Annotated in this window: 101 protein-coding genes and 1 tRNA gene (1 of these 102 running past the window's edge); 59 read left to right on the top strand and 43 right to left on the bottom strand. The window is 65.2% G+C overall.

The window, feature by feature from the left end:
* The 4 genes from ACIA8C_RS10195 to ACIA8C_RS10180 all read left to right on the top strand — a co-directional run.
* Positions 1–169 carry the 3' portion of a hypothetical protein gene (locus ACIA8C_RS10195; RefSeq protein WP_397133022.1) on the top strand. 623 nt of this gene lie to the left of the window's left edge, so the window shows 169 of its 792 coding nt (coding positions 624–792); the start codon falls outside the window, past its left edge; the stop codon is at positions 167–169.
* Positions 170–321: 152 nt separating this feature from the next.
* Positions 322–1308, top strand: a complete 987-nt coding sequence (gene trxB, locus ACIA8C_RS10190; protein WP_397133020.1) for a thioredoxin-disulfide reductase — start codon at positions 322–324, stop codon at positions 1306–1308.
* A gap of 86 nt (positions 1309–1394) precedes the next feature.
* Positions 1395–1733 (top strand): thioredoxin, encoded by a 339-nt coding sequence (trxA, locus tag ACIA8C_RS10185; RefSeq protein ID WP_397133018.1) that lies wholly within the window; start codon positions 1395–1397, stop codon positions 1731–1733.
* A 189-nt stretch (positions 1734–1922) separates the two neighbouring features.
* On the top strand, positions 1923–3116 hold the full coding sequence (locus ACIA8C_RS10180) for an N-acetylmuramoyl-L-alanine amidase (protein ID WP_397133016.1): 1194 nt from the start codon (positions 1923–1925) through the stop codon (positions 3114–3116).
* 65 nt (positions 3117–3181) lie between these two features.
* Here ACIA8C_RS10180 and ACIA8C_RS10175 read toward each other — a convergent pair whose 3' ends face one another.
* The 9 genes from ACIA8C_RS10175 to rpmH form a co-directional block, all read right to left on the bottom strand.
* Positions 3182–3916 carry a GNAT family N-acetyltransferase gene (locus tag ACIA8C_RS10175; RefSeq protein ID WP_397133792.1) on the bottom strand — a complete coding sequence of 245 codons (735 nt, stop codon included), beginning with the start codon at positions 3914–3916 and terminating at the stop codon, positions 3182–3184.
* A 322-nt stretch (positions 3917–4238) separates the two neighbouring features.
* Complete coding sequence (locus tag ACIA8C_RS10170) at positions 4239–5258, bottom strand: ParB/RepB/Spo0J family partition protein (RefSeq protein ID WP_397133014.1); 1020 nt, start codon at positions 5256–5258, stop codon at positions 4239–4241.
* 70 nt (positions 5259–5328) lie between these two features.
* Positions 5329–6285: a ParA family protein gene (locus ACIA8C_RS10165; RefSeq protein ID WP_397133790.1), complete on the bottom strand. Its 957-nt coding sequence runs from the start codon at positions 6283–6285 to the stop codon at positions 5329–5331.
* A 3968-nt stretch (positions 6286–10253) separates the two neighbouring features.
* Positions 10254–11042, bottom strand: a complete 789-nt coding sequence (gene rsmG / locus ACIA8C_RS10160) for a 16S rRNA (guanine(527)-N(7))-methyltransferase RsmG (protein WP_397133012.1) — start codon at positions 11040–11042, stop codon at positions 10254–10256.
* A 156-nt stretch (positions 11043–11198) separates the two neighbouring features.
* Positions 11199–11750: a protein jag gene (locus tag ACIA8C_RS10155; RefSeq protein WP_379283167.1), complete on the bottom strand. Its 552-nt coding sequence runs from the start codon at positions 11748–11750 to the stop codon at positions 11199–11201.
* Positions 11751–11854: 104 nt separating this feature from the next.
* The gene (gene yidC, locus ACIA8C_RS10150) at positions 11855–12958 is read right to left on the bottom strand and encodes a membrane protein insertase YidC (RefSeq protein ID WP_396994912.1); all 1104 of its coding nucleotides are present in this window, start codon (positions 12956–12958) and stop codon (positions 11855–11857) included.
* Positions 12959–12962: 4 nt separating this feature from the next.
* Positions 12963–13361, bottom strand: coding sequence for a membrane protein insertion efficiency factor YidD (gene yidD, locus ACIA8C_RS10145; RefSeq protein ID WP_397133010.1), 399 nt, complete (start codon positions 13359–13361; stop codon positions 12963–12965).
* Positions 13358–13774, bottom strand: coding sequence for a ribonuclease P protein component (gene rnpA / locus ACIA8C_RS10140; protein WP_397133008.1), 417 nt, complete (start codon positions 13772–13774; stop codon positions 13358–13360). The genes yidD and rnpA overlap by 4 nt, the downstream gene beginning before the upstream one ends.
* A gap of 18 nt (positions 13775–13792) precedes the next feature.
* Complete coding sequence (gene rpmH / locus ACIA8C_RS10135; RefSeq protein WP_005516618.1) at positions 13793–13936, bottom strand: 50S ribosomal protein L34; 144 nt, start codon at positions 13934–13936, stop codon at positions 13793–13795.
* Positions 13937–14601: 665 nt separating this feature from the next.
* Between rpmH and dnaA the strand changes: the two genes are divergently transcribed.
* The 11 genes from dnaA to ACIA8C_RS10080 all read left to right on the top strand — a co-directional run bounded on the left by dnaA (position 14602) and on the right by ACIA8C_RS10080 (position 31249).
* Complete coding sequence (gene dnaA, locus ACIA8C_RS10130; protein WP_397133006.1) at positions 14602–16674, top strand: chromosomal replication initiator protein DnaA; 2073 nt, start codon at positions 14602–14604, stop codon at positions 16672–16674.
* Positions 16675–17651: 977 nt separating this feature from the next.
* The gene (gene dnaN, locus ACIA8C_RS10125; protein WP_397133004.1) at positions 17652–18827 is read left to right on the top strand and encodes a DNA polymerase III subunit beta; all 1176 of its coding nucleotides are present in this window, start codon (positions 17652–17654) and stop codon (positions 18825–18827) included.
* Positions 18828–19049: 222 nt separating this feature from the next.
* Positions 19050–20231 carry a DNA replication/repair protein RecF gene (gene recF / locus ACIA8C_RS10120; RefSeq protein WP_397133002.1) on the top strand — a complete coding sequence of 394 codons (1182 nt, stop codon included), beginning with the start codon at positions 19050–19052 and terminating at the stop codon, positions 20229–20231.
* A gap of 154 nt (positions 20232–20385) precedes the next feature.
* Entirely contained in the window at positions 20386–20946 is a 561-nt protein-coding gene (locus ACIA8C_RS10115; RefSeq protein WP_397133788.1) for a DUF721 family protein, read from the top strand.
* 589 nt (positions 20947–21535) lie between these two features.
* Positions 21536–23590 (top strand): DNA topoisomerase (ATP-hydrolyzing) subunit B, encoded by a 2055-nt coding sequence (gene gyrB / locus ACIA8C_RS10110; protein ID WP_397133000.1) that lies wholly within the window; start codon positions 21536–21538, stop codon positions 23588–23590.
* A gap of 55 nt (positions 23591–23645) precedes the next feature.
* Positions 23646–26168 carry a DNA gyrase subunit A gene (gene gyrA, locus ACIA8C_RS10105; RefSeq protein WP_397132998.1) on the top strand — a complete coding sequence of 841 codons (2523 nt, stop codon included), beginning with the start codon at positions 23646–23648 and terminating at the stop codon, positions 26166–26168.
* Between the two features lie 42 nt (positions 26169–26210).
* Complete coding sequence (locus ACIA8C_RS10100) at positions 26211–27374, top strand: DUF3566 domain-containing protein (protein WP_397132996.1); 1164 nt, start codon at positions 26211–26213, stop codon at positions 27372–27374.
* A gap of 213 nt (positions 27375–27587) precedes the next feature.
* Positions 27588–27661 (top strand) — tRNA-Ile (locus ACIA8C_RS10095).
* A gap of 125 nt (positions 27662–27786) precedes the next feature.
* Entirely contained in the window at positions 27787–29088 is a 1302-nt protein-coding gene (xerC, locus tag ACIA8C_RS10090; RefSeq protein ID WP_397132994.1) for a tyrosine recombinase XerC, read from the top strand.
* 95 nt (positions 29089–29183) lie between these two features.
* The gene (locus ACIA8C_RS10085) at positions 29184–30134 is read left to right on the top strand and encodes a hypothetical protein (RefSeq protein ID WP_397132992.1); all 951 of its coding nucleotides are present in this window, start codon (positions 29184–29186) and stop codon (positions 30132–30134) included.
* Between the two features lie 221 nt (positions 30135–30355).
* Positions 30356–31249 carry a class I SAM-dependent methyltransferase gene (locus ACIA8C_RS10080; protein WP_397132990.1) on the top strand — a complete coding sequence of 298 codons (894 nt, stop codon included), beginning with the start codon at positions 30356–30358 and terminating at the stop codon, positions 31247–31249.
* Positions 31250–31510: 261 nt separating this feature from the next.
* Here the strand turns inward: ACIA8C_RS10080 and ACIA8C_RS10075 are convergent, their stop codons facing one another.
* The gene (locus tag ACIA8C_RS10075) at positions 31511–32356 is read right to left on the bottom strand and encodes an SAM-dependent methyltransferase (protein ID WP_397133786.1); all 846 of its coding nucleotides are present in this window, start codon (positions 32354–32356) and stop codon (positions 31511–31513) included.
* 595 nt (positions 32357–32951) lie between these two features.
* On the opposite strand from ACIA8C_RS10075, the gene ACIA8C_RS10070 reads away from it, so the two are divergent.
* Together ACIA8C_RS10070 and ACIA8C_RS10065 are read left to right on the top strand one after the other, a co-directional pair.
* Positions 32952–34358 (top strand): cytochrome P450, encoded by a 1407-nt coding sequence (locus ACIA8C_RS10070; RefSeq protein ID WP_397132988.1) that lies wholly within the window; start codon positions 32952–32954, stop codon positions 34356–34358.
* Positions 34359–34858: 500 nt separating this feature from the next.
* A complete protein-coding gene (locus ACIA8C_RS10065; protein WP_397132986.1) occupies positions 34859–35683 on the top strand; it encodes a hypothetical protein in 825 nt (274 codons plus the stop codon).
* A gap of 612 nt (positions 35684–36295) precedes the next feature.
* On the opposite strand, the gene ACIA8C_RS10060 is transcribed toward ACIA8C_RS10065, so the two are convergent.
* A complete protein-coding gene (locus ACIA8C_RS10060) occupies positions 36296–37090 on the bottom strand; it encodes a helix-turn-helix domain-containing protein (protein WP_397132984.1) in 795 nt (264 codons plus the stop codon).
* Positions 37091–38221: 1131 nt separating this feature from the next.
* On the opposite strand from ACIA8C_RS10060, the gene ACIA8C_RS10055 reads away from it, so the two are divergent.
* From ACIA8C_RS10055 to ACIA8C_RS09890, 34 genes are all read left to right on the top strand, one after another.
* Positions 38222–38626, top strand: coding sequence for a hypothetical protein (locus ACIA8C_RS10055; protein ID WP_397132982.1), 405 nt, complete (start codon positions 38222–38224; stop codon positions 38624–38626).
* Between the two features lie 74 nt (positions 38627–38700).
* On the top strand, positions 38701–39864 hold the full coding sequence (locus ACIA8C_RS10050) for a cutinase family protein (protein WP_397132981.1): 1164 nt from the start codon (positions 38701–38703) through the stop codon (positions 39862–39864).
* A complete protein-coding gene (locus ACIA8C_RS10045; protein ID WP_397132979.1) occupies positions 39864–40991 on the top strand; it encodes a lipase family protein in 1128 nt (375 codons plus the stop codon). Before ACIA8C_RS10050 ends, ACIA8C_RS10045 begins: the two co-directional genes overlap by 1 nt.
* A gap of 209 nt (positions 40992–41200) precedes the next feature.
* Positions 41201–42547 (top strand): cutinase family protein, encoded by a 1347-nt coding sequence (locus tag ACIA8C_RS10040; RefSeq protein WP_397132977.1) that lies wholly within the window; start codon positions 41201–41203, stop codon positions 42545–42547.
* Between the two features lie 137 nt (positions 42548–42684).
* Positions 42685–43398, top strand: a complete 714-nt coding sequence (locus ACIA8C_RS10035; protein ID WP_397132975.1) for a hypothetical protein — start codon at positions 42685–42687, stop codon at positions 43396–43398.
* Between the two features lie 88 nt (positions 43399–43486).
* The gene (locus ACIA8C_RS10030) at positions 43487–44053 is read left to right on the top strand and encodes a hypothetical protein (protein WP_397132973.1); all 567 of its coding nucleotides are present in this window, start codon (positions 43487–43489) and stop codon (positions 44051–44053) included.
* On the top strand, positions 44050–44343 hold the full coding sequence (locus tag ACIA8C_RS10025) for a hypothetical protein (protein ID WP_397132971.1): 294 nt from the start codon (positions 44050–44052) through the stop codon (positions 44341–44343). Before ACIA8C_RS10030 ends, ACIA8C_RS10025 begins: the two co-directional genes overlap by 4 nt.
* Positions 44344–44457: 114 nt before the next feature.
* Entirely contained in the window at positions 44458–45354 is an 897-nt protein-coding gene (locus ACIA8C_RS10020; protein ID WP_397132969.1) for an alpha/beta fold hydrolase, read from the top strand.
* Positions 45351–45581 carry a hypothetical protein gene (locus tag ACIA8C_RS10015; protein ID WP_397132967.1) on the top strand — a complete coding sequence of 77 codons (231 nt, stop codon included), beginning with the start codon at positions 45351–45353 and terminating at the stop codon, positions 45579–45581. The genes ACIA8C_RS10020 and ACIA8C_RS10015 overlap by 4 nt, the downstream gene beginning before the upstream one ends.
* 22 nt (positions 45582–45603) lie before the next feature.
* A complete protein-coding gene (locus ACIA8C_RS10010; RefSeq protein ID WP_397132965.1) occupies positions 45604–46239 on the top strand; it encodes a hypothetical protein in 636 nt (211 codons plus the stop codon).
* 13 nt (positions 46240–46252) lie between these two features.
* Positions 46253–47062: a hypothetical protein gene (locus ACIA8C_RS10005; protein ID WP_397132963.1), complete on the top strand. Its 810-nt coding sequence runs from the start codon at positions 46253–46255 to the stop codon at positions 47060–47062.
* Positions 47044–48483, top strand: a complete 1440-nt coding sequence (locus tag ACIA8C_RS10000) for a hypothetical protein (protein ID WP_397132961.1) — start codon at positions 47044–47046, stop codon at positions 48481–48483. The genes ACIA8C_RS10005 and ACIA8C_RS10000 overlap by 19 nt, the downstream gene beginning before the upstream one ends.
* Positions 48480–49952 (top strand): SCO6880 family protein, encoded by a 1473-nt coding sequence (locus ACIA8C_RS09995; RefSeq protein WP_397132959.1) that lies wholly within the window; start codon positions 48480–48482, stop codon positions 49950–49952. The genes ACIA8C_RS10000 and ACIA8C_RS09995 overlap by 4 nt, the downstream gene beginning before the upstream one ends.
* Entirely contained in the window at positions 49949–51694 is a 1746-nt protein-coding gene (locus ACIA8C_RS09990) for a hypothetical protein (protein ID WP_397132957.1), read from the top strand. The genes ACIA8C_RS09995 and ACIA8C_RS09990 overlap by 4 nt, the downstream gene beginning before the upstream one ends.
* Positions 51695–51820: 126 nt before the next feature.
* Positions 51821–52318, top strand: a complete 498-nt coding sequence (locus tag ACIA8C_RS09985) for a hypothetical protein (RefSeq protein ID WP_397132955.1) — start codon at positions 51821–51823, stop codon at positions 52316–52318.
* Positions 52315–52455 (top strand): hypothetical protein, encoded by a 141-nt coding sequence (locus ACIA8C_RS09980; protein ID WP_397132953.1) that lies wholly within the window; start codon positions 52315–52317, stop codon positions 52453–52455. Before ACIA8C_RS09985 ends, ACIA8C_RS09980 begins: the two co-directional genes overlap by 4 nt.
* Before the next feature lie 31 nt (positions 52456–52486).
* Positions 52487–53440, top strand: coding sequence for a hypothetical protein (locus ACIA8C_RS09975; RefSeq protein ID WP_397132951.1), 954 nt, complete (start codon positions 52487–52489; stop codon positions 53438–53440).
* Between the two features lie 154 nt (positions 53441–53594).
* A complete protein-coding gene (locus ACIA8C_RS09970) occupies positions 53595–54710 on the top strand; it encodes a C40 family peptidase (protein WP_397132949.1) in 1116 nt (371 codons plus the stop codon).
* Positions 54711–54864: 154 nt separating this feature from the next.
* Complete coding sequence (locus ACIA8C_RS09965) at positions 54865–56694, top strand: acyl-CoA dehydrogenase family protein (RefSeq protein WP_397132947.1); 1830 nt, start codon at positions 54865–54867, stop codon at positions 56692–56694.
* A gap of 191 nt (positions 56695–56885) precedes the next feature.
* Complete coding sequence (locus ACIA8C_RS09960) at positions 56886–57734, top strand: hypothetical protein (protein ID WP_397132945.1); 849 nt, start codon at positions 56886–56888, stop codon at positions 57732–57734.
* Positions 57735–57841: 107 nt separating this feature from the next.
* Positions 57842–58510 (top strand): hypothetical protein, encoded by a 669-nt coding sequence (locus ACIA8C_RS09955; RefSeq protein ID WP_397132943.1) that lies wholly within the window; start codon positions 57842–57844, stop codon positions 58508–58510.
* The gene (locus ACIA8C_RS09950) at positions 58507–59046 is read left to right on the top strand and encodes a hypothetical protein (RefSeq protein WP_397132941.1); all 540 of its coding nucleotides are present in this window, start codon (positions 58507–58509) and stop codon (positions 59044–59046) included. Before ACIA8C_RS09955 ends, ACIA8C_RS09950 begins: the two co-directional genes overlap by 4 nt.
* Positions 59043–60017, top strand: a complete 975-nt coding sequence (locus ACIA8C_RS09945) for a hypothetical protein (RefSeq protein ID WP_397132939.1) — start codon at positions 59043–59045, stop codon at positions 60015–60017. The genes ACIA8C_RS09950 and ACIA8C_RS09945 overlap by 4 nt, the downstream gene beginning before the upstream one ends.
* A 48-nt stretch (positions 60018–60065) precedes the next feature.
* Positions 60066–60953, top strand: coding sequence for a hypothetical protein (locus ACIA8C_RS09940; RefSeq protein WP_397132937.1), 888 nt, complete (start codon positions 60066–60068; stop codon positions 60951–60953).
* A gap of 234 nt (positions 60954–61187) precedes the next feature.
* Positions 61188–61610, top strand: coding sequence for a hypothetical protein (locus tag ACIA8C_RS09935; RefSeq protein WP_397132935.1), 423 nt, complete (start codon positions 61188–61190; stop codon positions 61608–61610).
* Positions 61611–61622: 12 nt separating this feature from the next.
* Complete coding sequence (locus ACIA8C_RS09930) at positions 61623–62576, top strand: hypothetical protein (RefSeq protein ID WP_397132933.1); 954 nt, start codon at positions 61623–61625, stop codon at positions 62574–62576.
* Between the two features lie 280 nt (positions 62577–62856).
* A complete protein-coding gene (locus ACIA8C_RS09925; RefSeq protein WP_397132931.1) occupies positions 62857–64068 on the top strand; it encodes a hypothetical protein in 1212 nt (403 codons plus the stop codon).
* A 41-nt stretch (positions 64069–64109) separates the two neighbouring features.
* Entirely contained in the window at positions 64110–65990 is a 1881-nt protein-coding gene (locus tag ACIA8C_RS09920; protein ID WP_397132929.1) for a type IV secretory system conjugative DNA transfer family protein, read from the top strand.
* Entirely contained in the window at positions 65987–66844 is an 858-nt protein-coding gene (locus ACIA8C_RS09915; protein WP_397132927.1) for a DUF4913 domain-containing protein, read from the top strand. Before ACIA8C_RS09920 ends, ACIA8C_RS09915 begins: the two co-directional genes overlap by 4 nt.
* Positions 66841–67779, top strand: a complete 939-nt coding sequence (locus tag ACIA8C_RS09910; protein WP_397132925.1) for a hypothetical protein — start codon at positions 66841–66843, stop codon at positions 67777–67779. The genes ACIA8C_RS09915 and ACIA8C_RS09910 overlap by 4 nt, the downstream gene beginning before the upstream one ends.
* Positions 67776–68738: a hypothetical protein gene (locus tag ACIA8C_RS09905; protein ID WP_397132923.1), complete on the top strand. Its 963-nt coding sequence runs from the start codon at positions 67776–67778 to the stop codon at positions 68736–68738. Before ACIA8C_RS09910 ends, ACIA8C_RS09905 begins: the two co-directional genes overlap by 4 nt.
* Positions 68739–68819: 81 nt before the next feature.
* On the top strand, positions 68820–69986 hold the full coding sequence (locus ACIA8C_RS09900; protein ID WP_397132921.1) for a hypothetical protein: 1167 nt from the start codon (positions 68820–68822) through the stop codon (positions 69984–69986).
* Positions 69987–70212: 226 nt separating this feature from the next.
* Complete coding sequence (locus tag ACIA8C_RS09895; protein ID WP_397132919.1) at positions 70213–71082, top strand: MBL fold metallo-hydrolase; 870 nt, start codon at positions 70213–70215, stop codon at positions 71080–71082.
* A 406-nt stretch (positions 71083–71488) separates the two neighbouring features.
* Complete coding sequence (locus ACIA8C_RS09890) at positions 71489–72484, top strand: alpha/beta hydrolase (protein ID WP_397132917.1); 996 nt, start codon at positions 71489–71491, stop codon at positions 72482–72484.
* 76 nt (positions 72485–72560) lie between these two features.
* Here the strand turns inward: ACIA8C_RS09890 and ACIA8C_RS09885 are convergent, their stop codons facing one another.
* The 5 genes from ACIA8C_RS09885 to ACIA8C_RS09865 form a co-directional block, all read right to left on the bottom strand.
* Positions 72561–72875: a WhiB family transcriptional regulator gene (locus tag ACIA8C_RS09885; protein WP_397132915.1), complete on the bottom strand. Its 315-nt coding sequence runs from the start codon at positions 72873–72875 to the stop codon at positions 72561–72563.
* Between the two features lie 108 nt (positions 72876–72983).
* A complete protein-coding gene (locus ACIA8C_RS09880; protein WP_397132913.1) occupies positions 72984–73901 on the bottom strand; it encodes a nucleoside hydrolase in 918 nt (305 codons plus the stop codon).
* A gap of 439 nt (positions 73902–74340) precedes the next feature.
* Positions 74341–75132, bottom strand: a complete 792-nt coding sequence (locus ACIA8C_RS09875) for an SAM-dependent methyltransferase (RefSeq protein WP_397132911.1) — start codon at positions 75130–75132, stop codon at positions 74341–74343.
* Between the two features lie 1045 nt (positions 75133–76177).
* The gene (locus ACIA8C_RS09870) at positions 76178–76489 is read right to left on the bottom strand and encodes a hypothetical protein (RefSeq protein ID WP_397132909.1); all 312 of its coding nucleotides are present in this window, start codon (positions 76487–76489) and stop codon (positions 76178–76180) included.
* Between the two features lie 215 nt (positions 76490–76704).
* Positions 76705–77262: a hypothetical protein gene (locus ACIA8C_RS09865; RefSeq protein ID WP_397132907.1), complete on the bottom strand. Its 558-nt coding sequence runs from the start codon at positions 77260–77262 to the stop codon at positions 76705–76707.
* A 585-nt stretch (positions 77263–77847) separates the two neighbouring features.
* Here ACIA8C_RS09865 and ACIA8C_RS09860 point away from each other — a divergent pair.
* On the top strand, positions 77848–78978 hold the full coding sequence (locus tag ACIA8C_RS09860; protein ID WP_397132905.1) for a M20/M25/M40 family metallo-hydrolase: 1131 nt from the start codon (positions 77848–77850) through the stop codon (positions 78976–78978).
* Between the two features lie 12 nt (positions 78979–78990).
* Positions 78991–80037 (top strand): NAD-dependent epimerase/dehydratase family protein, encoded by a 1047-nt coding sequence (locus ACIA8C_RS09855; RefSeq protein ID WP_397132903.1) that lies wholly within the window; start codon positions 78991–78993, stop codon positions 80035–80037.
* Between the two features lie 5 nt (positions 80038–80042).
* On the opposite strand, the gene ACIA8C_RS09850 is transcribed toward ACIA8C_RS09855, so the two are convergent.
* Positions 80043–81329, bottom strand: coding sequence for a hypothetical protein (locus ACIA8C_RS09850; RefSeq protein ID WP_397132901.1), 1287 nt, complete (start codon positions 81327–81329; stop codon positions 80043–80045).
* A 269-nt stretch (positions 81330–81598) separates the two neighbouring features.
* Here ACIA8C_RS09850 and ACIA8C_RS09845 point away from each other — a divergent pair, with 269 nt between their 5' ends.
* The 4 genes from ACIA8C_RS09845 (at position 81599) to galE (ending at position 85156) form a co-directional block, all read left to right on the top strand.
* The gene (locus tag ACIA8C_RS09845; RefSeq protein ID WP_397132899.1) at positions 81599–81721 is read left to right on the top strand and encodes a hypothetical protein; all 123 of its coding nucleotides are present in this window, start codon (positions 81599–81601) and stop codon (positions 81719–81721) included.
* Between the two features lie 115 nt (positions 81722–81836).
* Positions 81837–83153: a phosphomethylpyrimidine synthase ThiC gene (locus ACIA8C_RS09840; RefSeq protein ID WP_397132897.1), complete on the top strand. Its 1317-nt coding sequence runs from the start codon at positions 81837–81839 to the stop codon at positions 83151–83153.
* Positions 83150–84184 (top strand): hypothetical protein, encoded by a 1035-nt coding sequence (locus ACIA8C_RS09835; RefSeq protein ID WP_397132895.1) that lies wholly within the window; start codon positions 83150–83152, stop codon positions 84182–84184. Before ACIA8C_RS09840 ends, ACIA8C_RS09835 begins: the two co-directional genes overlap by 4 nt.
* Positions 84185–85156: a UDP-glucose 4-epimerase GalE gene (galE, locus tag ACIA8C_RS09830; protein WP_397132893.1), complete on the top strand. Its 972-nt coding sequence runs from the start codon at positions 84185–84187 to the stop codon at positions 85154–85156.
* A gap of 279 nt (positions 85157–85435) precedes the next feature.
* Here the strand turns inward: galE and mobF are convergent, their stop codons facing one another.
* The 25 genes from mobF to ACIA8C_RS09705 all read right to left on the bottom strand — a co-directional run bounded on the left by mobF (position 85436) and on the right by ACIA8C_RS09705 (position 111705).
* The gene (mobF, locus tag ACIA8C_RS09825) at positions 85436–91405 is read right to left on the bottom strand and encodes a MobF family relaxase (RefSeq protein WP_397132891.1); all 5970 of its coding nucleotides are present in this window, start codon (positions 91403–91405) and stop codon (positions 85436–85438) included.
* A gap of 315 nt (positions 91406–91720) precedes the next feature.
* Positions 91721–92098, bottom strand: a complete 378-nt coding sequence (locus ACIA8C_RS09820; protein ID WP_397132889.1) for a hypothetical protein — start codon at positions 92096–92098, stop codon at positions 91721–91723.
* A gap of 408 nt (positions 92099–92506) precedes the next feature.
* Positions 92507–94057 carry a hypothetical protein gene (locus ACIA8C_RS09815; protein ID WP_397132887.1) on the bottom strand — a complete coding sequence of 517 codons (1551 nt, stop codon included), beginning with the start codon at positions 94055–94057 and terminating at the stop codon, positions 92507–92509.
* 285 nt (positions 94058–94342) lie between these two features.
* A complete protein-coding gene (locus tag ACIA8C_RS09810; RefSeq protein ID WP_397132885.1) occupies positions 94343–94921 on the bottom strand; it encodes a single-stranded DNA-binding protein in 579 nt (192 codons plus the stop codon).
* Positions 94922–95228: 307 nt separating this feature from the next.
* The gene (locus tag ACIA8C_RS09805; RefSeq protein ID WP_397132883.1) at positions 95229–96911 is read right to left on the bottom strand and encodes a hypothetical protein; all 1683 of its coding nucleotides are present in this window, start codon (positions 96909–96911) and stop codon (positions 95229–95231) included.
* A gap of 111 nt (positions 96912–97022) precedes the next feature.
* Complete coding sequence (locus ACIA8C_RS09800; RefSeq protein ID WP_397132881.1) at positions 97023–97259, bottom strand: hypothetical protein; 237 nt, start codon at positions 97257–97259, stop codon at positions 97023–97025.
* On the bottom strand, positions 97252–97794 hold the full coding sequence (locus ACIA8C_RS09795) for a hypothetical protein (protein ID WP_397132879.1): 543 nt from the start codon (positions 97792–97794) through the stop codon (positions 97252–97254). Before ACIA8C_RS09795 ends, ACIA8C_RS09800 begins: the two co-directional genes overlap by 8 nt.
* 115 nt (positions 97795–97909) lie before the next feature.
* Positions 97910–98818 carry a DNA-processing protein DprA gene (gene dprA / locus ACIA8C_RS09790; RefSeq protein WP_397132877.1) on the bottom strand — a complete coding sequence of 303 codons (909 nt, stop codon included), beginning with the start codon at positions 98816–98818 and terminating at the stop codon, positions 97910–97912.
* A gap of 152 nt (positions 98819–98970) precedes the next feature.
* Entirely contained in the window at positions 98971–100035 is a 1065-nt protein-coding gene (locus tag ACIA8C_RS09785) for a DUF4192 domain-containing protein (RefSeq protein WP_397132875.1), read from the bottom strand.
* 145 nt (positions 100036–100180) lie between these two features.
* Complete coding sequence (locus ACIA8C_RS09780; RefSeq protein WP_397132873.1) at positions 100181–100507, bottom strand: hypothetical protein; 327 nt, start codon at positions 100505–100507, stop codon at positions 100181–100183.
* Positions 100508–100629: 122 nt separating this feature from the next.
* Positions 100630–101085 carry an XF1762 family protein gene (locus tag ACIA8C_RS09775; protein WP_397132871.1) on the bottom strand — a complete coding sequence of 152 codons (456 nt, stop codon included), beginning with the start codon at positions 101083–101085 and terminating at the stop codon, positions 100630–100632.
* A gap of 58 nt (positions 101086–101143) precedes the next feature.
* On the bottom strand, positions 101144–101851 hold the full coding sequence (locus ACIA8C_RS09770) for a hypothetical protein (protein ID WP_397132869.1): 708 nt from the start codon (positions 101849–101851) through the stop codon (positions 101144–101146).
* 57 nt (positions 101852–101908) lie between these two features.
* Positions 101909–103009, bottom strand: a complete 1101-nt coding sequence (locus ACIA8C_RS09765) for a DUF4192 domain-containing protein (protein WP_397132867.1) — start codon at positions 103007–103009, stop codon at positions 101909–101911.
* 161 nt (positions 103010–103170) lie between these two features.
* The gene (locus tag ACIA8C_RS09760) at positions 103171–104043 is read right to left on the bottom strand and encodes a bifunctional DNA primase/polymerase (RefSeq protein WP_397132865.1); all 873 of its coding nucleotides are present in this window, start codon (positions 104041–104043) and stop codon (positions 103171–103173) included.
* Positions 104040–104168: a hypothetical protein gene (locus ACIA8C_RS09755; RefSeq protein ID WP_397132863.1), complete on the bottom strand. Its 129-nt coding sequence runs from the start codon at positions 104166–104168 to the stop codon at positions 104040–104042. The genes ACIA8C_RS09760 and ACIA8C_RS09755 overlap by 4 nt, the downstream gene beginning before the upstream one ends.
* 32 nt (positions 104169–104200) lie before the next feature.
* The gene (locus ACIA8C_RS09750; protein WP_397132861.1) at positions 104201–104710 is read right to left on the bottom strand and encodes a TIGR04338 family metallohydrolase; all 510 of its coding nucleotides are present in this window, start codon (positions 104708–104710) and stop codon (positions 104201–104203) included.
* Between the two features lie 34 nt (positions 104711–104744).
* Entirely contained in the window at positions 104745–105422 is a 678-nt protein-coding gene (locus ACIA8C_RS09745; RefSeq protein WP_397132859.1) for a hypothetical protein, read from the bottom strand.
* Between the two features lie 255 nt (positions 105423–105677).
* Positions 105678–106247: a hypothetical protein gene (locus ACIA8C_RS09740; RefSeq protein WP_397132857.1), complete on the bottom strand. Its 570-nt coding sequence runs from the start codon at positions 106245–106247 to the stop codon at positions 105678–105680.
* Positions 106244–106660, bottom strand: a complete 417-nt coding sequence (locus ACIA8C_RS09735; protein WP_397132855.1) for a hypothetical protein — start codon at positions 106658–106660, stop codon at positions 106244–106246. Before ACIA8C_RS09735 ends, ACIA8C_RS09740 begins: the two co-directional genes overlap by 4 nt.
* A gap of 11 nt (positions 106661–106671) precedes the next feature.
* Positions 106672–106929, bottom strand: coding sequence for a hypothetical protein (locus tag ACIA8C_RS09730; RefSeq protein ID WP_397132853.1), 258 nt, complete (start codon positions 106927–106929; stop codon positions 106672–106674).
* A 75-nt stretch (positions 106930–107004) separates the two neighbouring features.
* On the bottom strand, positions 107005–107757 hold the full coding sequence (locus ACIA8C_RS09725; protein ID WP_397132852.1) for a hypothetical protein: 753 nt from the start codon (positions 107755–107757) through the stop codon (positions 107005–107007).
* Positions 107745–108965 (bottom strand): hypothetical protein, encoded by a 1221-nt coding sequence (locus ACIA8C_RS09720; protein WP_397132850.1) that lies wholly within the window; start codon positions 108963–108965, stop codon positions 107745–107747. The genes ACIA8C_RS09725 and ACIA8C_RS09720 overlap by 13 nt, the downstream gene beginning before the upstream one ends.
* Before the next feature lie 92 nt (positions 108966–109057).
* Positions 109058–109876, bottom strand: coding sequence for a class II glutamine amidotransferase (locus ACIA8C_RS09715; RefSeq protein ID WP_397132848.1), 819 nt, complete (start codon positions 109874–109876; stop codon positions 109058–109060).
* Positions 109864–110700, bottom strand: coding sequence for a hypothetical protein (locus ACIA8C_RS09710; RefSeq protein WP_397132846.1), 837 nt, complete (start codon positions 110698–110700; stop codon positions 109864–109866). Before ACIA8C_RS09710 ends, ACIA8C_RS09715 begins: the two co-directional genes overlap by 13 nt.
* A 642-nt stretch (positions 110701–111342) precedes the next feature.
* Positions 111343–111705: a hypothetical protein gene (locus ACIA8C_RS09705; protein ID WP_397132845.1), complete on the bottom strand. Its 363-nt coding sequence runs from the start codon at positions 111703–111705 to the stop codon at positions 111343–111345.
* A 624-nt stretch (positions 111706–112329) separates the two neighbouring features.
* Between ACIA8C_RS09705 and ACIA8C_RS09700 the strand changes: the two genes are divergently transcribed.
* Entirely contained in the window at positions 112330–113310 is a 981-nt protein-coding gene (locus ACIA8C_RS09700) for an alpha/beta hydrolase (protein WP_397132843.1), read from the top strand.
* 180 nt (positions 113311–113490) lie between these two features.
* Complete coding sequence (locus ACIA8C_RS09695) at positions 113491–113958, top strand: hypothetical protein (RefSeq protein ID WP_397132841.1); 468 nt, start codon at positions 113491–113493, stop codon at positions 113956–113958.
* A gap of 61 nt (positions 113959–114019) precedes the next feature.
* Here ACIA8C_RS09695 and ACIA8C_RS09690 read toward each other — a convergent pair whose 3' ends face one another.
* The gene (locus tag ACIA8C_RS09690) at positions 114020–114625 is read right to left on the bottom strand and encodes a hypothetical protein (RefSeq protein WP_397132839.1); all 606 of its coding nucleotides are present in this window, start codon (positions 114623–114625) and stop codon (positions 114020–114022) included.
* Between the last annotated feature and the right edge of the window lie 718 nt (positions 114626–115343).

Raw genomic sequence — 115343 nt, 5'->3', positions numbered from 1 at the left:
CGGACTCGACCGCACCATCCTCGGCTCGAACAACTTCCGCTATCAGAACCAGGACGCGGTGCTCATCCTGCTCACCGGCCCGCGCACGCCGAAGATCACCGCGCTCGTCGTCGGAACCGGTTGCACCACAGACGATCCCCAACGCCTCACCGTGCAAGACATCGGTTGAGTGACCCACGCGACACCGGGCTCGCGGGCGCCTGAGCGTTCCGGTCACGGCACTGAGCCGAACCTCACGTGGGACCGGGTCGGCGCAGGAACAATAGCCATTACCCTGTTGTTGACCGAGACGTCCATTGATTTCTCCCCCGGAAGGGCCTCATGAGTGCGCCAGTTCGCGACCTGATCATCGTCGGCTCCGGACCTGCCGGCTACACGGCCGCCGTGTACGCGGCCAGGGCCGAGCTCCAGCCGCTGGTGTTCGAAGGCACCCAGTTCGGCGGCGCCCTGATGACCACCACGGAGGTGGAGAACTTCCCCGGCTTCCGCGCGGGCATCATGGGCCCGGACCTGATGGAAGAGATGCGCGAGCAAGCCAAGCGCTTCGGTGCCGACATCCGCACCGAGGACGTGGACGCCCTCGACCTCAGCGGGCCGATCAAGACGGTCACCGTCGGCGACGAGACCTACCAGGCGTACGCCGTGATCCTCGCCATGGGCTCGGCGGCCCGCTACCTCAACGTGCCCGGTGAGCAGGAACTGCTCGGCCGCGGCGTGAGCGCCTGTGCCACCTGCGACGGCTTCTTCTTCAAGAACCAGGACATCGTCGTGGTCGGCGGCGGCGACTCCGCGATGGAGGAGGCCACCTTCCTCACCAAGTTCGCCTCGAGCGTCACCATCGTGCACCGGCGCGAGGAGTTCCGTGCCTCGCGCATCATGCTCGAACGCGCCAAGGCCAACGAGAAGATCAAGTTCCGGCTCAACGCCGAGGTCGCCGAGGTCAAGGGCGACGGCAGCGTGTCGAGCCTGGTGCTGCGCGACACCCGCACAGGTGAGACCTCCGAGCTGGCCGCGACCGGCCTATTCGTCGCGATCGGCCACGACCCGCGCAGCGAGCTGGTTCGTGATCAGGTCGAACTGGACGACGAGGGCTACGTGCAGGTGGTGCATCCTTCTACCGCGACCAAGGTGTCCGGCGTGTTCGCCGCGGGCGACCTGGTCGACCACACCTACCGTCAGGCGATCACCGCGGCAGGCACCGGCTGCCGCGCGGCCATCGACGCCGAGCGCTGGCTCGCCGAACAGGGCGACATCAGCTCGAACACCCTTGACCACGCGGGCCACACGGTCGCCGTGCCCGCCAACTGACGTCGCTCGTCCCCGTCGCCCGCATTGCGGGCGACGGGTCCTGGGCCCGCTTACCCGTGCGCCCTGAAATTCAGCAAGGAGAAGCAATGTCCGACAGCACCACCAAGAACACGATCAACGTCACCGACGCGACCTTCGCCGACGCCGTACTGCTCAGCGAGAAGCCCGTCCTCGTCGATTTCTGGGCCACCTGGTGCGGCCCGTGCAAGATGGTCGCCCCGGTGCTGGAGGAGATCGCGGGCACCCACGCGGACAAGCTGACCGTCGCGAAGGTGGACGTCGACGCCAATCCCGGCACCGCCCGCGATTACAAGATCCTCTCGCTGCCCACTATGATGCTGTTCCGCGGCGGTAAGCCGGTGAAGCAGATCGTCGGCGCGAAGGGCAAAGCCGCCCTTTTGCGCGAACTCGACGGCGAGATCTGACACCTGTCGCGCAAATGCCATAGGCGCCAAAGGCCGTCGAGAACGATCGACGCGCCGTAGGATGCCTGGACCCGGGAATGCCGAATTCCCGTCCGGGTCTGAGACAATCGACCGACGCCGGTCGTGCGCAGGGTGTATCCCATCGCATGAGTGGGTACCCGGATTGACGGAAGGAAAGGGCTCTCACGCATGCACCGACTTCGTCACGGCGATAGCGGTCCAGCCGTAGCAGAGGTTCGGAGCACCCTGGCAAGTCTCGGGTTCTTACACGCACACGTCGATACCGATCACGCCGACGCACGCGAGTACTGGAAAGACACCGAGGCCGCCTTCGACCACCGTCTCGACTCGGCGGTCCGCGCGTTCCAGCAACATCGCGGGCTGCTCGTCGACGGCGTGGTCGGCCCGGCCACCTATCGAGCGCTGAAAGAGGCGTCCTACCGGCTCGGCGCGCGCACGCTGATCTATCAGCTCTCCGCACCGCTGTATGGCGACGACGTCGCGACGCTGCAGCGCAAGCTGCAAGACCTCGGCTTCTATGTGCACCGGGTCGACGGCTACTTCGGCCCGCACACGCACGAGGGTCTCTCTTCCTTCCAGCGTGAGATCGGGCTGGCCGCCGACGGTATCTGCGGACCGGACACGCTCCGATCGCTCGACCTGCTCGGCGCCCGCGTCACCGGCGGCAATCCGCATCGGATCGCCGAGGAAGAAGTGGTGCACCGGGCCGGACCGCAGCTCACCGGCAAGCGCATCGTGATCGACCCAGGTCTGGGCGGACCAGACAAGGGACATCCGGTGCCGACCGAATTCGGCGAGGTGTACGAGTCGGAAATCCTGTGGGACTTGGCAAGTCGGCTCGAGGGCCGGATGGCCGCCACCGGCATGGAGACCTTCCTGTCCCGGCCGTGGGGCGCCAATCCGACCGACGCGGACCGCGCCGATACCTCGAATGCCTTCGACGCCGATCTGATGATCTCGCTGCGCTGCGCGACCAACCCGAGCCCGCTCGCCAACGGCGTGGCAGGGTTCTACTTCGGCAATTCGCACGGCTCCGCGTCCATGATCGGTCAGGTACTTGCCGGCTTCATCCAGCGTGAGGTCGTCGCGCGCACCTCGCTGCAGGACTGCCGCACGCACGCTAGGACCTGGGATCTGTTGCGGCTCACCAAGATGCCGACCGTGCAGATCGATATCGGTTATCTGACAAACGATTACGACGCCACCGTGCTCACCAATCCGCGGATGCGCGACGTGATCGCCGAGGCGATTTTGATCTCGGTCAAGCGCCTGTACCTGCTGGGGCAGGACGATCAGCCAACGGGCACATACACTTTCGCGGAACTGTTGGCGGAGGAACTCGCCGCCGCCGACCGCGGCTAGCTAACGCTGAACAAAGAGCCCCTTACCGATCGGGATCGGTAAGGGGCTCTTCTTCGGCAAGATTCTCAGCGAACTCCTACGCGCGCCGGGGGAGTCATCGCCGCAGCCGCGAGCAGCTGGTCCAGTGCGCGTTCCACGTCTTCCTTCCACCCGTGATCCGAGTCGAGCTCCAGGCGCAGCCGCGGGAACCGGTGATGCGGCGCGATCACCTTGAAACCGACCTCCTCCAGGAAGTCGGCCTCGATCATGCAGGTCTCCGGCGAGCACTCGGTCATCGAACCCGGTGCGTTCGCCCCGGAACCCTTGATCGGCGAGATGATCCGCTCCATCAGCGTCATCGAGCCGAACCGCTCCGACAGGGCCTGTGAAGGTGGATCGGACCGGATGCCGAACGACTCGAGCGCGCGCACGCCGCGACGCACCAGATCGGCCACCACGGCCTGCATCAGCTGGTGGGCAACCTCGTTGTCCTGGTACGGGAATTCGGCCTGCAGCGTGGTCAGCAGGACCGCGTCCGGGCTCACCGGCGAGGTGGGGAAGAGGGTGGCGCGCGGCACGGCGCTCGGTGGCGAATACAGCGCACACCCCGCGACATTGCCGTCGACGTTCGCCACCTGCCCGCAGGAACCCCACTCCAGCAGCACAGTGGAGAGCCAGGCCTCCTTTTCGAAGACCGGGTCGCTGAAGCCGCGGGAGTCCTCGGCGACAGCCGGATCCATCTCCCAGAACACGCAGCGCCGGGAGTGCGCGGGGAGCTTGTCGAGCCCGCCGAGGGTAAGTGCTGTGACGCTGGTCGACACTGCTCTGCTCAGCCTCCAGCTGTCCGATTCGTCCACACTCATGTCTGTGCCTCGCTCGCGCTCGGCTCGAGCATGCGCGCGGCGTCCTGACGCACGGTTCGCGTTTTACTCACACCGCATCACTATGTTCTTGCCAGCAAGAATAAGCGATCAACAGAACCCGCCTCATTCCACGTCGCTGTGCTGTTGGTTAAGAACTTGTGCTGGTCCGTCCGGGAAGTCATGCGCTCCGCTAACTTACGGAAATCGCGCGCCGTCACAGTGACGTTTCGGCTCCGAGGGCGTACCTGTCGCATTCACAAGTCTGTTTTTGTCTCTTCTGTCACAAATCGCGCTTACTCTGTTCCATCAGACTGACGATCCGCTCGAGATCATCGACCGAGCCGAACTCGACGACGATCCGGCCTTTTCGCTTACCCATGGACACGATGACCCGAGTGTCGAACGAACCGGACAACCGGTCGGCCACGTCTTGCAAACCCGGCATGTGAATCGGCTTGCGCTGCGGGGTAGGGGGCGCCTCCGGATCCAGAACCGGTGCCGTCTCCTGGTTCGCCAGGATCACCGCTTCTTCGGTGCTGCGCACCGATAGTCCCTCGGCGACAACACGCTTGGCTAGTTCCTCCTGCGCGTCCGCTCTCGCGGTCAGCCCGAGCAGTGCGCGCGCATGTCCGGCCGACAGCACGCCCGCCGCCACGCGCCGCTGCACCGAGATGGGCAGCTTCAGCAAACGGATCATGTTGGTCACGGCGGAGCGCGAACGACCGATGCGATCGGCGAGCACCTCATGGGTGACGCCGAACTCCTCCAGCAACTGCTGATAGGCCGCTGCCTCTTCCAACGGATTCAACTGCACCCGGTGGATGTTCTCCAGCAGAGCGTCGCGCAGCATCGACTCGTCGGCGGTCTCCCGGACGATGGCGGGGATCGCGGCCAGACCAGCGACCTGCGAAGCGCGCCACCGGCGTTCGCCCATCACCAGCTGATACTTGTCGACACCCGGCTCGACCCGACGCACCACGATCGGCTGCATCAGACCGAATTCCTTGATCGAGTGCACCAGCTCGTCCAGCGCCTCGGCCTCGAACACCTGCCGCGGCTGCTTCGGGTTCGGCTCGATCTGCTCCGGCGGGATCTCGCGGTAGACCGCGCCGCCGGCGGAGAGGTCGTCGTCGGTCGGGTCGGGGACCCGATGCAGATAGGCCGACGCGGGCTGCGGCCCGATCGGATCCAGACCGATGACGCTGGCCGCCTGACTGCTGAGCCCCGGCGTAGCCGCCGGTCCCGTCGGGATCAGCGCGGCAAGACCGCGCCCTAGCCCACCCTTCTTCGCCTGACTCATCGGTCTACAGACCCCTTCCTCGTTCCGCCACCAGACCGGGTCTCATCGACCCGGCTCTCATCCAGCCAGATCACTCCGCGGCTTCGGCGGCGGCATGCGCCAACGCCGTCGCCCTGGCCGCCATTTCGCGCCCGGCATCGAGGTAGCTCATCGCGCCTCGGGAGCCTGGATCATAATCGAGCACCGTCATTCCGTAGCCCGGCGCCTCGGACACCTTCACACTGCGCGGGATCACCGACCGCAGCACCACGTCACCGAAGTGCCCGCGGACCTCCTCGGCCACCTGGTCGGCCAGCTTGGTCCGGCCGTCGTACATGGTGAGGATCACCGTCGACACATGCAGGTCCGGATTCAGATGCGCCTGCACCAGACCGATATTGCGGAGCAACTGCCCGACACCCTCCAGCGCGTAGTACTCACACTGGATCGGGATCAGCACCTCCTTGGCCGCGACCATCGCGTTGACGGTCAGCAGGCCGAGCGACGGCGGGCAGTCGATCATCACGTAGTCGATGTCGTAACCGGCGATGTTGGCCTCCTGGATGGCGGCCTTGAGCCGCCCCTCCCTGGCCACCATCGACACCAGTTCGATCTCCGCGCCCGCCAGATCGATCGTCGCCGGGATGCACAGCAGCCGCTCGTTGTGCGGACTCTGCTGGATCGCGTCCCGGACCGAGACCTCACCGATGAGCAGTTCGTAGCTCGACGGAACACCCGAGTGGTGCTCGATACCGAGGGCGGTGCTGGCATTGCCCTGCGGGTCCAGGTCGATCACGAGGACCGTCATCCCCTGATGCGCCAGAGCGGCCGCGAGATTAACCGCGGTGGTCGTCTTCCCGACGCCGCCCTTCTGATTGGCGATGGTGATGATGCGTTGCTCGTGCGGTTTCTGCACTGTCACCTTTCCTGGATGGAGAATCTGGCTGGCGCGTTGTGCTTCGGCCGCGATCGGGGTCTCGCTGGGGGAGATGTTCCCGAACGGTGTGCTTCCGAATGTCTCCGTGTCGAAATTGCTGGAGTCCAGCATTCCCGGCACGCGCGACGTAGTTTCCCGTGAAACATTCGCCGGACCGCTCGACATAGACAGCTCCTAACCCGAGAACTTCAGATCACGTGCTTCCGACGAGCGTCGGCGCCGTGTCATCAAACAGCTGGTGTCGGTACGAACATGATGCTCAACCGGGTTCGCGGCGCCCGATCGACCGAGCGGAGCTCTCGTCGCGACACCAATTCCTCCGTGGCACCTACGCTCACGCCCGACGCCCACTAGCTTGCCAGCACCGAGCGCGATAAGAAAGCTGAATCGCGGCAATGCACACACGACACGCGAATCTGTCCCCATTCCGCCACCGATCCCCGATGTTTCACATGAAACATCGCCCCGCCAACGAGGTTACGGGGGTTCACGTCCCCGACACCAAGCTACTCATCACGGAACCAACGCGCCCACTTCGTCATTCGCAGACATTGCGCCCGGCGACCCGGCACCGACTCGACCCATCGCGGCCCCTGCAGTAACAGGCGCTGGTCCGGACTCGTTGCTGACTTACACCTCACGAGCCGCGGTCGTACTTCGGCGACCTGCGACGAGTGAACCCGTAAGTCAACGAGACCGAGACTCGCGACACATCCGTCCCGACCCCGGTGCCGCACGACTCGCCACGTCGCCATCTTGGCGCCAAGATATCTCGACTTATCGGCGACTGGCATCGCGGAGTCCTGGCATCCGCGCTTCGCGGTAACCAACTACGCCCTACGCCCAGCGACCCCGCGACCCGGCATCCCGGCGACGCGGCAACCCCGGCCCGTTCCGTCACTCCTGTTATCCCGACACCCCCGGCGACCGACACCCCAGCGACCCGGGCACCCGGCGACCGACACCCCAGCGACCCGGCGACCCGGCAACTCGGCAACTCGGCAACCCCGGCCCGTTCCGTCACTCCTGTTACCCCGACACCCCAGCGACCCGGGCACTCGGCGACCCGGCACCCGGCACCCGGCACCCGGCACCCGGCACCCAGCGACCAGCGACCAGCGACCAGCGACCGGCGACCGGCGACCGGCGACCGAAGCTAGCGGACGTCCGCGTTTCTGGCGAACCGGTTCGCAATCCCTCTGTTCTCTGGGACGGACCCCCGGATTACTCATATCGAGCCGATCCACATAGCCGCCGTTGGTGGGCAACTCATCCGGCGCGCAGCTGCTCAACCTCAGAAGTCGCACCTCACCAACACGATGCGTCACGTGACTCTTGAACCAGAGGGATGCCGGTCGCTCCACAGACGGTCGCAGAGGGTCGATGTTTCATGTGAAACTACCCCCGACTACTTGATCCGCGAACGCCAACTTCGGTCACCCGCTGCGCTCGGCTTTGCGAAGGCTCAGGCTTTCTGCCGCGTTGTCACACCGGTGAGGAGGGACTACTGCGTCTGTTTACCGACCGGGGGAGGAGCCACTGATCCGCACCGCTTGATTCCCACATTTGGATACGCACCGCCGATGCGTCCCCCGGCACACCGGGCGGCTCGCGACACTGTCCCATCGTTTGCCCATGCCCAGGTTCCGCCAGTCAGCTCATCCTCGGCAGTCCAAGAAAGACCCATCAGCGTGGGAGCCCGTTCCAGCCGCGTGGGTCGGATGGTGGGGTCCACGAGGAGCCCGGATGTTTCATGTGAAACCGAAGTATCGGCCAATCGGTTCTCCGCTGAAGCTCGAGTCGCCGTGCGCCTACTCACCCCTCACTCGGCACTACACGCGACGGCCGCCCCAGCTTTCGAGCGAAGCCTGAAACCCTAGCAAGGCGATTTCCCGGGCGGTGATCTCACGCCGCCGCAGCCGCTGTCTCGCGACCCATGCTCACGCTCATGCCATGCACTCACAGGCTGCAGCAAACTGAAGCCAAGAGGCAGAGTGGCGCAACCAAACCCCTACGCGCGGGAAATGAATCTTCTGCCGCTCTCCCATCGCGCGCCCTCGGTCTTGCGGACAGGTTTCACATGAAACATCGAGAGCTCCAGCACCCCGATTTTTGCCCAGCGCGATCCACACCGAACCATCCGGAACAAAATTGCGGCAAGGCACGAAAGGTGCCACACGCTAGCCGGCCCGCCGGTAGCTCCGCGGCTCGCCAATCCACGACCGGCACTCGCCAACCTGCCACCGGGCTTGCCGCGTGGCCGCAACGGTCCGGTGACCAAGCGATCCGTCACCCGGGCTTCGGAGGGCCTCGTCGCCTCACGATCCGACGACCCAACCACCCACCACCCACTCGCGACCGCCGACCTCCGAAACTCCGCGACCACCGACCGTCGACTGGGCGATACACACCCCAGCGACCGAGCCACCTGTTGCCTGGCGGCCTCACGATCGCCTACGACCCCGCAAACCCGTGACTGGTGATCCCGCGGCCCCCAACTTGGCCGCTCGATTACCGGGCGACTCCGCGTTCGAGCGATCCGGTCATCACCCGACCGCCCGTGACTGGTGATCCCGCGCCCCCTCGAACCTGCCAGCCGCTGGGGTCGGCCGCCGGCGACAGATGGACGTGCGATTGGCGGCTTGCGGGTCACGGCGTTTCCGCGCGTGCAACTGATCGTGAGAGCGTCTGATTTCGGCGCGGCAAGTACTTGAGCAAATCGCTCGCGCTGAACCTGAGAGACGGGTTTGCGTTCTATTGGGATTCCAGAAGCAGGCCGAATGTTTCCCGTGAAACGTGCCACCAGCTCGATCCAGTCCGAGGGTTAATCGAGCGTCGAACACGCGCTTCCCAGAAGGTGTGACCGGTCGCCGGAAGCTTTATCGGGGCACCTCCGAGGGGCCTGTTGCAGCGCGTCCGCCGAGCCGGTTCCCTACCGCTCCAGACCCAATATCTGTTCCTCGGCGACCCACAGCCACAGCTTGCGGCCCACACCAGCGTGGCGACAACCACATTGAACCCGAACGTATCCGTGATGACCTGTCGACCGAGTCGCTTGCGTCAACGTCGCCAGCCAACCCTCCACATCTGCAGTTCGGCACTCCGTAGCCACAAGCCCGCGAACCGTGGTCACGCCGTGATGTCCCGACTGACAGCCTGCGATGCGCATAGGGCGTTCCGGCATCGGACCGCCGCAATCAGAACCAGGGGATGGGAGGACAGGGGGACTGGGGGACACATAACCGGGGGCCGGGCGACCCGCGCTCACCTTTGGCTCAGTGCTGCGCGCTCCACATCCCAACGCTTCCGCGACGTAGATCCGGGATCTCCGGGAGCTGGTGAGAACTCGTCTCTTCGTCTACTTTCCGGCGTACTCGCTATCTCGCCCCTGCGGCATCCGCGATCCAGCACCCCAGACAATCTTCAGCCCCAGCGACCCGTTGCCGACAGCTCGCGACTCAGCACCGCCGCAATTTGCCACTGCGTGACGCCCTATCCGCACCTTCGGCATTCGCCCCCGGCAGACCCGGCTAACAACAGTTCGCGCGACTCAGCGACTGGCCGTCTCCGTCTTCTGCCACCGCGTCACGCGGCGCGCGCTTCAGTAGGCCAGCGACCCAGCGCCTCCGGCCAGCCGATCGCGCAGAGCATCCCAGTGCCGAGATTCGCACCCGTAGGTCGCGAAGACAGCGAGTGGCAGACCAGCCGAGGGCACGGGTCTCGGCATTGCGGGATCGCGGCGACGCCCATCCGTAAGGACTCGGGCTATGGAGACACGCGAGCCAACGAGTTCTAGGCATCAGATGGCCGAGACACTAGTCAGCCGCGACGGGGGAGGCGGGCGGATCGGCAGGTACCGAGTTGCGGGATCGCCGACACGGCTGTCGATAGGAAGCAGTTGTCGAAACGTGCAGGGGTCTAGGGGTTGCGGTGATCCAGACGCCACACGGTCACAACAAGTCAACGGTTCGGTGAGTCACCGTGCGATGGCGCGACACCGAAATCCGAAGAACCCAGTCCGTTACGAACCACCGCGACGTGACACACAGCCACCGAGGATCGCCGCCGAAAGCGCCGTACTACTTCCTCTTGCGAGCGCGGCCCAACTCGGACTCACCAGCCCGCTTGGCGGCCTTCGCCTCCCGGCGGGCGGTCGCGTGCTCGCTCCGCCGTCGCGGCGCGCGCTCGGCGCGGGGGAGGCGCTCGGCGCTGATGATCAAGGTGGGGGTGGAGACGAGTCCGGCGCCACATTCGACGACCATGGGGTTGCCTGCGCCCGCTCGCTCCAGCGCCTCGCCGTCGCGGGCGAGTTCCTCGGCGGCACTCACGCCTTTCAGGGCGAGCATCCGACCGTGGTCGCGGAGCAGGGGGAGGGACCACTGCGCCAGCTTGCCGAGTGGGGCAACCGCGCGGGAGGTGACTACGTCGGCGCCGCCTGCTTCCTTCAGAACGCCGGATTGTTCGGCTCGACCGCGCACGACGGTGACGTCGAGACCGGCCGCCTCGATGAACTCGCTCAGGAAGATGGTGCGGCGCAAAAGCGGTTCGACCAAGGTGATGCGGAGGTCGGGGCGGGCGATCGCGAGGGGGATGCCGGGTAGTCCGGCGCCGCTGCCGATGTCGACGACGGAAGCGCCTTCGGCGATCAGTTCGCCGATGACCGCACAGTTCAGGATGTGGCGATCCCAGAGGCGGGGGACCTCGCGCGGGCCGATCAGTCCGCGCTCGACGCCGGCGGTGGCGAGTGCCGCACAGTACCGGCGGGCGAGATCGAGTCGGTCGCCGAACACCACCGCTGCCGATGCTGGCGGTTCCAGCACGACGGGCAACGCGGTGGTTTCACCGAGATCTCGTTCCACGTGAAACATCCTTCCGGACTCGAGTCGATCAGGGGACCGGCGACGCGCGGACAATCAGCTGCCGGACATGAACAAGGCCCCCGATCCGAAGACCAGAGGCCCTATCCAACCATTACCCGTCAGGGTGACGAAATACGCCGTGCCCCTGACGTGTCCGGCTTTCGCTCAGGACGGAACAACCACAACATGCCGGTTCGGCTCGACGCCCTCGCTCTCGCTGGCGACACCGTCGATCACCGACACAGCGTCGTGCACGATCTTGCGCTCGAACGGCGTCATGGGGGACAGCGACTCCGGCGCACCGGATTCCAGCACCCGCTGCGCGGCAGCGGTGCCGAGCGCGCTGAGGTCTTCCCGGCGCTTGGCGCGCCAGCCGGCCACGTCGAGCATCAGCCTGCTGCGCACGCCGGTGGCCTGTTGCACCGCCAGCCGAGTCAGCTCCTGTAGCGCGTCGAGCGTTTCGCCGTTGCGCCCCACCAGCTTTGACAGATCCCGGCCACCGTCGATGCTCACGATGGCGCGGTCGCCCTCGACGTCCAGATCGATGTCGCCGTCGAAGTCGAGCACGTCGAGCAGCTGCTCGAGGTAGTCGCCCGCGATCTCGCCCTCTTCGATCAGGGCTTCCTCGGCATCGTTCACGACATCGTCGGCGTCCGTTCCGGCGTTCACCATCGTCGTCGCCACTGTGGCGTCCCCTCCGTCGGTCTCAACTGTCATTTGATTTCCTTCATCTGCTCATCGCGCTCGCCGTGCGCTCGCCGCCGACGGTGCGCGATCAAGGGGTTGCTCAGCGTGGTGGCCGGCCGACCACCGAAATGCGATCAGCGACGGCGCTTTTGGTTCGCCCTGCCGCGGTTGCCGCCCGGTCGCTTCTGGCCACCCGGCCTGCGCTGTCCCGTGGCCTTGCCGGTGGTCTTGGCGGTCCCGTTGGTCGAGGGCGGAGCGTCGACGGCATCCACCGCGGTGTCCACGGCATCCTCGAGGGCATCGGCCGTCGGCTTCTTGCGCGTATTAACCGGTTTGGCACCGGGTTTCGGCGCATTCTGCGCGCGCTGCTCCAGCTTGGCCTGCTTCTTCTCTTCCGCTTCGCGCTCCATGCGGCCGAAGACGAGATGCTGCTGCCCGTAGGTCCAGATGTTATTGGAGACCCAGTACAGGAGGATGGCGATCGGCAGGAACGGACCACCGACGAGCACACCGAGCGGGAAGACCCAGAGCGCGAGCTTGTTCATCATCGCGGCCTGCGGGTTGGCGGCCGCCTCCGGCGTCTGCCTGGCCACCGAGGCGCGGGCGTTGAAGTGGGTCGCCAGACCGGCGATGATCATCAACGGGATCGCGACGACGGCGATGCTGACCTTGTTCGGCAGCCCGAGGCCGTCGATGGCGAAGGCGCGCAGCTCGGAGTCGGGGATGGTGATGAAGGACGAGATCGGCGCGCCGAAGAGGCGGGCGCTCAGGAACGACTGCACGTCGGCCGCGTTGAACACGTAGTTCGGCGTGTTCGCGTTCTGGTCGATCGACATGGCGAGCTGACCGAAACCGTGACCGGTCCGGTTGAACGAGCGCAGCACATGGAACAAACCGAGGAACACCGGAACCTGCGCGAGGATCGGCAGGCAGCCCATCAGCGGGTTGAAGCCGTGATCCTTCTGCAGCTTCTGCATCTCGGTCGCCATCTTCTGGCGATCGTTCTTGTACTTCTTCTGCAGCTCCTTGATTTGAGGCTGCAGCTCCTGCATCTGCTTGGTGGTGCGTACCTGCTTCACGAACGGCTTGTAGAGCAGCACACGCAACGTGAACACCAGGAACACGACGGCGAGTGCCCAGGCGATGCCGCTGTCTTTGCCGAGACCGGGCACCAACGAGAACGCCCGGTGCCAGAACCACAAGATCCAGGACACCGGATAATAAATGAAGTCGAGCACGGCTCTATGCACTCCCGTCGTTCGTATCGCCGATCACCGCGCGCGGTGATCCTTTCCAAGCGTTCGGCTCCGACACCGGGTCGGCCTGCAGGTTGGCTTCCTGCGGCGCCGGATCGGTGGCTGCCACGGTCCCGGGCGCGGTGCGAACGGTGCTTCGCTTCCGCTCCGGAACGGGGTCCCACCCACCAGGGTGCCAGGGTGCACATTTGGCCAGTCGCACGGCTGCCAATCCGAGGCCGATGAACAGCCCGCGCGTGCGCAACGCGGTGACCGCGTACTCGCTGCAGGTCGGGGTGAAACGGCACACCGGCATGCGGGTGGGGGAGACATAGGCCCGATACAACTCGATCAGAAAGATCAGTGCGTTGGCCGGTAGCCGACCGATCTTCGCGGTGCGGCTCATGCTGATCCGACACTTGCCGCGCCCGTCGACCCGACACCGAGCTTGCGGATGGCGGCACGCAGCTGACGCAGCAGTTCCTCCGAGGAGGCGGCTGCGGCACCGGGCAGCGCGCGGATCACGATGTCGGCGTCGGCAGGCAGCTCGGGGACTATCTGGAGGCACATATGACGCAGGCGGCGGGCCACACGGTGTCGAATCACCGCGTTGCCCACCGCCTTGCTGACGATCAGTCCGAAGCGTGGCCCGCCTACGCGGACCACCGGCTCGGCTGGATCCCCATGCACGTCCATGACTCCGTCGTACCCGTGGGTGAGCACGTGTACGACGAGATCTCGCCTCCCGATTCGCTGGCCGCGGCGCACCGTCCGGGAGAAGTCGGCACGATGATGCAACCGATACGGCTCAGGCAACACCCGAGCGTCCGCGGAGGATCAGGCAGTGAGTTCGGCGCGGCCCTTGCGGCGACGCGCCGAAACGATGGCGCGACCCGCACGGGTACGCATCCGGAGACGGAAGCCGTGCACGCGCGCCCGACGACGGTTGTTCGGCTGGAACGTCCGCTTGCCCTTGGCCACGGTCAACACTCCTCGAGTCAGTGGGCACCAGTTAGTGCCCGAAGCTTTTTCGGTGAAACAGGTATTCGCGATGAATCGCAAGGTCTGGTCATCATCGGCGCGTCGGTCTTGGCGCACAGTCGGTCGATCACGACCTACACGCGGTCAGCACAAGACCGCCACCGCACCAAAGGGTGACTGTACGAGGGTACTGATCGCCTCGGAACGGGTCAAACTCGCCCCACCCGACCGGCCTCGGAGGTCCGACCTGCACGAACCGTTCGGCCCCATCCCGAAGCTGTGCATATCACGGTCAGACCCTGTGGACATCGGCGTGAGTTCGTCCACACCCCTAGCCACGCCCGAACGGATCAGCAACCTACGTTGCCGAAGGGTTGCTACACAAGTGCAGGTCAGAGCGTTATGAACGGCGCGTGCAACCGCATTTCACAACTCCCCAGGGTTCTCCACATCTGTGGATAATTGTGTGGAAAGACCCCTGGAGTGGCATATTCGTAGGGCCGACGGTGCCACGCCGCCGCCCGGAATGGGGATCTGGGCAGCGTCCGAACCGGTTACGGAAGTACGCAGGATCACGGTACCGACCCGAGCATGGTCGTCACCACTGCCTCCCCGCGTGCCCCGGCCGTCTGCTCCTATCGACCTACTTCCGGGGAGGAAACTGCATGGACGACGAGCAGAACGTGTTGGCCACGGTGTGGCCCGAGGTAGTTGCCGAGCTGACCACCGGCTCACCGGACGGTGCCATTCCGCCCGTGACCAGAGCACAGCAGGCCTGGCTGAAACTGGTCAAGCCGCTGACGGTGGCGCAGGGTTTCGCCCTGCTCTCGGTGCCTTCCTCGTTGGCTCAGGAGGCCATCGAACGCGATCTGCGCGAGCCGATCCTGCGGTCACTGGCCCGGCGCCTCGGTCCTCAGGTGGAGGGACTCGGCGTGCGCATCGCCGCCCCGACCGCCCCGAACAACGAGCGGACCAGCAGTAACCCCAGGCATGCCCGGATGACGAGCATGCCAGAACGGCCGCGGAACAACGGACCCCGCGACGGCGGACCTCGCGACAGTGGACCACGGGACAACGGACCCCGCGACGGCGATCCCCGCGACAACGGACGCGGCCAGGGCGGTTATCCCGGCGACTACCAAGGCCGCGACGAATACCAGCAACCGCGCTACGCCCAGTCCAACGACTACCCCCAGTCCAACGACTACGCTCCGGCCCCCAGCTACAACGGCGGATCCGACTACTCCGACAGCGAGTACACACCGGACTACGCCGCCGCCGGCGAGTATGACCGCCAGGACTACGCCCGCGACGAATACCAGGGCCGCGACGAATACCCGGCCCAGGCCGAAATGCAGGCCGCCCCGAGGCACGAACCCGCACAACGCCGCGACCAGGGCCTACCCCCGCGCCGCGAATCGATCCCGCCCGGCCAGGAGTCCCTGTTCACACCCGACCCCGGCCCAGCGGCGATGCGCGCTCCGGTCCGCGCGCCGGTGCGCGAGGCCGCGGAATCCGACGACCAAGGCATGGCGGCCGCGCACGAGCCGGCCCGCGACTCCGATAGGTCGGTTCGCGACTCCGAGAGATCGGTCCGGGAATCCGAGAGCCCGCGCGCCGACCGCGACGACGAGCCCGTGGTCAACGCCCGCAACTCCTGGCCGACCTACTTCACCAAGTCGCAGGAGAGCGCGGCGCCGTCGAGCTCCTCCGCCAGCCTGAACGCGAAGTACACCTTCGAGACGTTCGTGATCGGCGCGTCCAACCGCTTCGCACACGCGGCCGCGGTCGCCATCGCGGAAGCACCCGCCCGCGCCTACAACCCCTTATTCGTCTGGGGCGCTTCAGGTTTGGGCAAGACGCACCTACTACACGCGGCGGGCCACTACGCCCAGCGGCTGTTCCCAGGCATGCGGGTGAAGTACGTCTCGACCGAAGAGTTCACCAACGACTTCATCAACAGCCTGCGGGACGACCGCAAGGTGGCGTTCAAACGCCGCTACCGCGAGACCGACATCCTGCTGGTCGACGACATTCAGTTCATCGAGGGCAAGGAAGGCATCCAGGAGGAGTTCTTCCACACCTTCAACACCCTGCACAACGCCAACAAGCAGATCGTCGTCTCCTCGGATCGCCCGCCCAAACAGCTGGCAACGCTGGAGGAACGGCTGCGGACCAGGTTCGAATGGGGCCTGATCACCGACGTGCAGCCGCCCGAGCTGGAGACGCGCATCGCCATTCTGCGCAAGAAGGCTCGGATGGACCGCCTCGATGTGCCGCACGACGTGATGGAACTGATCGCCACCAGGGTGGAACGCAATATCCGCGAGCTGGAGGGTGCGCTGATCCGGGTCACCGCGTTCGCGTCGCTGAACGGTCAGCCGCTGGATCTGCCGCTGGCCGAGGTGGTGCTGCGCGATCTGATGCCCGATACCGCGGCGTTGGAGATCAACGCGGCGACGATCATGGCCGTCACCGCCGAGTACTTCAACACCACGCTCGAGGAGCTGACCGGGCCGGGCAAGGCGCGACCGCTGGCGCAGGCCAGGCAGATCGCCATGTATCTGTGCCGTGAGCTGACCGATCTGTCGCTGCCGAAGATCGGCCAGGCGTTCGGCCGCGACCACACCACGGTGATGTACGCGGAGAAAAAGATCCGCAAGGAGATGACCGAACGCCGCCGGGTCTATGACCAGGTGCAAGAACTAACAGCCCGAATCAAGCAACGCTCGCGCTGAGTTTCACTAACACCCCAGCACCGCCCCTGACCTGGGGCGGTGCTTTTTTGTGGCCTGTGGATTCCTCGAGGAATCCTTGTGGAGTCCTCGAGGAAACAGCTAGTTGTGCACCGGTTGGCTAACAGGTGTGGGGATGAGCTTCGCGGCGTTCGCTAACAGGGTCTTATCCCCAGCATCCCCAGGCGATCTTGCGCACAGGCGGTGACCAGCGCGGCAGTCGGTCAAGGGGGTGGGGAATCCTCGAGGAGTCCATGTGGAGTCCTCGAGGATTCCTCGAGTTGTCCACGCATCGGTACACACGTGTGAACAACCGGGTGAATTCGGTGGAACAACTCGAGGAGCACTCGAGGATGAATGTGGGACAACTTCGGAACTCCACAGACGCCGCTCGTTCATCCTCGAGACACCCCGCGGCCATCCCCACGGCACCACGCACGCTGACCTGCGGATTCGGCCTTGGTCCACAGATTCCACAGTGCCTACTACTACTTCAGTTCTTCTCCTAGAAGAACCTTCTTTAAAACAGGTGTGTGGAAAGTCGGGTTGAGGAGAGTCACGACTCGAACCGCTCTCGTCCACAGGCAAGGAGGAGAGCCGGAGCAGATCCTGGATCGACACTTGGGTCACCGGACTCGGTCCAAAGCTTCGGTCCTCGAAACCGGTCAACTGATCTCGCAAGCACATGGGTAACTTCCCGAGTACGGGCTAACTCGCTACGAACGTCACCGCCGGTCGTCAACGTCACCGCTACCGCACCTAGGTCCGGCCTCAAGACTCGGAGAGGCGGTCTAGCGGGTCGGGCTAGGCCACAGCTCATGTCGCGGGTACGGTTTGGTGTCGGTCGCCTGTGCCACACTTTCCATGGCGGTCGATCCACATCCTGCGCGAATCAACGTTGAACGAGCCGACAGGCTTGGAGGACGAATGTCCGGCCACCGCATAACAGCTCACGGAACTGGGAGAGGACAGATCGGGCGATGGAGCTTGCAAGCATGAAGTTTCGGGTCGCCCGAGAGGACTTCGCGGAATCCGTTGCCTGGGTGGCACGTAGCCTCCCGTCCCGGCCGCCGGTCCCGGTGCTCGGTGGCGTGTTGCTCGTTGCCGACGAGGGCGGGCTCACCGTCTCCGGGTTCGACTACGAGGTCTCCGCGCAGATGCGTGTCGCCGCCGAGGTCGCCGGTCCCGGCGAGGTACTGGTCTCCGGCAGGCTGCTCGCCGACATCACCAAGTCGCTGTCGAACAAGCCGGTGGACGTGTCCGTCGACGGCACTCGCGTGCTGATCGCCTGTGGCAGCGCCAAGTTCTCGCTGCCAACCATGCCGGTCGAGGACTATCCCCAGCTTCCCGAGGTGCCGCAGCAGACCGGCGAGCTCAGCGTCGACGTGTTCGCCAATGCGGTCGGCCAGGTCGCCGTCGCGGCGGGCCGCGACGACACGCTGCCGATGCTCACCGGCATCCGCGTCGAGATCGAGGGCGCCAAGGTGGTGCTCGCGGCCACCGACCGATTCCGGCTCGCGGTCCGGCACATCGAGTGGTCGCCCGCCGACGCCGCCATCGAGACCTCGGTGCTCATTCCGGCGCGGACGCTGTCCGAGGCCGCCAAGACGCTCGGCGCTTCCGATGCGCCCGTGCAGCTTTCGCTCGGTACCGGTGCGGGTTCGGACGGTCTGCTCGGCATTGTGAACGCGGGCCGCCGGACCACCACACGCCTGCTCGATGCCGAATTCCCCAAGTTCCGTCAGCTGCTGCCGAAGGAACACACCTCGATCGCCACCCTCCAGGTGTCCGTGCTGACCGAGGCCATCAAGCGCGTCGCGCTGGTCGCCGAGCGTGGCGCCCAGGTGCGGCTGGAGTTCTCCACCGAGGGCCTGCTGCTGTCCGCGGGCGGTGACGACGCCGGCCGCGCCGAGGAATGGCTGGAGGCCGACTTCCGCGGCGAATCGCTGACCATCGCGTTCAACCCCGGCTACCTGATCGACGGCCTGTCGGCGCTGCACGCCGAGCGGGTCACCTTCGGGTTCACCACGCCGAGCCGTCCCGCGGTGCTGTTGCCTGCCGTCGAGGACGAGCCGAAGGTGCTCGAGTCGGGTGCGTTCGCGGCCCTGGACAGCCCGTACACCTACCTGTTGATGCCGGTCCGGCTGCCGGGCTGAACGCCTGTGCACGACCGCGATCCGAGTTCGGTCACTGCCGCGGTGGCCACGAAACCGGTAGCGTCGCTGCGGGATTCGGTGGCCAGGCGGTCGAGCTCGGCAGCATTCATGCACAGGTCATCCACACACTGTGGTTGGGCGTCAACGGTTTCGGTGCTCGCGCCGAGGCGTTGCGCACAACTCCGGATGGCTGAACTCGCGCAGGTAGGGGCCAGGTAGCGGATGTTCATCCGAACACTGTCGCTGCGTGACTTCCGCTCCTGGGAACACGCGGAACTCGAATTATCCCCAGGCCGAACGGTTTTCCTCGGCTCGAACGGCAACGGCAAGACCAACCTGCTCGAGGCGATCGGCTACCTGGCCACCCTCGGCTCGCATCGAGTCGCCGCCGACGCCCCGCTGATCAGGATCGGCGCGGACAAGGCACGAATCGGCGCGTCCGTCGTCAACAGCGGCCGCGAACTACGCATCGACATCGAGCTGAACCAGGGCACCGCCAACCGTGCGCAGATCAACCGCTCGCCGGCGCGGCGACCACGGGAGATCCTCGGCATCCTGCAGACGGTGCTGTTCGCTCCCGAGGATCTCACACTGGTGCGCGGCGATCCGGGCGAGCGGCGGCGCTTCATGGACGAGCTGTGCACCGCCCGCCTGCCCAGGCTCGCCGCCGTCCGCGGCGATTACGACCGGGTGCTGCGTCAACGCTCGGCATTGTTGAAAACCGCTGGGCGGCAAGCGAGATCGCGGGCGGACCTGGGCACCCTCGATGTGTGGGACGGTCACTTGGCCACCCACGCCTCGGTGCTGCTGACGTACCGGCTACGCCTGGTGCACGATCTGTACCCGTACCTCGCCCAGGCTTATTCGTCGATCGCTCCCGAATCTCGCCCTGCCACAATCGCTTACCGCAGCGCGACGCTGCCGCCCGAATTCCTGGACCCCGCAAGGGAACCCCAGCCGGACGACACCGAAGCGCTGGAAGCGATCATGCTGCGCGAGCTCGCCGCGGCGCGGCCGAAGGAACTGGAGCGCGGTGTCTGCCTGGTCGGCCCGCACCGCGACGAGCTCGAACTGAACCTCGGCGCGGCACCGGCCAAGGGTTTCGCCAGTCACGGCGAATCGTGGTCGTTCGCGTTGGCGCTACGCCTCGGCGCGTTCGAGTTGTTGCGTGCTACCGGATCCGAACCCGTGCTGCTGCTCGACGACGTGTTCGCCGAACTCGACCGCCGCCGTCGCACCGCCCTCGCGGCCGTCGCGGCGGGCGCGGAACAGGTGTTGATCACCGCCGCGGTCCCGGAGGACGTGCCTGCCGAACTCGCCGCCGTGCCGCTGCGAGTGGAAACCAGCGGCGGACCGGACGGGCGGACCTCCCGGATCGCCGAGCCCGCCTCGCCGTCACCGTGACATTCGCGTTCGCACTGTGACGTATGCACAGAAAAGCATGGTTATCAACAGGGCCTGTGGAGAACTGAGACGTCTTTCGCGGCGCCCGAGGCAGCTCTGTTTTGTCGGTGCCCTGTCGTAGAGTGACCTTCTGGCCGCGCGACATGAGAGGAGCCTGGTGACCGATCAAAAAGGCGCCGAACCGGCAGGGCAAGAGCCGGAGTTGCGCGGAGTCGATCTGGCCAGGCGGGCGCTCGAGGAGGCCCGCGCGGCGGCGAAGGCGAGTGGAAAGTCCGTCGGACAGGGGCGATCCTCCCCGCAACGCAAGTTGCGGACGGGGGCCCGCCGCCGCAGCGGTTGGTCGGGGGCTGGGCCGGACGCGCGTGATCCCCAACTGTTCGGCAAGCTGACCGGGTCGCTCGCGAAGAACCGCGGCTGGTCCACCAAGGTCGCCGAAGGAATGGTGTTCGGCCGCTGGGCCGGCGTCGTCGGGGAGGACATCGCCACGCACGCCACCCCGGTGACCCTGAAGGACAACGTGCTGAGCATCGCGGCCGAATCCACCGCGTGGGCAACCCAATTGCGGATGTTGCAGAGCCAGATCCTGGCGAAGATCAACGCCGCGGTCGGGCCCGGCGTGGTGACGTCGCTGAAGATCACCGGCCCCGCGGCACCCAGCTGGCGCAAGGGCGAACGTCACGTGCGCGGCCGCGGGCCGCGCGATACCTACGGGTAAGCCGACCGCCGTTCCACGTGAAACCGGGTATCGGTATCGCTCGATGCGCCAACCGATTTCAAGTAGTAGCTGGACCTTGCCGACAGCAGCTCGATGGCCTGCACCGCACCGCGGCCGAATCCATGGCGACGTAGCCCCGCCTCGGATAATTGATCTCCCGCGCTGTTCACAGGCCGATCCGTCATCTGGAGCGGGCCACGCGCATGATCCCGCAAGGCCTGTTAGTAACTTGTCGGCTACGTCCGACGAGCCCGAAATACGGGCATACCGACCGGTGGCTGCCCGCCAGCTGGGCGGCCCATCTATCCGTACGGCCCGAATCCTCCCAGAGGCGAGCTAAAGTCTCGAAGGGCAGAACAGACTCGCGACAATCCGATTTCTCGCATTCACGGAGCCGTCAGGGGTGTCGTAGGTGCACTGTAGGTTGGGTGTACCAGTAGGATGGTGACGTAACCAGCGGCGATCACCTTCGGTGCGTCCCGCACAGCCCGCGTGGCCCTGTATTTCTCGAGCAGTCATAGCCAGGGACCAACGCGTGCTGTGCAGTGCCTCGCCAGGAGGATCAGCAAGTAAGGAGAGCTACCGACCAGTGGCTGCCAACGACTCCAACGCATCGGGCTCGACCAACGCTAACTCGGGCAAGGCGGATTACGGCGCCTCGTCCATCACGGTCCTCGAGGGACTCGAGGCGGTCCGCAAGCGTCCCGGCATGTACATCGGTTCCACCGGTGAGCGTGGCCTGCACCACTTGATCTGGGAGGTGGTCGACAACTCCGTCGACGAGGCGATGGCCGGATACGCCTCCAAGGTCGAGGTCACCCTGCTCGCCGACGGCGGCGTCGAGGTGGTCGACGACGGCCGAGGCATTCCGGTGGCCATGCACGCGCAGGGCGTCCCGACCATCGAAGTGGTCATGACCCAGCTGCACGCGGGCGGCAAGTTCGACTCCGACTCCTACGCGGTGTCCGGCGGTCTGCACGGCGTCGGTATCTCCGTGGTCAACGCGCTGTCCTCCCAGCTAGAGGCGGAGATCGACCGCGACGGCTTCCACTGGACCCAGACGTACAAGGACTCGGTTCCCGGCAAGCTGCTGCAAGGCGACGCGTCCAAGAAGACCGGCACCACGATCCGCTTCTGGGCCGACCCCAACATCTTCGAGACCACCACCTACAACTTCGAGACGGTGGCCAGGCGGCTGCAGGAGATGGCGTTCCTGAACAAGGGACTCACCATCACCCTCACCGACGAGCGCGTCACCGATGCCGAGATCACCGACGAGGTGGTCAGCGAGACGGCCGACGCGCCGAAGCACGCGGAGTCCGAAGACGTCGCCGCGCCGGTCGAACACAAGGTGAAGAAGCGCACCTACCACTACCCGGGTGGTCTGGAGGACTTCGTCCGTCACATCAACCGGACCAAGCAGCCGATCCACAACTCGGTCGTCGGCTTCACCGGCAAGGGCACCGGCCACGAGCTCGAGGTCGCCATGCAGTGGAACTCGGGTTACTCCGAGTCCGTGCACACCTTCGCCAACACCATCAACACCCACGAGGGCGGCACCCACGAAGAGGGCTTCCGCGCGGCGCTCACCACGGTGGTCAACAAGTACGCCAAGGACAAGAAGCTCCTCAAGGAAAAAGACGGCAACCTCACCGGTGACGACATCCGCGAGGGCCTGGCCGCCATCGTCAGCGTCAAGGTCTCCGAGCCGCAGTTCGAGGGCCAGACCAAGACCAAGCTCGGCAACACCGAGGTCAAGTCGTTCGTGCAGAAGGCGTGCAACGAGCACCTCTCGCACTGGTTCGAGGCCAACCCGGCCGACGCGAAGACCATCGTGAACAAGGCGGTCTCCTCGGCCCAGGCCCGCGTCGCCGCACGTAAGGCCAGGGAGTTGGTGCGCCGCAAGAGCGCGACCGACCTGGGTGGACTGCCGGGCAAGCTGGCCGACTGCCGGTCCAAGGATCCGAGCAAATCCGAGATCTACATCGTCGAGGGCGACTCCGCCGGTGGCTCGGCCAAGTCCGGGCGCGACTCGATGTACCAGGCGATCCTGCCGCTGCGCGGAAAGATCATCAACGTCGAGAAGGCGCGGATCGATCGCGTCCTCAAGAACAACGAAGTCCAGTCGATCATCACCGCGTTCGGCACCGGCATCCACGACGAGTTCGATATCGCCAAGCTGCGCTATCACAAGATCGTGCTGATGGCCGACGCCGACGTCGACGGCCAGCACATCGCGACGCTGCTGTTGACGCTGCTGTTCCGGTTCATGCGCCCGCTGGTCGAACAGGGCCACGTGTATCTCGCGCAGCCGCCGCTGTACAAGCTCAAGTGGCAGCGCAGCGATCCGGAGTTCGCCTACTCCGACCGCGAGCGCGACGGCCTGCTCGAGGCGGGTCTCGCGTCGGGCAAGAAGATCAACAAGGAAGACGGCGTCCAGCGCTACAAGGGTCTCGGCGAAATGAACGCCAAGGAACTGTGGGAGACCACGATGGACCCCTCGGTACGCGTGCTCAAGCTGGTCACCCTGGACGACGCGGCCGCGGCCGACGAGCTGTTCAGCGTGCTGATGGGCGAGGACGTAGAGGCCCGCCGCAGCTTTATCACCCGTAATGCCAAGGACGTTCGCTTCCTCGACGTATAAGCCGGTGCGCGTGCCCACCTCACCGCAACCGCACCAGGCCCGCTAAGGAGACTTGATGACCGACACGACGCTGCCTCCGTACGGAGGCGCCGGCGGCGACCGGATCGACCCGGTCGACATCCAGCAGGAAATGCAGAACAGCTACATCGATTACGCGATGAGCGTGATCGTCGGCCGCGCGCTGCCCGAGGTGCGCGACGGCCTCAAGCCGGTGCACCGGCGCGTGCTGTACGCCATGTACGACAACGGGTATCGGCCCGACCGCGGCTACGTGAAGTCCGCGCGCCCGGTCGCCGAGACGATGGGTAACTACCACCCGCACGGAGACAGCTCGATCTACGACACCCTCGTACGCATGGCGCAGCCGTGGTCGCTGCGCTACCCGCTGGTCGACGGCCAGGGCAACTTTGGTTCGCGCGGCAACGACGGCGCGGCCGCCATGCGCTACACCGAGTGCAGGCTGACCCCGCTCGCGATGGAGATGCTGCGCGAGATCGACCACGAGACGGTCGATTTCGTACCGAACTACGACGGTCGTTCGCAGGAACCGACCGTGCTGCCGAGCCGGGTGCCCGCGCTGCTGATGAACGGCAGCAACGGCATCGCGGTCGGCATGGCGACCAACATTCCGCCGCACAACCTGCGCGAGCTGGCCGAGGCGATCTACTGGGCGCTGGAAAACTTCGACGCCGACGAAGAGTCCACCCTGGCCGCCTGTATCGAGCGGGTCAAGGGTCCGGACTTTCCGACCTACGGCCTCATCGTCGGTGGTCAGGGCATCCACGATGCCTACTCCACCGGCCGCGGCTCGGTCCGGATGCGCGGTGTGGTCGAGATCGAGGAAGACAACAAGGGTCGCACGACCCTGGTCATCACCGAGCTGCCGTACCAGGTCAACACGGACAACTTCATCAACGCGATCGCCGAGCAGGTACGCGACGGCAAGATCGCAGGCATCTCCGATATCCACGACGAGTCCTCGGACCGTGCTGGCATGCGGATCGTCGTCACCGTCAAGCGGGACGCCGTCGCCAAGGTCGTGCTGAACAACCTCTATAAGCACACTCAGCTGCAGACCAGCTTCGGCTGCAACATGCTTTCGATCGTCGACGGCGTGCCGCGCACCCTGCGGCTCGACCAGATGATCCGGCACTACGTCAAGCACCAGTTGGACGTCATCGTCCGGCGCACCAAGTACTTGCTGCGCAAGGCCGAGGAACGGGCCCACATCCTGCGCGGCCTGGTCAAGGCGCTCGACGCGCTCGACGAGGTCATCGCGTTGATCCGGCGTTCGGCCAACACCGACACCGCGCGCACCGGCCTGATGCAGATGCTCGACATCGACGAGATCCAGGCCACCGCGATCCTCGACATGCAGCTGCGCCGCCTCTCGGCGTTGGAGCGGCAGAAGATCGTCGACGAGTTGGCCAAGATCGAACTCGAAATCGCCGACTTGAAGGACATTCTCGCCAAGCCGGAGCGTCAGCGTGCCATCGTGCGCGACGAGCTGGCCGAGATCGTCGAGAAGTACGGCGACGACCGGCGCACCCGGATCATCGCCGCCGACGGCGACGTGGCCGACGAGGACCTGATCGCCCGCGAGGACGTGGTCGTCACCATCACCGAGACCGGCTACGCCAAGCGCACCAAGACCGACCTCTACCGCAGCCAGAAGCGCGGCGGCAAGGGCGTGCAGGGCGCGGGGCTCAAGCAGGACGACCTGGTCAAGCACTTCTTCATCTCGTCGACGCACGACTGGCTGCTGTTCTTCACGAACAAGGGCCGGGTCTACCGCGCCAAGGCCTACGAGCTGCCCGAGGCCAGCCGGACCGCGCGCGGCCAGCACGTGGCCAACCTGCTCGCCTTCCAGCCGGACGAGAAGATCGCCCAGATCATCCAGCTGAAATCCTACGAAGACTCCCCATACCTGGTGCTCGCCACCAAGAATGGCCTCGTGAAGAAGTCGAAGCTGACCGATTTCGACTCCAACCGCACCGGCGGCATCGTCGCGGTGAACCTGCGCGACGAGGACGAACTGGTCGGCGCCGTGCTGTGTTCGGCCGACGACGACCTGCTGCTGGTGTCGGCGCTCGGCCAGTCGATCCGGTTCTCCGCGACCGACGAGGCGCTCCGCCCGATGGGCCGCGCCACCTCCGGCGTGCAGGGCATGCGGTTCAACGCCACGGATGAACTCTTGTCGTTGAACGTTGTGCGACCGGATACATATCTGCTGGTGGCCACGGCGGGCGGTTACGCTAAGCGGACTGCGATCGAGGAGTACACGGCACAGGGCCGGGGCGGTAAAGGCGTATTGACCGTCCAGTACGACCCCAAGCGTGGCACCCTTGTCGGTGCGCTCATCGTCGAGGACGAGGATGAGTTGTATGCGATCACCTCCGGTGGTGGTGTCATCCGGACGGTGGCCAAGCAGGTTCGCAAGGCTGGACGACAGACCAAGGGCGTGCGATTGATGAACCTCGGCGAGGGCGATACGTTGCTTGCTATCGCGCGCAATGCCGACGAGCCCGATCCCGACCTGCTCGCCGGCGAAGACAGCGACACCGGTTCCTCTGAGTAGTAACCCCACAGCGGCGGCAACGAACGGATCTAAGGATTCCCATTGACCACTCCGAATCAGCCGAATGACGAGCGGCACCAGACGAACGGTGTGACCGAGCGGATCGCACCGTCCCCGATTCCGCCGCGGCCGATCCCACGCCCGGGCTCGTCGGCCGACAACGGCCAGCAGGGCGGGCAGCCGGGTGGCGGCCAGCCGAACGGTGGCCAATCGGGTGGTGCCCAGTCCGCCGCAGGCCAGCAGCGCGGCGGCCAGCCGGGTGGTGCGCAATCCGGCGGCGGGCAGCAACGCGAAATGCAAGACAAGCAAGGCGATTTCGCGGGCCAGCCGAAGGGATCGGAGCAGGCGCCCGGTCACACCGGGCAAGATCCGTTCGATCAGACTGTCCGCATGAACAACTCAGAGCCCGGCGCACCCGAGTCGGGGGATCAGTCCGGTGGCAACGGTGGTGGCCAATCGCCGTTCCAGGACGGCTGGGCACAACTGCCGCAGCGGGAACCACAGTCCAACCTGTACCGGCCCGGTCAGGCGCCGGTCACCGGACGCCCGAGCGGCTCCAGTGCGCCGGCCGGTGGCGGTGGTGGCGGCCTCGGCGGTGGCGTGACCAACGCACGCACCACCGCCGACCTCGCGGCCAAGGCGGCCCGCAAGGAAGCCGCCATGGTGAAGTCGGTCGGCATCGATGGACCGACCCGCAGCATCGCCAGGCCCGAACTGATCAAGGACATGCCGGACCTCTCGGAGATCCGCCACCCGCTGCCGCCGTCGGCCGAGCACACCGGTCCGCAGGGGGCGCCCATCTCGCCCGCGGTGCCGGTCGCGGTCGCCGCGGCCGTCGCCACCGGCGAGCCGCTGCGGGCCACCGTGCAGATCCGCCGGATCGACCCGTGGTCCACGCTGAAGATCTCGCTCGTCATCAGCGTCGCCATGTTCTTCGTCTGGATGCTCGCCGTCGGCCTGCTCTACATCGTGCTCGAAGGCATGGGCGTGTGGGAACGGTTGAACAACACCTTCACCGACATGGTGTCCCAGGACAGCGGGTCGGTCGGGCTCATCGACGCAGGCACGGTCTTCGGCTATGCGGGCGTCATCGGGCTGATCAACGTGGTGCTGTTCACCGCGCTCGGCACCGTCGGTACGTTCATCTACAACCAGTGCTGTGACCTGGTCGGCGGCATCCAGGTGACACTCGCCGACCCCGACTAGAACTCGACCTACCACCGGCCGGTGCCGTCCCGATCCACGGGATGACACCGGCCGTTTTCGGTAGTCGGGACCGCGCGCAACCCAGTTTCCCGCAGCCTCCGCCCAACCATCATGAGTCCCCGTGGCAGCCCTGCTACCAGCCGTTTTGGAGGTAGTGTGCGAGGTCGGGTAATCTCTAGCCTCGGCTCAGGTGGAAGAACACAAGGGTCATACGGGCCTATAGCTCAGGCGGTTAGAGCGCTTCGCTGATAACGAAGAGGTCGGAGGTTCAAGTCCTCCTAGGCCCACTTTCCTCGAACGCCAGATCATCGACTATTTCGCTAGTCTGGATCTGATCCCGCGTCATCAACGCGGTCATCACCTGCTTCTCAGGACACGTCGATAGCTACGACATGACCATGGGAGGCATCGCATGCCCACACCCCGCCCGCGGCCGCGCAAAGACGGCACCGTCGCCTGGCAGGTGTACTTCAACTACTACGACACCGGCGGCATCCGCCGTCAGTCCTCGGAAACGTTCAACGAGTACGGCGAGGCCCTGTTGTGGGCCGATCGGATCGAGCAGGTCGGCCTGACCGAGGCCCGCGCGGAGCTCGCGGGCCAACGGCACATCGATGCCGGGCTCACCCTGCTGGTCCCGTGGCTGATCAAATACGCCGACCGCAGGCTCAGCACCGGCGCCATCTCCGCGGCCGTGCATCGCAAATACCTCGGCTACATCCACAACGACATCGCCCGCTACTTCGGCGAGCGCGCCCCGCTCGAGGCCGTCACCCAGGACACCGACGCCGCCTGGATCGTGTTCCTGAGCCAGGACATCGGCAACAAGCCGAAGACCGTGCAGAACAAGCACGGCTTTCTCTCCGCCGGACTGCGGGCGGCGGTCGAAGAACGCCCCCAGCAGCTGCTGTCGTTCAACCCGTGTTCCGGTACCCGGCTGCCACCGAGGTACGACACCGAGCTCGACATCTTCGACAGCGACGAATGGGAATTGTTCTGGCACCTCATCATCGAGCGGTGGCAGCCCCAAGCCGAGTTCGGACTGGTGTCGATGGCGCGCCCCAGCGAAGTCGGCGCACTGCTCAAAGGCGACATCAACGCCACGACCGGTGCCGTGCGGATCAACAAGGCGTGGAAGGACTCCGGGACCAAGCTCACCCTCGGCAAGCCCAAGACCAAGCGCGGCGTCCGCACGGTGAACGTCCCGCTGTCGACCATCGAGCGTCTCGATCTGTCCGGTGACCCCGGCGATCTGCTGTTCCACACCCGCACCGGGAGGCCGATCACCGCGTCCTACTTCCACGAGAAGGCCTGGCAGCCCGCGCTCAAGCGTCTCGAAGCGCTGGCCTTCGCCGCCGAGGCGTTCAGGAAGAATCAGGACATCCGCGCGCGTGCCTACCTCGCGCCGTTCACCAAGAAGGCGCAGTGGCGCGGCACGGACCCCGAGGAACTGATCGCACGTTACGGCGAGGCGATCGAGTCCCTGTCTGTGAAGCACCTCACCCCGTACACGCTGCGCCACACCGCGATCTCCTGGAAGTTGCAGGACGGGGTGGAGTTGTTCGTCGTCTCCCGCGACGCCGGGCACGAGTCGACCTTCGTCACCGACCGCGTCTACGGGCACAACGACCGTCGCTCCAGCGAAGCAGCCGCCGCCGTCATCGCCAAGCGACTGCCCGCGGCCCGAGCGGCCATGGTCGCCCTCGCCGCCTGACCGACACCGTCACAGCTCCACCGAGCGAAATCCATTGCATTGCATTCCATCCCCACCGAAACGGAATGCAATGCAATGGATTGGAACGGAATCCGATGCTGAAAGCCGTCACCAACGCCATCACCGCACCAGGGCAGTGCCAGTTCCCCGGCTGCACCGCACCCGTCCCCGCCCGGCCGCCCGGCAAGCGCGGCGCGCCCCGCGAATACTGCAACCACCCCGACCACACCGCCGGAAAAGCCTTGCGGCTCAAGCAGAAGCTGACCGCCCGCGAGGCCCGCACCGAAACAGCCCAGCCACCGCTGCGCCCGGTGACCGACGGCGTGATCACCCTGGCCGGACTCCTGGACCGCTACGAACAGCTGCGCACCGAACTCGCTGCGGTCGCCGACGACGCGGCCGAGATGTTCAGCGACCTGACCGACCCCGCGACCGTGGAACGCGAGATCGCCGAGGTGCAGCGGGAAGCCACGGCGCGCGTGGATGCCGCAGAACAGGAACGCGACGACGCGCGCAAAGCCCTGGCGGCCATGGAGCGTCAGCTGAGGCGGGCTGTCGAACTCGAGCAGCTCGCCCTCGCCGCCGCCGAAGAAGCCGAGATCGCGAGGGAAGAAGCCGTCGACCGTCTCGCCGAGGTCGAACAGGATGCGGCCGAACGGATCGCGGCTGCGGAGAAGGATCGGGATGAGGTGTACACCGAAGCCGAGACCGTCCTGACCGAGATGCGCGGACACGTCGATGCGGCTAGTGCCGCGCAGTCGCATGCCGAAGGACAGCGCGACACGGCTCGCCAGCAGCACAACGAGGTGGTCAAGGAGAACAAGGGTCTGCGCGCACAGCTCGATGCCACGCACGCCGACTACCGTGAACAACTCGAGCGGCGTGACGTCGAGTACTCCCGAGCGATCACCGCCGCCCACGCGATGGCCGACCGTGCCGCCCGCGAGCACCGCGATCAGCTCAGCGAGATCATCCGCCGGTATGCCGGGGATCCGAGCAAAACTGCGGTCAGCACAGGAGCCGAGGAAGACCTGTCCGTCGACTAGGACAAGGACAAGGGATGCGGGGCGGCCCGGATGCCGACGTCGGGAGGTCGGCGAATTCGTCCAGGCCGGTGTCGAAAAAATTACCCGCGTCGCTCTGTCCGTAACCCGGTGGAAATCCATATGGCACTACCGATATGTCGTCGCCCCTGATCGGCGGGCGAAGAAGCAGTGGATGGTCGACGCGTGTCGTAGGATCTGTTTTGGCTATTGAGGGGAGCAGTATGCGTTCCGAAGGTGACACCTGGGACATCGTCAGCAGAGTCGGACGGACGGCGCTGTTCGTCGCGGTCTCGCGCGCGGCAGAGTCTAAGCGGCCTGACGCCCTTATCCACGACGAATTCGCCGCGTTGTTCATCACGGCCTCCGGCGACCCGGACGCGAACGCACTGATCAACGATCCAGAACTGTGGGCGCAGAGTCCGCTGAGCACCGGATTCATCGGCCTGCGCAGCAAATTCTTCGACAGCCTCTTTCTCACCGCCGCTGAGAACGGGGTGCGGCAGGCGGTGATTCTGGCAGCCGGACTGGATGCCCGCGCCTACCGTCTGGACTGGCCGCAGGGCATGGTCGTCTACGAGATCGACCAGCCCAAGGTGCTGGATTTCAAGCGGGAGGTACTCGCCGACGAGGGCGCCACGCCCAAGGCCGACCGCCGGGAGGTGGCCGTCGACCTGCGGGAAAACTGGCCTGCCGCGCTCATCGACGCAGGCTTCGATCCGACCATGCCCACCGTGTGGTCGGCGGAAGGTCTGCTGACGTATCTGCCCGGCGCCGCACAGGACGAGCTGTTCACCCGGATAGATCAGCTTTCCGCGCCCGGCAGCAGCCTGGCCAGCGACACCGTCGACATAGACGACGACTTCAAGCAGCTTGCAGACCAACAAGCCGCGCAACTGCGGGATACCCCGTTAGAACAGGTCGACCTCACCGAGCTGTTCTACACGGATGAGCGCGCGGATCCGGCCGAGTGGCTCACAAAACAAGGCTGGACTGCGACCACCGCGTCATCCGGCGAACTAGCCGAACGGTACGGCCGACCTCTCACCAAGGCCCTCAACCCGCTGGCTCGGCTGCTCAACAACATCAAATACATGACAGCGGTCAAACAATCCTGACCAGAGCCAGGGCCAGCGAATCCAGGTGTCCCCGCACCGCGCCCGATATCTGCTGGTGCCGATAATGTGTGGAAAGTAGACGCCGCTTATGACTTCTACTCGGTGGCCTCGCAGACAGTGACACACTGGCACGATCACTGCCAAAGTGCTTCTCGGAGAACATCTCCGTCATGACCCGCTCGCGCTCGAACTCATCGCTGACGGTGTTCACGAACGGTGATGCACGCATCGTGGTTCGCAGGCGGTGCTGGAGTCGATCGGCTACGTGCGCGTGGAGTAGATGATGCCGCTGGTAGGGCTATCGGTCCGGGCGGCCGGTCGATCCAGCGGCCGAACCAGGTCGTCCCAGAAGCGGAAATCTGTGTGCCAGCCATGATCATCGAGCCATTTGCGGGCGCTCGGGCCGAGACCGCCCAGCGATTGCTCCTGGTCGCCGAATGCCAACTGCTTCAGCTCACGGTAGAGGGGCTGGTTCTCGTCGACCTGAATCTGGGACGTATCGAAGTGGCTACCCGGCGCCGACAACTCGGTGATCGTGGCGGCCAAGGAGATGGCGCTCTCGTGCGGTAGATAGACGATGAAGCCTTCCTCGATCCAGGCCGTCGGCACCGCCGGCTGGAAGCCGGAATCTATAAGCGGTCCCACCCAATCGCATCGAAGATCGACAGGTACAGTGCGGCGTTGACAACCGGTCACGGGCGATAGTCGTTGCAGCATCGCGTCTTTGAAGGCAAAAACCTCAGGCAAGTCGAGCTCGAACCAAGTCAGATCCGCAGGCGTGCGCATCCGGAATACCCTGGTGTCGAGTCCGGCCCCCAGCGCGACAACCTGGCGGCAACCGGACTCGACCGCAGCATGTGTCCGATCGTCGACAAGTCGGACCTCTACAGTGCGTCGCTCGTAGAACCGATCGGTCAAGCCCTCGATCATCGCCCAGCTCTCCGCGGATCCCGGCGGTGCCGCAGGTGCGAGGTAGCCCTTACGGGCCGCCTCGACGAAAACACGAGCGTAGGGGTCGTCGTACAGCCGATCACTACGCTCGGATTCCTTTGCTCGGATTCCAGCGACACCAATGGCGGTGGCACCAACACCCCGGATCGGCTCCATGGTGTCCATCGATATCCCCCCTTTGACGCCAGCGATACCGGGGCTGAGCTGCGTCCAGAATCCTATTCTGTTGCGCCGCAACGTCTATGGCCGATCGAGGCGCAACACTAATCATCCCAGCCATGCGGCGCTGACACCAGGTGGCTACACAAGTGCAGTCGGGCCCTTGCGAGAAACGTCATCGAACAGAGGCTGAGGTCTGGCAGCAACATACTGCAATGCCGCCGGAGCGGTTGTTCTCAGCAGAGTGCGGAGGAACCGTAGGGAGTAAGTCCCATCCAGAATCGGCCGCTAACCCGAATGCGCGTGGGACAACATATTGCAGATCTCGGTACCTCGCCCTCGGCCTTGACCACCGTGTTCCAGCACATGAGGCGTCGCCTATCCAGACTATTCAACAGGGCATCACCCCTCGGAGTACCTGCCGTTTGGTCAGCAAAAGTCCACCCGACAGGGTGGTAGTCGGGCTGTGGGGGTCGGCGGACACTGGAGTGGGAAGTCGTATCTGCTAGGGAGGGACATAGGCATGATCGGGCTGTCGGGAATTGGTCGGGTATCAGATGTTCTTCGTCGGATAGTGGGGGGCAGGACTGTGGTGACCGGCGCAGACCCCGACACTGAGGGCCGGAGCAGCGCCGCGCCGATCGCGACCGCGCCGCATCGGTTTCCTGTACTGGGACATCTAGTGCCGCTGCTGCGCGATCCCCTGGGCTTCATGGTGTCGCTGCCCGCGCACGGTGACCTGGTCCGTATCGGACTCGGGCCGGTGACCGCAGTGGTGGTCTGCGATCTTGAACTGACCCGGTACGTGCTGCTTCATGACAGCATTTTCGACAAGGGAGGGCCGCTATTCGACCGAGGGCGCGAGTTGGTTGGGGAGGGCTTGGCGAACTGTGCGCATGCAAAACATCGTCGACAACGGCGTCTGCTGCAGCCAGCGTTCCATTCGAAACGCATTGCCGGTTACGCGTCTGTCATGGCGCAGAAGATCTCCGAACTGGTCGATTCCTGGCAGGACGGAGAGGTCGTCGATGTGAAAGCACAACTGCACACCTTCGCCGCGCGCGTGATCGCGGCGACACTGTTCGACGAGGCGATCTCGGATGCGACGCAGGAGCGGCTACTCCACGATGTCGAGGCGGTCTTCGTCGGTGCCATGCGTCAGGCGATGATGCCATTGTGGATGCGTCGGCTGCCGATCCTGGGCAACCGCGCCTGCGTGGAGGCGGCCGCCGAGGCGCGCGCCATTCTTGGTGAGCTGGTCGTAGAACGCCGCGCCGAGGGCGTCGATCGCGGTGATCTGTTCTCGGCGTTGGTATTCGCCCACGACAGTGAAGGGGGTGGGCAGTTGAGTGACGACGAGATCGTTGATCAGGTGTTGACGTTTTTCTTCGCAGGCACCGACACGAGTGCTGCGACGTTGGCGTGGGCGTTGGTCTTGCTCGACCAGCATCCCGACTGCGCCGCTCGTGTATACGCCGAGGTCGACGCTGTTCTAGCTGGCAGATCCGCCGGGCACGAGGACATGGCGAGCTTGCAGTTCACCCGCCAGGTGATCACTGAAACCTTACGGCTGCGCCCACCGGCCTGGCTGCAGACTCGGACGGTGACCGAGGACACGGAACTCGGAGAGCATCGGCTGGTTGCTGGTACCTCCGTGATCTACAGCGCTTATCTGATCCACCACCTGCCCGATTTGTATCCCGACCCTGAGCGGTTCGACCCTGACCGATTCGATCCCGGCCTCGCCGCTCCACCTCCACGCAATGCGTTGCTGCCGTTTGCCACCGGCGCTCGCAAATGTATCGGCGATAACTTCGCCGTGACCGAGGCGACCCTGGCCTTGGCCACCATCGCTGCTCGGTGGCGGCTAGAGACCATTCCCGGCAGTGACACCACGCCCACCATGGCTGTTGTGCCGCAACCTCGGCAACTGCGGATGCACGCCACTGCGCGTGCACCACAGCCCTCCCGATCCGAAGGAACCACCCCGGTGGGCTGAGACGTGGATCGACTCGCCTGGCGTCCTCTGCGGCGGGAAAGGGCACACCCTCGCAGGGCGAAGGATCGATGTGCTGCCGAACGTCCGCGATTAGCGATCTAATCGATTGTTGTCCTCTGCGTACAGGTTTCGTGCGACACATTGTTGACATGAATGTGTGCCGTGGTATGGTGTCCGGTTCGCCGCACATGCGCATGGAGGAGACTGCGGCCGTGGATGCAGTCGATGGAAGACAATCTCAGGTACTGTCACTCGCCGCATATGTCCCAAGGGGTCTGGGCTCGGCTCTGACGCGATCTCGGTCGGTACGAACGAAATCCGATCCTGAGGACATCGCGGCTGGGCTGGGCGCGGTCGCCGGGCCGAATGGCGGTTGCCTGAAAGGGTCGTAGCAGCAGTGATGCAGTGTTTAGATGAAAGACAGTGCGCATGCGTGGGCTGAGCTGCCAGTGCTTGGGGTTTGGACATCCCAGGACAGGATGCGGAAGGGGAGCTTCGGTATGAAAGAGAGATCGGGCCGCCGCGGACGTGAGGGCAACGATGACCCCGCGGACGTGTGTGTGCTGGAACTGCCTGCAACATTACGGCAAATCCGTGACCACAAGAAGATATCGCGGGCAAAGACATACAGACGTCTCGATGAGGCAGCGACCCCGAACTACCTGTATGAACTCGAGCGTGGTTTATACAAGCCTAGTCAGACCATGCTCGACGGTCTCGTCACCGGCTACCATCTGAACAAGGATCAGGCGCGTTACCTGCACGAACTCAGTTATCCATCGGTGGATCTCGAGTCGGAGGAGGAACTGAGGAGGCGAGTGACGTCGCGAGCAGAGTTCTCTGCTCATCTGCAAGATATGCAGAAGCGAGGCATGCCCGGCGCCTACATGGACCCGGTTTTCAACGTGCTCATGTGCAACGATCTGCTCCGTTCGGTATTGCCTGGTCTGGACGAAGCGGGATCGATTTTGGTGTGGATGTTCTCTTCCGTGGCCAAGGAACTGGTTGTCGATTGGGAAAGACACGCCCCCGGTGCGATTGCCATGACCAAAGGCGTTCTTGCTCGCTACCGCCATACTGAACAAGCCGAGAAGGTGCTGCGAAAACTTAGTCATGACGACGATTTTCGTAGAATCTGGGTATCGAATATAGATGTCGTCTACGGTCGTGACAGTACTATTCTGAAGTACTTTCGGGTTCCCGGATCCAATAAGGTGGTGGGGTATAGCATCAGGATGTCAGAGGTGCCCGAAACCTCGAACCTGATGATGCTCACTGTGGTTCGCAAGCAGGTTGTTGAGAGTCTCCCTGACTCGTCAGAGTAAGAGGATGTCAATCCTCCTGGGGACTGATGGATTACGGTCGTCGGCGATCTTTCTGTGGCGGTATCTCTCTACGACGCCGGGTTGCGATCCTTTGCGGGGGGCGCGAGTCCCCTTGCTGAGCAGGCTTGGCTGCACGGGATTTTCGGTATGTGCTCGCCGGCCGTGAGATTTCGAGGGCGGCGCGTATATCGCTGGCGGTGAGGAACCAACTTCGGCCCGCTTTGTGTCCCGGGAAACGTCCGGATTTGAGCTGCTCGGTATACCAGCGCGTGGACTTCCGCAACGCACGTGCGCCAACCGATACCGGAAACGTGTCTTCAGGAACCAGATGATCAGAAGGGGTCCGAGCCCCGTTACCGCGATTGCGCGTCATGTCGGCAGGTCCTTGTCGCCAGGCTTCCAGTGGATCGGCACGGGATCACACACGGTTTTCGCAGGTTGTTCGAGCCCGGATCGGTCACGAGATGCCAGGTGCTGGACTGCCACAGACCAACACCGCCCCTGCGCTCCGATAGAGGGGAATGCCTTGGCGCGAGGGCTTGCGGACCGGTTACTGAAGTCGCTGGTGGGGACGATCGGCACCGGCGAGCTACCCCGCTCCCGACCATCGGGTCAGGAGAGATGCAGTGCTGCATCGTCTTTGGGGAAGCCGAAATAAAGCAGCACACTGCGAGACTCAGTGGAGTGGCTGAAGTTGTAGGCGGTGACCACCTTGCTGACCGTATCGCGCAGACGCAGCAGGTCGTTGGTGTCTCGGCCATAGGCGATGTCAATACTTGCGGCCCATCGGTACTGGAACTCCTTGGTATTCCGAAGGCTTCGGAGCAAACCGTGTCCTTGCTGGGCGGCACGATAGCGGCCAAGGACTCCTTTAATGCCCGCCACACAATGATCTGCTTCGTGCTCCCAATCGGCAACCACCTCTTTGGCCATGGAGCTGAACAGCCACACCGGATACGATCCGGCCTCTTCGATCCCGGCCATCGCTGTCCGAAATAGGTTGTTGCAGGCCAACATAGACGCCATCTGGTCGACGTATGCGCCGAGCACGCCCAGGGACTCCAGGTCGCGCAGATGTGCCATTTGGGCGGCATTGGTCGTTACGCGGTGGCGGAGCTCGTGTACGGGTTCGAGATGTTCGGCCGGGGCGTGAAGTTCACGCAGGTGGCGGCGTTGTCCACTGTCGAGGTCGTAACCGTCGATGATCGTATCGAGAAGTTCCATACTCGGGATTTGGCCTCGAGTTTCAATCCTGAACAGATAGGGCGTGCTGAGACCGAGGAGCTTGCACGCTTCCTCTCGGGTCAGGCCTAGATACTCGCGGAAGTGGCGGCAAGTGGGGCCCAACGTCGGGATGCTGGGCCTTCGCCAAGGCTTGTTGGGTAGTAGGTTCGGCTTCCGACTCACGCGGAGTCCCCCTGTTCGGTGTCATCCGCTATGGAGCGGACAGAGATACGCTATTCGATTGCCCTCCCATGGATGGTTTGTTCCTACCAGACTGGCCACAAACCAGCAAGAACTGTCATCTGGAAGTTGGCAGAAGATTAGCTGTCGCGCATGCCCGGAGGAACATCCCTACGGCACAGCTTCACGCCGGGAATAAGTTTCGGAAGAATTGTTTTTCACGGTCCAAGTATCAAACGGGCGTCAAACCGCCTGGTTACGCATGGTTTCGCGATTTGATACTGCGACCGTTAACAAAAAGGGGATGAGTCCGAAGTCTGGTCAAACCGGTGCTTCCAGAGTTTGGATGGAGGTGCTCGTCCAAACCGATTGAGAGGAAGTTGAATTGGATCCCTTCGTGATTCTGGGGTGGGTTAACGCCGGACTGTCTTTGTTGAGCAACGGACTGTCCGTCGCCTACCAAGCACTGGCCTTGGTCCTCCCCTTCATCTGACGCAAACGCCTGAGAAGCGAGCCTCCCAGGAGCGAATTCGCGACTGGGAGGTGCGTGTAGCGGGAGTCCGTGGCGTTCGTTTACCAATTCTTTATTGCACCTTCGGGACGAAGGGTCTATTCATCATGCCCAGATCAAGGAAACGCACGAGCTCCGACCGTTGTAGCCCTCGTGCCGAGAATCGGCGGAGCGGTTGTAAACCATTGAGTAACAGTACTTTTCGTGGAAGCCGGGTAGTCCTGGTGGGTGCGGTGCCCCTCGTGATCGCATTCGCGGCGGCGGGGCCTGCCAGCGCCGCAACCTCACCGGCTGCCATTGCCGATCAGCCGGGCGTGACTAGCCCCTCACAGCCGGGTACGACTGCCCCCCCGCCTCCGCCACCTGCTGCGGCACCCGAATCGCCACCTGCGCCGCAGGTCTACTATTCGCAACCACCCGAGGTGCGCAACGAGGGTCCATCCCGTCCGGCCCCACGGGCGGACGCGCCGGTTGAGCCGATTCAGATCGAGGAGCTGCACCTTCCGGAGCCAGTGCCGCCGGTTGCACCAATCGAAGCTCCAGAGAACACGATTCGGATTGGGCAATGGCAAGCTCCTCGTCCGGACTGGCTGCCTCCCGAATGCGCGGACACCATCAATGGCGTGGCTGCGGGCGCCGAAGCCCAGGTCGCGACGGCCCTGGATTCGATCGGCATTCCCGCCGGGCGATCCGATCGTGTCAGCGGCGCAACACTGGCGGGCGCAGGAATCGGCGGCGCGGCAGGCGCAGTAGTCGCTGGCGCACCGGTGGCGGCCGCTGGCGCGGTAGTGGGCGGGCTGATCGGAGGAACGATCGGCGGGATAGCCGGGGCAGCTCTCGGGACGGTCATCCCGGTACCGATCATCGGCACAATCACTTCCGGAGTAGCAGGAACTGCACTTGGTGCCGCCGCGGGTGCGGCCGCCGGAGCCGCCGTGGTCGGTATACCCGCCGCAGCGGTAGGCGCGATCGCGGGCGGCACCGTCGGCGCGGGTTTCGGTGCCGGCGTGGGAGTGGGGCAATCATGACCACTAATGCCACGAGAAGGCGAAGTGCCGCAACGGTAGTGGCGGCCATGACCGCTGGGAGTGTCGTCGCCGCGATGACAGCCACGGGGAGTGCGACGGCGGTGCCGATCGGGCCCGGCTGTCCCGCCCTGTATGTCGTGGGAGTCCAGGGGACGGGGCAGTCGTCACCGGGGGCGGATCCATTGGCCGACACCGGGATGCTCGGTGCGCTGCTGGCTCCGGTCCTCGCTGCTGTCCCAGATTTGGTGCAGCGCAGCTACATCGCCTATTCCGCGGGATTCGGAGGTGTGGTACCTGGAGGAGGAGCTGCCCCGTATTCGGTGTCGGTTGCCGAGGCTCGCCATCAACTCGACGCGGCGGTGACCCAGATCGCCGAGGCGTGCCCGACAACGATGATCGCGGGGATCGGCTATTCCCAAGGCGCGCAAGCGGTATCGAGCTTCGCCGCCGACGTCGGCGCGGGCGCTGGACCGATCGGGCCGGACCGGATCGCGGGCATCGCTTTGTATTCCAGCCCTGACCGCGCTCCGGATGCCCCGGTCTTCCCGGGACGTCCCGGCCAGATCACACCGGACCCCGCGCCAGGTACCAGCGGTGGCGCAGTCGCGGGCGTGGCGATCACCAATCCTGCAGCCAGCGGCGGAGGCATTGCCGACGGCCACACCGGCTACGGAGCATTGACCGGCCGCGTCGCCGACATCTGCACCGACGGTGATCTGGCGTGCTCGGCGCCTGACCGAGCCGCGCTTTTGCGGGTCGGAGCCGAGATCGCTGCCCAAGCCGATCTACGCGATCCCGTCACTGCCCTCGGCTCGCTACAGGCGGTGTTCTCCGCGGCGCTCGGTGATGCCTGGACAGCGGTCGTGCTCGGCGATTTTCAGGTCGGCGGCGGCAACGTCGACTACGTCCCGCAGCTGTCGCTGGCGGACCGGCTGGTCGAAGCCGCCGACCCGCGACAATCCGTTCCGGCCGAACGGGGTGCTGCTCAAGGGCGATGGAACGAGATCACCGCGACCGTCGCAGCCAACCCGATCGGACTACTCCCCAAGCTCGCCGGCCAACTATCCACAGCCTGGGGGCAGCTCGTCGCTGACAACGCCGACCTGGTCAGCCCCGGGGTGTGGTTGCGCTACGCCGACACCGTCGCCCGCCACACCGGATACGCGGCCAGCGGCCAACTGAACTCGGGCATTGCCTGGATGATCGCCCTCGCCCACGACATCGCCGGGAGCCGATGATGAGCCAGCCAGATGAGTTCTACCGCGGCAGAGTCGGATTCGAACACCTGCCCGGCACAATCTTGCGCCGCAGGGCAGTGGACATGTCGAGTCTGGTGGGCGGTGGCCGTGCCTGGCAGATCGTCTACGCCACCCGCACCGCTTTCGCCGCTCCGATCCCAGCTTCGGGGATCGTGATCTCTCCGGCTACCGTCGAAGTGGTCGGCACCGGCCCAACCCTGGTGTACTGCACCCGATTCCACGGACTCGGTGGCAGCTGCGCACCGTCACAGCTGTTGGCGCGTGGTGAGGAGCCCGAAGCCGGATTCGTTACCGCGGCCTTGCAGCGCGGATGGACCGTCGCGGTACCCGACGGACCAGGCTTGGGAATGACCGACCTCGGTCCCTACCAATTCCTGGCCGGTCACGCGGGCGCGCACGCCACGCTCGACCTCGCACGTGCCGTACGCGATATGCCAGAGCTGAACTCGGCCGAGAGCCCCTGCGCGGTATGGGGTTTCGCCGATGGCGGCCGGACCGCGATCTGGGCTGGAGAAGCTCAGCCCGACTATGCCGCGGAGCTGGATCTGCGCGGCGTCGCCGCCGGTGCCGTGGTCGCCGATCCCGGCACGTTGATTCCCGAGATCGACGGCGGTCCATGGGCGGGGCTGGCACTGGCCGGATTGATCGGGCTCGGCCGCGCCTACCGGCACCTACCGGTCGACCACATCCTGCTCGAATCAGGGCGCCAGGTCATCAAACGAGCATCGAAGCTGGACGCCGCCGATATCCAGGCCGACTACCGGCATCAACCATTGGGCCAGTGGTGCGAACGCCCCGACCCCTGGAACGACGCGATGTGGCGTTACGTACTGGCCAACGAGAAAAGCGCCCGCGTGGCACCGCGAGTTCCCGTGCATCTGTACCACGGCACCGAAGACGCACTCGTTCCTGTCGAGATGGGCCGACAGCTCTTCGCCGCCTATCGCGCACTCGGCGTCGATCTGAGCTGGCGCGAATACCACAACAGCCACCTCGGTACCGCAGCCGACGGAGCGAGCGAAGCCATCTCGCGACTGGCCAACTACCTGCAACGACGCCCCACACCAGCCGCGCCGACGACACCACCAGCCACTCAGACCACCTGAATCGCCCGCCCGCACCCAGTTCCCAACCCCCGCCTGGGTGCGGGCAGGGCCCCTCACAACCCCTCCAAGGAGGTGAGAACACCATGCACAGCACCCTGAAAACCTGGGCCACCCCACGGACAAGAGTGCGCTTGACGGCAACAGCGATGGCGCTGTTGGCCCTTTCCGCTCTGGTTACGAGCACCGCTACCGCAGCACCTGAGTCCAGCGTGCCGATCGGAGCGAAGTGCCCCGCCTTGTACGTGTGGGGAGTCCAGGGGGGTGATGAGTCGAGCCCGGATGCACAGCTCAGCAGTGACAGCGGCGCGCTGGGTCAGGTATTCGGACCGCTCGCGGCCAAGGCCGGGGAGATGGTGCAACGCGCCTACATCCCCTTCGGCTACGACGGCAACGGCACTGCGCTGCCCTACGAGGACGCGGTCACCGCGGCGGCGCAACGCCTCGAGGACTCCGCCGCCGAACTCGTGCGGCGCTGCCCAGCAACTAAGCTCGCCGCCGCGGGCTATACCCAGGGCGCCCCCGCAGTGTCGCGATTCGCCCAGCACGTCGGTAGCGGGTCAGCGGCGGTCAGCCCCGACCAGGTCGCGGGAATTGCGTTGCTCGCCAACCCGACTCGCTCCGCGAACACCCCCGTTCTGCCCGGTCGCCCACAAGCCAACACCCCAGCCTCCGCACCCGGCACAGGGGGACAAAAGACGGCCACAGTGTCGCTGAACAACCCGCCGCTGTCCGGCGCCGGAATCAGCGCATCACCGCAGGTCAATTACGGGTCCCTGACCGGTCGAGTCGCCGATCTGTGTGTGGCAGGCGATGCCACCTGCGATGCCCCCACTGGGGGGCCCTTGGCCACGACCGTCGCGAACATCGCGGCACGATCGGACCTGCGCGATCCGATCGCGGCGATTTCCACTGTCGCGGACGCGCTCTCGGCGACCGCCTTCACCACCGCAGTCGAGGTCATCAACGACGACATCCACGGCACCAGCCTCGACCAGCTGTCCTACGAGCCCGCCAAACCGCTCGGTCAGCGCCTCGCCGAAGCGTCCCAGCCGAACGCGACACCTCCTGGCCCGCACGATGCGTTGGCGGCGCTGATGAAACTGGGCACCATCGGGTTGAACGCCGTGATCTCGGTCGCGCAGAAGGTGATCACACCCGAAACCATCGGCGAACTCGCGGTCGTCGGAATGGCCAACCCGTGGGCCGCCGTCGCCGCACTCGGCGCGAAAGTCGCCGACGCCGTGGTGCAACTCGTGCCGCCCCAATCCGCGAGCCGCTGGATCAACGAGGCGTTCGACGCAATCACCAGCACCGTCACCGACCAGCGCGAGCTCTACAGCCTGGCCAGTGCCGCCCAATACAGCTCCACCACCGGCCGCCACGGCTCCTACCAAAGTGCGCCCGCCACCCCCACCGGCAGCTCACCCCTGGCCGCGGCCGCCCAGTGGTTCACCGCCCTGGCCCAAGACCTCGCCCAAACCTCACCAGCGCTCACCGCGCCGCAACCCCCGACCAGCACCAGCACTGCGACGACACCGTCCAGTGGTGGTCGTTAAACCCCTTCGGGCGCACCGGATCAGTTGGCGACCCCACTCTTCTTTCTATCCGTCACTGATTCTCTCTCCCCGGCACCGCGCCCGGAGGGCCCTCAACCAACAGATCGCCACGATCACCCGCGAAGGAGGCACCGCTCATGCCCAGCACCCATACATCGCACGACTACCAGATCGAACACGGCTGGGGATGGCTGCACCCGACTGAACCTGCTGCCGTACAACCGATCTCGTCCATCGTCGTCGATGGCGACGAGATCCCCGCCGGGGCGGAATGGCAATGGGTCAACCCCGACGCCGATCCACCGCCACCGGAGGTCGAATCACCGACCAAGTTGCGGCGCTGGTGGATGTGGATCGCGATCACCACCGTGCTGAGTACCGCCAGTGTCGGCATCTGGGTCGGAGCCACCGCCGGAAACCCGGACACACCCACGGTGCTGCCTACGGCGACTGCCGCACCGCCGACCTCAATGGCCGCAGCGGTCGGCAGCGCCTGCACCGGCTTGTCCGGGGCGACGGTCACCGACAAGGCCGGCGACACCGCCAGCCTCACAGGAGTAATCGCGGCGTTCGAACACGCCTACTACGTCCAGCGTGACGCCGCGGCCGCACTGGCGTTGGTCGCCCCAGCCGCGGGACTGGTCGTCGATGCGCTCGCGGCGGGAATCGCGTCGATTCCGCCCGGCACCACGCACTGCGTCGCGATCACCCCGATCGCCGACAGTGCCGCCGCAGAAGTGCACCTGGTCGAACGCCACCCCGACGGCACACGCATGGACTACCTGCAACTGATCAACGTCGGGGTCGGCGAGCGGGGCACCGTCATCACCAACATCCAGAAGCGGGGCTGAACCGATGAACGCCGCCCCACTCCAGCTCCACAGGGATACCCCGGCACCGGGCCGACTGGATCCAGCCACGATCGTCGGACCGGAACGAATGGCACCGGTACGCGAAACCGCACTGCCCACCACCGCCGAACACCCACCGCTGTTCGCGGTCCTCGGCGCGCACGGCGGCGCAGGCGCCTCGACGCTGGCCCGCTGGTGGGCACCGGCAGCGGACACCGGCTTGGCCTGGCCCGCCTCACCACGCACCACCCAACGTGTCCTCGTCGCCGCGCGGCTGTGCATGCCCGGGCTCACCGCCGCCGCGGAACGCTTGCGCGAGTGGCACGCCGGATACGCCCCCGACGGAGTCACGGTGATCGGGCTGGTGCTGACCGCGGCCCGGCCCGGCACGGTCCCCGCCGCAGTGCGCCGCTACCGCAGCGTAGTCGCCGAGCTGACCGACGACGTCTACTACATCGGCTGGCACGACGAACTCGTCGTCCTCGACCTCGCCGAGATCGCCCGATACAGCCCCTTCGATCCCGCCCCCGCCCGCCGCAAATCCCGGCTCACCGAGGCGGTTCCCCTCGACGTGCACCGAGCCGGCGCACACATCATCAGCCGACTCGCAGCCAGTCACGCTGCAACACAACATGATTCGGAGGATCAATCATGAGTACCGCGCACGCGGTCAGTGAGGCGCTCACCTTTCTCGCAGAAATCCAGATCACACCGACCAGCCCGCCGGAAATGGGCAAGTTCGTCAACCTGGTCAATTACCTGGCGTGGTTCGTGTCTCTTGCCGGGATCGCGGCGGTGATCTATGGCGGCGGCAAATTCGGTTGGGAACGCTTTCACGGCGGCGCTGTCGAATCACCCAAGATCATCATGGCAGCCCTTGTAGGCGGCATCATCGCCACCAGCGCCGGACCGATCATGAACAACGTGGTCAGCGCAAGTGGATAACACCATGTGCGCCTTTCGGATTCATCCCCATCCGTGCACAGACGTGTTCGGCGATCGGACCGAACGCAATATCACTCGATGCCGTCGACCTCCGATTTTCCTCGAGGATTCCTAATGATCCCTTCTCTTGATGGCCGCGCTTTTACGATCACGGCTCGCGACGGGCTCCGGCTCTCGGCGGTACGCGTCGGCGCGGCCTCGGCACCAGCGAGCGTGGTCTATGTCCACGGCATGCTCACCGACGCCGGCTACTGGTTGCCGTTGGTCGAGCACCTGCATCGGCACCTCGACGGCGGCATCGCCCAGATCCGCTACGACCAGCGCGGACACGGCAAATCCGAACGCGTCACACCGCACACACGATCGAGCCTGCGGACACTCGCCGACGACCTCGACAGTGTCCTCGACCACGTGCACGGGGCTATCGTGCTGGTGGCCCATTCGGTGGCATCGCTGCTGATCCAGGAATGGGCCAGCCACAACCTTCACCGCGTTCGCGATCTGGCCGGGATCGTCCTGATCAACGGATGCAGCGAATTCCCCTACGCGCCAGCGACTTCCCACGAAGTCCTGCCCGCGCCACACCAGCGCCTCGGCCGCCACACGATGTGCGAGCAACTAGGCCGCTACCTCTACACGGCGCCGGATCGCAGCCGATGGAGCCGTGCACGCACGCGGCCGCTCGGCCTGGCCGAGGTCGTCCGGCGGCTGCATGAGCCGGTCGAGACAACGATTGCCGATCTGGCCGCCTACCCGCGCGGCGTTTTGAGCGCCGAGGCCGTCACCGTGCTGCGGGGCATCCCGACCTGGGTGCAGACCGGGCAACTCGATCCCGTCGTCGCGCCTCGCTGGTCGCGCCAACTGGCCGAACAGATCTGGGCCGAGTACGACGTCATTCCCGGTGCCGGGCACTCGCTGCCCTTCGTCAATCCTGACCGTGCCATCGAGCCGATCCTGGCAGCACTCGAGGTCGCCTACCGATCCCATCGACTCAACGGTGGTGTCGCGTGACCGCTAAACAGCTTCCTGCTCAAGTGCTTTCGCCGCTGGTCGAGCTCCTGGGCTATCTCGCGTGGTTCGTCTTGCTGATCTGTATCGCCCGGGCGATCTGGGCAGGCGGGCAACTGGCGATACGCCTGCATCGCGAGGAGTCGATCGAAGGACTGATCGGCGCGCTGATCGGCGCAGCCCTAGTGGGATCGGCCAGCTCGCTCGCCATCCACGTGCTCCCGGCCTGACTGAATACTGGAGAACGCACCCGTGAAACATTCCCGCACAACAAGCTTCGGCACACTGGCGATCCTGGCTATCGCTGGACCGATCGCGGCATCGGGCCTGCTGGCCTGTGGCAGCACCGACCCCACGGACCCCGCGATCTCCACGACCGTACTCACCGCAGCACCGACAGCGCTGCGATGGAAGTCCTTCCAGGGCGTCGACCTGCCGACCGGCACCGAAGGCCCGCACCAGATCGACGGCGCAGTCGCCACCGGATTCGACCGGCGGCCCGCGGGCGCGGCCCTGGCCGCGATCCACGCCACGGTCCGGATGTCGATCGCGGGCGACGGCCAATGGCCGCTGGTGGGGCAACGCATGCTCGCCGCCGGCCCCGGACGCGATGCCTGGGCAACCGCACGTGCCCGGATATCGATCACCGCACCCATTGCCACCGGAGCACCAAAAGTCCTGGGCTACACCATCACCCGCTACAGCCCAGACACCGCTGAGATCGAGGTCTACAGCCTGTATCCCGACAACTCCGTCACCGCCAACCACACCCAGGTGATCTGGCAAGGCGAGGACTGGCGCTTACAGCTGCCCGCAGACCTCACCTCCAGCCCAGTCACCTCTGTGGTCCAACCACCGGCCGAGATGGTCGCGCTCGCACCGCGATAGGAGAGCACCGTCGATGAAATCGTTCCGCCTGCTGATCATCCTGCTCACCGGCATCACCGTCATCGTCGTCGCGGCATTCGCCTGGACCCTGAGCCGCAACGACGACACGACGCACACGCCCGCAGACCCGGTCACCACCACGATGCCGACCGAGCGGACATTCCCCGATCTGGCACCAAGCGCGGCAACCCGGCCGCCGACGACCGATCTGTTCGGTGCGCGCCTGGAAGTACCCGCCGAGGAATCCGGTGTCGCGCTCAATCAAGAACCCGGCGCGCGTCTGGACCCAGCACGCCCTGACTATCTCACCGCGTCACCGGCGCGCATGCAGTGGCAGCGCGGGTGGGGCGGTGCAGCGCTGCCCATCTCCGGCAGCGACGGGCCTGCACAGATCACGAACGGTGTCGCACAGGATTTCGCCCACACCCCCCAGGGCGCGGCACTGGCCGCCCTCGACGCACTCGGGCGAGCGCTATCAGCGCCGGAGGGGATCTGGCAGCAGGTGGTGGCCGAGCGTTACTACGGTGGCGGGCCCGCGTTGGTGAACCGTTTCGCTCGCTCCCGCGCACGCACCCCCGATGCCGCCCGCTACGTCGTCGTTCCCGACGGTGTGCGGGTACGACCGGGATACCGCGACGATCTGGCAGTCGTGGAGATCGCGCACCGGACGACCGGCGGCTACACAATCGCCACCTGGCCCATGGCCTGGGTCGGTGGGGACTGGCGCGTACGCGTACCCGAGGACATCGAAACCCTCTGGGGCCCCGGGGTATCGACGCCGACCTTGGCGGAGGCCTTCGGGTCGTGGAAAGGCCAACCATGATCATCCTCGCGCAGACCGGCTCGCCGATACACACCCAGCTTCCCAGCATCTGCGACCTGCCACTGGGACCGCAGCAAGCCTGCGAATACGCCGGAAGCGCCGCCTCCGATGTAGCGAATTCCGCTTTCGATGACCTGGTCAGCGCTCTTGGTATCGGTATGGCCAAGGGCTTGCGGATGGCGATGACGTGGTGGACCACGACTCCTTCACCACAATTGACGACCAGCACCGGCGAACCTGGCCCAGTACTAGCCGGGATCAGGGACTACACCAGCGGCCTGCAATTTCTTCTGCTGACGGCCGGAATCCTGTTCGCTGCCGCACGGTTGGCACTAGCCAAGCGCGGCGGGACAGCCGCAGAAGCGCAGGAGTCGTTTCTCATGCTCGGGCGCGCGGTGTTCGCGGGCATGACTTTCGCGGTGGTGATCACCGCGGGAACTCGCGCCGGAGAGGCGTTCTCGACCTGGGTGATCCAGGATGCCACCCGCGGTGACCTCGACGGCGCAGTCACCCACCTGGTGGATTTCGACCTGCAACACGACAGCAGCTTGGGATCAGGTCTGTTAGTGGTGCTTTACATTCTCGGGATCGTCAGCATGCTGGTGCAACTGGTGATGATGGTTATCCGCCAGGCGTTGCTGATTCTGGTGGTCGCGATCCTGCCCATCACAGCCGCGGCATCGGGAACCGGCCCAGGCTCACAGGGCTACAAACGATTGCTGAGCTGGTCGCTGGCATTCACCCTGTGGAAACCGGTCGGCGCGCTGGTGTACGCGATCGCCTTCACCGTCGCCGGACGTACACAAGATCCGCAAATGATCCTGCTCGGCCTGATTCTGCTGGTGATGACGGTGGTCGTGCTCCCCGCACTGATGCGCCTGGTCAGCCCCGCAGTGGCCACGCTCGGTAGCGGGGGCGGAGCTGGAGCGGCGATGGCGGGCGGGCTGGCCGGTCTCGCGATGGCGACCGTGGGCAGCGGCGGCGGTGGTTCGGAAGGTCGCAAAGTCGCTGAAGGGGAGCATTCACCAGGGGCAGGCGGCACAGGAGGAGCACCGCCGTCCTCGCCGCCGCCCGGCGGCGGGGGAGGACGGCCCATGCCCGGTGGCTCCGATAACAACGGTGGTGGAGCAACGCCAGGCGGCGGGCCGGGACCAGGTCCAGGGGGCGGCACACCATCAGGAGGCGGTACTACACCGGCGAACCCACACGGCGGCGCGAAGCCAACGGATGCGACACCCACCGGCGGTGGCGGTATGGGAGAGACCCCAGCGACCGGGGCGGCGGGGGCTGGGCCAGTCGGAGCTGCGATGAATGATGCTGGGCAACAAACAGTTTCGGCGGCGGAGAGCCAGATTCGGGAGGCGAGCGAGAGCGGCGGGTTGGATGCGGATTCGCTGGGGCCGGGGGAGGTGCGGCGATGACCTCACGGATGTACGGCCGCTGGGAACGTCCGCGTAGTGCGGGCTTTTTCGGGCTGACTTGGGGAGTGTCGATGCTCGGGCTCGGTCTGATCATCGCCATCATGCTCGGGTTCATGATCACCCGATCTCTGAGCGCGGCAGCGGCGATGATCGTCGTTGCCGCACTGGTGTTCACGCCGCTGGCCGTCGTGCGCAACGGGCGGACGGGCTGGGAAATCGTGCTGCTCCGAGCACAATTCGTCGCCGCGCGCGCCCGCGGCGAGCATGTATATCGGGCGGGGCGGTTCTCTCGTCTGCCCGGTGTAGCCAAATTGCCAGGGGTGCTGGCGGATTCGCGGCTGTCGGAATACGAGACCGCGGGTGGGAAGCGGTTCGCGATGATCCACATACGCCGCACCGACCACTACACCGTCGTTCTACGTGTGGTCCCGCGCGGTAAGGAGCTGGTCGACCAGTCCCAAATCGACTCCTGGATCGAGGGATACGGTCAGTTCCTCGCCGCGCAAGGCCGCGGCGGTGAGGTCGTGGCGGTGACCTCGGTCCTGGACAACGTCGTCGAAACGCGGTTGCGGCAGGCACGCGAGGTCGCCCGGCTCATCCGCCCAAACGCCCCGCGCTACGCGAAAGCGGTGATGCGCGAAGCCGCCGCCGACACCGGCGGGGTCGGTGTGCGCATCGAAGCCCGGGTCGCGATCACCTACCGCGCCATCGGCAAAGGACGTATCCGCCGCGACGAGGCCGAGCAGGCCCGCGAAATCGGCCAGCGCTTGCAAGGCGTGCTCTCCCAGCTCGCGCGGGCAGGATTGCCGGCGACTCCGTTGCAGGCGTGGGAGGTCCTCGCGCTGGTGCGTACTCGCTACGATCTGGCCTCCCAACGCGATTGCGAGGCTGCGGGCCCCGGCATCACCCGCACCCAATCCTGGTCGAGCGTCGGGCCGATCGCTCACCGCAATCAGTGGGATCACTATGTTCACGACGGCGCTTGCTCGATCACGTGGGAGATGGACGCCGCGCCACGTGGTGCGGTGATGGAAAACGTGCTCGAGGAACTCCTGCGCCCGCGTGCGGACGTCCCCCGCAAACGCGTCGCCGTCGTCTACCGGCTGCATTCGGCCGCGGAAGCCTCCACGCTGGTCGATTCGGATTTTCGTGACGCGGTCGCTGCCCAGCAGACCGAGCGCGGCATCGCCTCGGCCTCGGCAGGCATCCGCGTTGGCAACACCAGAGCCGCGCGAGAGGAACAAGCCCGCGGTGCCGGGCTCACCCGATTCGGGCTGCTGATCACCGTTACCGACCACCTCGACGGCGACCTGCCGGGCATCGAAGCCTCCATGAAAGCCATGGCGTCGGCGGCACGTCTGGGTGTGCGCCGCTGCTACGGCAGCCAGGACAGTGCCTTCGCCGCGAGCCTGGGAATTGGACTGATCCTGCCCGAACACGCCAGCATCTCCAAGCGAGTGTCGGCATGAGAAAAACCAAGCGGCCCAAGATGTCTCGACCAGCTCGTACCGAGCTCGTTGCCGGTGTGCGGGTGCTCAGTCCCGGGGCGCGCACCGCAACCGAGGCGGCCGCCGCCACACCCGGTCTCCGTGGCTGGCGGGCAAGGATGGCGATATCGGCCGATGATCACCGCCGGTCCACCGCGGCACGTCGCGCGGACTGCTCGGGCGGCGATGGCTTCGACCGATCGCTGGCCGAGCAGTCCGCGCGCGGATACACCGGGATCGGCGGCGGCCGCGCCTCGGTCGTCACCGCGACACCGGAATGGCGAGGCACCACCGTCCAAGTCGCGGGGCTGTGGCCCTTCGCGATCGGGGCCAGCGCACCGACGGTCGGCACACCCGTGGGGATCCACTACATCACCGGCGGGCCCGTGCATTTCGACTCGATGAGCTGGTTCCTGAAAGGGTTCCTCACCGCGCCGAGTTGTTTCGTACTGGCACTCAACGGTTTCGGCAAATCCAGTCTGATCCGCCGCTTGGTCACCGGTGCTGTCGCTGCCGGGCGAACCACGTTATGTCTGGGTGACACCAAACCCGACTACCGCGACCTGGTGGTCGAGCTCGGCGGCCAAGTCATCGACGTCGGCTACGGCCACGGACACCTCAACCCTCTCGACGTCGGTGCACTCGGCGCCGTCGTCACCCGGCTCCGCGACCCCGACCAACGCCGCCAGATCACCGCGCGCGTGGAAGCCGGGCAAGTCAATATCGTCGCCGGCCTCATCGAACTCGTCCGCGGGGCGCGCGTGGCCGACTACGAAGAAGTCCTGCTCGCCGCCGGGCTGCGCGAACTCTACAGCGCCACCACCACATTCAGTTACGACCGGCCGCCGGTGCTGTCGGACCTGCTCGAGGTCATCTCAGACGGCGGGGACCGACTGCGCGAATTCGTCGAGGAGGACGACGAACTCAGCTATCGGGCCGCCACGAAAACGCTGCGCCGATCATTGCGCGCGCTGGTGGAAGGACCCTTCGGCGCGATATTCAACGGCCAGACCACGGTGCGATTGGATCTGGATAGTCCCGCGATCTGTGTCGATGTCTCGCGGATCCCCGAAGGCGACACCAAACTCCTGGCCGCGGTGCTGATGGTGTGCTGGAGCGACGGATTCGGCGCCGTCGCCGCCGCCCACTCCCTCGCGGACGCCGGACTGGCACCACCACGCGCCTTCGAAATCGTCATGGACGAGATCTGGCGCGTCCTGGGCGTCGGAGAGTTCATGGTCGACAGAGTCGATGCGCTCACCCGGCTACAGCGTGGCCTGGCGACCGGATTGACCATGTGCTCACACACCATCAAAGACCTCAGCGCTTTCGATTCCGCTGCCGCTGCGGCGAAAGCCCTCGGATTCTTCGAACGAGCCCGCGCGAAACTGATCGGGCCGGTCGGCCCGGAAGAGATCAACCGCATCCGCGGCGCGATCGGCATCACCGAAACCGAGAAACTCCTGGTCAACTCCTGGGCCGCACCACGCCCACCCAGTGACGACGACCTGGACCCCACCCGGCGCGAAGCACCCCCGGGCACCGGATGCTTCCTACTGAAAACCGGCGAATCCAACGAGCCCGGCATCCCGTTCCGCATGGTATTCACCCCCACCGAACGCCAGACCGACGTGCACAACACCAACCGGCGCTTCGACAACCTGAACGGCACCGTGCCCGGCAACGGGCACGACGGCGGTGAGAACGACTGCAGGTCCTCATGATTTCTGACGCCTTTCCCACCTATGTGTTCGCCGAGTTGTTGCTAGCGCCAAATCGGTGGGAATTCGTGCCTCCGCGCTCGGTGGCACCAAGTTTTCTAAACCGTCCGACCGAAAGGAGGTGAGTCGATGAGCTGGCAGGCCGATTTCTTGGTGTTGAACCCAGACGGCGAGGTCCTCTACGGCTCCCGCAACCGCGATCAGGAAATGCGAGACGCAGTACGTACGCATGTGCCGGACCTTTCCACCCAGGGTATGGGAAGACTGCGAGCCTGGTTCGCCGACGACTTCTCCAACCCTGATTTGCTCCCAAACCCGCTGGCCGACCAGGTATTAGCCCGCTTGGGTTACCAGCTCCCTACCGGCTGGTACGGACCGGTGGCGGTGTCCATGGAGGAAGACGGGGCAGGTGACATCCCGCCGCTGGACTCCAAAGTGCGCGAGACGCTCGACGAACTGCTCGCACCTTTGGGCGGCGCTACTGTCCACGCCGCAGCACACATGGCAGGCGGTGACTCCCACGTCTTCGGTGACTCCGACATCACACAGGACATTGAATCCTTCAGTTCGCCAACCGAATCCGTGACGCCGCCCTTCGACGTGCCTGATGCAGGAGCAGACCTATGACTCTGCAACGGAGTCCGGCCCGGCAACCCATCGAACTCGGCGAAACAGCCGACATGACGTCCACCCGTGGGATCGAAGGCGTGAATGTTTGCACCACACCACGGATTTTGTGGGACTACGTGATCACCAAATATTAAGTGCCACAACATTTCCGGAAGGAAAGCTGGTATGACCGAAAATCAGGTAGACGCTACGCCCTTCGAGCTCTCGGGATGGAAGGCGCGGTTGCTGGACCGAATCGAAGACCTCTCGGCCCGCTACGCACTCGTACTGAGCACGGAGTATCCGGGCTATCGCGAGGATGACGGACACGGTGCCGAGATGATCGAGGGCTGGTGCGGGCGGCTGCGTGATCTGAAGGAGAGCCGCACCGAACTCGAGATCCGTACGGAACTGGCAGGGGTGGAGCTCGAGTTGATCGAGCTGGCGCGAGTGGACGGGGAGCAGGGAGAGCACTGGAACCACCTCATCCACAGGCCACCCACGGTGGGTAGTGACGAGCGCGGTCGCGCACCGCTGCTCGATGCGCTCGCCGAGACCATGTGGACGCTCGAGCACATGGCTGCGGTCGAGGCCGCACGGCAAGCCTGCGGGAGGGATTTCGTTCCCGACCCGGCGGGTCAGCAGCAGTACGAGCGCAATATGACCGCACTCTGGACACGGGCCAACACCGTCGCCGCGGCTGTTGAGCTCACCGAGGCCGAGCACACCGAGATGGTGCACCGCGATCACGGCAACTGGATCCGGTTGGTGTCGCGCACGGTCTACCGCTACTCCGATTCCGACATCGAGGTGCGCTGGCGCGCCTATGCCTGGCCCGGGATCGAGTGGGAGGCCAAGCGTATGAGCGCTGAACTCGTCGACCCAGTCCGCCTGGTCGAACCGAGCAGGCTTGTCCCGGCGCCGGGTGTGCTCATCGGCGAAGCGACACGCGCTCTGCAAGTCGACATCGGTGAAGCGCAAGCCGATGCGTTCTTTTATGGCGCGGATGTGCTCGACTACCTAGCCCCAGCGCTTGAGCGCTCCTACGACGGCGCCGGTGTGGGGAGTTGGGGCAGCGAGCCCGCGGGTGAATCGCTGGCCCGGCCGCCGGAATTGGGCACCCCGGCCGATCCCGCGTGATGGCGACGGCACGCGATGGCGAATCCCACCCTCCACCGAACCCGCGGCGAGACCATTCCGCAGCTGGCGAGTCAAGGGCCGCGGCCCGACCTGTCTGGGCAGTCACGTGATGTGCACCGTCGATTGCTCTGGCGACCGCCGAGGGTGACGTTCGATGAATTCCTCATCGAAAGTTGTTGCCGCGACGGCATTGTCGGTGCCTGCCGTGCTGGTTCTTCTTGTACTGATAATTGTGGGTGCGGGCCATGGGCCCTCGTGTGCGACACCGTTGGCGGCGGGTGGTGCGGCCGGTGTAAGCGGACCGACCAGGCAGAGCGTGGCCGGGCTGAACGAAGCTCAGCTGCAGCTGGCCCGCAACGGGGTCGCGATCGGGCTGCAACGCCGGATGGGCGAATCGGTGATCATCGCCGAGCTCGCCGCCCAGGCCACCGAGTCGACATTTCGGAATCTGGCCAATCCGGGGGTTCCGGACTCGTTGCGATACGCCAACGACGGCGTGGGTTACGACCACGATTCGGTGGGGCCGCACCAGCTGCGCGCCAGAATCTGGGGTGCGGTCGGTATCGAGCGGTTGATGCAGCCGACCTATCAGATCAACTGGTTCTACGATCGCGCCGCCGAGCTCGGCAATACAGCACAGCAGATGTCACCGGCCCAGATCGCGCAAGCGATCGAGGTATCGGGACCGAATGTGTATGCCGCACAGCTAGATCTGGCACGGCGACTGTATGCGATGTTCTCTGGAATCGATATCGCCTCGATGCCACGACCCGACGTGGGCGAGACGGCGAGGGGGTGTGGCACCAACGACTCGGGGACCGCGGTGCCCGCAGAAGCCAGCGCGTTCGGGCGGTCGGTGATCGAGTACGCCGAGCGCTGGAAGGGCACACCGTACGTCTGGGGCGGCGGGGATACCAGCGGCCCGACCGGCGGTGGGTTCGACTGCAGCGGGCTCACCCTCTACGCGATCTATCAGGCATCCGGCGGTCAGATCCGGCTCCCGCACTACACCCAAGCCCAACAAGATCACCCCTCCGCACGGCCAGTGCCGATCGGAGCCCAGCAACCGGGCGATCTGATCTTCTTCACCTCCCCGCGCGAGAGCGATTCACACCACGTGGGGATCTACTACGGGCGCGACGAGCAAGGCCACGACCTGCTGCTGCACGCCCCACAGACCGGCCAAACCGTCACGATCACACCGCTGTCGGCCTTCGACGGCGAACACATGGATGTGCGCCGCTACCAGCCACCGGCCAGCCGAGCGTGACCGCGCTGAACGATATTCGCCTCCGCGATCGGCCGCACTCACCACGCCAGCCGCACTACACCAGCGAAAGCGCCAACCCGAAGGCCCGACCGCCTCAGCGCCTATGGCCACTGGCACACGCTCCTGCCGCACCCACCGAAAGGAACCCCTCCTGATGACAACGATCGAGAACAACACACGACTCGAGGACACTGCGGCGCCCGTAGCGTGTGGCGGCGAGCCACTCGCAGCGTTGACGGCAACGGTTTTCGGTGACGACGACTACATCAATCAGGTACGGATCCGCGATGTGGTCGCCGCCCTCGGTGACATTCCACGCAGTGGGGAAACCCAAACCGAGGAAGCCTCCTACAGCTATCTTCTGCTCGCACGCGCCCTCGCCGCGCTGGGCGGCTCGGCCCGCACCATAGCCGCCGATGACAACAGCTCGTATGCGTTGTTCGACTGGGCGGCGGCGCTGGCCCCCCGATTGCTGGTGCTGCTGCCGGGACATCTCAAACTCACCGTCGCCGCGATCGAAAACCTCGGCGACAACTCATCATTCCAACAGCAATGCCTGCACGATCTCGACAGCGGAGCAGCTGCCGGAGTCGGACTCGTTACCGAGCTCGACCACGGCAGCGACGCGATACACCTGGAAACCACGGCCACCTGGCTACCCGAGCAACGGTCCTTCCGCCTCGACACCCCCACAGCGGGGGCAGTGAAGTTCATGCCCAACGTCGCCGCGCCGATTCCGCGCTGCGTCGTCGTGTACGCACGCCTGATCGCAGACGGCACCGATGAAGGAGTGTGGCCGTTTCTGATGCGGCTGCGCACCGCCGAGGGACTGGTCGAAGGTGTGGATGTGAAGCCGTTGCCCGACAACGGTTTCTGCCTGTGGATGGACAACGCCATGACCCGATTCCACGGCGCACTGATCCCCGAATCAGCCCTGTTGGGTGGGGACGTCGCCGGTTTCGATGTGACGGGCCGGTTTCACTGCGCGCTGACAGCACGGCAACGTTTCGCCCGCGCGATGAGCCCGATGCATTCGGCACGGTTGTGCACGGCCGGTGCGGCGGTGTCAGCGGCCCGCGCTGGATTGGCGCTGGCCGTCGGCTATGCCAGCCATCGTCGAGTCGGTCCCGATGAGGCCTCGATGATTACTCACGACCATGTGGCCGGGCAGTTGGCCCACGCGATGTCGGATATGTGGGCGATGACGTGCCTGGTGAACGCCGTCCGCGCACACTGTGCACGCGGTGACATCGACGGCGCTGAGGTGGCGCTGTGGGCGATGCTCACCAAACCTGTGGCCTCCTACACCTCCTGGGCAGTGATCGAGATGTGTCGGCAGCGGTTGGCGGCCCAGGGCATCCTGCGCGCGAACTATCTCACTGACTACGTCGCACTCTGCGAGGGGATCCTGACCGCAGAGGGCGAGACCTGGGCGATGCTCGGGGCGGCCGGACGCGCCGTGCGCCGATCAGGAATTCCTCACCTGGCCGGCATCGACGAGTGTCCGCGCGCGTGGTGGTATCGATCGCTGGTCGAACGCGAGCAGGTCCTGGCCGAAGAAGCCGAATCGGTGCACCATCCCGATAGCGCGGCCATAGAACTCGCGATGTCCGTCACCGTCCGTACCGCAGTCGACGCCATGTGGAACGCAGCCGCGGACATGAATAACCCTGTCGCACAACAGTGTCTGTACGACTCGGCGGCGCTGTACGGGTTGCGGCACGTCAACGACAACGCGGATTGGTATGTCGCGCACGGGCTGCTGGGCCGGGGCCGCGCTGCAGGGCTGCGCCGCAACCTGTGGGCTCGTTCTGCGGCGGTTGAACACCAGCTGCCGATCCTGGCACGTGCGTTCGCCGTACCCGAGGACCTTCCCGCACCGATCGCTGGAGACACCACCGCGCGATGGATCGCCTTCGCCGGATGGGATCTGCCGAACCGGCCCTCGTCGCTATCGAATGATTGCGCGGTGGGCGATGACTGATCACCGCGCTGCCCATTTCGCCGACTCCGCACCCCCTGACCACCCCACCGAGGCCGCCTGTTGCCGACGCGGGGAGCCACGCGCGGATGGCCCGAAACCTCCTTGCCGCCCGGGGAATCGGGGATGACGCCGTGGCGAGGTCAGGATCGAGTCGGCGCGCGAGCGCCGTGCCCACAGAGGTGCAGCAGCGCATGCTCAAGCAACTGCAGAACGTGACCGTCGACATCCGCAATATGGCCGGCGCCACGGGCTGGGACCGGCCGATCTTGCGCGATCTGCACGCCACCGCCACATTGCTCGATGAGCTGGTACACGAGATCGGCATCCCCGAGCGATGGATAACTCACGTACGTGCGCAAGGCAACGCGGGCCGTCGTTGGACCGGCTGGCAGCAGTTGCCTGCGGGCTGGGCCGAAGCGCGTGAACAGCAGTTGGCGCGACTGCACGCTCAAGTGGACGAGCTGTTCGAGATGACTGCCATCCAGACGGTCTACCGCGACCGCCGCGGTGTGATCGAGCCGGTGGTAGCCGAGCGTTTCGAAGCGTTACAGAAGGCGCAGTGGCTGCGGATCGCGATGGTCGCGCGAGCACTCAACGTCACCCGCGCTGAGGTCGGCACTCGATGGTCCAACGACCCCCAGCGGTGGACGGCGCTACTCCAGAAAACCCGCGCGGTCGTACCCGCAGAGCTGTCCAAAAGGTGGAAGTCCGCCACGAGCGCGGTCGCGGTATCCCGGGCACGCACACGGTACAACGCGTTGGCGACGGCTGGACTCGACCATTCCGGCGCACCCGCACCACCACATCCGCAAAAGCTCAGCCACGCCGCCGAAACACTTTGGCACACAATGAAGTTCGCCGACACTGCGTGCAGCACCCAATCATCGACAACCGCCGGTAGTGATCGCGGCACGCGGATCGCCGAAGCCGTCGACGCGGCAGCTCCTGAGCCGAGCTGTGCCGAAATCGCCGATACCGGCAACGCAGCGCTGACATCAGCGCCAGAGATCGCCGAGTCGCATTCGGAGGTCGAACCATGAGCGACGAGCGTCAAAGAGCCTCGTTAGCAAAGAACTTCGTCACAACAGGGTGTCGGGCGAATCGAGCTACAGCCGAGACCCATTCCCGTCGACACATGGAGGTCGAGATGAAATCGCGCCGATCGCCGACCACGCACACCCCACTCAGCCCGGAAATGGTTGTCCGTCTGCGCGCGGGCGAACTCTCCACCTATTCCTGTACCAGTCAGTTCGACCGCGTCGCGGCCCAGCACCGTTTCAACAACGCAGCCAGTTTCGATCGCTACGTGTTCGCGTTGCTTGAGGCAGGCATCGTCGACTACGACGCGCTGCGCCAGGCCGAGGCAACCCGGGCCGCCAAACGCGCCGGAGGCAAGCTGTCGCGGCTGGCGGCCAAAGGGCCACGGCTGCGACTGTTCTCCGCGGCCACCATGACCAGTTTCACCATCTGCCGTAGCGACGGCCACCTGGTCTGGCACGACCTTTTCCGCCAGCCTGCCACCATCGGCACCCCCGCCAACGCCGCCGAAGCAGCGGCACGGCAAGCGATCTGGCTTGCCTGGCGCGCTCGCTCTCATGTCCGAGCCTCCGCGGCGACCTTGCGGCTGGTCATGGCACACAGCTACGAGATCACCCCACGCAGGCTCCATCACGCCGCGCAGACCGCGGGACTGGTGCTGGCACTGTCGACCGCCAGCCACAATCCCGCCGCCGAACAACGAGCCCGCCGCGACATCGTCGGATTCTCCGAGATCGACCTGCGCTTCCTGTTCGACACAGACAAGGAGTCGGCATGAACAAGCCGATCATCACACTCGTCGGGAGCCTCATGGTGGGCGCGGTGCTGAGTGGATGCACACACGCGGCGGACCTGCCGCCACGGACGGTGTCGCAATGCGGCACAGCAGGTCTCGAACCCGCAACCAGCGAGACCGACCTCTGCTCGGCGGAGGCAGTCCTGCTCGCCGCGGTGGAGACGATTTTCGAGTACCGGCCCAGCGAACAACCCGACCAACGTGCCGCGTTCCGCGCGGCCCGGGACCTGATCGAACCGGTCTTCGCCGAGCAGGGAGAACCCTCGGCGCTGGTCTGGGCGCCGATCAACGCTCAGCAATGGCAGCAATGGCGCCGCGACGGCATCGAGATCACCACCCTGGTGCGCCTGACCCGCGACGACCACCCACCCGACACCCCCACCATGGCCGCCCGGGTACTCGCGGTGGACATACGCCCCGCCGACCAAGCACCGATCGCGCTGACCGTCTACGCCCGCGCAGCCCGCACCACCACAGCATCGGCCTGGCAGCTCGGCGGGTTGGAGGTGATCACATGAACGGCGATCCGGTCGAGGAGAGCGGCCAAGCGATGCGGCAAAGCACGATGCAAGCGATGCAGACCGCAGCGATGGTCTCGGGGCTGTTCGCGCGGCGCGCCGGAGACGCGCGGTCAGTGACCGAACACCTCCAGAGGATGCGTGTCGGCGACAGCAAGGAGGCGCGCGCCGCCTTGGAGCATCGGCTGCGGGTGGAGAAAATGCTCGCCACCGTGCCGCAGGAAATCGCGCTCAACGACGCCAAGATCACGGAAGTCAAACAACGCACGGCCAACGCCAACACCGCGCACACCGAGGCACAGCGGCGTGCCGACGAGGACCTCGATCGCCGTACCAAAGGCGGCGATCTCGAGCGGAAACACAAGAAGGCCCTCCACAAGCTCGAGATAGAAGACAAACGGCTGCAGATCCAGATCCGCCGCCGCGCAGCCGGATTGAGCGATACCCTCACCGACCCCGGCGGTAAAGCCGGTGCGACCGGGGCGTCGACGGCGGCGCACGCCGCGGCCCGCGCCAGCAAAGGGCTCTCCGAGGAGAATGCCGTGGCCGCAGACGCCTTCGACCGGCGCTTCACCGAAGACACCGGTGTCGACCCGGACCACTTCATCGACGCCACTGCGGTGCCCGACGCAGAGGTCCCGGCCCAGGACGTGATCGACGCCGAAATCGTCGAAAACTTCGAACCGGCCACCACCGCAGAGCACGGGAGCGTGCCGCCGAGGGTGTTTGTCGCCGACGTCACCGGTCTGACCGAAGCGTTGACGGTGCTCACCCACCTCGAGCACGAGTTCCCCGAGGCGGGCGGGGATTCCGCTCAACCCTCGGCTGACGGGACCGGGTTGGAAGCAGCCGTCGCCGACGCACAACCAGTACACGCGAGTGCGTCGGCGGATGCGGATCCGGGACTGGACTTCGGTTTCGATCCACCCCTGGAGTTGACCGCCACACCAGATCCAGAGCTCGGGCCATGAACCACGTACCCACGCCACCGGGGGCGCGTGAGGTCAGGAGCCGATGACATGCAGACACCAACCCGGCTACAAACGTTGCTGCTCAACGGCATTCAAAACCTGGCCCACGACAACTGGACCAGGATCGGCAAATCCGTTGCCGCAGGTCATGACGCACCGCGACCGGAAGTGGCCGAGCAGATCACCATGAATGACCGCGCCCTGACCCAGCTCGAGGACCTGGCTTCGATGGTGGGCTGTCCGCATTCGTGGCGACACTACGCCCGCACCGCAGGCGAGCGCGGCCAACCCTCGAACCCGAGCCGACCGTTCTACAGCCCCGACGAAGTCCCACGACCTGCGCTGATCGCGGCATTAGCTCAGCACATCCACGACTTACAGGACAGCGCAGGCATTCTCGCCGCCCACACCCTGCGCCAGCCTGGTCTCGACAACGACGAGCGCACAACATTCCTGGCGGTAACCAGCGTGGTGTGGCAGCGCCTGGGCGCGGTGTCACACGAGCTCGCGGTGACTGATCGAGAACGAGACCAGATGTGGTCACGACACGGCAGCCGACACTGGGCCAACACCGTCGCCCACGAGCTGAGCAGCCACAACGACGAGCAGTTGCGCGCCCGCTTCCACACCATCGCGCACGCCAACTTCTCAGAGGTGGCGACACCTCTGGTGGTGATGCTCGAGTCCGGTATCACCGTGCACGAGATCGACGCGCAGATGCCGCACTCCGCGGAGCGGATGGTCGAACTCGTCGCCGTCGCACTCGACGGCCTGCCCCGGGGCCTCGACGATGAGGCGGTCGCTGTCAACGACGCGGTCGCCGCCACCACGTTGAGCGAGGACACCGCCGCCGGACACATTCGCGACCAAACCGCCTGGAGCGGAGCCGAACTCGATGCCGCGCCGGAGCAGCGCGATTACGGGACCGCGCCATGACATGTGGTGGCTGGCCCTCGATCACTTGTGTTTCCCCCCATTTGCCGATCGGAGCATGACCGATGACTCAACCGATACCAGAGTTGATGGAGCTGCCCAGCTGGAAGCTGAGGCTGCTCGAAATAATCCAGAACACCGCCGCCGACCACGCCAAAGCCTTGCGAAATGCCTTCCCGGACTATGAACCGCCCGGCGCCAGGAATATCAAGATCCAGACCTGGCGGCACACAGCTGATGGGCCTGCGCTCGGACCTGCACGAGATCGAACTGCACGCGACCGGGGTGGGAGTGCCGCGCGATCACCATGGGTGGAAGCAGTTGAGCGCGGTGACCGTGCAGACCTATAGCGACATCGAACTCTACGAGCGCTGGTGCCCCCACATCTGGCGCGGCCTCGAACACGAGGCCCGTCGCGGCACCGAGAACCTCGGCGTGTCGGCCGGCACCGATCTAATGAGCCCGCGTCCCCCGCGACCGGAGATCATGATCGTCAACGCCACCGAGGCCCTGTCCACGCAGTCGGCCGAACACGGCACCGAGGTCCAGATCGTGGCTGCGCTGGCGAACTCACCGCAGGCGAGTGCGACCGAGGAGCCCAGCACTGATCCCGACCCGACGACCCGTGACCCCGGTCGCGACGCCGACCACGAGCTGTGAGCGGCGAGGATCATGACCGACCCATCACAACCGTCAGCCTCGGAGCGAATGCTGGACCGGCTGCGCGGCATTCAGCGACTGGCTGCCGAGGAAACCCACATTGCTGACCTGATAGCCGGTTACCAGGACAGCGGAGACCCGCGCGTTGATCAACAACGCCGGGCAGAGCTAGACGACACGTTGGTCGATTTGCAACACAAACGTCAGCTGGTCGAGCAGCAGGCGTTAAAGGCGGACGTCCCACAACAAGTGATCGATGATGTACGCACATTCGGCCACTCCGGCCACCGACCGGTACCAAGTCCGGAGTCGCCGACAGGAACTCCGTCTCGGGACAGCTTCGAGGAATTCTGTCTGGACATGCTCGAGGTCGAGCGGTGGGACCTCGAGCGCATGGTGAGCCTGGAAGTGCTGCGGCGCGAGCTCATCGCCTCCGGCCGCTGGAGTTTCGGGAATAATCCTCTGGCGGTCTGGAAATTCGCGGAGAACACCCACCGCCAATACCAACGCGTCGCCGCGCTGGCTGCGGGTGCCCGGATCACCGCAACCGAGGCCGCCGCACTCTGGGGCGGCGCGAGCGCCGAGAACATCCGAGGACTGCACGCGGGCACCGCCGAGGACCTCGACGAGATGAGCGTGGTCGCCGAATGGAGCACCTACGCGAACGCGAGCCCAAAACCCCCACGCCCACCCTATGTTTCCGACGACCTCGACGTCACCGCAGTGCTTGCCGAAGCGGGTGCCAGTCCACCGACTCCACAGCAAATGTTCGACATCGCCACGACGGCACTGCGTGCGGACTACCTAGACGCCACCGCGGACCACCGCATCGGCGCCGCCCCCACGGCCATGACGACAGCGGTGCAGCAGGCACTGGTCGACAACTCGCCCACCTGGGGCAGCGAGCGTGACGAGGGCACCTACCGCCCCGAGACCTCCGACCAGGACCTCGGTCTGGACACCTGAATCATTGAAGAACGGAGCCATTACCTGACCGAATAACACCTGCTTCGCCTGCCTTTTCGTCGGCGGCGTGGTCACGGGGTACCGACCACCGCGCCGAACCCGAATGCCGGGGACATCTGAACACCGCTGCCACCTCGTCCTGAGGACTTGTGGCACGCACCCTCCACAGGAGGTCGACGATGTCCACCCCCACCAATCCAATCCCGAACGCACGCACCCGATCACCACTGACGCCCGCCCGCGGTCTGGGCGATGCCGTCGCTGATGTGAGGCCAGAGTCATGAGCTGGCTCGATCGACGAGGCGGTGCAAACAACCCTGAGCACTACCCCGACGCCGCCTCCGCTGATGAAGCCCAACTGCGCGCTGATGCGGCGCACTGGTACTCCCTGCTGTTGGTCTCTGAATTCGCCGAATCTCCCCAGCAGAGAGCCGAATTCAAATCCCAGGCTGGCCAGCTGGCCGCCAAATGGAGCCGGAACCCTTCGGTGGCCCACAGGATCCAGTGGACCCGGCTGCGCGATGCGTTCCGCGAATGGGAGAACTCTCCCGACCAAGCGGCCCAAGAGTTGCGGAAGCTCGAGCGTGCCCACGCTGCGAATGCCGATGGTGTCGATGAGATCGGGTTGCGCAACCTGCGCCAGGCCGGTGAGCAAACCGGTCACCTGGAACCAGGTGTCACCGGGTCCGAGCAGGACAGCGCCCGCTGGCAACCGGTCACTCCTGCAGCGAGCGCAAACCGCGCCCCGAGCACTGACCGTGGCATCGGCCGGGCGGATGCGAACGCTGCGGCGGCGACACCATGGGGGCGAAATGTGCTCGATCGCGCATTGGGAACCGTGCAGTCGATGCTGGACCCCGAGGAAGTCGGCGCGATCATCGCCGGAAGCGACCAGCATCGCGAGACTGCCGAAGAACTCGGCACTCTCGATATCGAAGAGTCCGCCGCGATACCGGATCAGGCGCGAACGACACCGGCAGGCGAGGCGACGCGGCTTCAGCGCGCCGCGTTGCAGGTGCTGCAAGACCTGTATGCCGAGCACACGCGCACGGTCGAGGCCATAAACGACCTCGCCCCGGATTCCGTCGAATACAACCTGACCAAAGTCGCTGAGCTGGAACGGATCAGTGCGCGTTACCGCAGTGCTCGCGTGGTCGCCGCCCGGATCGGTGCCCCGGCCGAGGTGATCAAAAGTGTCTCTCTGGCTGGACAGGCCGGCACCTACTGGGAAGACGGACCCGGTGATCCGCGCCTGGACCTCACCGATCCCAGCCTGATGCCGCTCGACCACGCGCCAGAGCCCCACGCCAGTCTCGGGGCACCGGACCCATCCGCGCTCGCGACGGCTACCCCGAATGGTGGAGTCGCGATCGGCCAGGCCGTCGACGCCGCTTCCACCGACGCCGAGCACGCCGACTGGCACACCCCCGAGACTCCCGACGTGAGTCGGTCAACCCCAACGCATGAGGTCGTCAAAGGCGTCGAACTATGAAAACCCATGCCAATTAACATCTTTCACTCACACAGGAGTAAATGATCATGATTGCGACCCGGGAGACCCGGCGCCGGACCAAACGCGGGATCGGGGAGGAGACCGCGCTGCTGCTGATCTTCGTGGCGCTGGTAGTCGCAGCATTGGGGGTGTGGGCGGCGTTGTGTGCGGGATGTTGGTGGGCAGGGGTGCCAGTTGCCCGACATCCGGTGACCGCGCTGCTGGGGGCGGTGTCGGGGCGGCAACCGTGGCCGTGGCAAGCCACGGTGGTGGCAGCCGTCTTCTCCGCCGCCGCAGCGGCGGTGGTGTTCGGGTGCTGGCGGATGCTGTACGCAAGCACCGAGATCGACGCGGCGGCGCGCACGATGCAGCGGCCTCGGGAGATCCGGTTGGCGCGGGTGTGCGACAACGCGATAGCGAACCAGCGCCTGCTGCGTGACGCCGCACCGGAAATCCGGACACTCAAAGGCCCACCGCTGGGCACGACCGTGATCGGGAAAGTGGGCCTGTATGTGCCCGCGGAACTCGGCGTAACCATCACCGCGGGTACGCGCACGGGCAAAACGATGGCCTGGGCGATCCCTGCGGTCTTGGCGGCGTGGGGGCCGTGTCTGGCGACCTCGAACAAGCCGGATCTGTACCGGCACACGGTGTTCGGGCGCGAAAGGGGCGGACGGGTGTGGCTGTGTGACCTGCAAGCGGTCACCGGGCGGATCGAGTGCGGGTTCTGGGTCGACCTGCTCGCCCAAGTGGAGACCTTACCGGCCGCGCGGAAGCTGGCGAGCTTCTTCGTCTCCGCCGCCGCAGGTACCGCCGCGCAAGCAGCAAATGCCAAGGTCGACAGCTACTTTGACGGAGGCGCGCAGGAATTGCTGGCGCTCTACATCTATGCCGCGGCGTGCGTGCAAGGCGATCTGTTGCATGTCGCGGAATGGCTGGGCCGCGATCAAGATCTCACCCCGGCGTTGATTCTGCGCCACTACGGTCATCAGCGCGCCGCCGAGCGCATTGTCGAATCTCAAGCCCTCTACGCCCGTCAACGAGACGGGCTCTATGACATGGCGCGGCGGTTCCTCGGATCGCTTTCCGATGAGGGCTATGCCCGCATGGTCACCCCGCCGCAGCGCTACCAGCTGCGTGTGCGCGAAGCCGCACCCAAGGCCGACGGCGCTACGACCGTGGTGATCGACCGGACCGAGCAGAACCCGACCCACAACCTGCCCGAGTTTCGGCCGCGCGAGTTCGTGACCTCGACCGACACCTTGTATGCGCTGTCGATGGCAGGACCCGATAGCGCCACCCCCTTGACTGCGGCGTTGGTCGGGCAGATCTTCGAGGCCGCCCTGATCAGTGCACGCGCGCGTCCCGACGGCCGGTTGAAGGTGCCGCTGCTCGGGGTGCTCGATGAGGCAGCCAATTGTGCGCGCATCGCTGAGCTGCCCTCCTATTACACCTACGCCGGTGGTTGCGGCATCGTGCTGATCACGATTCTTCAGGTGCTGGAGCAAGGCGAAGACCTTTGGGGCGCAAACGGTTTGAAGACCATGCGGGCCCAAAGCATCGAGGTCTACGGCGGTGGTATCGGCGCAGTGGACTACCTCGAACACTGGGCGGCGATGGCCGGCCCGCACGATGTAGCCGACCGCTCCCGCAGCCATGGCGCCGGTGGAACGAACCGGACGCTGACCTGGCGGGCCGAGCCCATCCTCGACATCTCGCTGCTGGCCGCGTTGCCCAAAGACCGTGCCCTGGTTCGACTTCCGGGATACGGGCCGGTCGTAGTCCGTAAGAGCTGGTGGCAGGACACCGAATACGCGCAGCTGGTCCACGATTCGCTGGCCCGCTTCGAGAAAGCCGCCAACGCAGCGATCGCCCTACCTCCCGCCCCGCCAGCGCTTGATGAGCAGGGAGATCCGTCATGAGCGCCAACACCGCGCCGTCGTCGAATGCGCCGTGCTACAGCCATTTCAGCGTGTTCGCGGAGAGATGGTTGCTGCCCTACATCACTGTGCGGTTGGCCGAGGCCAACCGGGAAAACACCTACACCTGGTGTCCGCAATGGTGGGCGCACCGAGCGGTGGCCGTGCGCATCGCGCACCTGCACGCCGCGTTCGAAGGCCAGCGCCGGTCCCGTGCGGGTACCAGCTTGAGCACGTTCCTGCTCACAGTCGACGGGCATCTGCGCACGATCATGGATGCCGCCAATGGCCCGTTGTATCGCTGCACCCGCCAGATCCATGTGAGCACTCCGTCGTTGCCGTTCGATCCTGTGCCCCGGGGTTGGTTCGGGCCGCCTCCTGCACCGAAACCGACATTGCCCGGGGAAAATTCGGCCCCGCCGAAGTTGTTCGCGCACTACTCCGACTTCGTGACCGACTGGTTGCTGCCGGTGACCTCGGTACGGATCGCCGCGAATAACCGTGAAGGGCAATACAGCTGGTGTCGGCAGTGGTGGCGCCACCGCAACGTGGTCCTGCGCTTCGCCGCCATCCACCGTGCTTTCGAGGCCGCGGTTTGCGCCGAGGACCCGGCCGCGATGAGCACGTTGTTCCTGCGCCACATCGACATTCATCTGCGGGAAATCCTTGAGGCATCGCGGGGTCCGCTCTACCGCTGCACCCCCGACCAGCACACCGAATGCCCCGGACTGCCGAGCGCACCGTTGCCCACCGCGTGGTTCGGCCCACCGGGGGCGAAAACCTCGACCGCACACCTGGGCTTCGGGCCGGACTTCCGCGCCCTCGCCGAAACCATGCCGCCAAGGACATCCTCATGAGCAAACCGACACTTGCGCAGCGGCACGTGCTCAAAGCGCTACAGAATCGGGCCGTCGAGCTGGCCGCAATGATCGACACGGCAAATCAACACATCGCCGACACCGGACAACGCCCACCATGGCAGTGGTTCGACGACTACCACGACCGCGCCATCGCGCACGACGCCTTGGAGAAAGCGGCCTACGCAGCCGGAGTGCCCCGCGCATGGATCGATCACGTGCGTGAACAGGGAGGAAACGGCATCACCTGGCATGCCAATCGACTCCTGCGCGCTGCCGAACCGCTGGACCTGGACCGCGTCCTAGGCGGTTTCACCGCAGACGTGCAACTGCTGCTGGACTGGACCGTCGTCGACATCGCCCACCGCATGATCAGTCCGGCACCGCCGCCGTTTGTAGCTGGGTATCTCGACCGGAATCTGGGTGCCCTGCGGGCGCGGACCAACGGAATCGCGAACCTACTCGGGCTCGACGCTGAACTCGGTGAACAGCTTTGGGGCACCGCCGCGGACTGGGCACCGGCCGGGGCGAGAATGGTGATGAAGCGCTCCGGCGACACGGTGACAGACCCCTGGAAAAACGCTACTGACATCGCTTCGCGCGGGTACGCACTGCAGGCGGCTGCGTTGGGTGCGGCGGGCATCATCACCGATTGCGCGGAGGCCCTGCCGTCGGCTGAGAATCTGGCCGCTGCGGTCAGCCGCTTGCTGCCACGTGTGCAGCGACTTTTTCCCGTCGCAGCCGGGGCGGCGATCGAATCCGCTGTCACGGACGCGCAACCTGGGGCGACGGCCGGTGGGGTCGTCGAAACCGCCACGGGGTCATCACTATTCAGTGAGATCTCCGAGGTGCAGACGCGAAGTTACGGTGGTGAGCTCGACTGGGAGGTCTCGGCCCCGCAGTTCTCCTCGGCGGCCGAATGGTTCGAGCCATGAGCGAACCGCAGGCCCGGTTGCGAGTGCGTGATCTACCTGTCGAGCAGGCGGGCATGCTCGACAGGATCCATGCACTGGCCGCCCGGGCGACAGAGTTGCAGGAGGTCGCGCGAGAACGTGCCGGTGACACGACGGCGGTGACTGCGGTGCTGCAACAGCTACGCCTGACCGATCGCGACCGCGCCATGACCGAAATCCGCGCCCGTGCAACCGGTATGCCCGACAGCTGGATCGACGACGTACGCCGACTCGGGCGGACCGGCCAACCCTTCACCGGCGACCTGCGCCTACCGCCATCTGGACGGGCACCTGGGCCACGCTCGTCCGGTCGGGCACTCGATGACATGCACCTGATGACCGAGATGGCCGCAGTCCTCGTCACCCGCGAACACCTCCTGGCTATCTATGCAGCTACGGCAGAGCCCGATCCTGTTGCCGCAGAACAATTCCGCAGGAACATGCAAGCACTGTGGACGCGTGCGTCCCGCACGGCCGACGCGATCGCGATGTCGGCACGAGTGCGCGCACGAACCTTCCATGTCCGCGACACCATCCTGCACGAGCAGGTCAATGAGTTCTGGAACTACAGCCCGGACGAGCTGGCCGTGGTCTGGGATCGCCACGCCGCGCCGTCGGTCGCGTCGAGTGTGCGGCGCTCGCTGGGGAACCTGCGCCGAGCCCACCCCGGCCGGGACTTTTCGACCGCCAACCCGGACGTGGACCAGCCACCCAAACCAGCATTGTTGATCGAGCGCGCCCGCGAGGCCGTGCATCTCGTGCAAGTCCGCCACTACATGCACACCATCCTCTCGGAGCAGCCCGACACCGGCCGTGTCATCGACACCGCCATCGCCGACGCCACCCTCGCCGACGCGGTTGAACTCGATAACCCCATGCCCGATTCCGGTCCCGGCCAGTCCGCGACCACCGCCGCCCCCGCGCACGGGCCGGATCCCTGAGCGCCCTGTGGCCGCACGAATCGGTCTTCCCCAATCTGAAGCCGCTCTCCTCATCTCACGACCCTCAACGAAGGAATAGTTATGAAGCGTCACGTACATTTCGTGGGTAGCCTGCCCGAATCCTTGATGAGCAGCCCTCGTCAGGCGATGGAATGGTTCCTCGACCACAGTGGTGGACAGCCACTCACCGCGTTACCGTGCGATCTGGATCCCAACTGGATCATCGCCTATCTGCGTGATTTACAAACTCGTACCGAGGTCCTCGACTTCAATAGCAGCCCAGATGATTACGCCGACTACAACCACATGCCCGCCGGCCGGATCCGCCCCGGGGTCAGTCTCGCCCCGGAGCACCTCACGATGGGCCGCATCGACAAGATCGACCAGATCGTCGCGCAGTTCACCGCACTTCGCCGGGAACGGCCAGAATTCGATGGCGTTAAACTTCAACTCAGCCAACCTAATTCACTGGATCTGAGCCTGTTCGCGCTCGCCGGAGCTGCCACCGCGGATGGACTGCCGATTCTGAAAGCGCTCAGCCACCCAGGTGCGCTCATCACTGCCGTGCGCCACGTGCCTGTGTTCACCGAGGCCATCCTCGACGAGATCGCGACCTTATCCAGGACTCACGGCCCGATGATCACCTGGCAAGTCGAGTCCCCGGTCGCACTGCTGGCGCTGATGAAAGCGAGGATGCTCGCGGCGCCGATCGCCCGCCAACTCGCCAACGTGTTCACCCGCCTGCACCGGATCGGCGCAAACAGCAGTCTGCACCTGTGTTACGGGGACTACCGTCACACCGCCATGCTGCAACCACGCAGCCTCGAACCCGCCGTCGCCCTGCTCAACGCCCTGGCACGGCAACTACGCCGCCACGGTACGCCCTTGCCGATGGCCCACATTCCCTGCGCCTACGGCGCTGAACCCGCCCCACTGGAGTCCCAGTTCTACACACCACTACAACACCTGGACCCGGAATGGACGCTGAGCGCAGGCGTCGTCGCGCCCAAGAGCCTGCTCGACTCGATGATCAGCCTGCGGTTGTTCGAACGAGCATCCAGCCGACCCGCCCACGCCGTCACCACCGCCTGCGGTCTCGGGCGATGCACCCCCACCGGCGCCGAACAAGCCGCCGCGACGATCGCAGCCACCGCCGCGTTCTCCGACCACTGGCTGCCCACCGTGGCACGGGATGAGTCGAACGGATTCGACGCTGTACCCGATCGGACACGAGCGAGTCGGCGGTGAGCGCGGACCGGCGCCATACCAAACGCGCATCAGCAGCCGTGCCCGCAGGCTTCAGCAGGTCCGATTACATCCGCGCGGTGTCCGAGCTGCCGCCACAGCGCTGCATGTAATGACCGGTCCGCGGAAACGCTGTGACCCTCGTCGCCCGAGAACGGCGAGGGACACTCATCGCTGGTTCGGCAGGACCACCGCACACCGGACCTATATCAGATCAGGAGATAACCCGATGACCCTTGGCCTCAACCGCTACGCCGTTTCGGCCCCGATTCGCAGCCACCAGCTCGGCGAGCTTCGTGTTACCTATCTACCCGATGGCGTCGCCTTGCTGGAACCCCGGGCGTGGTTTCCCAGCTCCGACGACGACCTCTGGATCGAGCACAGCCACCTGCTCAACCCCGACGGCTACCTCGTCGCCAGCATCGGCGCACTGCTCGTCGAAATCGACCAGCACGCCATGCTCATCGACGCCGGTTTCGGACCTCTGGCCCTCCCATCCCCTTTCGGGCTCCTCCGCGGTGGTCAGCTGCTGAAAAGCCTTGCAGCCGTGGGTAAAACCCCACGAGACATCGACCTGATCGCCCTGACACACCTGCATTTGGATCATCTCGGCTGGCTATGGCAAAGCCGACCCGGACAAGCGCGGTCACCCTTCGCGCACACCGAGGTCCTGATCAGCACGACGGAATGGGCCCACCGCGAACTTGCCGCCACCGACGGTATCGCACCAGAAATGCTGGAAGTCTTTGCGCACCAAGTACATCCCATCAACGACGGCGAGGAGATATTCCCGGGAGTTGAGGCGCTCGCCACTCCTGGGCACAGCCTCGGCCACATGGCCTACCAGATCAATTCCGGGCGACGTCGGCTGATCGCCCTCGGCGACGCCATGACCAGTCCTATCCAGATCAGTCACCCACACCTGACCACCGCGGCCGACGACGATCCCGATAGATCAATCACCACCGCACTGCACCTGATCGACGAACTGTGCCGCGAGGACACCCTCGGCGTCGGAATCCACTTCGGCGACGTCCAACTCGGCCACGTCGCCCGCAGCACCGACAGAGACCAATGGGAAGCCGAACCGACATGGTGAACGGTCACGAGAACGAGAGTGTCGACCCCCGGAACAACAATCTCCGGACAAGGAATCGGAATCCGTACTCGACGCGGCGATCAGGACACCCACCAGACGAACAGAATGGCCCACGTCGAACGAGGCGCGTTCGGAGCCGGATTCAATGGCATCGATATGGGTGTCGCCCAGAAGCGCGGTGGAGTCGATGACGTCATCATCGTTCAGAAGGGTGCGGACGGCGGTGGTGTCTCGCGCGACAAGACCTACCCCAATTGCCACTGCGATTTTCCCTCACGACTCAGACCGGTCAGCTGCGTGCCCTTCCACCGCACCCGCACTCGCTACCCGAGACCACCTGAGATGCTCGCGCGCCAACGCGCATGTCTGGTGTAAGAGAGGAATAGGTGGGATATCCTGCGGGACTATGGGTTTCGTGAGGGCGGCCGTTGCGGTGGCTGTGTCGATGACCGTGGCGTTGGCCGGTGTCGCCCACGCAGAATCGACCGATCCCGGGCACTGCCAGGACATGCAGCTGTCCGTGTCCGATGGCGAGCTGGGGGCCCGGTTGTGTACCCCTCAACGGACGACCGACACCGTACTGATGTTGATGCCCGGTGCGGCGATCAATGCGCTGTACTGGGATTGGCCCGTCGAATCCCAGACCTACAGTTTTCGGCGGGCGCTCAACGCCGCTGGGTTCGCTGTGTTGCTGGTCGACCGGTTCGGCACAGGATCATCCTCGCGGCCACCGAGTTTCACAGTCACCTCCCCGCGTGAGGCCGAGGCGGTGGCCGGGATCGTCGCCGGGTTACGACGCGACGGGCTCGCTGAACATCCACCGTTCAGGAGGGTTCTCTACGGCGGGGTGTCGTTGAGCTCCGGTATCGGAGTGCTGGCAGCGGTCGGCGGGGCCCAGCTCGACGGTCTACTCCTGACCGGCTATTCGCACTCGATCGACCTGTTGGGCACCCTGGCTGCCGCGACGACGTTCCGGCCCGCGGCCACCGACCCGGATCCCCGATTCGCCGGCTATGACCTCGGTTACCTGACGACTGCCCCAGGCACCCGCGAGCGTAGTTTCGCCGGACCGGGAACCGACCCCGCTGTCCTGATTGCCGATGAGGTGCACGTCAAAGACACATTCACCCCGGCCGAGATGCTCACCGGCCTGACCTCCACGGTCGGGCCGATGACGCGGCAGATCACAGTGCCGGTCATGATCGTCAACGGCAGCGAGGACAAGCTGTGTTCGGTGTGCGCGAGCCCTGATGCTCTTTACACGGCCGAGGCACCGTATTTCGCGCCCGCGGCGCGCCTGCGGGCTTATGTGCTGCCTGGGTCGGGGCACGCGCTGGCAATCGCGCCGAACACTCGCGACTACCAGGGCGCTGTCATCGAGTGGATCAACTCACTGGAGTGATAGATCCGAGTTGTCCCACGTCTTCCCGCATTCGCATGCGCGAGGGGCGTGGCCGCTATCGAGAAACTGTTGGGCGCTACGCCAGGCCATGGCCACGGGGACCCGCCGCATAGAGCTTTGATTTCCGCGTTCGCTCTTTTTTGCGTTCGTCGGCGGACAAGCCGCCCCACACCCCGTGCGGTTCCTCCGCAGCCAATGCGTATGTGCGGCATTCGAGCAGCACCGGGCAAGCGCGGCAGATCTCCTTCGCCCGCATCTCCCTGAGCGCGCGTGCTCGGCCGCGTTCGCGATCAGGGTGAAAGAACACCGATGCATCCATGCCACGACAGGATCCGCGCAGCCGCCATTCCCATACCTCGTCCAACGCAGCCCTTCCCGCACCGTTGATCATGACGTCGCGACCAGAAGCAGTGGGGGATAGCTGATAACCGGCATGACGATCGGATCGCCTTTCGTGCGGACGAGTTCGCTGGTAGTGGGGTTGGTGATGTCTCACTACTCAGGCGGTCATCGCAGTAACTGGCAGTACAGCGGAGAGCCAATCGAGGAATCCGTCGAGATCGACGCTGGTGGAGACCTGGAGTTCACAGCCGTTCGGGTCGCGATACATGAGCGCGTCCTCTTCGATGCGCACGTTTTCGGTCGCGAAATCGACAACGCCGACATCCAAAGCAGCTGCGAGTGTCACGACGTCGCTCATCCAGCTACTCGGCTCGGCGCCAGGTTCGCGCTGGAGTCTATGGGCGAACCATCGAGTCGCGTTCTCGGCAATCAGCGCGTAGTCGGCCGGTGCCTGCGGCATGGTCAACCACGAGTAGAGGGGCGATGCAGGGGTGATCGCCAGGGCGGCCGCATTGGTGTGGGTGCTCATCACGAGCCGGGGTCGACGTATGGCCCGCATGACCAGCCCGAACGCGCGCGGATCCATGCGTGGGTTGTGTGAGGCACGGTCGGGTCGTCGGTAGTGGTCGAGCCAGCCGCCCATCATGACGAGATCGGTTTGCTCGGCAAACTCGGGGTGCGCAATGAGCACATCCGCGAGATTGGATGCTGGACCCATGCAGACCCAGATCACAGGCTGGGTGGAGCCTTCGTAGACGGCGCTGACGTAGTCGATGAGATCGGTGCAGAGTGGTCGGTTGACGGACGTCTGTCCAGCCATGAGGAATCGCTGCTGAGCGCCGGGCAGTTTGCGTCCGGCGATGACAGGTACGTCCGTGCGACCCAGGGCGTGGAGGATTTCGGTCGTCAGGTGTGCGCGCTCGTTGGTGGGGGTTTCGTCGGTGGTGAGGATGCCGAGCTCGGTGACTGTGCGTGTTGCTGCCCACACGGTCAGGGCGTCGTCGAGGTCGTAACCAATGTCGGTGTCCAGGAGCACCTGTGGTGCGCCAGATGCAAGGAACGGGGCACAGAACATAGAACTATCCCTTCTAGGGTTCGGAATCAATTGGTCAGATGCTTTTGTGTGAGCGCAGAGCGGGTGTCGGGGACGTGAATCGGTCATCGAGGATCCGGGCACCGATGCACGGGCAGCGGCCGGGGAACCAGCCCTGATGTTCGGCGATCCGGCCCGTCGACCAACGCAACCCACGTCAGTAGTCGCTCAACGGGGCGACATAACCGCGAAGGGCAGGTCACTGCGACCAATCGCCCAGCAGCATTGCTCTTTCCGGCCCCGCACATCGACAACGTGAGCGCTGGGCCACAGTCACAGCCACCACCGGCATAGCCTGCGCCTTCCCCGCTAGGCCGACCAGTGCCAGCCAGATCAGCTGTACAGCCTGCGGGTGTTGGAGGTTCCACTTTGTTTCCTTCCCGTTCGCGTCCAGAGGTGACCGCGCAGCAGGGGGCGTGCTTTAGCCGGCCTGAATTGCGATGCCGCCGTAGATCACCAGGCGGGTGGCGGGCAGGTCATCGTCGAGCCATTCCTGGGCGGGCACCACGCCGGGCCCGATCATGTCGAAGCCGTCGAAGAACACGGCCGTCTGTTCGCGCGTTCGGTACCTGACTTGGGAGGGGGAGTTATTCGTGTCCTCGTGCGATTGGCCGATGAAGTCCGGATGGGTGTCGCCGGAGGCCTGGGTCAGCGCAAGGTAGCTGCCCGGTGCCATTACGTCGCGGAACTTGGCGAGAATCTGCTGCGGGTGTTCGTCGTCCATCACGTAGTGGAGTACGCCGACGATCAGCAACGCGACCGGTTCGTTGAAATCGATCAGCGAGCCGGTCTTCAACCGGTCGATGATGTCGTCCGGCTGGCGAATGTCGGCCTTCAATGCCGTGACACCGGGGGAATGTGCGAGCAGTGCGTCGCAGTGCGCGTGCACGATCGGGTCGTTGTCGATGTAGACCACGCGCGCCGAAGGCTCGATCTTGCGGGCCGTCTCGTGCACGTTCGGTGAGGTGGGGATGCCCGCGCCGAGATCGATGAACTGCCGGACGCCCGAGTCGGCGGCTACCTCGACCGCCTTCACCAGGAACTGACGGATGAACCACGCCAAGGTCCTGGTGTCAGGGGCGATGGCTAGCATGCGGTGTGCGACTTCACGATCGATGTCGTAATTGTCTTTACCGCCGAGCATGTAGTCATAAATGCGGGCCGAGCTCGGCACGTTCGGATTGAGGCCGGGAGAACGGTGTAGATCTGACACGACCTTGTTGTCCAATCATTGTGTCGACGCAGAAGCGGCGTAAGCGGAAGCTGACAGTTCAGCCGACTGAACAGCGAGAGCATTCGTATCGAAAAATCTTCTGCGAGTTGGTTTCGCGGGCTCGACTGAGCCTTGCGGAAGCTCACCAGCTTCCGTTGCGTGGGTCCTGTCGGATCACAGGTGGCCTCGAACCTCACCCAGGTGCCAATCGGTAGAGCAGTTCCGTGAGCGTAGACACGGGGTCTGTCACAATGCGGCGTGATGAAGGCCCACTGGAACTCAGGGTTTAGAGGTGCAACTGTGCCGTCGCGTTGTAGTGCGGTCATCGCTTGTGATCGCTACGCGGCGAATACGTTTGGGGCTGGGATTCGAATTGACGCTGGTGCAAGACACCGTTCGCGGGATGATGCGATCGCCCCTCGCGGGCTTTGATTTGTCGTACCTCGTTGATCAGCCAGACGACTGCCGCAGCGACTAGTACGAATCCGATCCTGATCACGATCTGGTTTTCCAGTTGCCAAATCCGGTGTAGACGGGTCATCTCTCCTCCTGTTCGGCGGAAAATGTTGCGGGAAGGTCGATTTTGATCGGCTAGTTAGCAATTCGGTAAATCTCGCATGAGCCGGAAGACCACGGCCCCTGTGGAATCGGAAGCGGCATCGTCTCGTGCATTGCGCGCGGATACCTGCGATGCACAGTTCGGGTCTGCGGCGTGCGTCGTGGTTGAGGAAGGGGCGGTGCGGGACGCAACCAGTCGAGGAAGGCCAACCCGGCGCCGAAAAGTCCGAAGAACGTCGCCAGGACGGTTGCAGTGATGAGGAAGACCATCATGGCTGCTCCAACGCTCTATGCACCCGCGTGGACAGGTCCCAGACGAGATGCCTTGCTTGAAGGCGAGGCCCGAAGGACATCGCGGCCATGTTGGCTGCAATAAAGAAGGCGATCAAACCCCCACCTCCGGTCGCGGGTGCCGGTCCCACTCCCGCGCTAGTCGGCCGTCGGCATGCCCTGGCTGGTGGATAGACGGCGATGACGCGGGCCGGGGTCATCGCAGGCTCCTGCGCAGCATCGGAAGTTGCTCGATGGCGGTGTCATAGTCGCGTTGGGCTCGGAGCGCGGCGGCGATGCTGATGTCGGCCCCTGCATAGGCGCGGTAGAACAGCCATCCAGCGGCCATCCGCGACACCAGTTCACCAATCTCGCTATCCTCATGTGGAATATCGACAAGCTCCGCGACTGTCGCGTCGATCGCCCGAACTAGTTGCGTGAGTTCAGCATCGACACCACGACACGAGGTCGAAGGCAGATCCGCGCGACGCTGATGTGCGACGAGAAGGGCCGCCGCGTAGCCAGCCAAGAGTGGACTCTCCCGCACCAGATTCACCACTGGGCCCTTTCCCCGAGTCGGCGGGCATCGCACCCTGCGACGGCACGTGGCAAAGAGCCGACTACCCAGCGGGGTCGGTGAGGCCGACAGCGGACGCACGACAGCGAAGTAGTTGAACCACTCCGAGCCCCGCGGCAGCCCTGCCGAGGACACATGATGGATGTGCACAGGAATCGAGTCCTCAGTCATGCCGCTGCCCGAGGGGCGGCGCCGTACAGACCGCGCCACCCCAGTGGCAGTTGCACGCGCCCACCGACAACTTGATCGACGAGCTCGGCGTAGCCATCGATGACCTCGGCGACGTGGAACCACGCCTCGTGTTCTGTCTGTTTGTCATCGGTGTGCCGCATCGTCCAGCACGCCTGGGCATAGATCCGGGCGATCTGACTGACCAGCTCCCCCAGGGATTGGGTATGCCTGCGCGCGATGGGGTTTCGAGGCAAATGGAGCGCTGCCCACGAATTGATCGCGGTTTCACACTCGGCGATCTCGACGTACACCATGTACGGGTCGAAACCTTCACGGAAGTCGGGATCGACTGTGTAAGGGATAAGCGAGGCGTGCAGGTCACCCAACTCCCGAGCCAATCGCGACAATGCCGCTGCATCGTTGAGTTGGCCGGAGATCGCAGCCAGCAGCCGGTCCTGCGACGGCAGCAATGCCGAGATGACGACGGGGTATCCGAACCCGTACGAGACCGGTCCGTCGGGCGGGCAGCCAATGGTTGCGGCGGTATCAATCACGACGCGCCCTCAGCTTCGAAGAGGATGGCGGTGTCACGAGTGGCGACGCCCGCGTTGGGATCGTGCTCAAAGTCCCGTCGGATATGAAGGGCCGGTGGCTCTACGGATGCCCTGCAGTCGCAGTCGTTCTTTACGATCGACGCTGCCATTTCACCATCGACGAGAACAGCGAGCGGGACGCGGGTACAGAAGCCAATTTTGCTCACAAGCTCGTACTCCTCTGCGGGTGGGTATATCGCGTCTGTGGTGGAATTCGCTCGCTCGGTTGGTGCCGATCTGAACAAAGGAAGCAGCAGCCAGGCGGCGGGTGTTGGTTCCACGATCGCGCTAAGCAGTGGTTCACAAGGTGGCCCGGTTCGGCCCATTTTGGCCCACTTTTGGCTCGGTCGAATTAGCCAGCTGTCACTGCGACGTGAATATGGGAATCGACCACAATGGATAGAGCGGGCGCATACAGCCGTGGCTCAAAGCCAGGTTTGCCCTGCGTGATGGCGAGCGCACGAAACGCCAGGTGCGGGCGCTGTCCAACCATCTGGGAGGCAGCCCATCGGGCTTCGATTGGGTCTCGTGGGAGGATCGGCTCTTGTGACCGATGAGCCTGGCCTTCTACAGCGAGCCGAAGCACTGCTGCCGACCATGCTGGATCGGTTTCGAGAGTTGGTGAACTGCGAGTCGCCGTCAAGCTCGCCACAGCACCTCAAAAACTGCGCTGAACTGTTGTCACCGTGGTTGTCGGCTGCTATTCGGCGGCCTGTGAAAGTGGTACGCGTGGATGATAACGTGCACCTGCTTGCCTCGGCGGTTGCTCCAAAAGTGCTGGTGCTGGGGCACTTCGACACGGTGTGGCCCTTGGGAACAATCCAGGATTGGCCATTCTCGATCACTGACGGAGTCGCGACCGGTCCGGGGACCTTCGATATGAAGGCCGGAATCATCCAGGCGATCGCTGCCGTGGAGCTGTTGGCTGATCCATCGCATGTCAGTGTGCTCTTGACCAGCGATGAGGAGGTGGGGTCGGCGACGTCGCGGACGCTTATCGAGAACGAGGCGCGGCGTGCCGGCGCGGCGTTGGTGTGCGAACCTAGCGCGGACGGCGCTGCTGTGAAGTCCGGTCGCAAGGGCATAGCTCTCTATCGTGTGGAGGTTAGAGGTAGAGCTGCTCATGCTGGGTTGGAGCCAGAGCTGGGCGTCAACGCCGCGGTAGAGCTAGCCCACCAAATAATCACCATTGCTGGATTCGCATCGGGTGAGACATCAGTGACACCTACAGTTCTGGCCGCAGGGTCGACAACCAACACGGTTCCTGAGTTCGCGCGGTGCGAGGTGGACGCGCGATCGTGGACTCCTCGCGGCCTCGAAGATGTCGATAGAGCGATGTCGGCGCTGACACCCCATTTGCCAGGTGCCGTGGTGATGGTGAGTGGTGGAATCGACAGGCCCCCGTTCGAAGAGTCCATGGCGGAGTCGCTCCTCGCGGAGGCCGCCCTTGCTGCTGAACAACTCGGTTTGGCGCCGCTGGCCGCTGTTCGGTCTGGCGGGGGTTCGGATGGGAACCTGACTGCGGCGATAGGGGTTCCGACGCTCGACGGGCTCGGCGCGGTTGGCGGCCACCCCCATGCACGCAACGAGCACGTCGATGTTGCAACTATGCCTCGACAGGCAGCACTGCTGGCCTCCCTGCTGGTTCGTTTGGGTGATCGTTCGCCGATGGAGTGATCGTTGGTCACAATGGCTGATGTGACGCGGATTCTGATTCTGGGTGGTTCCTGGTTCCTTGGTCGCACGATTGCCGAGATAGCTGTAGCACGAGATCTCAATGTGACGACGTTTCGGCGCGGTCACAGCGGTAGTGACGTCGATGGGGTGACCACAATTCGGGGCGACCGAACCGATCCCGACGACTTGGCGCGACTTGCCCAGTCCAGTGAGTGGGACCTTGTCATTGATACGTCGAGCTTCATCCCACGCGAAACGCTGCATCTGGCACGTGCTTTAGAACCAGTAGCAGCACGCTACCTGTTGATATCGACGGTTTCGGTATACCAGGGCTGGCCGGTCGAGCCGCTGAACGAGGAATCGCCGGTGCTGGAGTGCCCGCCAGACGCAGGCCCCGACTTCGGATACGACGGTGATCCGGGCCCGTCCATCTATGGGTTCGGCAAGGCGGGGTGCGAGCGGGCCGTCTTGGAGACGTTCGGAGCAGAGCGGACCGTGATCCTGCGGCCTGGAGTAATTCTGGGCCCGCTGGAATACGTTGGACGGCTGGCGTGGTGGCTGCGCCGGATGCAGCGCGGGGGGCGCGTGCTCGCTCCTGGCCGTCCAGAGCGGCGTATTCAGCCAGTCGATGTTCGAGATGTCGCGGCGTTCACCTTGATGCCGGATCTTATTGGCACTATGAACGTGACCGCGCCCGGGCGCGAGACGATGGGCGATCTACTAAATTCCTGCCATGATTTGAGTGGTGGAGACGCGAAGCTCGAATGGATCACCGACGAGCAGTGGCTTGCGGAGCAAGGCGTTCGACAATGGACCGAGTTGCCGCTGTGGCGCATGTTTAAAGGCGCGTGGTCGGTCGACTCGAAACGTGCCCTGGACTCAGGATTCGCTAGCCGACTGATAAGGGACACGGTTGCGGACACTTGGGCATGGCTCAACAACGGAGGCGCAGCCGTCGAGCACGAACGCGCCAGCGAACTAGGGATCACACCTGAACGCGAACAAGCGATCCTCGGCCTCTGGGACGCAACCCAACTCGACCACTGCGGAGCTCAATAGCGGCGCTACGACGGCGGCGGGAGGGCCCTCATTCCCGAGGTCCGAGCCAGTGAGATCGCAGTGAAATTTTCGATCTCGCCACCTAGTTCGATCGCTTCGACAGCACCTCGGTACCTGGTGGTTCCGAGGATCCGGGCGAGGGCGTGCAGTCTTTGGGCGATGGCTTCGGTGCGGCGGATCGGAGCCAAGTCGAAGACTGGACGAAGTGCATCCTGCGCGCCCGCCAGATCGCCGCGAAGGGTACGCGCTGCGCCAAGGTCGACATGCGCGCTTAGAGCGCCAGCGCCCCAACGCTGTTCCTCTGGGATGACTGCGAATTGCTCTATCGCATCCTCTGCCTCACGCTCCGCCTGATCGCCATCACCCAACGCCACGTAGGCGGCACCCGCGCACAAGCCACGCCGTGCACGGTTGAAAGCCAACTCGCCCCCGACTTCGTCAAGGAACGAGTCGTTGCCAGCTCGGTCGAGCTCGGTCGTGGCGGCTTCCAATTCGTCGCGAACCTCGCCGCGAGCACCGATCAACGCGAGAGCTCGCGCGTTGACGCTGTGCAGGCGGACTCGCGCCGTTCCGGCTGGAGCATTGTCGAGCGCGGCGGATGCGATTTTTGCGGCCCGCCGGGGATAGCCAGACCAGAACGCCGCAGTGACTTGGAGCGCGCGCGCCCATGCTTGCAATGAGAGATGGTCTATGACATTGCCGTACGTGTATGCCGCCCGTGCTTGCTCGTCGGCGGCACCCAAGAGCCCGAGATCCCACGACACCGATGACAACAGACCACAAACCTCGCCAGCGAGAAGGTATAGCTCGGCGTGCTGCAACGGCTTGTGCGTTCGGTCCAGCTGGACATATATCGTGTCGCGCAGCGCGACCAGGTCGGTCAGCATTTCCAATGGCGGCGTGATGAGATACGCGCGTGCTGCTTCACCGGCTGCCGCGTGCAGGTGCTCCAAGGCTGAGGGATCCAGTGCTGATGCAGCTTCGATAGCGTGGTTCACCGATTCATGCGCTGCGTTCACAGCGAGCTCCTGTTCCGTGACTAGTCGAGACTGGGACAGGGGAGGTCCTGTCAACACTGCGATGGACTCGCCGAACCAGGTCTCAAGGACCTGAGTGGCGGCCTCGCGTGGGCGGGCAATGCCGCCCTCGAACCATCGCTTCGCCGCGCTCCGTGAGACTGCGACGTCGATCCCGAGAGTCTTGGCTTTGTTGCTGAACTCCCGTCGGAAGTCCGCCGTGCCAAGCCCCTTGTTTAGTGCGAGTTGTTCCAAGCGGGTACGCGGTTTGTCCATGCCCACCTCCACTCATCGTCAACGGTAGTCACATTTCACCGCGTATTGAGAGGGGGCAAATCGGAACGGGCCGAAAGTGGGCCGAAATGGGCCGGTTCGGGCCACCTTGCGAACCCCTGTTTCGCGCGATCGTTAATCCAGCACCTGGTGTTGGCAGCTTCGAGACAGCCATTTCCGATCGGTGAATCGAGCTAGACGGCTCAACTTTTCGATCGGAATCGTCTGATCCAGCCTGGCGTGCACTGGAAGCGACGCTTTGGAGGCAAGACATGGCGACGTCGATGAGCGAATACGACCGGTGGGAGCCAGAGCACGTGAACTGTCCCGCTGCCCTCGGCGCGGCCGCCGAATCCGCGGTCACATCCGCAGGCGACGAGCGGGAAAACATCTGATCCACCGGGTCACGACACGCGATCGCAGCTGGCATTCCCTCAGCGGTTGGTCCGGTCCAGTCGTCGCCAGCACTGGTCACGTCTCTGTAGTACCCGATCTGGAAGGAAGACGGAAATGATTGACCTGGCAACAGATTCCCAGTTCATCGCCACCTGCCGAGCCGAAGGTCTCGACCCTGATCTGAGCGCCCGCCGCGTCGAGAGCGGCACCCTGGTGTTTCTGCGTTCGGAAGCCAGTCGGCACCTGACGGGCTTCCGGCCGCTACTCGTTGGAGAGGACACCCGCCGCAAGGTGTCGGCGCTGATCGGCTTAGGCCGGCGTGACACCGACCGCCACGCCATAGTCGAGAGCATGGCGGTGATCCTGGCCGCAGGCCCGGACGCGGTCATGGATCTGACGACCAATCCTGAGGGGGTGGCGCTTCGGGCAGATCTGAAAGAGATCGTGGGTATACCGCTGGGTGCGTGTGTGACCTATGACCTGTTCGCCGATCCGCGTCGCAAGCTGGGTCGCAATGAGTTCCTGGAACGGTTCGAGCTCGGGCTCGCCCCTGGTGTCGACTTCGTGCTCATCCACGCTGGCATCAATCCCGCGCTGGTCGAGATGAGCGAGAAATCCGACCGGATAATGCCCACGACCTCACGTGGAGGCGGCTTGCTCGCCCGCTACATGCGCATGCATAACTGCGACAACCCGCTCATCGAGTACTTCGACGGCATCGTCGATATCTGCCGTCGACGTGAGGTCGTACTGGATCTGGGAGACATCTTCCGACCTGGCGCCACAGCCGATGCTGGCGACGAACTGAAGTGGCGCGAAATCCAACTCTTGGCCGAACTCCGCAAAGCCGCACTGTGCGCAGGTGTGCAGGTCTTGTGTGAAAGCGGAGGGCACATGCCGTTGCATCGCATCCCAGAGCTGATCCCCGCCTACAAAGAAGCGCTCGGCGGTGCGCCGCTGTGGCTGGCCGGGCCGATGGTGATCGACAACGGAGTGACTCTGGATGACACGGTGAACGTTCTCGGCGTCACCGCCGCCGGGCAGTGCGGCGGCGACATGTTCGCGAGCATCACCCACAACGAGCATTACGCGATGCCGACCGCAGCCGACACGGCGACATCGGTACGCATGGTCCGCGTCGCGATCACTGCGCTGGATCTGGTGCGCGGCTGGGAACCCGAGATCGACAGGCAGCGTGCGATCAGCGTGGCTCGCCGCGCTAACGACTGGGAGATCCAGCAAGGCCACGCCCTGTATCCAGGTCTGGCGGGCAACGCGTTCCTGACTTATGGGCTCCGTAAGGGAGCACCGTGCACGATCTGCGGCCCACTGTGCCCGCACATTACTGCGAAGAAGGACCACGAAGAAGCTCCGGTACCCGCGCCACGGGACCTTCCGGTGCCGCTGCCCGATCCGATGGTGGGTGCATGATGGACGCTCAACTACTCGCTCGCCACATCATCCGCAGGCGCACCAATGCACCATCACTCGACTACCCGGCTCTGCACATCGCTAGCGAACTGACCGATATCGGTGGTCGCGTGCCCGCCGATGACTGGCTCATCCTCGGCGGTTCCCTCGCTCGAGGCGAAATGTTTTTCCTCCGCACCGCCGACGACGAATACACCCCGCTCAGCGACGTCGACCTGCTCTACATCCACTACGGTGACACCCCGTCGACGGATACTCATGAACTCGTGCGGCAGGCCGAAAAGACCTTCTCCAAAGTCGATTTCATAGTCCTGTCGTTGTCGGACTACCGCAGACTCCACACGGTGTTGGGTTACGAATACAAGAATCTGGGCGTCTCACTCACCGAACGAGCGCTGCCACCCCATGATCCGGTCACTTTGGACGCACGCGACTGCTATGAAATGCTGCTGTTCTACATCCAGTCCTATTTCGGGGATGAGCTGCTCACACAGTGGATTGCAGGCACGACTGCCCAAGATTTCCACCTGACCGTGAACAAGCTGTGCATGAAAGTCCTGCGGACCGCGGCGATGTTGCAGGGCGCGCACTGCTACCACGACCTCGACGTCATGGACGATCCGATCGCAGACTGGATGAGTGCAGAGATTGCGTGGCGAACCAACCCCGCGCTGCCAGTCATGGACCCGGGACGGTTCTGGGAGTACCTTCAGCACACACTCGGCCGCTTCGATGCTGAGTTCGGCCGCCCCAGAACCGACGCCGTAGCGTGCACGCGCTACGCAGTCACCAGCAGCGGACGAATCATTGGTCGCCACCAGCAGATTGCGCACGAGCTAGGGACCGCACTGGCGACGGCATGGACGGATGGCCCACGCGGCCCCACTCGATTGGAAACGGTGAAGCGGGCCACCTGGGAGCGGATCACGGGATGGACGGGTACCCGTATTAGATCTGGTCCCGAGGAGTACTTTCAGCGGCACAGAAGCGACATCTTCGATCACCTACTCGCGATGAAAGTACAGGTCTGAGTGAAATATCTCGTCACCGGCGGGGCTGGCTACGTCGGCGCCACCGTCGCACGGATGCTGCTCGATGACGGGCACGAGGTCGTCGTCCTCGACGACCTCTCCCGCAACGACGGCCGACAGATCCCTGACGGCGCGAAGTTCATCCAACTGCGCGTTCACGATGTCGGCGAAATCCTCACCCCGGGGGCCGGGTTCGACGCCGTGCTGCACTTCGCCGGACTTATCGCCGCGGGCGAATCGATGCAGCATCCCGAACGGCATTGGGACTCCAACACCCGCGCGTCACTCGCGCTGCTGGATGCGATGCATGCCGCCGAGGTCGGCAAGCTGGTGTTCTCTTCCACCGCAGCTGTCTATGGAGAACCGAGCGAGCTGCCGCTGGTCGAGACCTCACCGACCAACCCGGTCAACACCTACGGCGACACCAAGCTCGCCGTCGACCGAGCGATCACCTCCTTCACTCGCGCCTTTCCCTTCGGTGCTATCAGCCTGCGCTACTTCAACGTCGCAGGGGCATATGACTGCGGCGACGGCACCATGATCGGTGAACGCCACAACCCCGAAACTCACCTCATTCCACTGGCTTTGGATGCCGCCCTCGGCCGCCGCAACAAGTTGTCGCTGTTCGGCGCGGACTACCCGACATCGGATGGCACTAATGTCCGTGACTACATCCACATCACCGATCTCGCACGAGCGCACCTACTCGCGCTCGGCGCCATCCATCCCGGTGAACACAAGGTCTACAACCTCGGCAACGGCATCGGCTTCTCGAACCTTCAAGTGATCCAAGCGGTTCGGGAAGTGACGGGAATGCCATTCGAGGTCGCGTCCGAACCACGGCGACCTGGCGACCCGGCGACCCTATACGCGTCCTCACAGCTGGCGCGAGACGAACTTGGCTGGACCCCGGAGAAGCCGGACATCCTCGATATCGTGCGCGACGCATGGCGGTTCCATCAACAGCACTAGCGCCTCTGCGGTCTATCGAACGGTGCCTCGGTCGGCCTGCGGAGCGCGCAATGCCCGAAGGCGCCAACTGCGGTCGACCTCATCCACCGTCCGGAAGTACTCTCACTGGGTTCCCAGTGGCCGACCATGATGGGCGTGCATTCCCTGCGTAGGCGGCACGGAGTTGATCGGCTACGTGCGTGTGGCGTGAATGATGCCGTTGATGGGGGAGCGAGAACGCGGTAAGGCAAAAGCGAAGGGCCGGTTCGCCGAAGGCCCCTTCTGCTCTCACTTCGATTCCTACATGCCGATGCCGTCCTCGGGTTGGTGGGGACGCGAAGACTCGATGAACTCAAGCGCATTGTCTTCTTGAGTGTTCGATCGCAGTAGTTGTTCGTCGGGTTGCCAAACTTCGGTGCGGCGCAGCTGTTCGGTCCGGAGTTGCTCGATCTGGCGTTGGTAGTCAGCGATCTGGTCTTGCCGATCAGCGGCGGAGTCGCTGGTCGTGATGGGTTGATGTTCGGTTCGCTCCGGCGGAGGGGTGACGAGGACTCGGTCCCAGTGGTCGGCCGTGCCGGCATGCAGGGTCGCCTCTCGTCGGGTATCACGGGCGGTGGCGCGCGCCGATTCCCGTGTTCGGAGGGCGTTTTGCTGCTGGGCCAGCAGGGCGTCGACGCGGGCCTGTGTGTCGCGTCGCGCGCTGCGACGGTATCCAGGAATGTCGTCGAGACGTGCACGGGCAGTATCGATTTTGGTGGTGAGAGCGTGCAGGTCGCGCACGGCTTGCCCGAGTGCGTTCTCGGCTGCGCGGGCGGTACGAATTGCCTGTTGGGCGGCGTGATGGCGGTGAAGAATTTTTGCGTCGTCGGTGTCATCGCTGTGCGGTTCGGGGATTGGGCCGTAGAGAGTGGCGTCGTCGTGGATGAGAGAGATGCGCTGTTCGAGGTCGTCGATGCGCTGCTGAATCTGGGCGTCATCGAGTAGAGCGTGGGGGTTCTGCTCGATCGGGTCGGGCGAGACGTCTGTTGGAGTCGCGTCGGGAGGGAGGTGGGTGTCGGCCCAGGAGCTGATGTTGAGGCGTTCGGCGAGAGTCCTGGCGGCGTGCCAATCGCGGCGCAGCAGACCGCGCAGTGATTCGGGTGGTTGGGTGGCGGCGAGGTGGTCACAGCGGGCGCGGATGTGATTGTCGGGGTGGTGGTCGGGGATGGGCTCTGCGTTGTTGTCGCGGCATTCTCCGCAGAGGCCGTCGTCGCTGTGGCGCGGATGTTGGGGGATGGTGTCGGTGACGGCGCGCCCGATCCCGCAGGTCACGCACGGGAGTGCTCGGGTATTGCGGGCGGCGAATCGGTCGTAGTCGGGGTCACCTTCGGGGTATAGGGCCTGGTGGGGGAGGAGGTCTCGATGTTCTTTGTCGATGTAGTAGTGATGGACGACGCCGCGGGGTATCGGCCATTGCTGTTGGTCTTCACCGTGGCCGGGGTCGTCGTCGATGTCGCCGCGGGTGTCGAGGTAGTTCTGGTGTTGTTGTGCGGCGATGGTTTCGGTATCGGAGGCGAGCGGGCGAATGCGGGTGGGGTCGATCTGGTCGGCGTGGTCTCGGGCGGGGACGTCGCGGTGGTCGCGGGGTGGCCGATGTTTGGGGTGCAGGACCGTCGGCCGATAGGTGTGGGGGTCCTCGTCGGGGGTGCAGGCGTTGATGAGGTCGCGGTGTTCGGGGTATCGGGTTGTGGCCCACTGGAGTCGGGCGGTGGCGTTGCTGAACGGGTATCGGTAGAGGACGGTGGCGACGCGTTCGACGATGTCGCGTTGTTCGTCGGTGAGATGGCGGGTCAGCTTGCGGAATTCACGGCGGGCCGTTTGGGTGTCTCCGGATCCGAGGAGCGTCGCGATGGTGGCGACATCCTGCGATATCGCGGTCGGCGTGGTGGGGTGTACGGGTGTCGGTGGCGGCGTGGGTTGTTTGGTGATGTTGTTGCGGGTTGTTGTGGATGGTTGTGGATCGGGTGGGTGGTGTGGGTGCATGGTCGAGTCCGTGATGGTGGTGGGTTGGGGGTCGGTGTTTTCGTGTTGGAGGGCGTCGATGCGCCAGGCGAGTGCGGTGGTGAGTTGGTCGGGGCGTAGTCCGGGGGCGTCGTCGGGTTGGGCGCCGAGGATGAGTTCGTAGGCGGTGCTGAGCAGGTCGTGAGGTGTCCAGCCGTTGCTGAGTGCGCGGTCGATCGCGGCGACGAGGCGCGGCCAGGCGGGGTCGGTGATGACGTGTTCGGCGGTGCGTTCGCCGAGAACGGTGTGCAGGTCGGGGATCCAGTCCGGGCGCAGGGTGTGGCTGTCGGGGGTGTCGAGGGCGGAGGGTTCGAGGTGCAGGCGTGACCACAGCGCGGCGGCGGGCATCTCATCGGGCAAAGGCAGGGTTTGTGCGGCGTGGGTGAGGAGGGTGGCGATGTCGATTCCGGAGCGGGCGGCGACTTCGATTTTGTCGGCGATGATCGGCCACCACGGGTCGGCCACGAGCCGGGCTTCGATGTCTTCGGCGACAGATGCCCATTTGGTGGCGGGGTTGTGCGGGTCGCCGAGAGCGGTGGCGACACGGGTGTCGAGGAGTTGCTGGTATTCGCGTTCGAGCACGCTGTAGCGGGGGCGGCCGGTCGGGCGCATGTCCCGGTCATCGACATCGAGTGAGGCGCGCCAGATCGCGAGTTCTTCGACCAACGGTGGGTCGATGCTGATGAGTGGTCGCGCCCAGCGCGGCGCGGTCGCCGGTGTCCAGGTTCGGGCATCGGTGCGGATTTGGTGGGCGAGGTCGGCGACGATGGCGGCGCGGGCAGAGAGTTGAGTGCAGTCGCGTTCGGCGTGTAGACCGTCGGGTATCCCGGCCGCCCACGGCAGGGGGCCGTGACCGGCGGAGTGCGCGCCGGAGGGATCCAGGCGCCAGTCCAGCACGGCGGCAGCATCCTTGGCGGTGCCGAGTTCGCGCTCGTTCGCGGCGTCGCGTAGTTCCGTGATCGGGTCACGACCCGAGAGCGCGATCGTGGCCAGATGCTGGCGCAGGACCGGGTAGGCGGGGTAGTCGGTGAGGTGGGCAACGATTGTGTCGGCGGCGGCGTCGAGGCGTTCGAGACCTTCGGGGCCGAGTGCGTTTTCGGCGGCGAGACCGATCGCGTCGAGGTAGATATCGAGTGCGCGACCGAGGCGCCGGTGTGGGTCGAGGGCGTCGCGCAGCATGGTGTGCGCCGATTTCTGGATGCCGTCGCGACCGAAAACGCGGCACAGGATCTCCACGGCGGTGCGCGGATAGACCGCCGGTTCGGACCAGAACGAGGCTTCCGAACCATCCAACGCGGTTGGCACGTAGACGTGATTGGCATAGATTCCGCGAGTGAGTGCGACGTAAAGCTGTTGCAGCGACTCGCTTCCCGTGAGCGCGACATGGCAGGTGTCGGCGGTGATTCCCTGTGCGGAATCGATCGTTGTCGCGTAGCCGAGGCGCACATGTTCGGCGACATAATCGGCGGGAAGCCACACACTGGCGCCGAGTTCGCCGCCGGGTCGTTGGTGGCTGGCGGTGATACTGCCGTCCTCATGCACCGCGGTGACGGTCCAGGCGTAGCCGTTGCGCACCCAATCGCGCGCACCTAAACGCAGCCGTGGATTGTTGTGGCGAGTGCGAATTGTGTCACTGACCGAGGCCAGGTTGTTGTCGATCAGAAGAGCGCACGCGCCCACTTCGGTGGTGGTGCGGGCGAGGCGGTCGGCGCGCGCCCGTGCGTTGAGCTCGCCGACGACGGTGTGGTTGGCGGCCAGCATGATGGTGTCGCGCCCGGCGAGATGATCGGTAGTCCAGGCGGTGAACGCGTCCTCGTGGGTGGCTCCTTGATGGCCCGCGTGGATGCGGCGATTGTCCAGATACCAGCCCAGTGCGGTCGGATCGCCTTCGCGGAGTTGCAAACTCGCGGTCGCTTCGGCGTCGAGTTCGAACCGCACGACGTGGCTGAGGGTGAGTGCGGGTTCGGGCGCGGCGGCGTCCATGTCGGCGTCGACGCCGCCGGCCTCGATGGCGGCGAGCTGTCGTGGGTCACCGATGCAGCGGATCGTGGCGCCGCGATCGGCTAGATAACGCAGCAGGCGAAGGCGTTTCCGGTTCCCGATTTTGACGTGCTCGTCAACGATCACCAATGTGTCGGGGCCGACGTCGAGGATCCATTGCGGCAACGGCGGCGGAAATTCGCGGTCCACAACAAGGTTGTCGAGGATGGGTGTGTGGTTGGCCAGGACGTCGAGGACCTTGTCGACGGTCTCAACACGGACGTGGATCGACTTACCCAGTTCCGCCGCCGCGGCCGCGGTCGGGGCGAGTCCGAGGACTTGGCCGCCGCTGCGATGCCAAGCATCGGTGAGCACTGCCATCGCGGTGGTCTTGCCCGATCCCGCGGGCGCGTTGGTCGTGCGGACCCGCAAACTTGACCCGGCGAACCCCTCGATCACGCTGATCTGCCCGGCATTGAGCCGCCGATCAGGATTGGCCGTGTTGTAGTCGCGCACTGCCGCGGCGACGAGGTCGGGCGAAACCTGGCGTGCACCGGGTTGTGCCGCCATCTCGATCAGCTGCGCCTCGACCGACAACGTGCGCGCGCAGGTGTAGCGCTGCGACAGCGCCGAGGTGTAGACGCTGGCGCCGTCGCGGCGCCGCAACACCGTCGGGACCGTGCGAAGTTCGGGTTGATCGGTGAGATTCGGGTCGTCCAAGGCGACGGCGTGTGCGGGTGAGATGGTCTGGGCCAGTAGTGCTTCGGCGACGCGTTCCCAGTCCTCACTGGCGACCTGGCCGCGGAGTTGGCGTTCGATTTCCGCGCGCAGATTCGCCGACTGCCAGGTCGCGCGATGCTCAGACACTACGTCGACCACTCGTTCGGCGGTGCGTGTGATCCACTGGCCGGTGAGGGCCGGACGGGGAATCCGGATCGGGTTCAACGCCGCGCTCACCATGCGCGCCAACGCGTCTCGGCCACCGAGCAGGTGTTGAGCCTCGGCCCGCCATGTGCGGCGTTGCTCGGCCAGCGAACGCAGCAAGTGTTTGATCGGACGGGTTTGCAACGTGGCGATCTCGGCCAGGTTGAACAATTCCTTCGGCGTCGGCTCGCGACCGAGGTGGATTTGGAACTCCGCGGCGAGCTGCCCGAGCCGGGTAGTGATCGCGGTATCGCGGCGCGACCACGCGGAGATCAATGCGGCTGAGATACCGACGATCTCGCGGATCGGGCGTTTGGACAGGTCCTGGCCAGGGCGTTCAGTGAACTCCACCCCGACCATCCGCTCGAGGTGATGCTCGAGGCGGGTGTTGTAGATCTCCGAGACCGTCACCAACGCCGCGTAGATCGTGGCGCCGTCGAGGGTGCGCCACTTGCCATCGAGCGTGCGTACCCGGTTGGCCATCAGAACGTGGGTGTGCAGGTCCGGATCGCCTGCGCGACTATCACGATGGGTGAAAATCGCGGCGACTATGCCCTCGACGTCGACTTGGCGGACCCCGTTACGGCCGAGCCTGGTGAAGATCCCGCGCCTCTCCAGCCACCGCAGGCCATCGGTGACCGCGGCGTGGTGGGCGGCCTCGATCTTCTCCGACACCGCCCGCGGGGCCACCGCCCACAACACCGACACCGACTTCACCGGCGAGAAAGTGATGTCGAAACCCGCGACCGCGCTGGTGTTCGGGCGCGAGTTCTTGGCCACCCACCCCGACAATTCCCGCGCATCAAACGGCGGTCGGCCGTATTCGTCAGTGAACATATCGAACGCGACATGCGTCCGAATCCGCGCCCGATCCGAATCAGGAATCGCGTCATCAGGGTGGCATCCGTTCGCTTTATTGTGCTGAGCGAACGCTGCGGAGCACCTTTTACGGAACTCGGAAACCTCGGTATAAACCCGGAACGGGTTACCTAAACGACTCGCCTTGTCAGCGGCGCGGGCGGCATCTTTGTGTTTGGCGCCGAGGCGGATCTGCTCGTCGTAGACGCGATCTTCGATCGCTTCGGCGTTCGGATGACGGCCAAGCCCGAACAGGGATTTCATCTGTTCTTCGGTGACTTCGTCACCATCGTGCAGCCCTAACGCGGCCAGACCGGAGCCGTGCCAGCGGCCCGGAGCTTCCCCTTGCGCGGAGTAATAGTCAGCGAGGCTGGAACGGCCACGGGAAGAGACATCATTCGCGGCGACATTGCGGAGATAATATTGATACCCATTGCCTGCCGCGACTTTATGTATCGTCGCGGTCATACCTCCAGCAAGCACTTCCGGCTCGAATTAATCTAGAGGCCGGACTCACCCGATTAGTATCAAATCCGCCAAATCCCCTGGTCGTTATCAAATCGTTATCCTGAATGCAAGAGGTCTGCTTGTGAATAAAGGTGGAGAGGTGAGGGGGTAGGTAAGAGGGGGTGGGGGAGAGAGGGTGGAATGTGAAGTGAGTGGTGAGGAAGAATTGATGGTGCGGGTGGGTGCGGGGGTAGAGGCAGGTAGTGAGGTGGAAGAGGCCGGGACTGAGATAGGGCGTTCCAGTCCCGGCTGAGCACGTAATCCGGTCCGGGCCGGTCAGGGCAGGGCCGGGAGGTGGTCCCAGCCGAAGCGTTGGGAGGCGAAGGCGCGACGACCGATGACGACGACATCGCCGACCGAGAGTGAGCGAAGGCTGCGGGCTGCCCAGTGATGGGCGAGCTGCTCGTAATCAGGGCTGGCGGGGCAGTCGTTGATGGCGAGGAAGACGCGGTCGAGGATGACACGGTCGGTGGTACCAGGTGCGAGGGCGGGCAAGCGGTCCCGGTAGACCAGGGTGAGGGGATCACCGGCGTGGTAGCCGCGTTCGAGCGCGCTGGGGTCCTGGTTGAGGTGAACGCTGATGCGCGGGCCGCGTGTTGGTTGAAGCGAGGGTGCGATGCGAGCGATGATGCGGGTGAGTACGGATCGGGACACGATGCACTCCTGAGGTGGGAGAAGGGGTTGGTGGCCGGTCCGCCGCGGGATGTTGTCACCACGGCGGACCGGGATCGGGGGAGGGTGTTTGGTTCAGGCGACGCTGGTGCGTGGGGGCTCGGCGATCAGGAACGGCTAGACGGCGCGTGGTAGGAGCGTGGATCCGTATCGAACCGGCGCGGTCTGGGACAGCAACGCTGGCAATGGGATTGACAGTGGGTCGGTACGAGCGAGAACCAGACCACGACGATGATCCAGGCCCAATTCGCTGACAAGAAGTCGGTCACTTCGGCAACCTCCGGTGAATGCTGGATGCCGACCAGCTGGGCGGCGGTAGATGGTCGGGATCCGGTCCGCCGTGGGCGAGAGCCAGCCACGGCGGACCGGGATCCGGGTGGTGCGCCTAGGTCAGGCGGCGCTGGTGCGTCGGCGCTTGGCGATCACAGTGAGTTCGGCGCGACATGCGGTGCACAGGCTGTCGGCGTGCACGACGCCGGGTTTGGTGCAGCCGTCGCAGCGCCCGATTCGTTGTCCGGCGCCGAGCGCGGGCTGTCGCCGACGCCGGGCCGGTGTCCGCAGTGCGGGGCGAGTGGTTACGGGCTGTTCGAGGTTCATCGCCATCCAGCGGGTGATGATGCGCCAAGTGAGTCCGGTGTTCGCGGCAGCGGCCCGGATCTGGTCGAGGATCGCACGGGCCTGCTGAGGATGAGTGGCCGCGATGTAGGCGCACCGCGACTCTACGAACTGCTGGATCCCCCACGGAACCGGCAGCGGCGCGATGCCCGGCTGGCCGTCGTCGCGGCAGTCGCCGCACAGGCCGTCGTCACTGACCCGTTGGCCGTGGAGGACATGCACCACCCGCAGGTCGCTGTCGCAGCGGTCGATCCAGCAACCAACACACGGCCAACCGTGGTAAGGGTTCATCGCCGCCAGGTCGTAATCCAGACCTGAGCCCTGCCAGGTGGCCTCGACAACATCGAGTTCGGTGTAGGGCAGGAACTCGTCGTAGTCGCTCGGCACCGGCAGGCCGGTCCGCTTGCGCGCGAAGTCCTTCTGGTCGGCGGGAGTGATCCGCTTGGGGAGGTTGGTCCAGCGGCGGCGAGCGCCTCGACGGCGATCACCGCGCGCTGCGTCAGTCGTGTCCTCGCCCAGGAGGGTCTGAGCGGCATCGTCGAGGGCGGCGTAGCGGCCCTGCCGTGCACTGCCCGCGCGGATGACCGGTGAGGCAGGTGCGAGCAGATCACGGTCGCGTTCGATGTAGTTCTCGGAGACGTAGAGGAAATAGCTGCGATCCCACAGCCCGGCTTGGACGTGAGCCCACATCAAATGCGCGGGCTTGCGCGGGTCGGGCATCGGGGCACCCAGATCGGTGTCAGTGTCGATGGTGAACAGCCGTCCGGCGGCGTAGGCGGCGAACTCGGCGTCGTCGCGGTGTCGGCGCTCGAGGGTGCGCTGATCGCGTTCGCGGTGACGCAGATACGGCGAGAGTTGGCGGATCCGGCGATACAGAACGGCGTCGGGGTCGCGGCGTGCGAGGTCGGTGTCTTCGGAGAAGGCAGCGGTGAGACGCTCAGGTTTGCGGTTCTCACGGACTGAGCGTCGGACCCATTCAGCGGCCTCGATCGAGACTTCCGTCGGATCGGGCATCGCCGGACGGTAGAGGTCAGGATTGGTGTCGGCGGTGAGATGGACGACCATGTGGCGCACCTCGGGCCGGTTCTTGGCGATCCAACCCAGCTCGCGCGCAGCCTCGCGGAAGGGTTTGCGGGACAAGATCGTGGCGGCCTCTTCGAGGAAGGCTCGCTCCTGTGGTGAAGCCAGGCTCAGCACAGCGGCGAACTCGTCACGTGCTCGATCCGGGTCGGCCTCGAGCAGGTACTCGATCTGGGCCAGGGCACTGGCGAATGGTGTCACGGCAGCGGAATCAGCAACATCGGCAACGCGGGGAGCAGCAGTCATCACGATTTCCTGTCTGGTCCGAGAAATGGGCCAGCCCCGTACCGGGCACGCGCGCATGGCACGAACCCCGGCACGGGGCTGGGCGGCTGGTCGACTGACCGGCCTGAGTGCGACCGACCAGTGACAGACCCCGACGCGGCGGAGGGAACGCGCCGAGACGGGCGGCATCGAATTTCTGCGCAGGAAACGGCGAAGGGTGTTGGGCTGGTGCGCCGCGCCGAGAAATTCGGTGACGTCCGGGCGCGGGCCCGCAGCCGTGGCGGGGTCTGGCGCTGGTAGCACTCGTCAGGTCGGGCAGTCGACCAGACGGTCAGCCCTACCACCCGCACAACCGCCGGGTTCAGAACCTGGTGTGTCCGAGGCCCCGCCCCAGCCACTGGGTTCCCGCCACGGATCCTGGCCTCCCTGGGCGCCGACGCCTGCGCCGACCAGTTGGCCGGAACGATCCGATGCGGCAGCAGGATCGGTTGGAGAGGTCGTCGTTTGGCTGCCGTTGCGCGAAGAGGTGCGGGTGATTTTCGCGGTGGCGTAGCGCAGCGTGGGACCGATCTCATCGACCTCGAGCTCGACGCTGTTGCGCTTGTTGCCCTCGGCGTCGGTCCAAGAGCGGGGCTTGAGCCGACCTGAGACGATCACCCGAGAACCACGCGTCAAGGACTCGGCGACGTTCTCCGCGGCATCGCGCCAGATGCTGCAGCGCATGAACAGCGCCGGGCCGTCCTTCCACTCGTTTGCGTTGCGATCGAAACCCCGCGGCGTCGAGGCGACAGTGAAGTTGGCGACCGCCGCGCCATCCGGTGTGAACCGCAGTTCGGGGTCGGCGGTGAGGTTGCCGATGATCGTGAGGACAGTGTCTCCGGCCATGATCGGTTACTCCCTTGTGTAGGAACAGAATTCGGATCGCGCCCTGCGACAGGCCAATTCCTGGCCGACGCGGACCCCGGCTCGACGCACCAGCGCGCGCTGGCCGCCTCTGCGCGGGCAGAGGGCGATCTGGCGGCTGTGCCGCTGGGGGTGCATGCGCCGTCGTCGGCGATGCCTAAGCAGCGGGGATGGTGGTGGTGCGCCGGGCGATGTCCACGGTGGTCACCGGCACGCCCGGCCGGTGCTGGGGCATACCAACGCCTAGCTGGCAGTCATGAAGGACGCCAGCTAGGCGTGCGGGTACGGGTCAGGCGGCGAGATCGATTTCGCGGTAGTCGATATCGCCCGCGGCGGCTTGCTCGACATCGGAGAGGGTGTAGTCGAGTCCGGCGGCGGCTTCGGCCAGGAAGTGCAGATACCGTTCGGTGTCGGGAGTGTGGTTGCGCCACAGCGACTTATCGAGGCTGTTCTCGTGGCGGGCCACGATCATCGCGGTGACGATGACCCATGCGCGCGCCGGTGTCGCAGCCCGGATGGCCTTGATCAACGCGTCGCGGGTGCCGCCGACTCCGAGCAGGTGCAGGGTCTTGCCCAGATCGTTCATGCCGAGTCGGTTCGCCATGGATTCGGCAACGTATCGAGAGGCCGCGGTGTGCGGGGTGCGGCGGCTGAGGAAGTTCAGTAGCACGCCGTCACGCCGTTCGGCGGCCGCGACTCCGCGGATGTTGAGTTGTTCGACCCGCGCCCGCTTCAGCCGGGCCTGCTCACGATCAGCCGCGGCCTGCCTGGCCGCCTCGGCGTTCGACTCCGCGCGCGCGATCTCGTCAACGCTCTTGTCATCGGAGGGATCGGCCGTGGCTGCGAGCAGTTGGAAACCGCTGTCGGGCAACTGATCGGCGGGCAGGTAGCAGAACGGCACCCACCGCTCACGATGCTCGACAAGATCGGCGTGGAGCAGACCTGGAGCCGGGGCTGCGTCGGTGTTGTCCTGGGTGTCCCAGTCCACCGCCTCGGGCTCGACGATCGCGCCGGTGTTCTTCTCGACCAGTTGCCCGTCCTCGTCGCGGTGCAGATACACCACCCACCGGGTCGGGTCGGTGTTGACCAACTCCGCGGTGACCGGTTCGCCGTCGGCGGTCACCAGGAGTTCGGCCGGAACGAACTCCGCCTCAGCGCTGCTGGTGTCGGGCTCAGTAGTGAGGATGCCGAACCCGTACGCGCTGTAGGGCAGTGCGGCTTCGAGGTACGAGCGTTCGGCGGCGCGTTCGGCCAGGATGAGCTGGACCTCGTGCGCGAAGCCGGAGCGGGTGCACTTGTTGAGCCGCTCCACGGCCTCGGTATCGCCGAGTGTTTCGTAGTGGCCGATCACCGCGAGTTGATCGAAGCTGAACTGATCGGTCTCCAGCAATGCCTTCGCGGTCGGAGACGCCCCGATCTTCGCGTTGGCCTTGACGGTTTCGCGGGAGGTTTGCAACGCCTTGGCGACGCGGGGCACGCTCGCGCCGAGGTCGAGGGCGAGGGTAATTCCACCGGCGTAGTCGGCGTCGGTCAGTGGGATCCGGCGCTCGTTGAAGTTGATCTGATCGAAGATCCGCTCGATACGACGTTCGGTGTCGTTGAGCCCGACCGGCGCGGCGACGATGAACACCGGGACCACCCGTATCTTGAGCGCGAGTGCGATGAGGAGGCGGACCTGACCGTCCACGGCGTGTACCGAGCCGTCGGCCTCACGGATCGCGTTGATCGGATCCTTCACCCCACGTTCCTTGATCGAGGCGACCTGCAGAGGATGGTCCTCGATCCGGAAGCTCTCGCGGACGTTCTCATCGATCACCAGCTCGGAGGGCTTCATGTACTTGGCCTCGATCGCGGGCAGATCCGCGGGTGGATCATTCGCGTCGGCCGGTTCGTTGACCGGGACGGTGTCGATTTCTGTCGCGGTATCTCGGTCGAGGACTGCGGTGGCGGTGCCGGTTTCGGTGTCAGACATAGATACTCCTTCGAAGACAGACGGCGGGGCAGCCCACCAGACACGATGGGCTGCCCCGCCGAAAATGGGCAGTGAAGAACACGACCCGGGATCGAGCCCGGGGGCTTGGTGTCAGGCCGCTGGAGTAGTGGCGCGTCGTGCGGCGACGTTGATCGGGTGCAGCCGCAACACCTCGTCCTCGTCGGGGGTGAGCGTCCAGTACTTGCCACGCCAATCCGGCTGTTGAGAGCGCCAGCGTTCCAGCACAGCGGTGTCCTCGATTTCGGTGCTGGGCCCGGCGGTGGCGTGGTACTGGCGCCGCAGGTACTGCTCGCGGGTGAGGGTCTCGACAGCAGCGATGTCAGACATGACCGGTCTCCTTCGTCAGCAAGGGGATTGGGTAGGTGTAGGTGAAGGCCAGTTCTTCGAAGCCTGCGGGGACGGTGTCGGCAACGGAGATGCGCTCGCGCGCCCAATCCCCGATGTGGTCGCCGCCCTCGTACCAGCCCTCGGCGGTCAGGATGACGAGGGGATGGACGTGCCAACGCTGGTTGTCGGCCGGGCTTTTGTCGACGTAGCGGCGTCGGTCATGGTTGAGCAGATAGCGTGCAACCGGTCCCTGCTCGAGGCGGGGCAAGCTGGGAGCATCGAGTCCCCTCATGTGCAGGTTGGTCGGGTCGGGATGATCGGTTTCGGGGTCGGCGTCATCGCCAGCCCAGACCACGCGGACTGGTTCGGTGAGCAACCGCTCGACCGATTCGATCGGCCGGACGCAGTGGTAGCGGAACACTCCGGACTCGCTGATCTTGAGGACTCGACTGAACGTCACGCCGAGGATCTCCTCGGAGTCCGGCGCGAGAAAAACCGCGTTGAAGAACTGCCCCAAGACGAAGACTCCTTTCATCGAAGGTGCACCCAGACACGACCCCGTGTCGTCAGGGTCACGATCGGCACGGCTTTCACCCGACGGCGCGAAACGGGAGTCAGGGTGGGTGCGGTGATGCGCAGCGACGGTGGCTCTAACAGGTGCTCGAGGACGCGGGGGTGAAGTGCGCGGGCGGGGTGAGGCTGTCGAGGATCTGGGTGGCGCTGGTGATCAGTTCGGCTTCGCCGTCGCGGATCATCGCGTGGCAGCCCGCTGAGGCCGCGGAGTGGATCGGGCCCGGCACGGCGAAGACTGGGCGGGCGAGTTTGATCGCCCATCGCACGGTATTGCGGGTTCCGCCGCGCTGTCCGGATTCGGGAATGGCCAGTGCACGCGAGAGGGCGGCGACGAGGCGATTGCGTGCGAGGAATTGACTCCTGGTCACTGGTGTTCGCGGTGGGTACTGGCTGAGCAGCAATCCGGAAATGGCGATTTCGGTGAACAAGTCCGCATGCGCGTGCGGATACGGGCGATCGAGCCCGCTCGGCAGGACCGCGATCGTGATCCCGCCATGGACCAGGGCGGCGCGATGAGCCTCGTAGTCGACACCAAACGCCCCGCCGCTGACAATGGTCCAACCGCGGGCGGCGAGTTCGCCGGAGATATCGGCGCTCACGCGACGGCCATAGTCGGTGGCGGCACGAGCACCGACGATGCCGATGGTGTTGTGGGCGAACAGTTCCACCCGGCTGCTGCCCTGGGTCCACAGCGCTATCGGTGCGGTGGTGTCGAGGTGTTCGGCGTCGAGGTCGGCCAGTCGTCGCGCGGGCCAAGAAGGATCGTCGGGGGTCACGAGGTAGCCCCCGGACGCCGCGCTGCGGTCGAGGTCGCGGCGGGCGGCATCGCGCAGATCGCTGCGCATCTCGATCAGGGTGCCACGCGTGGTGAGCATGTACGCGGCCTGCTCGGGCCCGACCTGGCTGATCAACGAGCGGACCTGGCTCGGTGCGGTCAACGCCGCCCGAGCGAGGGTGGCCCACATCAGTTGCCGCTCATCTGACATCACGGCATCACCACCACAGCGTGAAGGACAACCGAATGACGCGGGCGTGCAGGTGCGTTCATGGGAGCTCCTTGATCAGAAGGGCACGGGCAAGCACCGTGCAGGCGTGGATCGGCCCAGTCGGATCTCTCGGTGCCGACGGTGTGCGTGGATCAGTCGAGGTCGATACCGAGTTCGGCGGCGGTGGCGTACCCACGCCGGAACAGTGCGCGGATCTTTTCCGGCGGCACGGAGCACGCGAGGGCGGTCGAGAGTGTCACCGCCGCGGAATTGGTGGGCTCGTCAGCGAGCGCGATGTCGATAGCGGTGGTGGACAGGGCGGTGTCGCCGTCGGTGTAGGCGGTGACCGCGAACAGCATCGCGGCCTGCGTGCGCTCGGGTGCGGGCAGCGCCCGCACCAGCTGGCTCCACATCGGCAGACATGATCCGCCGCGCGGACCGGTCGCCAGCGCATACAGACAGGTGCGAATCGTCTCCTCGCCCAAGATGATCGCCACCTGCGCCAAATCCTCGGCCGAGAGATACGCACCGGAATCGGCGGCATAGATCCGGGTCAGCACGAACCGCAACTGCTCACGTCGACGAGCCATGGAATCGACACCCTCCCCAATGGCAGCCAGTGTTTCGGCGTCGCTGGCGCGAATATCGGCCAGGTGCGCTTGGACCTGGCCGGTGAGGTCCGGGTCTTGTTCGAGGAACTGGTGAGTCTCACTGATTTGCGGGAAGGGTTGCGTGGCAGCCAGATCAGAGTTGTCGGTGGGGACTACGGGCAGGGTTCCGGTGTCTCCGTCGAGCAGACTGGTCCACTGTTGCCCAGGCACGGTGTCACTGAGGATCCAGGCGTCGAGCAGTTCGGTGCCGGTCTCACGTAACCGGTCACCGAGCAGTCTCACCAGCTCGCGGTGGGATTCGCGCGGCACCGGGCGGTTCGGTCGCGGGTCATCGATGATGACGACCGCGACCGCGTCGGGTTGGAACTGCTGGCAGAACTGCCTCGCGCGCGCGAGGATCGGTGTCGTCGCCAGATAGTCTCCGGCCAATCGGTCATCACAGCTGAGGTAGAGATCGGTGAGGATTGCCATTCCGCCACGCATGTGTGTGTCGGGCCAACACTCGAGCCGTTGGGCCGCCACCAGCACCACAGACCGGCGCGGTGGCTGGGGAGCAGCGGCGAGGTAGTGGGCGATGAAGATGCCGGGGTTCTCGATCGTGGGCATGAAGCCTCCTGGGGCAGAATCGAATTCAGACACGCACGACATGAGACATGGGTGAACCGCGTGAACCCGCGCCGGCCACGAGCGGATGCAGGTGATCGGATGTTGTGCGATCAGGGCGGTGGGCAGTGCCGAAAGCTGCGCGGAATCACAGGCCCATTGCCTGCCGGTAGGCGATCGCGAAATCGGCGCTGCTGCCCTGGCCGAGAATCACCGGTGCGTCGCCGTCGGCCCCGCGGTACCGGCACAGGAACCACGGCTCGCGCGCGCGAGTCGCATTGGCCAATTCGCTGCTACCACACGCGTTGGTCGCGAGCAGAAATCCGTCGGCCGTCGAGGCGCGGATCGCGGTGTTAGAGCTACCACGCCAAGAGATCTCGACCGACTCATGACCGCGATCGATCAGAAAATCGATCTCACCGCGGTAGAGGTCGGCCAGCATCACGGCGTATTCATTCCAGCTGGGTTTCGGCACCGTCTTACCTCCCTTGGCTATTCGATAGTTGGGTGCGTTCGCACACGGAGCAGATGAGCGGCCGAGGTCAAGTGCGGGGTCAATCGCGCACTGCGGCAAGGACCCTGCTGTCGGCTTGGATGTCAGCCCGCTTCCCAGAGGGTGCGTTGGATTCCTGCGGGATGGTCGAGTCGAGGCCGGGACGGACAGTTCCAGCCACGACGCGCTGAACGTTGTGCCAGAACCCGATACCCGGCCGCGCGCAGCGAGCTGCCGGACTCGCTGCGGCGGGTGTAGGTGATCAACCGGGTGAACCCCAGCGCCTTCGCCGCGCGCCATGCTGCGGCGAGCAGCATGCTGTTGGCATTGCGGGTGCCATCGGTGGCGGTGCGAGTGACTTCGAGGGTGCGGCCGTCATCGAGATGTCGGGCGACGGGCCGACCGACGATGGCCACCCCGACGAGTACCTCACCATCGGTGACGCCGAGGGAGAACTTGTGTCCCACCGGCGGCCGGAGGTGGCGATGATGCGCGGTGACGAAGTCACACGCCTCGGCAAACGACACCGGGCACAGAAACAACGTGGTGGGGGCGGTCATGTGTCCGGGTTCACCAGCTCGGCGGCATCGGAGGTTCGCAGTGCCAGGAGGCGGAGACTTATCGGCGGCGGGAATCGGTGAAGTCGATGTAGTCGGCCAGCATGCGCAAGACCTCGTCGAGACCCCACTCGGTGTAGTCGCCTGCGTACTTGCTCGTGTCGAGGTATCCGATACGCACCGGCGCCGGAATCCGGATCGCGTGAGCGGCGGACCAGTCGATGGCCCCAAAGCGGGTGCGCGGCACCGTCAACCCGAGCGCGGGCTCGGCACGGTCGGTGATCTGCGGCCACGCCTGCGGGCTCAAGTGCCGACGCAGCCCGAAGCTGGCACCGAGGGGATGGTCGATCGGAAACCACCCGCGGACAAAGAAGTCCACCGTGTTCGGTTGGGGGCCGTCGACCCATTCCACGGCGGCGTCGGCGAACGGGGGCGGGACAACGGTGAATTGTGCGTTGGGCCACTGCATGCGCAGGCTGGTGCGCAGCAGATGCTCGAGGTCGTCACGGTTGTGCTCGCGTACCGGCCGGATGACATTCACCAATACCGGCCGGGGGTAGCCGATGTTTGTCACGACTGCGTGGTTCCACATCTCGACCAGCTCACCTCCAGGTTCTGCGGCGGTTTCGGCACTGCGGTGTCGGAGCAGGGCCAGGGCCTCGACCGCGGTCAGGTCGGTGGCGATGATCCGATTGGGGTCGAAGTGATGATCGAAGTCGTGGAGGATGTCGAAGACGGTGAACCGGTCGACGATGTCGGTGTAGGGCATGGGGCACTCCTGAGGTGATCGACGGGTAGTTCGCAGACCGCGCGGTGCGGCGACGAATCAGTCCGTTGGGGGAGCCACGGTGGGGTCCTCGTCGGTTGGGTCGAGGGTGAGATCGACGCCGAGTTCGACGGCCAGGTTGTAGCCAGGTGCAAGCTGGGTGCGGATCACCTCGGCGGGAACCGACGTCGCGACCGCATCGGCCAGGGTGCGCCCAGTTGGTTCGTTGCGGTCGTCGGTGAGCACGATGCGCAGGGCGGCCAGTGCCTGGTCGAAATCGCCTTGGACGTATGCGCTGACGGCCAACTGCAACGCGGCCTGCGCGCGGCGCGGCGTGGGAAGCCCCCGGATCAGCTGGGTCCATAGTGGTTGCGTGCGTGGACCGTGGGGTCCTGACGAGAGGGCGAACAGGCATCGGCGGACGGTTTCGCTACGCATCGCGACCTCCACCCGTGCGAGGTCCTCGGCGGTGAGCGTGACTCCACGCAGGACGGCTCGGAGTCGATCGATAACCCACCGAAGAAGCTCTGGCCTCGAGGGCGCGGTGTAGACGCCGAGGGCTTGGGTGGCGTCGCGGGCTTGGTTGAGTGCCCGTAATGCGCGGTTGACCTCAGCGACCAGATCTGAATCGCAGGACAGCTCCGCCGGTATCGGATCGGGTGCGGGTGCGAGGTTCTGGACTTGGGCGATCACGAGCGCGGGTGTCGCGGGCAAGACACCAGCGCGGTTGTCGATCAAGCTCTGCCATTGCTGTCCTGGAGCGATGCCGGTGACGATCCATGCATCGAGCAGTACGACGCCGTCGGCGTGCAGTTGCCCTCGCAACCGGGTGATCAAGTCCCGGTGCGCGCGGCGGGGGGCGGCGCGATCCGGTCGGGGATCATCGACGATGATCACGGCTACCGCGTCCGGGCGATCTCGCCCACACAGGTCGGCGCAGTGGGCCAGGATCGGTGTGGTGGCGATGTTCTCGTCGGCCAATCCCAGATCCTGGCCGGTGGAGTACAACGTCACGCCGCGATACAAATCGACATACATCTCGACATCACGGTCGCTGGTGTCGGTGCGGATGGGAAGCAGGAATACGGTGCGGTGCTGTGACCGGTGAAGCTGGGACAGGAACTCGGCGAGAAAGGCACCGGGGTCGTGGATCGGAGGCATCGAATCTCCTCGGGGCAGAAGGCGATTGGGGTTCGAGCTCGGCTCGCGTGCGCCGGGTGGTGCGGGATGGTCTGCCGGGCAGCGGTTCTAGTCAGGGCAGATCGGCGCGCACCGAAGGAAGCAGGCGCAACGGGGCAACGGCATCGCAGTTCTCCGTTTGGTCAGGACCGTGCGGCGTAGGTCAGTCCGTCAGCGATGGTGCGATGTGCTTCGGCGGCGGTGAAGTCGTCGACCCCGACATGCACTGCGGTGGCATCGAGCAGCGCGGTCTCGGCGTGGATGTAGCCGAGCAGACCTGCGCCGACGAGTCGGCCGAGGCTGTTGGCCGCCAGCAGGACCTCGCGATGGCGGGTGCCGGTGCGCGCGTTGCGGATACGGGCGCATTGGTTCGACACAGCGGCCTGGATGTAGGCATCGGGATGGTGCACGGCGATGCCGGTCTGTGGTGGGTGAGCTGCCGGTGGTGGGGCGAGAAGTTCGGTGAGCCAGCTCGGCAGGGAGATCGGTGGGCGATCGTCGAGGAGCTGGTAAGTGCCGTGGGGTAGTACCGATCCGGCGGCCACGACGTAGCCGCCGCTGCCGCGGCTGTCGATGTGGGGACCGAGCCGGGCGATCGTGTTGCGCAGCACCGGTGTTGGGGGCGCGCGGTAGTACAGGTGCAGACCCGTCGAGGGCGTTTGCACCGTGTAGGTGGGGATGGGAAGTGGCTGGTGGTGTTGAGCGGCCAGCTTGGCCAATGCGTCGCGGCCGTCGGGATCGAGTGACGGCCGGGGTGAGGAGCGGTGGCCGTGGCGTGTATCGAGGTCGAGCACGTGCAAGCCCGAGGGCAGGCAGGCGGCGGCGACGTTGTCGCTGGGCCAGCGCCGCCACCACCGCCGGATGCGGTCCAGGTCGCGGGTGGCTTTGTCCTGCCAGTGTTCGATCACGGGGACCTTGGTGCCCGGGTGCAGAGGAAAGATGTGAAATCCGCGGCCCGCGTTATCGATTGCGGCATCGAGCAGGGCGGTCTCTGACAGGGTGACGGCGGTGTTCACTGCGGGCGTCGGTCGATGTGATGGTGCCCGGCGATGGTATAGACCGGATTGACGGCTTCGCGAGCGATGAGGCGGGGTGTGAATTCGGTTGTGTCGTCCGCGCGGGCGGTGTCGAGTAAATCCATGATGCTCCTTTGCTGGTCGACGCATTCGGTGGCTATCGGCAGCGAGCGCCTTCGCTGGTGAGGCAGGCACGCAGGAGCCACGCGGTCTCGGGTGTCATCACGTTGTGGATGAGATCGCTGTAGGCGCGGCAGAATTCGGGTCCGTGCCCGGTGGAGACGGGCGGTTGCAGATGGTGTGCCAGTTCGTGCAGCAGCAGCAGTTCCCGCACGGCGTGTGGGTCGTGCATGGAAATCGCGATGGTCGCTGTGGTGGGTTCGTAGTGGCCATGGGCGCGGGCACCGCGGCGGGCACGGACGGTGAGGGGCAGTCCGGCTCTGCTGTAGCGGCGGCGCACCGCGCGCAGGGCCAGGACTCCGTCGAGGTAGGCGGCCACCGCGTCGATGTCGGGCATGCGTTTTTCCACCGGTAGGCAGATCCGGGTGCCGAACAGCTCGACGGTGCGCTCGCCGGTGTGGTCGGCGTCATCGAGCAAATTCCACAGTCGTTGTTCAGCGCGATAGACCCGGCTGCGATGGATGTCGCGCAACGCCACCCTGGTCACGGCAGCACACCCGGAGCCGGGTGACCGTTGCCGATCACTGGAGGTCCTCGCCGTAGCCGAAGACCTTTCGCCCGGCGATAATCATGGCGAGAAGATCCATGGACTGCTCACCGCCCGCCGCGGAGGCGCGGATTCTGCGCAGCTTGCGCAACCGCACCTCACGGACATCGACCCCGGTGATGGGTGGGGTCGTGTCGTTGCCGTGGTCGGTGACGACGGTGTAGTCCGAGAGCGGAAGCCATCCCTCGTACCAGGCTTCGGCAGGCTGGCCCGCGAGATGGGACGGCTCGTCGGTGACGCGCCTCCAGATCCGGCAGCCACACCGAGTGTCGCCACACGCGCTGAGGTGGCGGTCGGGATCCGGGTGGTAGCGGTCGAGACGACCGGCCAGCACCGGGCACGCGGAGGCGGAATAGTGGGCGCATTCGGGGTGCATCCCGGGTTCTACGCCGATACCTCGCCCATAGTCGGAGGGCCGCAGATACACCACCACCCAGTCGAGCAAGGGATGCCCGCAGATCTGACACAACTTCTGGCGCCAGACCCGGCGCTGGGTCGGGGCGTGGACCTTGCCCCACACCGGGCGGGTCCGGTCGCGGTGGGTCAGTGTGATGTAGGGGACCACCAGGCCCCCCGAGCGCGGGGCGTCGGCCAAACGGTCAGGGATCGACGGGCGCGCGGCGCCAGCCGGTGCGGGTGTGGACTCAGTCATGGACACCTCGAATCATGTGGGGGCGAAGCAGTTCGGGCTCCGCAGGGCAGCAATGAGCCCGGTCGTGGTGGGGTGCGGCCGACAAGGTGATAGCGGCGACACGGTCGGTGGTTCCCGCGCGGTGGATGCGCACCTCGAGGTCGGCGAAAACCGAACCTGGACACGGGGGTTCGGCTTGCCAGGGCCCGTAGCACTGCTCGTCGAGAGTGGGAAGGTTCGCCTCGATCCAGGCCAGCAGGTCCTTGCCGGTACCGATCACGGTGGTGGCCAGCGGGTTCCGGAGTGGGGGTCGTGGTCGTGGAGATCGACGACAGTGGGTACGCCGGGTGCGTGGGTGGTCACCGAGCGCGAGAGCACGCCTTGCCGGCCACCGCCACGCCATCGCCCTCCGGCAATGACGCAGCGGCGCTCGTGGTCGAGCGTGGTGGGCGCGAGATACCAGCTGATCCCGGTCGGAAGAAATCCGAAAGTATCGTCTTGCCAGCCGGTTCGGCTGGTTCCGTCGTCATTGGTGATGACGACTCGGGTGGCGTGCTCCACCCGCACCAGCGCCATCACCGGAAGGTGTTCGGCGTAGGCCTGGGCCAGGTCCAGCCCGGAGAACGGTGTCAGGACGGTGGCTGGGCGGGGCTCGACGGCGAAGGCCGCGTGATATCCGGCGATCACGACGTGATCGACGGTGCGGACGTTATCGAGCAGATCGCGCTCGTATCGGGGATCGTGACGTATCCGGGCGCAATAGCGGGTCAAATCAGCGTTCACCGCGGGGTCCATCGGCCTCGGTGAGAGGGTGGCCGCGGCGGTGTGGTGTTGTTCACGAGTCATGTCCTTTCGGAGATGGATCGGGGGAGTTGCTGCACGGATTCGATGAATGCCAGCGGGAGCAGGAATCCGAGCTTGTCGTTGTCGTAGTGCAGGACGGTGTGGTGGCGGTGCACGGCTTTGACGCGCACACCGTCATGGCGGAACCCGCCCCGGGTGAGGACGGTGGCCTGGGCGCGGCAGTGCTGGAGCCGGTGCAGTTCGGTACCGAGAAGTTCGACCACCGGATCGGTCTCGGCACCCTCGTCGTCCTGATGGCCGGAGGCGTGGTCGAGGGCGGCCAGGCGGCTGATCAGAAGTTGGCGCGGGTCGCCGGGGTCATCGCCGGTGGCGCCGCCGACGAACCAGTGGTCGATGCCTTTGAGCACCCGGCGCAGGAACTGGGGTTCGGATTCGGTCGCGTCCTGTGGAGGCACCCACGGGCCTCTCACCGCCGGACCCCGAAGCGGGTGAACCAGCGGGGGAGGCCGCGGTCCGATTGAGGCCCCGAGCGAGCGATCAGGGCCACGGCGAGTTCATCGGCGGCGGCCGGGGCGAGATCGGTGTAGTGCCAGCCACTGTGCGCGTCGTGGCTCTCGTGGATGAGCAGCCGGACCCGGCTACCGTCGGTGCTGGCGATGACCGGCTGGCCGTGGATGTCGCGCAGCCGCGCGAAGATGCTGGCGAGATTGAGGTTCTGTTTCATCGCAGTTCGGTGCCTTCCATCGGGCGGGGGCGAGAGGGCCACCGCGACTTGGCGTTTCGTGGTGGGTGGAGGGGATTAGGCGGGTTCGAGGTCGAACAGGTCGGCGTAGCGTTCCTGGCCTTCCAGGGCCGGGCATTCGCAGCGGGGATAGATCGCCGAGCAGTCGGCGCAGTAGCCGCAGAACGCGCAGTGCGGGCCCAGCGGGTCCTCGTCGTAGACACCGCAGTGCTCGCAGAAACCCCAATCACCATCGCTGGCCCACATCGCTTGCAGGTAGGAGTGGTTGGAGTACCAGCTGCCCTGGTCCCAATGCCCGTGGCGTTCGTTGAAGATGTAGGCGTGGTGGCGGTAGGCGGGGTCGACGGTGAGCAGCACCATCTTGTCGGTGCCCAGCCAGCGTTCGAGCCGTTCGCGTCCGTCCCAGGAATCCAGCGACCCGAACGGCTGACGCGGCAGCAACTCCTCAGCGGCGATGCGGGTATCCGAACGCGGATCGGCCGGGCCGGGGTGCACTTGCGGGGGCAGGATCCCGTTGTGCGCGAGCACTGTTCGCGCGTCCCCGCCCACGAGGAAGGGGTGACAGTTCTCCACCGCTGGCAGGCCGTGGGTGGCCAGACGGGAATGGAACAGGGCCGGGCCGTCGGGGAATTGTGCACGTACAGCAGCGAATTCGGCGATGACGGCGTCGGGGTCCATGTCGCGGCCGACGGTGATGGTGTCGCCGGTGATGATCGCGTATCCGTGTCCGTGCGGGTTGGCGACCGCGCCGCCGCGCAGGGCGTCGAGGTCGGGGTTGGCGCCGGGTTTGATGAAGGTCAGGATGCACATGCGAGGTCCTCCAGTTCGGCGAGAAGTGGTGAATATTCCGGGCGCCCGCGCAACCAGGTGGTGAACGCGGTCCACTCCCAGCCCCGGTAGCGCGCGATGTCGGCGGGGGTGAGACGGCGGGTGTATTCGACCGACCCGGCAGCGAAGGCCAGCGCGGCCTGAACCTGTTGGGGTTGCAGGGAACTGGCGAAGATCCGCAGCTCGAAGGTGGCGGGTGGGCGCACATTGACGGCCTCGTAGCGATCGGCATAGCGGTCGCCGTGGGCGTAATGGATCACGCTCGAACGGGCGTCTTTAGAAAACACCGCCCAGCTCGAGGACCGCCGCGCCAGTGTGGTGATCGGGATTTCGTTGCGGTAGATGAACTTCAACCACCGGTAGATGTGGACGGGTGAGTCGAATCCGGCCCGGGAGAGGTGGACATGGATGCCGACGTCGGTGTCGGTGTAGCAGCCCAGCAACCGCAACCGGTTCAGTAGCTGCCACGGGAACCGGGTACGCGCGTACTCGTGGCTCATCGGGTGGGTCACCAGCTCGAATCCGCACGGGTGGATCGAGCTGTCTTCTTTGAGATAAGCCAGCTCGCCGATGTGGTCGACCGCGGTATCGACGGCGTCTTCAAATCGACGTTCGGGGGTTTTGATTTCCAGTTCCAGACCGAGGAACAGCGGCCCGTCGCCGTGGAATACAGGACTGGGTTTGTAGTCGTAGCTGTGGACCGCGTCGTGCTCGACGGGCGAGCAGTTTTCGCAGTAGGTGTCGTTGTAGGAGATGAGGGTGTAGCACTCAGCGCATTCGTGGTAGTCGTCCTCGCAGCAAATGCGGCACACGTCGTCGCCGCCCTCGACGCGGAAGGTCTCGGTGGTGCGATGTCCGCAGTCATCGCAGGTGGCGTAGGAGTCGACGCAGCTCTCGCAGACGCTGCGGTCATGGCGTCCGGGGCGGCCATCGAGCAGGGTGCGGATATCGCGGGTGTAATCAGCGCAGTCCGCGCACGGGGTCCAGCCGGACACACACCGCGCGCACAACAGGGTGGCAGCGGTGGTGGGATGCAGAGTGCGGGTGGGCTCGTCGCACCCGTGGCAGACCCCGACGTCGGTGGTGCAGTCCGGGCACAACCGTTCACCCTCGATCGTGGTCACGGTGGTTGCGGTGAGAGGGCGTGAACAGTCCGAGCACAACGGTTCGACCAGCGTGGATGCGGGCATGACACAACGCCTTTCGACGGAACGAAAGAACCCCATGTGCAGCGCGAGTGGCTGCGCACGGGGTTCTGGGGACGAATCAGCGGGAGGGTTGTTCAGGTGGCGGTGGATCGAGGACGGGATCGGTGATGGGTCACCGATGCGAGGGCACGCTGTGGCTGCGCCGGTGTGCGATCAGACGGCGGGGCTTGCTCGGTGGATGCGCGGTCGGGGCATTCGCAGTCGGGGAAGACGGCTTCGCAGTCGAAGCACCACCCGCATTTGCCGCAGTATCGGTTCGTGCGGTCGGTGTTGAGTTCTTCGCAGTACCAGCACATAAGTGGACGCATGTGTGCTGGCCATCGTGTGAGGAACGGCCGGTAGCTGGTGTTGGAATACCAGATTCCGTTGTCCCACTGACCAGCCCGCTCACCGAAGAGGTAGGCGCTGTGGCGGTAAGCGGGATCGACGGTGAGGATGAGCAGTTTGCTGGTGCCCAGCCACGAGGCGAGCCCACGTGCGCCACGGTGGGTGTCGATCGACCCGAACGGCGCCCCCGGCAAATAGTCCTCGGCGGCGATGCGGGTATCCGAACGCGGATCATAGGGGCCCGGATGAACGCGCTTTGGCAGGACACCGTTGTGCGCCAACACCGTTCGCCGATCCCCGCCGAGTGCGAAGGGGTGACAATTCTGAAGGCTGCGCACCCCGTGGGTGGCATAGCGGGAATGAAACAGCGCGGCTCGCCCGGGGTGGTGGGCCCGGACGGCGGTGAACTGATCGATGACTGTCTCGGGGTTCATGCCGTGCCCGACGATGATGTGGCCCTCGGCGATGACGGCGAAGCCGTGGCCGTGCGGATTGGTGTCGGCACCGGTCAACAGGGCCTGCGGGTCGGGGGCGATTCCGGCGGGGAAATAGGTCAGCAGGCACATGCGAGTTCCTCCATCTCCGCGGCCAGCGGCTGGTAGTCGGGCTGATTACGCACCCATTCGGCGAAACGCGGCCATTCCCACGCGCCGGCCCGCACGGCGGCCACATCCAAGCCGCGGGTGTAGTCGATGGAGGCAGCGGTGAACGCCAACGCCGCCTGGACCTGCTGAACCTGCAGCGAGCTCGCGAACACCCGCAACTCCAGCGTCTTTTGGGGATACGGGTTGATCGCCTGATACCGGTTCAACCCGAGGGCGTAGAGGTTGCCCTTCGCGGTGTCTTTGACCCGTTCCCTGGCGATCCGGTCGAACGGCGCGAAATGCGAGCGGCGGCGCGCGATCGTCGAGACCGCGGACTCGTTGCGGTACAACAGCTTCATCCACCGGTAGACATGGGCAGGGGAGTCGAATCCGTCACGACTGGCGTGCACGTGCAATCCGACACTGGTATCGGTTTCACACCCCAGCTCGTCGAGGTCGCCCAGCAGCCGCCACGGGAACTCCTCAATGGCGTGGCGATAGGACATGGGATGGGTGACGATCTCGAACCCGCAGGGCTGGATCGAGGAATCCTGCTTGAGATAGCCCAACGCGCCGAGCTGGTCGCAGGCCACGCGCACGCACCGGGAGTAGTAGTGGTCGGGGACAACGACTTCGAGTTCCAGACCCAGATACAGCGGACCCTCACCATGGAAGCGGGGATCGGGCTTGTAGCTGTAGTTCCAGACGTGCGCCGGTCGATCGCAACTGTCGCAGTGACCACCGTCGCGCAGAAGGGTGCCGCAGTCGACACAACTGGCGTAGTTGCGCGCGCAGCGGGTGCACACACGGGTTCCGCCGGAAACGTAACGGCTGTTCGCGCTGAACCGGCTGCACCGCCCGCACAGATCGAAGAACACCCCAGCGCACCGTGAGCACAGCGCCTCATCGGCGTCGGTGCGCAAGTGCGGGCTGGTCAACATCCGGCACGACGAGCAGGCACTCCAGCTGGTCGTGCAGCCGCCGCACAACAGATGCCCCTCCGCGGTAGTACGCAGAGACAGCACAGGGGCGAGGCAGCTATCGCAGCGCGTCACTCGTGGAAAGCACCGCGCGCAGACCGGCTGAGCCTCGATCGAATGCCCATGGTCCAAATCGGGCGAGGCACACAAGACACACAACGGCGGAGACAGAATGGGAGCAGGCATGGCGAGACCACCTTCCAAAAACGAAACAACGCCAGGTCCGGCGCGAACGCGCGGGGCCTGGCGTTGAGGGTTGGACGTCACGGACTACGAGAGCGGCGCACCAGCAGCGGACGGACCTCGGATCCGACATGTACTACAGGCGAGCAACGATGTGGACGCTGTTCAGGGCCGCATCGGCGGCTCACATCGGTGTGCGATCGGGACGAGAATCATTGCCGTCACCGGTTTTTCGACCGACCGTTCGCGGTACGCGCGAGGCGGCGCGAAGGTATGCCGCGATGGTCAGGAAACGATGATCTGGTCCGGCAGAACAGTAAAGCCTCGCGAGCCGGTTTCGAGGGCGCGGACCTGCTCGATGGTTAGCGCGGCAGCGATGGCGAGTTGCTCAGCGAGAGAACCGGTTTCGATACGGCCGACATAGCCACCCCCGAGATGAAGGCCGACGGTCCACTGGGCGTTGTCGGTGTCGTCGTGGCCCTCCATCTCGTCATTGGACACCCACACCGTCAGACCGTTGGACAGTTCTCCGCCGATGCCATGAAAGCCACCGCCAGAGGATTCGACCTGCGCCGGCCCGATGGTGTACCTCGACACGAGCGCCAGTTCAGCGTGGTACTTGCGAGTGAGGTCGCGAATGCACGTCACGAAACTCCTTTCACACAGTAGGAACAGGAGGAAACCCACACCGCGGAATCGGTTCACACGGCATACCGCTGAGCGGAACGTGTGGTGACGCCGGAAGCTCGGGGCCGTTGAATCGGCACGCTCGCGAAGTTGGCGGCGATCGTCTCGATGGCATCCGGATGCACGAGGTGGCAACGGCCCTGTCGAGCCCGGTCCATCGCTTCATCCGAAGGCGGTCCAGATCGCGGCTTACAAGCTCGTGATCGACTCCCGCTTGGCGGGCTGATCGCAGTGCACTGGCCCGAACAGCCCAGAATTGCGGTTCAGCGCGAGGGTGACGTACATGTCAACGACATGGTTGAACGCCTCGGCCAGGGCCGCATTGAATCGTTCGAGCGGGGCGCTGATCGCGTCAGGCGCACAGAAGAGCTGATAAGGCGCGTACGGTGGTGGGCGAGAGAATCAGTTGACGGGTCGATCCAGGAGCCCGTCATGCCGTCACGAAGTTCGACTACGTTCCCGCGTTCGCAATGCCACTTGCCCATTTGCCAACCGTCCGCGGGCAATCGTGAACAGGCACAACCTTGTTGGGTGCTACTCCGTAAGCGCCTAAAGCGCCGCTTTGGCTGGCGTGTGCGCGTACCGATGGTGCTGGTGCTGATCGCGACGGCAGTCATGGACGCGTTGAGCGGGACCGCCCACGCGGACATCGCGCGGAACTGCCAGACAGCGTCGTTCACTGCCCCGGGTGGCGCTATCGCAGGATCGCTATGCATGCCTGTCGGTGAAGCAAAGGCGGTCATGGTTCTGACCTCGGGGTCTGGCGCGAACGCCGTGTACTGGGACTTTCCGTACCAACCCGAGGTCTACTCGTTCGCCCGCGCGATGAACTCCGCTGGCTATGCGACCCTGGCGCTGGACCGCCTAGGTAACGGGCAATCCTCGACACCACCGTTTTGGACGGTCACCGCATCCAATGATGCGGAGGGAGTCCATACCGCAGTGCAGGCCCTGCGAAACGGTCTAGCGGGCCTCGGCCCGTTCGAGACGGTCGTCCTCGGCGGCAACGCGCTGGGATCTGGGGTGAGTGTGCTCGAGTCTGCCACATATCAGGATGTCGACGGTGTGCTGCTCACTGGATACTCGCATGTGGTGGACCCGCTCGTCGCGCTGGACTCAGCCAAGACATTTCGTCACGCCCCCGACGATCCTGCGTTCCGGGGGAGCGAAGCTGGTTGGCTGACTCTGGCAATGGAGGCTCCCGAAGCGGTCCGCAACTTTTTCGGCCCCCACGATGACCCCGCGGTGATCGAGACCTCGGAGAGAACCAAGGATCGCTTCTCGCTGACCGAATGGCCCGACGGACTTGTCGCCACGCTGCCCGGCGCCACCTCCCACATCAGCGTGCCGGTTCTGCTCGCAGCAGGCAGCCAGGACCGGCTCGGATGCGGTCCGATATGCCGCGACGCCGCCACCCTCTACGCCGTCGAATCACAGTTTTACAGCCCTGCGGCGCAACTTCGCACCTACGTCCTCCACGACGGCGGGGACATGATCAATCTCTCCTCCGGTGCACCCGAATACCAAGCGGCCGTGCGGGACTGGATGGACTGGCTCACCAACTGACCCAACCATCAGAGGTCGCACTGGCTTGGTTGGTTCGACCAGTCAAGCCAGCGGCCCAATGATCGGTACGCTGGTGGACGAGAGAATCAGGTGGACGGGTCGATCAGGAGCCCTGTCATGCCGAATCCACAATCGAAACCCTCACCACGCCCACCGCGCCACCCCGAAGCGTCCCAACGCTTGGAACGAAACCGCGAACGCGTCGAAGCGCGCCGGGCTCAGGCTCGCCAACGCGAAAAGGCGATCACCGCAGCGGTGAAGCAATACGTCGCGGCCTGGGTAGCCATCGACGCGTGTGAAAGCAAGCGCGATCGCGACCTCGAGTCCTTCCGGCAGCAGATGCAGCAGCTGAGAGCCCGCGCCGAGGAGGAACTGGCAGGTTATCGCGCCGAACAGGCTGCCGCCGCTGCCGCTCTGCGTGCGGAAGGTCAAAGCGACGACGATGTCGCCGAACTGCTGGAAATCACACCACGGCAAGCACGGCAACTGATCTCCGCTGCCCGCAGCGCTATCCAGGAAAGCGGCCCCTCCGAGCGCGGTGGCCAGGCAACCCCGGAAGCCGAATCGTCGAGCCAAACGACTAGCGACTCGACTGCCCGATCACGCAGCGACACGGTGCCGACGCCAGGGCAATCGGCAAATCACTGAATGAGGCTGGAGAGCCTGGCTTGGCTGCGTTGCTATTGCGCTGGTTGGTGGTTGGGGTCGGTCACGCGTTGACGTAGTTTCCGGCGTTCCAGACGAACCAGCGGAAATGCTCCGGTGCGTAGGCTTGCCGAGCGGGGATGTTCGGTGCCGGTGACAGTGGCCAGAATGCCACACCACACCGGTGGCAATAGACCCCCGAACTCCACACCGCAAGGGCCGCACAGCGCCCCCGCGAGGTTCGGTTATTGAAGCGAATCCTGCCGATCGCGAGACAGAACGCTACGGCCGACGGCAAAGCCAATGCGCCAAGGAAGAAGGCCACACCGAAGAGCGTCGGCAGCAATCCGACGTCGTCGGGTTGCAGGATGACGAGTGTCATCGGGAACAGCGCGAGGAGATCCGGGACGAGTAGCAGGAGTCCGATGGCCAAGGGCCGCCCTACCGGTCGTTGCGCGGGCGCCGGAGACAGACTCTGGGCCAGTGCCGTCGTGTGCGTTCGTTCGATCGTCGTGGTCCCCACGACCGGCACCACACCGCTCGAGGTGAAGCCCACACCGGTGGTGAAGTTGGAGCCGTAGCTGCTGGATACCCCCTCGGCGTACGCCGAGGGAACCATCTGGACGCTGTCATCGTGACCGCAGCGGGGACACGAGATGTCGATCTCCATACGAGCGCCCCTCTCCCGAGCCGTGGGTGGGCTCGGATCATCTGTGGCGGTAGGTGGATTCTGCGATACGAAGCGTTGACTTCTTGTGATATAGAACACCTTTCGACGATGTCTGTCGAGGGGCCGCAGCCCCGTCCGGTGAAAAGGCGTCTTCACTAAGACTCCTTGCTCGGCAGGATTCGACAGCCTGCCAGGGTGCGACTGAACGAAGACATCCCGTGGCGCGCCAAGCCGATGATCAGACGCGAGTCCTAGCTTGTGCCTAGAGGTCTAGATGGTGTGAGCACTCCACTCGGCCGAGGGGTACGCCGAGCACGCTGGGAAACGTGTTGTCAGCCCCGATCCGCTTCCCCCTCCCCGGAATGTCGATCGGGGTTGTTCTCGAATGGGACTCTTCGGCTTGCCTTGCTTGAGAAGTACGTGCCCTGCATCCACTCGTGCCATAGCTGGCACTGGCTTGCCAGGCCGTCAACGGTGTATCCCTCGAACAGTGGAGTCCAGTCCGCATCGGGGTCGGGAGGTTCGGTCATGAAGTTCTGACGCGCCTCGGGGCGCGGCTGGTTCCGTGCGGCGTCGCATGTGTCCGCAGGTGTCCTGGCCTACCTCGCCGCTAGTAGCGGTCGTGTAGGGTCTCAGAACTCGTGTCGGAATCTCAGAATGGTTGACGATGCTGTGGCGGATCCGCCACAGTTTTGAGATTCCGCTCCTCCTGGGGGCT

Source organism: Nocardia sp. NPDC051321, assembly GCF_044455225.1.
Lineage (GTDB): Bacteria > Actinomycetota > Actinomycetes > Mycobacteriales > Mycobacteriaceae > Nocardia.
The sequence above is the reverse complement of the archived record's forward strand: the minus strand, read 5'-3'. Positions and strand labels throughout refer to the sequence as shown.

Bases quoted from the DNA above. Each gene is read 5' to 3' on its own strand.
- trxB (WP_397133020.1), top strand. From the start codon at position 322: ATGAGTGCGCCAGTTCGCGACCTGATCATCGTCGGCTCCGGACCTGCC.
- trxA (WP_397133018.1), top strand. From the start codon at position 1,395: ATGTCCGACAGCACCACCAAGAACACGATCAACGTCACCGACGCGACC.
- ACIA8C_RS10180 (WP_397133016.1), top strand. From the start codon at position 1,923: ATGCACCGACTTCGTCACGGCGATAGCGGTCCAGCCGTAGCAGAGGTT.
- ACIA8C_RS10170 (WP_397133014.1), bottom strand. From the start codon at position 5,258: ATGAGTCAGGCGAAGAAGGGTGGGCTAGGGCGCGGTCTTGCCGCGCTG.
- ACIA8C_RS10165 (WP_397133790.1), bottom strand. From the start codon at position 6,285: ATGCTGGACTCCAGCAATTTCGACACGGAGACATTCGGAAGCACACCG.
- rsmG (WP_397133012.1), bottom strand. From the start codon at position 11,042: ATGTTTCACGTGGAACGAGATCTCGGTGAAACCACCGCGTTGCCCGTC.
- ACIA8C_RS10155 (WP_379283167.1), bottom strand. From the start codon at position 11,750: ATGACAGTTGAGACCGACGGAGGGGACGCCACAGTGGCGACGACGATG.
- yidD (WP_397133010.1), bottom strand. From the start codon at position 13,361: ATGAGCCGCACCGCGAAGATCGGTCGGCTACCGGCCAACGCACTGATC.
- dnaA (WP_397133006.1), top strand. From the start codon at position 14,602: ATGGACGACGAGCAGAACGTGTTGGCCACGGTGTGGCCCGAGGTAGTT.
- dnaN (WP_397133004.1), top strand. From the start codon at position 17,652: ATGGAGCTTGCAAGCATGAAGTTTCGGGTCGCCCGAGAGGACTTCGCG.
- recF (WP_397133002.1), top strand. From the start codon at position 19,050: ATGTTCATCCGAACACTGTCGCTGCGTGACTTCCGCTCCTGGGAACAC.
- gyrA (WP_397132998.1), top strand. From the start codon at position 23,646: ATGACCGACACGACGCTGCCTCCGTACGGAGGCGCCGGCGGCGACCGG.
- xerC (WP_397132994.1), top strand. From the start codon at position 27,787: ATGCCCACACCCCGCCCGCGGCCGCGCAAAGACGGCACCGTCGCCTGG.
- ACIA8C_RS10085 (WP_397132992.1), top strand. From the start codon at position 29,184: ATGCTGAAAGCCGTCACCAACGCCATCACCGCACCAGGGCAGTGCCAG.
- ACIA8C_RS10080 (WP_397132990.1), top strand. From the start codon at position 30,356: ATGCGTTCCGAAGGTGACACCTGGGACATCGTCAGCAGAGTCGGACGG.
- ACIA8C_RS10075 (WP_397133786.1), bottom strand. From the start codon at position 32,356: ATGGAGCCGATCCGGGGTGTTGGTGCCACCGCCATTGGTGTCGCTGGA.
- ACIA8C_RS10065 (WP_397132986.1), top strand. From the start codon at position 34,859: ATGAAAGAGAGATCGGGCCGCCGCGGACGTGAGGGCAACGATGACCCC.
- ACIA8C_RS10050 (WP_397132981.1), top strand. From the start codon at position 38,701: ATGACAGCCACGGGGAGTGCGACGGCGGTGCCGATCGGGCCCGGCTGT.
- ACIA8C_RS10045 (WP_397132979.1), top strand. From the start codon at position 39,864: ATGAGCCAGCCAGATGAGTTCTACCGCGGCAGAGTCGGATTCGAACAC.
- ACIA8C_RS10035 (WP_397132975.1), top strand. From the start codon at position 42,685: ATGCCCAGCACCCATACATCGCACGACTACCAGATCGAACACGGCTGG.
- ACIA8C_RS10030 (WP_397132973.1), top strand. From the start codon at position 43,487: ATGGCACCGGTACGCGAAACCGCACTGCCCACCACCGCCGAACACCCA.
- ACIA8C_RS10025 (WP_397132971.1), top strand. From the start codon at position 44,050: ATGAGTACCGCGCACGCGGTCAGTGAGGCGCTCACCTTTCTCGCAGAA.
- ACIA8C_RS10020 (WP_397132969.1), top strand. From the start codon at position 44,458: ATGATCCCTTCTCTTGATGGCCGCGCTTTTACGATCACGGCTCGCGAC.
- ACIA8C_RS10005 (WP_397132963.1), top strand. From the start codon at position 46,253: ATGAAATCGTTCCGCCTGCTGATCATCCTGCTCACCGGCATCACCGTC.
- ACIA8C_RS09995 (WP_397132959.1), top strand. From the start codon at position 48,480: ATGACCTCACGGATGTACGGCCGCTGGGAACGTCCGCGTAGTGCGGGC.
- ACIA8C_RS09990 (WP_397132957.1), top strand. From the start codon at position 49,949: ATGAGAAAAACCAAGCGGCCCAAGATGTCTCGACCAGCTCGTACCGAG.
- ACIA8C_RS09985 (WP_397132955.1), top strand. From the start codon at position 51,821: ATGAGCTGGCAGGCCGATTTCTTGGTGTTGAACCCAGACGGCGAGGTC.
- ACIA8C_RS09980 (WP_397132953.1), top strand. From the start codon at position 52,315: ATGACTCTGCAACGGAGTCCGGCCCGGCAACCCATCGAACTCGGCGAA.
- ACIA8C_RS09975 (WP_397132951.1), top strand. From the start codon at position 52,487: ATGACCGAAAATCAGGTAGACGCTACGCCCTTCGAGCTCTCGGGATGG.
- ACIA8C_RS09970 (WP_397132949.1), top strand. From the start codon at position 53,595: ATGAATTCCTCATCGAAAGTTGTTGCCGCGACGGCATTGTCGGTGCCT.
- ACIA8C_RS09965 (WP_397132947.1), top strand. From the start codon at position 54,865: ATGACAACGATCGAGAACAACACACGACTCGAGGACACTGCGGCGCCC.
- ACIA8C_RS09960 (WP_397132945.1), top strand. From the start codon at position 56,886: ATGCTCAAGCAACTGCAGAACGTGACCGTCGACATCCGCAATATGGCC.
- ACIA8C_RS09955 (WP_397132943.1), top strand. From the start codon at position 57,842: ATGAAATCGCGCCGATCGCCGACCACGCACACCCCACTCAGCCCGGAA.
- ACIA8C_RS09950 (WP_397132941.1), top strand. From the start codon at position 58,507: ATGAACAAGCCGATCATCACACTCGTCGGGAGCCTCATGGTGGGCGCG.
- ACIA8C_RS09945 (WP_397132939.1), top strand. From the start codon at position 59,043: ATGAACGGCGATCCGGTCGAGGAGAGCGGCCAAGCGATGCGGCAAAGC.
- ACIA8C_RS09940 (WP_397132937.1), top strand. From the start codon at position 60,066: ATGCAGACACCAACCCGGCTACAAACGTTGCTGCTCAACGGCATTCAA.
- ACIA8C_RS09935 (WP_397132935.1), top strand. From the start codon at position 61,188: ATGGGCCTGCGCTCGGACCTGCACGAGATCGAACTGCACGCGACCGGG.
- ACIA8C_RS09930 (WP_397132933.1), top strand. From the start codon at position 61,623: ATGACCGACCCATCACAACCGTCAGCCTCGGAGCGAATGCTGGACCGG.
- ACIA8C_RS09925 (WP_397132931.1), top strand. From the start codon at position 62,857: ATGAGCTGGCTCGATCGACGAGGCGGTGCAAACAACCCTGAGCACTAC.
- ACIA8C_RS09920 (WP_397132929.1), top strand. From the start codon at position 64,110: ATGATCATGATTGCGACCCGGGAGACCCGGCGCCGGACCAAACGCGGG.
- ACIA8C_RS09915 (WP_397132927.1), top strand. From the start codon at position 65,987: ATGAGCGCCAACACCGCGCCGTCGTCGAATGCGCCGTGCTACAGCCAT.
- ACIA8C_RS09910 (WP_397132925.1), top strand. From the start codon at position 66,841: ATGAGCAAACCGACACTTGCGCAGCGGCACGTGCTCAAAGCGCTACAG.
- ACIA8C_RS09905 (WP_397132923.1), top strand. From the start codon at position 67,776: ATGAGCGAACCGCAGGCCCGGTTGCGAGTGCGTGATCTACCTGTCGAG.
- ACIA8C_RS09900 (WP_397132921.1), top strand. From the start codon at position 68,820: ATGAAGCGTCACGTACATTTCGTGGGTAGCCTGCCCGAATCCTTGATG.
- ACIA8C_RS09895 (WP_397132919.1), top strand. From the start codon at position 70,213: ATGACCCTTGGCCTCAACCGCTACGCCGTTTCGGCCCCGATTCGCAGC.
- ACIA8C_RS09890 (WP_397132917.1), top strand. From the start codon at position 71,489: ATGGGTTTCGTGAGGGCGGCCGTTGCGGTGGCTGTGTCGATGACCGTG.
- ACIA8C_RS09885 (WP_397132915.1), bottom strand. From the start codon at position 72,875: ATGATCAACGGTGCGGGAAGGGCTGCGTTGGACGAGGTATGGGAATGG.
- ACIA8C_RS09880 (WP_397132913.1), bottom strand. From the start codon at position 73,901: ATGTTCTGTGCCCCGTTCCTTGCATCTGGCGCACCACAGGTGCTCCTG.
- ACIA8C_RS09855 (WP_397132903.1), top strand. From the start codon at position 78,991: ATGGCTGATGTGACGCGGATTCTGATTCTGGGTGGTTCCTGGTTCCTT.
- ACIA8C_RS09850 (WP_397132901.1), bottom strand. From the start codon at position 81,329: ATGGACAAACCGCGTACCCGCTTGGAACAACTCGCACTAAACAAGGGG.
- ACIA8C_RS09845 (WP_397132899.1), top strand. From the start codon at position 81,599: ATGGCGACGTCGATGAGCGAATACGACCGGTGGGAGCCAGAGCACGTG.
- ACIA8C_RS09840 (WP_397132897.1), top strand. From the start codon at position 81,837: ATGATTGACCTGGCAACAGATTCCCAGTTCATCGCCACCTGCCGAGCC.
- ACIA8C_RS09835 (WP_397132895.1), top strand. From the start codon at position 83,150: ATGATGGACGCTCAACTACTCGCTCGCCACATCATCCGCAGGCGCACC.
- mobF (WP_397132891.1), bottom strand. From the start codon at position 91,405: ATGACCGCGACGATACATAAAGTCGCGGCAGGCAATGGGTATCAATAT.
- ACIA8C_RS09815 (WP_397132887.1), bottom strand. From the start codon at position 94,057: ATGACTGCTGCTCCCCGCGTTGCCGATGTTGCTGATTCCGCTGCCGTG.
- ACIA8C_RS09810 (WP_397132885.1), bottom strand. From the start codon at position 94,921: ATGGCCGGAGACACTGTCCTCACGATCATCGGCAACCTCACCGCCGAC.
- ACIA8C_RS09805 (WP_397132883.1), bottom strand. From the start codon at position 96,911: ATGTCTGACACCGAAACCGGCACCGCCACCGCAGTCCTCGACCGAGAT.
- ACIA8C_RS09800 (WP_397132881.1), bottom strand. From the start codon at position 97,259: ATGTCTGACATCGCTGCTGTCGAGACCCTCACCCGCGAGCAGTACCTG.
- ACIA8C_RS09795 (WP_397132879.1), bottom strand. From the start codon at position 97,794: ATGAAAGGAGTCTTCGTCTTGGGGCAGTTCTTCAACGCGGTTTTTCTC.
- dprA (WP_397132877.1), bottom strand. From the start codon at position 98,818: ATGTCAGATGAGCGGCAACTGATGTGGGCCACCCTCGCTCGGGCGGCG.
- ACIA8C_RS09785 (WP_397132875.1), bottom strand. From the start codon at position 100,035: ATGCCCACGATCGAGAACCCCGGCATCTTCATCGCCCACTACCTCGCC.
- ACIA8C_RS09775 (WP_397132871.1), bottom strand. From the start codon at position 101,085: ATGACCGCCCCCACCACGTTGTTTCTGTGCCCGGTGTCGTTTGCCGAG.
- ACIA8C_RS09770 (WP_397132869.1), bottom strand. From the start codon at position 101,851: ATGCCCTACACCGACATCGTCGACCGGTTCACCGTCTTCGACATCCTC.
- ACIA8C_RS09765 (WP_397132867.1), bottom strand. From the start codon at position 103,009: ATGCCTCCGATCCACGACCCCGGTGCCTTTCTCGCCGAGTTCCTGTCC.
- ACIA8C_RS09755 (WP_397132863.1), bottom strand. From the start codon at position 104,168: ATGGATTTACTCGACACCGCCCGCGCGGACGACACAACCGAATTCACA.
- ACIA8C_RS09745 (WP_397132859.1), bottom strand. From the start codon at position 105,422: ATGACTGAGTCCACACCCGCACCGGCTGGCGCCGCGCGCCCGTCGATC.
- ACIA8C_RS09740 (WP_397132857.1), bottom strand. From the start codon at position 106,247: ATGACTCGTGAACAACACCACACCGCCGCGGCCACCCTCTCACCGAGG.
- ACIA8C_RS09730 (WP_397132853.1), bottom strand. From the start codon at position 106,929: ATGAAACAGAACCTCAATCTCGCCAGCATCTTCGCGCGGCTGCGCGAC.
- ACIA8C_RS09725 (WP_397132852.1), bottom strand. From the start codon at position 107,757: ATGTGCATCCTGACCTTCATCAAACCCGGCGCCAACCCCGACCTCGAC.
- ACIA8C_RS09720 (WP_397132850.1), bottom strand. From the start codon at position 108,965: ATGCCCGCATCCACGCTGGTCGAACCGTTGTGCTCGGACTGTTCACGC.
- ACIA8C_RS09715 (WP_397132848.1), bottom strand. From the start codon at position 109,876: ATGTGCCTGCTGACCTATTTCCCCGCCGGAATCGCCCCCGACCCGCAG.
- ACIA8C_RS09700 (WP_397132843.1), top strand. From the start codon at position 112,330: ATGGTGCTGGTGCTGATCGCGACGGCAGTCATGGACGCGTTGAGCGGG.
- ACIA8C_RS09690 (WP_397132839.1), bottom strand. From the start codon at position 114,625: ATGGAGATCGACATCTCGTGTCCCCGCTGCGGTCACGATGACAGCGTC.